This is a genomic window from Mesorhizobium sp. ESP-6-2, assembly GCF_020164675.1.
Classification (GTDB): Bacteria; Pseudomonadota; Alphaproteobacteria; order Rhizobiales; family Rhizobiaceae; genus Mesorhizobium.
In genome coordinates, this window is record NZ_JAIUGT010000012.1 from 113,741 (window position 1) to 226,956 (window position 113,216).

Genomic DNA, 113,216 nt, shown 5'->3' on the forward strand with positions numbered 1-113,216 from the left:
TCGGGCGTGTTCCCGGCAGGGCCGGCCAAGGCCGCATGATTTCTAGCGCAACGCCGGGCGATCGATCGTCCCGGCAAGCAAGTTTGGAGAGAGAAAACCCGGCGCCGGCCAGGAGATCTCGACCCGGCCCTTCCAGCTGGTTACCGGGCGGACCTGGATGGGCACCGCCTTCGGCGGCGCGCGCGGCCGCACCGACGTGCCCAGGATCGTCGACTGGTACATGGACGGCAAGATCGAGATCGACCCGATGATCACCCACACGCTCAAGCTCGAGGACATCAACAAGGGTTTCGACCTCATGCATGAGGGCAAGTCGATCAGGAGTGTCGTGGTTTATTGAGAAAGCCACACGCCGCCGGCCCGAGGACATCCCACTTGGACCGACAGGAGGTCCTGTCTGCTTGAGTAGGCGGGGCCACAGAAACGCCCGGACTTTTCGCTACCTCCAGCCTCCCGGCCAGGTCGGCGTGTTCCCAAAGTCCGGCGTCGACCGGCGGCGTGACCGAGGTGCACCTCGGTCACGCCGCCGGTCGACGCCGGACTTTGGGAACACGCCGACCTGGCCGGGAGGCTGGAGGTAGCGAAAAGTCCGGGCGTTTCTGTGGCCCCGCCTACTCAAGCAGACAGGACCTCCTGTCGGTCCAAGTGGGATGTCCTCGGGCCGGCGGCGTGTGGCTTTCTCAATAAACCACGACACTCCTGATCGACTTGCCCTCATGCATGAGGTCGAAACCCTTGTTGATGTCCTCGAGCTTGAGCGTGTGGGTGATCATCGGGTCGATCTCGATCTTGCCGTCCATGTACCAGTCGACGATCCTGGGCACGTCGGTGCGGCCGCGCGCGCCGCCGAAGGCGGTGCCCATCCAGGTCCGCCCGGTAACCAGCTGGAAGGGCCGGGTCGAGATCTCCTGGCCGGCGCCGGGTTTTCTCTCTCCAAACTTGCTTGCCGGGACGATCGATCGCCCGGCGTTGCGCTAGAAATCATGCGGCCTTGGCCGGCCCTGCCGGGAACACGCCCGACATCACGGTAAAGCCTTTGATGCGTTTGACGCGATCGCACCAGCGCCGGATGGCGGGATAGTCCTGGCGCGCAATGCCGCCCTCCTCCGACAGCATGATGTAGGGAAAGCAGGCAATATCGGCGATGGTCGGATGACCGGCCGAGCAGATCCAGCCGCGGCCCTGCTGCTCGCCGAACCACAGATGCTCGTCGAGGATACGGAACAGCCGGTGCGCGCCGGCGCGCGCGGCATCGATGTCGAAATCGTAGAACAGCGCGTCGTGCAGGCGGGCGACCGACGCCGTCGAAGTGATGCCGTCGGCGAAGGCCAGCCACTGGCTGATCTCGCCGAGCAGGGCCGGGCTGTTCCGGGGATACCATGTGCCCGACGGATCGTATTTCGACGCGAGGTAGACCATGATCGCCTGGGCGTCTCGCAGGATCAGCCCGTCATCATCGATGACCGGCAGTTGGCCGAGCGGATTGAGCTTCAGGAACCATTCCGCCTTGTGCTCGCGGCCGGGGTAGAAGTCGACCGGCACGGTCTTGTAGTCGATGCCGAGAAAACTCATCAGCAGCCGCAATTTGTAGCAATTGCCCGACAGCTCGTAGTCGTAAAGCGTGATCATCGGCAGCTCCTATATGTCCAGCACGAGGCGTGCCGATTTGGCGCGCGAGACACAGGTCATGATCTTGGTCCCTGCCTTCTTCTCGGCGTCGTTCAGATAGACGTCCTGATGATCCGGCTCGCCCTCGATGACTGCCGCGACGCAGGTACCGCACGCCCCCTGCTCGCAGGATGACGGAACGTCGATGCCGTTCTCGCGCATGACCTGCATGATGGTCTTGCCGGCCGGCACCTGAAGCGTGACGCAGGAGCGCGCCAGGGCCACCTCGAAGCTCGAACTGTCATCGATCTTGTTGGTGTTCTTGAAATATTCGAAATGGATGGCGGCCTCCGGCCAGCCCTGATCGGCCGCGATTTTTCGCGCCGCTTCCAGCATTGGGCCGGGGCCGCAGATGTAGAGGTGCATGCCGTTGCGGTACTGCGAAAGCAGCTCGCGCACCTTCGCGCCCGTCTGCTCCGGCGAGAGGCCGAGATGCGGAACCAGCGAATCCCCCAAACGCTGCAAGCGATCGGCGAAAGCGAGGTGCTCTTCGCCTTGCGCGAAATAGTGAAGCTCGTGCGTCAGCTCCTGGTTCTTCAATGCCTGGGCCATGGCCAACAGCGGGGTGATGCCGATGCCGCCGGCGACGAACAGCGTCTTGATCGCGTCACGGCGTAGCGGGAAATTGTTGCGCGGCTCGGAAATCGCCAGCACGTCGCCCTCGCGGACGGTCTCGTGCATGCATTTCGAACCGCCCTTGGAATCGCGCTCCAGCTTGACGCCGATGACAAAGCTGTCGGTCTCGCCGGGGCCATTGGTGATCGAATACTGCCTGATCTCGCCATTGGGCATGTGGACGTCGATATGGGCGCCAGGCTGGAAGGTGGGCAGCAGTCCCTTGACCGGGCGAAGCTCGAATGCGGCAATACCGTCGGCCGCCTGCCATTTCCTCGCCACGCTGACGCGCAGCGCCGCCTTGCGGCCATGCGCGGTCACCTCGGGCATTTCGGAGAGTTCGGCCGACACCCTTTCATAGACCGGTTCGATCGGCGGGGGCGCCGTGGCGCTTGCCGCCTCGCGCTCGGCTGCGTCGCGCAGCTTCGACAACCGTTCATTGTGGTGGCGCAGGATGGCGATGCGGGCGGCTCCTTCGGCCTCCCGATCGAGCACGCCACGGATCACCGAGCGGTTGGAGTCAACCGGCTGCACGAAGAACACGCCGTGCGTCGCGGCACCGCCATCGCGCGAACGCAGCGCCACGACAAAATCCCGCGCGGCCTCCATGATGGTTTCCGCACCCTCGCCTTCGAGCGCTGCGTTGGGCTGAAAGCGATAGGCCTTCAGCCTTTCCACGACCCTGCCGGCCGGCGCGTTGACCGGAATTCCGCGCAAGGCGAGCAGCTCGCTTCCGGTCAGCGCGGCAAAATCCGGCACCTCGCCGCGAGGCTCCTCGGACGACCAGACAAGACCGTAGCGCTCGACCGCCGGGAAGGTGCGGTTGGTGATGGTGCGGGCCGGCGCGTCGGCCGGATGCGCGGGAATGTAGGTGCAGCCGGCGGTGCGGTTCGAATAACGCCAGCCGTGATACTGGCACTTCAGCTCGCGCCCATCATTGATGCCGATCGACAGCCTGACGCCGCGATGCAGGCAGCGGTTTTCCCAGATGTTGACGTAGCCGTCATCGGCACGCCAGACGGCGAATTCCCGGCCGAGCAATTGACCATGGAAAACGTGGCGGTACGGCAAATCATGGGAAGCGGCGATCGGATGCCACTGGCTTCTGGCTTCTTCCAACATCAATCGTCTCCAAGAATCTCGTCAGGCCGCAACCGGAATGACACCGTAGGTCACGCCCTTCTGGCTGAGCCAGCGCCGGTAGGCGATGGCCGACTTGTCGGCCCGGATGGGTGTTTCGGCACGCGGATCGAGCGGCAGGCGTTTGGGCACCTGGTTTTCCAGGATCGGCTTGTCCTGGCCGAAGATCGTCTGCTGAAAGCGCTTGATCACCTTGTCTTCGTTGTCCTCGTCGAGCACGCAAAGCAACATGTGGGCGCGCACATGCTCCTGGTCGACCGGCTGCAGGAAGATGGCGATGACATCGCGCCGTGCCTCATCGACCGGGCTCGATTTATAAAGCACGGAGCAATAGGGGTGCGGCACGCGATAGACGTAATCCACGTCTGCGCCGCCATCGGAAGCGGTCGAAGCCATCGGCTGGAAGAAGCGGCAGCGCGTGGCCAGGATCTCGTCACGATCTACCGAGATCTCGACGTCGTATTCCTTGACCTCGGTGTGCGGCTCGACACCCAATATGTCGGTATGGACATAGGGGAAGTGACCCATGTCGAGAAAGTTCTCGATGGCGCGCGGTGCCGAGACGTTGACGCCAAACGTGGCCGCGTTGAGCTTGCGGCGGTCCGGCTCTTCATATTCCGGGATCGGAAACAGCTCGGCCGGTGGCGAGCCGAGCGAAGTCCAGACATAGCCGTAGGCGCTTCTTGCCGGCAGCCTGTCGGCGCCTGGAATACGATCCACCCTTTCTACATCGGGACGTGAGCGCCAGACGACGGGCTCACCATCCATATCGACCGCAAAACTGAGGCGCTCCTCGAGCAGAACGGTGTCCTGGACACCGCCGGGAACGGTCTCGGCGATCGCGCCTACGGGATGCCAGAGATTGAGGATCACGGGATCCGAGCATTTTGTCATCGTTTTATCCTCTGGATGTCCTCAGACGTCATCAGGCTTGTGCCGGTATCGCGCCATAGGTGACGGCCCGATCACGCAACCAGCGCCGGTAGGAAACCGACACGGCATCGGCACGGATCGGGGTCTCGGCACGCGGATCGAGCGGCAGGCGCTTGGGTACCTGGTTCTCCAGGATCGGTTTGTCCTGGGCGAAGATCAATTGCATAAAGCTGCGCACCGTTGCCGCCTCCATGCCTTCCTTGAGATAGCAGAGGTAAGGATGCGCGATGCAGTTTTCCTCGTCCACCGGCTGCACGAACAGGGTAATGACGTCGAGCCGGTCCTTCTGGATCGGGTTGCTCTTGTAGAGAGCTGCCGTGTAGGGCCGGATCACCTTGTAGATGTAGTCGACGACAAAGCCTTGCTTGGCGGTCGGCGAAGCCACCGGCTGATAGAATTTGCACTCGGTCGCCAGCAGTTCGTCCTGCGCTGTGATCTCAACCTTGTAGGGCGCGACCTCGGTATGCGGCTCCTCGCCGAGCCAGCCGGTATGAATGAAGGGAAAATGCCCCATGTCGAGAAAGTTCTCGACCGCGCGGAGGCCCGACACCTTGACCGCGATCGAACCGCCGCTGACAAGATGCCGGTCTGCCTCATTGGCCTCGGGGATATAGATGATGTCGCGCGAGGGCTTGTCCAGACAGGTCCAGATGAAGCCATAACGCTGGGCGCTTTTCAGCGTGGCGCCCGTGTCGCCGCGAACGACTTCGATCTTGTTTGAACATTTGTGGACGGAGAGATCGACTCCAAGCAGGCATGTGGCAAACGGCGTATCCTGGCTTAGCGATTCCTGATCCGCGACGATGTGCCAATCATTCAGAAGCTCGCGGTCAACGCAATGGGGAGCCATCGGCTTCCCTCCCAGCTCGGCTAGCCCTTCACCATGAACCTAGCCCGACGTTTCGAGATGACGAAACCACAAGATTGGATACCAATCAACATTTTTTTGTCGTCCAAAATCCCTTTTTGTGTTGACAGATTATGATGATTGAATTCCGATATGGGAAAGCTGAACTTGGGATATGTCGTGTCCTGACGGGGCATGTCGCCATCACGAAAGCCTGCTGATCATGTCGTCGAAATGGCGGAGAACCATGCCTTGAGCAGCCGTTCCCAGACCATCGCGGATACGCTGACCCGCGCCATCATCGACCATCGCCTCGTGCCCGGCTGCAAGCTCGGCGAACGCGAACTCTCCGAAATATTCAACGTGAGCCGCATTGTGGTGCGCCAGGCCCTGATCCGGCTCGCCGATGACGGGCTGGCCCAGATCGAACGCAACCGCGGTGCCTTCGTCGCCAAGCCGAGCATGCAGGAGGCGATGGAGATCTACGACGCGTTGACGCTCGTCGAACAGGGCGTCGCAGCACAGCTCAGCGATCGCCTCGGGCCGGCCGGCTGGGCCGAGCTGCGCCAGCATGTCGAGCGCCAGCGCCAGGCTGTTGCCGCCGGCAACGATGCGCTGGCCGACGTGCTTGGCCAAGAGTTCCATACCGTGTTCGTACGCCTCAGCCGCAACAAGGTCATGCAGGAAATCCACGCGCAGCTGGTGCGCCGCACGACGCTGCTGCGCTCCCTCATTTCGGCCGATTTCGACTATTGCAATCTGCTGGACGACCACTCGCGGGTCGTCGACCTGCTGGAGAAGGGCCGGCTGAAACCGGCCATGGACCTGATCGACACCCACCACCGCGCGGTGGTGCGCGGCTACATCATGGATCGCGCAGTGTTTCCAGAGATGACGCCTGCCGAAGCGCTGGCGCCCTATCTGGACGGCAAGGCCGACGGCGAGACTGTGCCGCTGCGAAGGTTGTCTAATGCATCCGGCGACGGCGACACGGCAACGCATCTTCACCTCCATCTCCCCAGAACAGACCGGGCACCGACAAGCCGGGCATCGACAAAAAAGACCAACAGAGGGCTGCCATCATGAACAATCTGACGAGACGCGAATTCCTGAAATACAGCGGCGCGGCCGGAGCCGCGTTGGGCGCGGGAGGGCTAAGCGCCAGCGCACAGGCGCAGGAGGTGCTAAAGATCGGTGCCGTCTACGTCTCGCCGGTCGCCGAGATCGGCTGGACCAAGCAGCACAGCCTCGGCGTCGAGGCCATCAAGGCCGAATTCGGCGACAAGGTCGAGCTCACCGTCATCGACAACATCTTCATGCCGCAGGACGCCGAGCGTGTCTTCCGCGAATTGGCCAGCGCCGGTAACAGGCTGATCTTCGGCACAAGCTTTTCGCATGGAACGCCGATGCAGAAGGTGGCGCCGCGCTTTCCCAAGGTGGCGTTCGAACACTGCTCGGGCATCGTCCACCTCGCCAATCTGGGAACCTTCGAGGCCAAATATTACGAAGGCACCTTCGTTGCCGGCGCGGCGGGCGGCTACATGTCCAAGTCGGGCAAGATCGGTTTCATCGGCGGCTTTCCGATCCCCGACATCGTCGGTCCGGCAAATGCACTGCTGCTTGGCGCGCAGAGCGTCAACCCAAATGCGACCTGCAACACCATCTTCCTGAATTCCTGGTTCGACCCGGGCAAGGAGAAGGAGGCGGCCAAGACGCTGATCTCGCAAGGCTGCGACGTGGTCTGCTCGATGACGGACACCGCGACCGGCGTGCAGGTCGCCGGCGAAGGCGGCGCCTGGTCGATCGGCTATGCCAGCGACATGTCGAAATTCGCCTCGGGCAAGCAGCTGACCTCTTTCGTTCTCGATTGGACCAGCGACTATGTCGGCGCAGCCAAGGCCGTGGCCGCCGGTACCTGGAAGCCGGAAGTACGCTGGGACGGATTGGCGGCCGGCGTGGTGAAAATGGCCCCCTACAATGAGGGTATCCCCGCCGATGCGCGCGCCAAGCTCAAGCAGCTCGAGGCCGACATCGGCAGCGGCAAGCTTCATCCCTACGCCGGGGAGCTGAAGGATCAGGACGGCAACGTCAAGGTTGCCGCTGGTTCGGTTCTGGCCGATGGCGACATTCGCGGCATGAACTGGTTCGTGAAGGGGATGATCGGCAGGCTGAGCTGATCGCCGTAAAAGTGCCGGGAGACGCCCAAGTCCATATCTTCGGCTTCTCCTTGCCTGGTTCCCGTCCAACCTCGCTTCACGCCACGGCAGGACCCCGCCATGCATCCGCGACTAGAACTGCGCAACATCTGCAAGCGTTATCCCGGCGTCGTCGCCAATGACGATGTGTCGCTCTCGATTCAAGCCGGCGAGATCCATGCCGTGCTGGGCGAAAACGGCGCCGGCAAATCCACTCTGATGAAGATCATCTATGGGGCGACGCAAGCCGATTCCGGCGAGATCTTTTGCGATGGCAATCCGATCGCCACGCACACCCCGGCGATGTCGCGCGCGCTCGGCATCGAAATGGTCTACCAGCATTTCGCGCTGTTCGAATCCGTTTCGGTGGTCGAGAACATAGCGCTCTCGGCCAGCAGCGCGTACGACCTGCCCTTGCTCGCCGACAAGATCCGCGATCTGTCACGCCGCTACGGCATGCCCATCGACCCGCATCGCCAGGTGCACGACCTGTCGGTCGGCGAGCGCCAGCGCGTCGAGATCGTGCGCTGCCTGCTACAGTCGCCGAAACTGCTGATCCTCGACGAGCCGACCTCGGTGCTGACGCCCCAGGCGGTGGTGAAGCTGTTCGAGACGCTCCGCCAACTTGCCGCCGAGGGCTGCAGCATCGTCTATATCAGCCACAAGCTCGACGAGGTCCAGGATCTCTGCGACACCGCCACTGTGCTGCGCAACGGCAAGGTCACCGGTACCGCGCGTCCGAAGGAGACGACATCGCTGGAGCTTGCCCGCATGATGGTGGGTTCGAAGCTGCCTGAAATGCATGTCGGGCCGCCGACGCCAAGCGACAGACCGGTGCTCGAGGTCAACAGGCTTACGGTGACGGCCCGGGATCATTTCGGCGTCGACCTGAAGGACGTTTCCTTCAAGGTGCATGGCGGCGAGATCGTCGGCCTGGCCGGGGTTTCCGGCAACGGCCAGGCCGAGCTGATCGCCTTGCTCAGCGGCGAGCGCACGCATGAGCGCAGCGACGCCATCCGGATTTGCGGAACCGGCGCAGCCCGCCTTCGCCCGCACGAGCGCCGCAAGCTCGGCGTTGCCTTCGTTCCCGAAGAGCGGCTCGGGCGCGGCGCCGTGCCCTCGCACACGCTGTGGGAGAATGCGGTGCTGACCGCGCACCGTTTCGGCACGGTGCGCAATGGGCTGGTCGACCGGCGCCGGGCCAAGGCGTTCGCCGCCGGCATAATCGATAGGTTCAAGGTCAAGGCCAACGGGGCGCAGGCGATCGCGCAAAGCCTGTCCGGCGGTAATCTGCAGAAATTCATCGTGGGGCGTGAAATCGCGCTCCAGCCGAAGCTCCTCCTGGTGTCTCAGCCGACTTGGGGGGTCGATGTCGGCGCGAGCGCCTTCATCCGGCAGACCATCGTCGATCTCAGCCGCGCCGGCGCGGCGGTGCTCGTCGTCTCCGAGGAACTCGACGAGCTGTTCGAGATCTGCGACCGGCTGCTGGTCATCTGCCAAGGGAAGGTTTCCCCGCCGCTGGAGCGCAAGACGACCGATCGCGAGGAGATCGGACTTCTGATGACGGGCGGCGGCATGAGCGACGGCGCATCGGCAAATGGGGGTGGCAACAATGCGCTTCAGGATTGAACAAAGGCCGGAGCCCTCCTCGCTGATGCGCGTCGCCGCGCCGGCACTGGCGACCCTGTTGACCGTTGTCGTCGGATCGATTTTTTTCGCCTCCCTCGGACATGATCCGCTGGCGACCCTCCATGCCTTCTTCATCGAGCCGCTCTCTTCCATGAACGGCCTGTCCGAATGGCTGCTCAAGGCCTCGCCGCTGATCCTTATCGCTTGCGGGCTGGCGGTCGGCTTCCGCGCCAATGTCTGGAATATCGGCGCCGAGGGCCAGTTCACCATGGGGGCAATCGCGGCCAGCGGCGTGGGGCTTTTCTGGCCGAACCCCGAAAGCGTGCTGCTGTTGCCGCTGATGTTCATTGCCGGCATGGGCGCCGGCATGGCCTGGGCGGCAATCCCCGCCTTTCTGCGCGCCCGCATGAACACCAACGAGATCCTGGTCACGCTGATGATGACCTATATCGCGACGCTGTTCCTGTCCTATCTCGTGCACGGACCGTGGCGAGATCCGGCCGGCTTCAACTATCCGCAGACGGCGCTTCTGCCGACGGCGGCCCTGTTCGAGTCTTTTGACCCCGCCTATCGGCTCAACCCGTCGATCTTCATCACGGTCGTCGCCGTGCTCCTGATGTGGCTGTTCACCGACCGCAGCTTCCTCGGCTACAAGATGTCGGTGAGTGGGGCTGCGCCGCTTGCCGCCCGCTATGCCGGCTTTCGCGAATCGGCTGCGGTCTGGATCGGACTGCTGGCGGGAGGTGCCGCGGCCGGCATCGCCGGCATGGCGGAAGCCGCCGGGCCGCTCGGGCAGCTCTCGCCTCAGATTTCGCCAGGCTACGGCTTCGCGGCCATCATCGTTGCCTTCGTCGGACGGCTGAACGCCTTTGGCATCGTGCTTGGCGGGCTGTTGATGTCGCTGCTTTTCCTCGGCGGCGAAGGTGTGCAGATGACGCTCGGCCTGCCTTCGGCCCTGACGCGGATCTTCCAGGGCATCCTGCTGTTCTTCCTGCTCGCCACCGATTTCTTCATCTTCTATCGCGTTCGCCTGGTGCGACCCGTCCGGGACACGCATGCGCTGGAGACGGCACGATGAGCGGATTTCCGATCGTGCGGGAGACAGCCTGATGGACCTGTTCATCGCCATCTTCACCGGCACCGTCATTGCCGCCACACCGCTGATCTTCGCCGCGCTCGGCGAACTCGTGGTGGAGAAGTCGGGTGTCCTCAATCTCGGCATCGAAGGCATGATGCTGATGGGCGCCGCATTGGCATTCTGGGCCGTCACCGCAGGCTATCCGATGCCTGTCGCGATCCTGGCCGGCGCGTTGGCGGGTGCCGCCGCCTCGCTGCTGTTCGGCGTTCTGGCGCTGACCTTCCTGACCAACCAGTATGCAGCCGGCCTGGCGCTGGCGATCTTCGGTTCGGGCGTCTCGGCCTTCCTGGGGCGCGGCTTCGGCAGCGAGCCGATCGAGGCATTGCGCCGCCTCGACATCCCCGTTCTGTCCGACCTGCCGCTGATCGGTCCGCTACTGTTCCGCTTCGATCCAATGGTCTATCTGGCCCTGCTGATGTTCGTCGCCATCAGCTGGTTTCTCTACCGGACCAAGGCTGGCCTGGTGTTGCGCACGATCGGCGAGTCGCCGCAGACGTCGCATGCGATCGGCTACCCCGTGATCAGGATCCGCTACATGGCCGTGCTGTTCGGTGGGTTGATGGCAGGCCTGGCAGGCGCCTATTTGTCGGTCGCCTATACGCCGCTCTGGGTCGAGAACATGACTGCCGGCAAGGGCTGGATCGCGCTTGCGCTGGTGGTCTTCGCCACCTGGCGGCCGCTGCGCATCCTGCTTGGCGCGTGGCTGTTCGGCGGGATGACGATCCTTCAGCTGCAAGGTCAGGCGTTGGGGCTGGACATGCCGTCCGAACTGTTGTCGGCGCTGCCGTATCTCGCGACCATCATCGTGCTGGTGCTGATCTCACGAAACCGCCAGATGCTGGCCCTGCACTTCCCGGCCTCGCTGGCAAAACCCTTCCGCCCGGCCAGTTGACCTTCTGGGAAATGCTACTTCTCTTGCAGGAGAAGGCTCAAGTCGATCTCGGTAATATGCCAGCGACCCAGATTGGCGGTATAGAGCTTGTCGCCCTTGAAGGCGATGTTGGTGGGGTGCGCCAGCGTGGTTGCCGCCGGATCCTCGATCAGCACTTCGAGACCCTTGTCCTTTTGCCAGCGATAAATACGGCTGGGCTCATAACATGAGATGAACAATGAGCCGTCAGGCGCAAAGGCCACTCCGTCCGGAACATTGTGCACGCCCTCGACGACGATCTCACGAGCCCCCGCCGATCCGTCAGCAAGGATCGGCACATAGCTGATGCAGGGTGCGTCGCTCTCCACGACATTGAGGCCGTTGCCGTCCGGCGCCATCGCCATGCCGTTGGCGAACGACATCGCCTCCCGGCACCACGGGCCGCCCTCGCCCGTCTTGAGATCGTAGCGGAAGATGCCCGAGCGATTGTCCTGGCCAACGCTGTCCGAAACGAAGAGCCAGCCCCTCGCCTCGTCGACGATCGGATAGTTCGGCACGCGAATGCCGGCCGACGCGAAGTGCTCCATGCGCGCTGTCGCGGCATCCCAGCGGAAAATCGCGGCATGCCTGAGATCGCAGGCGAAGCAGTTTCCCGCGCTGTCGAAAGCGATGCCGAGCAGAAAACCGTCGGTGCCGCCCATGCGCTCGACCGAGCCGCCATCGGCGGCCAGCCGCAGCAGGTCGCCGGTTTCGGTGCCACACCAGATCGAGCCATCGCGGTGAACGGCCACGCCCTCCGGATGCGCGACGCGCGGGCTGGTGAAGATACCATCGAAGAAAACGCGCGCGGCTGATATGTCGAGCAACGGTTTTGCCATGGGGTCTCAGCTTTCGACAAGCGCCGTCTGCGCGGCGATGCAGCGTTCGACCATCGCGCGGTCGGCTTCAAGAATCTCGGCGATCAGCGCGCCGCGCTCCTTGGCGCTGACGAACTCCAGACGGCGCAGACCGAGCGGGTCGATGCGGGTTCGCAAGGTGGCGAGCGTGTCGTCGGAAGGCAGTGGAACCTCGCGGCAGTCGGGATCGAACGACACCGCAAATCCGGTGGCGTCACGGATCTGCTGCTGCGTGACGCTCGGCATGGTTTCGACAACGATCAATTCCCTCGAAGTCTGATCGAGCCGGAAGACACAGAGATCAGTGAAGACCAGCGCTCTGCCGGTGCGATAGCCCATCGGCGCGCGCTCGGCCGGAGTCAGCAGCCCGCGAGCCGAGCTGACGATTTCGACCTCATTTACCAGCGACTGGATCGAGTGGCGGGGGATGTAGAGCAGGTAATCGCGGTGCATGTTGGCAACATCGGCCATGCCGCCTTGCCCCGGCAACCGGATGAGGCCGCCGCTTGGTTTGCGCAGTGCGATCGTGTTGACGCGGCCGCGCCGGTCGACCTGTGCCGCGCCGACGATCTCGTGCGTCACCGCGCCGGCCTGGTAGTAGGTCGAGTAGGTGTCGTCGCCGCCGGCATGCGCCACCGCCGTTTCGCAATCAAGGCTTTCGATCAGCGACAGGACCATCGGGCTCGGCGCGATGTCGAGATGGCCGCAGCTCATCGTCGCGATGATCATGTCCGGCGCGTGCGTCGCCTTGGCCAGGCGGTATGCGACATTGGCCAGCGGCGAGACTGCACCCGCGCTGGCGAAGCTCTCATTGTCAAGTTCGGCAGCGATGCGGGCGGCGATGATCTCGTCGACGGACGCTTTCTTTTCGGCGTGCGCTAGCGCGGGCATGGCGAGCACTGCCGCAGCGCGTACCTTCGCGGCGCTTTGCAACGGCTTCGGCACGCCCTCGGAAGGCGGTCGCAGATTGTCCGCCAAGGACGTTTCCCGGTCGGCGAACGCCTCCCACAATCGCTGATAATCGGTGACGTAAAACGGCAGGCAGGAGGCCGGATAAGCGCCGCCCGGCGCCAGGGCAATGGCCGAAACCTGATTGCGGGTCAGCACGCTCTGGCGGCCGTCCTGGCGCAGCGTCCCGACCGGAACGATTTCCTCGACCGTGACCAGCACCTGGCGCGCCGCACCCGCCATGGCGAAGTCCAGCGCGCGGGGCCCGATGATCTGCACATTGCCGCTTTCATCCGCGCGCTGGGCATGGACGACGAATGTGTCGAGCCGCAGCGGCGGAATGAATCCGTTTTCGGCTCCGGCAATCGGATCAGGTCTGGCGCTCGCACCCGGCACGCGCGCTAGCATGTCCGATCCCTGCGGAAGCTGGAACGACATCGAGGGCAAGTTCTGTTGCGCCGCCCGCAGCGCCTGGATCATGGCCAGCGCCGTCCAATCGCGAACCGGTATCGCGCCGCTCTCGGCGGCTGCGCGAAATTTTGGCGGCAGGCCGAAAATGTCGAGGCTGGAGAAACAGAGATCGATTTCAGCCACGGCATGCGCTTCGAGCAGCAGTTCGAGCGGTAAGCCGCCGGCCCAGCAGATGTAACGCAGATCCTTGACGCCCGACCGGGCTATCGCCCGCAGCAATGCGATCGGCAGCCGGGCGAAATGATGGCCGCCGACGCCAACCGATTCGCCACGGCCGACCATCGCTGCCAGTCCCTCGACATCCGTGAAGCGCGGCCGGTTCGGCTTGACCAGAGACATTGCGGTACGGTTCGTCACAGCGCGGATGCCTCGATGCGATAGCGGGTGACGAACGGCTTTTCCGGCGAGAATTCGAGTGCGGTCGCAATGCCGGATTGTGCGATCGGATTGTCGGCCAACGCCATCGCCGGGCCGAGCCCGAAGGGCGAGCAGATCGGCTCGATGCCGATGGCGACATGACGGCCACTCCAGGGCGCGGCCTTGCGGCCGCGATTGGAGTACCAGAGCAGAAGGCTTGGGAAATGCTCCTTCTGCCAGGAGAGGTCCACCCGATAGCCGTCCTCGTGATTGAGGAGCGCCGCCAAACCGTCAGTGCCCTCGATCTGCAGCAGCTCCTCCGTTGCGGCAGCCAAGGGAAGCCGCGAGGCATCGACCGCTTTGCCTGTGCGCGACGGCACGGCTGTCAGTTCAAGGAACGTCTTGTTCCGGGCAAATAGCGCAGCACCTGGTTCGACATCGTGCGGATAGGTGCGGCCCTCGTCGAAGCCACCGAATTGCAACGTGGCTGCGCCCGTCTCGAACGGCAGCCGGAACACCGGATGCAGGCCGATCGGCAGGCGGCAGACACGGCGAACGACGATCTTCAACACGATGTCGATGGCGGGCGCCAACGGGTCGGGCCGCACGGTCCGTTCAACATGCTCGACCGGACTTCCCTCGGGATAGGTAAGCGTCAGCGACAATGATCCGCGACTACTGGGACGCCATGTCCACTCATGATTGGAGCTATGGCCATGGACTTCTTCGCCTGGTTCCGGCGGACCCATCGCCCGCGCCCAGTCCTCGGGCCATCCCTCGGCAGGCACCGAATAGCCGAACGGCACGCAGGGCCATTCGCCGCGAAGCTTGCGCAGGATGCCTGGCAGCGCTTGTGCCTGCGGTTCGTTCGACCACGGCGCAATGTGCATCGGCGAGATCTGCCGACCGTCCTCAAGAATGAACGTAACCGGCGCCAGCATCGCGCCAAGCCGCTGGACAGTCAGCGCGCCATGCGCCCAGCCCAATCCGCGATAGTCATCGCCCGCGTTCACGGCCCGCCCTTCTTTGCCTTTGTCGTGCTCCGCTCGGCAAACTCCCTGACGCGCTGCTGGCCGATCTCGCTGCGATAGAGCTCACCCAATATGTCGCGTTCCATGGTGAGCCCATCGGCCAGATCACCGGACACGGCATGCGCCGTCAGAGTCTTCAGTCCCTCGATTGCGGCAGCGGGCTCGGCGGCGATCATTTCGGCCAGTTCCAGCGCGCGCGGCATCAGCCGGTCGACCTCGACGATCTCGTTGACCAGACCGGCAGCGACGAATTGCGAGGCCGGGACGATGGCGCCGGTCATCAGCAGGAAATTGGCGCGGTTGCGGCCGAGCTTGGCGACGCTGCGTTGCGTGCCGCCGCCGCCGGGGACCAGCCCGAGCTTGATCTCCGGCAGGCCGAGCTTGGCGAATTGGTTGGCGATCACGAGGTCGCAGCACAGCACCAGCTCCATGCCGCCGCCCAGCGCGAAGCCGTTGACCGCCGCGATCACCGGTTTGCGGTTGTTCTCGATGGCCGCGTACATGCGCATGCCGGCAGCCTGGAAAATATCGAATTCCGGTCCGGTCTGGGCGGCGTATTCCTTGATGTCGGCGCCGGCCATGAAGCCGCGCCCTTCCCCTGTCACCACGATCGCCCCGATGCTTGCATCGCCGGATAGCGACTCGAAGGTTTCGGTGATCTCGCCTTGCATCAGCCGGTTCATGGCGTTGAGCTGATCGGCGCGGCGGAAGGTGACGATCGCGACGCGGCCCGCGGTTTCGACCGTGAGTGTCTGGCAGGCGCGCATCGTCAGGCGGCGTCCACGGTCATGTCACCGGACGCCTCCAATGCGGCGATCTCGTCCCTGGAGAGGCCGAACTCGGCCAGGATCTCGCGGCCGTGCTGGCCGACCAGCGGCGCCGGCCGTTCTATGGTCGCGGGCGTCTCGCTCATTTTCACCGCCGGGGCGACCACCCGCACCGTACCGCCGCGCGGATGGTCATAGCTGGTGATCATGCCCATGTGCTTGACCTGCGGGTCCTCAGCGGCGCGGCGGATATCCTTCACCTCGGCGCACCAGATGTCGGCCGCCAGCAGCCGCGCCAACAAATCCTGCGTGGCGAATTTCCTGGTCTCGGCATTCACCTTCTCAAAGACTTCATCGCGCTTGTCGAACAAAGTCTTGAGGTCGTCGTAGACGGCAAGCTGCGGGGCCTCCAGCACCCCATACAGGGTTTTGAATGGGCTCATGGCGATCGACACGTAGCCGCCGTCGCTGGTCTCGTAGATGCCGAACGGCGCCTGCATGCCGGGATGGCCGATCCCGGAATTCGGCCGCACGAAGTCCTCACCGAGGTTGAGCACCGCGACATATTCCTGGTTGAGATGCGCCAAGAGGCCTGCCAGCAGGTTGACCTCGATCTTCTGGCCCTTGCCGGTCTTCTCGCGATAATAGAGCGCCGACAGGATGCCGTAGACCATGTTCATGGCGCCGATCTGGTCGGCGAGGCCGGCGCCGGCGGGAACCGGGGCCTGGTCGCCGCGGCCGGTGTTGGCGATCAGCCCTGCGAGCCCCTGGATCAGCATGTCCTGGCCGGGGCGCTCGACATAGGGTCCTTCCTCGCCGTAGCCCGAACCTGAGCAATAGATGATGCGCGGATTGATGGCCTTGAAATCCTCATAGCCGTAGCCGAGCTTGGCCAGCACGCCGGGGCGGAAATTCTGCACCACCACGTCGGCGCTTTTCGCCATCTCCATGATGATAGCATGCACCTTGCGGCTCTTCAGGTTGAGCGCGATCGAACGCTTGTTGCGGTTCCAGGCGAGGAAGTTCGGGCTCTCCGAACCGCCGACCCATTTGGCGAAAAAGGTCATGCCACGGAACATGTCGCCGGCGCCGGCGCGCTCGATCTTGACGACATCGGCGCCCATGTCGCCGAGCAGCTGGGTAGCGAACGGCCCCTGCAGCAGATGGCTGAAATCGAGGATGCGGACGCCTTCGAGGGCCTTGTTCATGTCATGTCTCGTTTCAAAATTTTCAAAGCAGTTCGGGAACGTAGCGCGGTGCCGCCGTCAACCCGCCATCGACGCGCAGGTCGGTGCCGGTGGTGAAGCCGGCGGCATCGGAGGCAAGATAGACGGCGGCCTCGGCCACTTCCGAAGGCTCGCCGATACGGCCGAGCGGATGCATCTTGACCCAGGCCTTGGCGAGATTGCCGCCGATCTCCTTGATGAGTTTCTCGTTCATCGGCGTGTTGATGGTGCCCGGCGAGATCGAATTGACGCGGATGTTCAGCGGCCCGAATTCAACCGCCATCTGGCGTGTCATCGCCATGACCGCGCCCTTGGCGCCGGCATAGGCGGTCCAGCCATCAAGCCCGATGTGACCCTGCGCGGAGGCCATGTTGATGATCGAGCCCGATTTCTGCGCGATCATGTGCGGCAGCGCGTATTTGCAGCCGCGAAACACGCTGGTCAGGTTGACCGCTATCAGCCGGTGCCACTGCTCGTCGGTCATCTCGTGCACCGGCATGCCGCCAATGGCGATGGCCGCGTTGTTGACCAGTATGTCGAGGCGTCCCGTCTTTTTGACGGCGCTGTCGATGAGGCCTGAAATGTCGGCCTCCTGCGAGACGTCGCAATGCACATAGTCGGCGCGGTGGCCGGCAGCGCGAAGCGCGGCCGCGAAATCCTCGCCCGCGCTGTCGGCGATGTCGCCCAGAAAGACATGCGCCCCTTCGCGCGCCATCGCTTGCGCGATCGCGTGGCCGATACCGTCGGCCGCACCCGTGATGACGGCGATTTTTGCTTCAAGACGAGCCATCTTCAGCCTCCATTCGCACGCCGGCGTTTCGCCTCATCGAGGGCGACCGCGGCAATGATGATCATGCCGGTGATGACCAGCTGCCATTCGGTCGGCAGGCCAAGCCCGCGCAGCCCGTTGGACAGGAATTGCAGGATCAGCACACCGAGCGCCATGCCGGTCAGGCTGCCGATGCCGCCGGCAAGGCTGACCCCGCCGAGCACGGTGGCGGCAACCACCTGGAATTCGAAATTCAACCCCGCCGTATGCTGCGCCGAGCCGACCCGCGCGGCCAGGATGATGCCGGCGACCGTCGCCAGTAGCGCGCTGATGATGAAGCAGATGAACTTGACCCGCCGCACGTCGTAGCCTGCAAGGCGGGCCACTTCCTGATTGCCGCCGACGGCATAGATTTGCCGTCCGAACGGCCGGTGCTGCATCATGTAGGCGAAGGCTGCGAGCAGGACGATGGCGATGACGGCCGAATAGGGGATGACATTGAACAGGCGGCCATCCGACAGCGCGATGAAGCTGTCGAGGCTGGCATCGTCAGGGATCGCGCGCTGACCAGTGTAGAGATAGACGCCGCCGCGCATGATGAACATCGTGCCCAGCGTCACGATCAGCGAGTTGATGCCGGCATAGGCGGTGAGATAGCCGTTGACGACACCGATGATCAGCCCGAACAGCAGCGCGCCGCCGACGCCGAGCAGCAGCGAATTGGTGTCGTTCATGATGATGATCAGCGGCAGTGCAATGGTCGCCAGCAGCGATCCGATCGAGATGTCGACCTCGCCGGAAATGAAGACGATGGCGCAGCCAATGCCGGCGGTGAGCGCGAGCGAGGCCTGGCCAAGCACATTGGTCATATTGCGCACGGAGAAGAAATTCTCGACGGTGACCGAGAAGAAAGCCAGCACCAGCACGAGGCAGACCAGCAGCGCCAGTTCCTGCCGGGCAAAGAGCCGCGCCAGCACGGACGGCGGGGCTTTCGCGGAGACTGTATTCACAACGCTCATGATTTATCCGATCGCCGCATTGAGGATCTTCTCCTGCGTGGCTTCGTCGCGCGGCATGATCGCGGTCAGGCGGCCTTCGCACATCACCGCGACCCGGTCGGCAAGACCGAGCAGCTCCGGCATTTCCGACGTCATCATGACGACCGCCAGGCCTTCGCCGGCGAGCCGGTCGATCAGGGCGAATATCTCGGACTTGGCGCCGACATCGATGCCGCGGGTCGGCTCGTCGACGACGATGACCTTGAGGCCACGCATCAGCCAGCGCGAGATCAGCACCTTCTGCTGGTTGCCGCCAGACAGGTTCTTCACCTCTTGGAACAGGCTGGGCGTCTTGATGCGGAAGCGGTTGACGTAATCCTGCACCGCTTTGTGTTCCCTGGCCTTGTCGACGAAGCCCATGCGGGCGAAGGCGCCGAGCGAGGCGAGGCTGGCGTTCTGGTAGACAGGCAGCTCGCCCATCAGCCCTTCGCTCTTGCGATCCTCGGTGAGCAGACCGATGCCTAACCTGACGCCGGTGCGCGTATCGTGCGGCGAGAGGCGCTGACCGTCGACGGTGATCGTGCCCGAAGTGATCGGATCGTAACCGACGATCGCCTTGGCGAGTTCGGTGCGACCGGCGCCCATCAGCCCGAAGAAGCCGAGCACCTCGCCGGCGCGCGCCTCGAAGGACACGCCGTTGAGCTTCTTCGCCGTGCTGAGCTTGTCCACTGACAGGGCTACCTTGCTAGCCGGTGCGCCACGCTTGCGGGGAAACAGATTTTCGATGCGCCGGCCGATCATGTCCTGGATCAGCGTGTCGTTGGTGTGCTCGCCGATCGGCTTGGTCGAGATGTGGCGCCCGTCGCGCAGCACCGTCACCGTGTCGGCGATCTCGAACACTTCGTCGAGCTTGTGGCTGACATAGACCACCGCGATGCCGAGGCTGGCAAGCCGGCGGATGACGGTGAACAGCAGCGAAACCTCGTTCGGCGTCAGCGAGGATGTCGGCTCGTCCATCACCACCACACGGGCTTCATGAGCGAGCGCACGGGCGATCTCGACCATCTGCTGCTGACTGACCGGCAGCGAGCCGGTGCGCGCCGCCGGATCGACGTTGAAGCCGATGCGGTCGAAGAGCGCGGCTGAATCGGCGCGGATCTTCTTCCAGTCGATGGAGCCCGTCCTGCCGGTCGGATAGCCTTCCAGGAAGATGTTCTCGGCAACGGTGAATTCGGAGATCAGCGCGATCTCCTGGAACACGACCTTGATGCCTTGCTTCAAGCTGTCGCGCGGCGACTTGATGTCGACCTCGCCTCCGCGCATGCGAATGGAGCCGACGTCCTTGCCGTAGACGCCGGCCATGATCTTGATCAGTGTCGACTTGCCGGCGCCGTTCTCTCCCATCAGCGCATGAATCTTGCCGGGCTCCAGGGTGAAGTCGACATTGTCGAGCGCCACGACGCCGGGAAAGCGCTTGCCGATGCCGCGCAGTTCCAGCGCCGGCACATCGGTATCGATGGCCGCGCCTTCGCCAGGATGCAGGAAATCAACGGACATTGGCTCTGTTCCGGATGATGTCGAGATAGGTTGCCAGGATGATGACGATGCCCGGCACCACCATCTGCAAATCCTGGTTCCAGCCGAGGATGATGATGCCGTTGTCGATCACCTTCAGCACCAGAACGCCAAGCAAGGTACCGAACAGCGAACCGCGGCCGCCGAGCAGGCTGGTGCCGCCGAGGATGACGGCGGCAATCACCGTCAGCTCGAAGCCACGGCCGGCGGTAGGCTGGCCGGCATTCATCAGCGACGACAGGATCATGCCGGCAACACCGACGCACAGGCCGGTGACGACGAAGGCCAGCAGCTTGAGCCGTTCCGAGCGAATGCCTGACAGGCGCACCGCCTTTTCATTGGCGCCGACCGCGTAGAGGTAGCGGCCGAGCGTGGTGAAGCGCAGCGTCACATAGGCAACCACGAAGATCAGCGCCGCCAGGATGACGGGAACCGGCACGGGGCCGATATAGCCGGCGCCGAGATCGGTGAAGCTTGCCAATTGGTTGTGGTTCTGCACCGCCTCGCGCGTGAACAGATAGACGCCGCCCTGCAGCATCATCATCGTGCCGATGGTGGCGATCAGCGAATTCACCCTGAGCCTTGTGACGACCAGCCCATTGAACAGGCCGACGCCGCCGGCAAAGGCGAGCGCCGCCAGCATGCCGAGCGTAAGACTATGGGTTGCGTTGAGCACCGCCATGCCGATACAGCCGACGAAGGCGAGCGATGCGCCGACCGACAGGTCGACCTCGGCGGTGATGATGAGCATGGTCATGCCCGAGGCGACGATCAGCACCAGAGCGCATTGGCGCAGGATGGCGATGATGTTGGCCTCCGAATAGAATTGCGGCGCCGCCATCGAGATGGCGATACACAGCACGGCCAGGATTGCGCCCAGCACGAGCTGGCTGCTGCCCAGAAGGTTGCCGCCGATGAAACGCTTCGACGCGGAGGCCTGTGTAAGCTCGCTCATTTCAGTCCATTCCCGGCCGTTTGCCTGGTTCTTCTGGAACCTGTCGCGTCGAACCCGGCATTTGTCTTGGCCACCGAAAGGTCCTGACCGCCTGCCCTTCCCGCAACACGGGAAGGGCGATGTCGGCCGACCTTATTTCTTCAGGTCGGCGGAGGTCTTCATGCACTTTGCCGGCGGCTGCAACGCGTTGACGGCATCCCATTTGATGGTGCGGGTGGTGCCGTCATAGTCATAGAACTTCTTCCAGTCGTCGCCGTTCATCGGCGCGGTCGGGCTGACGATGTGCTCCGGCACTTCCTCATTGTTGAAAAGCTTCACCGCGGCATCGATGGCGGTAAAGCCTTCCTTCTCGGGGAACATCGCGGCTTCGATGCGGTAGGAAGGCTCGTTCTGCATCGCGTTGATGAAGGCAAGTCCCTCGCCGCCCGTGCCGACCGTCAACAGGCCATCCTGCGACTTGCCCGCCGCTTTCCAGGCCTGCAGGCCACCCAACGAAGACGAATCGTTGATGCCGTAGATGATGTTGATATCGGCGTTCTTGGCCAGTGCCGCGGAGGACACTTCGAGAGCGCGGTCCGGATTGCCGCCGCCGTCGAGATCGTGGACCATGACCGCGTCGGGGATGATGGTCTTCAGCCCGTCCATGAAGCCGTGCGAGCGCAGCACGGTGGCGGAAAGCAGCGGCAGGCCGACATTCATCACCTTGGCAACGCCGCCGAGCTTTTCCTTGGCGTATTTGCCGGCCTCCACGCCGGAGAAATAGCCGGTGTCGTAGTCGCAGATGGCGACCATGGTGGTCATGCCCTTGACCGGATTGCCTTCCAGCACGACCGGGACATTGGCGGCCTTGGCCTGGCGCAGCAGCGGCACCACGCCTTCCTCGTTCACCGGCGTGATGATCAGCACGTCGACGCCCTTGGCGATGAAGTCCTCGGCCGCAGCGACCTGCTTGGCGATGTCGAGATTAGCATCCTGCACCTCGACCTCGATACCGAGTTCCTTGCCGTGGGCCTTCATGCCCTTGATGACGTTCTGATACCACTCATGGGTGGCGTAGTTGGTGACGTAGCCGATGCGCTTGGGCATGTTCTCGGCATGCGCGGCGGCCCCGAGCGCCAGCACGGCGGCCGACGCAAACAGGATTGACTTGGACCAGAGCATTTTCTTCTCCCAGATTTATCGCTTTTGTTAGTCGCTGAACGGATAGTCCCGCCGTTCCGGGTCGGCACGTAAGGAGGTGGTGGCCTCGCCCCAGCCGAGTGCGGCCGATATCTTTTCGGCGGCGGCCCGGGTGCGTTCGAAGACAGTTTCAGGATCGAACCGCGCCGCCTTCTGCGGCAGCAGCGGCACGGTTAGCGCGGCGATGACGGCACCAGTGTGATCGCGTACAGGCATGGAGATGTTGGTGCAGGCCGCAACTGCCAAGGAAGCGCGCATCTCGTAGCCGAGCCTGGCGACCTCGTTCAGCCGCGCCTCGATTTCGGCCCGCGTGCCCTGCCCCTCACCGGCGGCCACGATGCGCTCGACGATGCGGTCGCGCTCGGCCCGGCTCGAATGGGCGAGCAGCACGGCACCCGAACTTGTTTCGAGGATCGGGAAATGCGACCCAAGTGCTACCGAGTAGCGCATCGGCAGCGGCGAATCGATCTGCAAAACCACCAGTGCGTTCTGGCCCTCGCGTACCACGAGGTGGCAGCTCTGGTCGGCATTGGCGGTCAATTCGCGCATCACCGGCAGAGCGCATTCCACCAGCCGGTTTACCGGCGGATGCATGTGCGCCAGTTCGAACAGCTTCAGCGACAGCCGGAAACGGTCCGACTGGGTGCGGAAGATATAACCCCGCTTCTCCAGCAGAAGCAGGATGCGGTAGATCTCGTGTATTGAGCGGCCGAGGCCGGTCGCGATCTCGGTCTGGGTCAGCGTTTCGGCGCTGGAGGCCATGAATTCCAGAACGTCGAGCGCCTTTTCCACCGCCGGCACGCGATAGCCGTTGCGGCCGCTTTCGCCCTCGTCGATCGTCTGGGCACCGCTGGCGGCCATCAGGCGACGCTCCGTTCCGGCTGGACTTGCCTGGTTTCGCGGTAGAGGTTGTTGACGTGGCCCGCGAGTTCGGTCGCCGACATATCACCGGCTATGGCGGCGGCGGCATGCGGCGCGCATTCGCGGAAGAAGGCGATGAAGCCCGGATGGGTCGGACGCAGATAGGACGAGGCGATCGTTCGCAGCGTCGAGCCGAAGAAATCGCCGGCAAGACGATTGACCCCGGCATCCTTCCAGGCCGCCAGCGAACCCGGTTGTCCGCCCGATTTCACATAGCCGCCGCGCTGGTATTCGGGCGAGCACAGGAACAGTGCGTAGTCGATCGCAGCCTGCTTGTGCTTCGATTGGGCGCTGACGCCGATGCCGGCACCGCCGAGCAAGGCGCCGGCGGCTTGCGGGGTGGGCACGTCGGCGAAGCGCAAATGGGGCCTATCCGGTTTCGAGGCGTAATTCACATAGCCGAAGGCGAACGGCACGTAGACAACGTCGTCATGCGCGATCATGTGGTCGTAGCAGCGGATCGGATTCCACTTCGACGAGTCCGGGTGCGAAAGCGCCGCAAGCCCGCGCAATTGTGCAATCGCCTGCTCGACCACTTCCTTCGCGATGAATTGCTCGCCATCTTCCTGGGGGCGGCCGAGCGTCAGAAGCAGGCACATGGCGTCGGTCGGCACAAAGGGCAGACCAAGCCATTTGCCGTCCCTGCGCGCACGCCGGCCAAGCTCCAGCACGTCCTGGTGCGTGCTGGGCACCGGCCCGTAGCGCTCCAGCAAATCCGGCCGATAGGAAGCAACCTGGCAGGCGGCATCGATCGGCAGCGCCCACTGGCGGCTGTTCTTCTGGTAGGAGCGCCAGGACGCACCGACTGAATCACGCTCGAAGAAATGGATCTGTTCGGCCGACAGATAAGCGTCGAACGGGACCATCAGTTCATCCTGCGCGATATCGCCGATGAAGGGATGATCGAACACGACAAGATCGTAAGTGCCGAGCACCGGGCCGAGCGCACCCTCACCGAATTCATAGAGGCTGCGGCGGTCCCATTGGATCTCCAGGCCGGGATGCGCGGCGCAATAGGACTCGATGCTGGCGTCCAGCGGACCCCAGCATCGTCTATGATCCCACGCCAATCCGCGCAGCTTCGTCATGCCACTTAAATCCTCCCGGCGCCGGCAATAACCGGCTCGCCATCGACACTAGCACTATTTTTCATATACGCAACTTGTTTTCATTTGCGCAAAAAGCGCATACATCCTCCCGACTGGCCGACGCGTGGTTCAAGCCAGATCGAAACGCTCCACGGCGCGCATGATGCCGCGCAGTTCAGCCAAACCCTTGAGCCGTCCGATAAGCGAATAGCCGGGATTGATCTTTTTCTTGCCGATGTCGTCGGCAAGCAGATGCCCATGGTCCGGACGCATCGGGATTTGCCAGTCAACCCGGCCTTCCTCGCGACGGCGCTTCTCTTCCTGCATCAACGCGAGGATGACATGCGCCATGTCTGTGCCGCCCTCGAGGTGTTCGGCTTCGTAGAAGGAGCCGTCCTCCTCGATGGTGATGTTGCGCAGATGGACGAAGTGGATGCGGGCGGCGAATTCCTTGACCATGGCGACGATGTCGTTGTCGGCGCGCGTGCCGTAGGAGCCGGTGCAGAAGGTCAGCCCATTGGCCGGGCTGTCGACGGCATTGAGGATGAAGCGCGCGTCCTCGGCAGTCGAAACGACGCGTGGCAGGCCATAGAGAGAGAAGGGCGGATCGTCGGGATGGATGCACATACGCACTCCCTCCTCTTCGGCCGCCGGAATGATCTCGCGCAGGAACCAGGCGAGATTGTCGCGCAGTTCCTTCGGGCCGATCGAATCGTATTCAGCCAGGGCTTCGCGAAAGCTGTCCCTGTTATAGCTGCGTTCGGTCGCCGGCAGGCCGGCGATGAGATTGCGCTCGATCCGGTCGATCTGCTCCGGCGTCAGCGTCTTCAGCCGCTTCTCGGCCTCGGCGATACGCGCCGGCGTGTAGCTTGCCGCACCATTCTTGCGCTGCAGCACGAAAAGATCGTAGGCCGCGAAATCGATAGCATCGAAGCGCAACGCATAGCCGGTTGTCGGCAGGCGATACATCAGGTCGGTGCGGGTCCAGTCCACCACCGGCATGAAATTATAACAGATCGTCTCGATGCCGGCCTTGGCGAGCGCCCGGATGCTGTCGCGGTAGTAGCCGGCATAGCGCTCGCGCTCGGGCGCGCCGATCTTGAAGGAATTGTGCACCGGAATGCTCTCGACGACCGACCATTTCAGGCCGGCCGCCTCGATGATCCGCTTGCGCTCGAGCACATCGGCCTCAGGCCAGGCGCGGCCGTCATAGATCTGGTGCAGCGCGGAGACAACGCCGGTGGCGCCGGCCTGCCTGACATGTTCAAGCGTCACCGGATCATCGGGACCATACCAGCGCCAGCACTGTTCCATGAAGCCTCCTCAGGATTGGTGGCGACCATATTGTCGGACCACAAGCCTGTCAACAGAACCTTTCCATCGCCAAGCGGTTGATTTCCTGCGGATCGAGCCATAGTCTGGTCCAACAAATAGCAAGGAGTTCTGCGGTGGAACAGGCGAGCCAGGATTGGGTGGAGGCGGCGGACGAAGCCGGGATCAGCAGTTCCGCCGTCGACCAGACCGTGCGGCAGATCCTCGACCTCATTCGCAATCGCGCCATGTCCATCGGCGATGTGCTGCCCACCGAACGGGAGCTTGGCGAACTGTTCGGCGCCAGCCGCAACACGATACGAGAGGCGCTGCGCACCATCCGCACCTATGGGCTGATCGATCCCAAGCCGCGCGTCGGCGCGGTGCTCGCCGATCGCCAGAACGTCGCGATCCAGAATTTTTTCGCCGCGCAAATGGACATATCGAAAACGTCCTTTCACGACATACAAGGATTTCGCCGCATCATCGAAGTGAGCGTCGGCGACCACATCATCCTCAATGCCAGTGCCGCCGAACTTGAAGCCCTTGACGAGGTCAATGGCCTGATCGAGACCAGCAAGGATGTCCAGGAAGCCGCGCAACGCGATTTCGATTTTCACCTGGCGCTGATGAAACTCGCCGGCAACCGCATGCTGGTGCAGACCTATCAGTTCCTGTCGCCGGTCATCCTGCACATCATGACCGTCGGCAAATCCATCCGGCCGGTGCTGAGCGAAACACGCCACGCGCATGGCGAGATCATCGCGGCGCTGCGCGTGCGCGACCGCATTGCCTACTGCTACCTGATGAGCCGGCATCTCGATTTCGGCTTGCGCTTCGTTCCCGACGACCTCGAAAACGCCCGTATCTCGGCAGCAAACCCAGTGCCGACATCTTCCAAGGATTTGCATCATGTCTGATTTTGAGAACAAGGTGGCGCTGATCACCGGCACGACCGGCATCGCGCTCGCCACTGCGAGCCGCCTGGCGCAAGGCGGCGCTGCGATCATCGCCTGCGGCATCGACCGGGCGGCCAATGCCGCCATGCAGGAAAGCCTAGCCAAGGCCGGAGCGAATGCGCTGGTGCAAACGGTGGATGTCTCCGTTTCCGACCAGGTGCGCGACGCGGTCGCAGCGGGCGTCGCGAGGTTCGGCGGCATCGATATCATCATCAATTCGGCGGCGGTCCACCCCTACGGCACGGCGACCACGACCGACTGGGAAACCTGGAACCGGGCAATGACGGTCAATGTCGGGTCGATCTACCTGACCGCGCATTTCGGCATTCCCGAAATGATCCGCCGAGGCGGCGGTGCCATCGTCAATGTCGCCTCGGTGCAGGGGTTCGCCTGCCAGCAGAACGTCGCCGCCTATGCCACGACCAAGGGCGCCATCCACACGCTGACGCGTTCGCTGGCGCTCGACTATGCCGCGGCCGGCATCCGGGTCAATTCGGTCAGCCCGGGCTCGATCCGCACGCCAATCCTCGAGAAGGCAGCGCGTGGCGACAGTGGCAGCGACGCCGATGTCGAAGAAGCCTACAGGCGCTTCGGCGCCGCCCATCCGCTCGGCCGGATCGGCGAGCCGGAGGAAGTGGCGGAACTCATCGCTTTCCTTTGTTCATCGAAAGCCGGCTTCTGCACCGGCGCGGACTACAAGATCGATGGCGGCCTCACCGCCGGCATCGGCGTCAAGTAGGGCGACGCGGATGAAGATCGGACTTGGCCTCTATCGCGATTCGCTGACGCCGGAGAATTTCCGCTTTGCCCGACAGGCCGGCGCAACGCATGTCGTTGCGCATCTGACCAACTATTTTCGCGGCCGCGATCCCTCGCTGTCGGCCGGCAGCGAAACGGATGGCTGGGGCGATTGTTCAACGGATCGATTGTGGAGCTACGAGGATTTCACCGGACTGGTGAAGACCGTACGCGACAATGGCCTGGAGATCGCCGGCATTGAAAATCTGTCGCCGCGCTTCTGGTCCGACGTACTGCTCGGCGGCCCCGACCGGGCGAGGCAGCTCGAAGGCCTCAAGCGGCTGGTGCGTGACGCCGGCCGGGCCGGCATTCCCTGCATAGGCTACAACTTCTCGATCGCGGGCGTGTGGGGCTGGCAGCGCGGGCCATTCGCGCGCGGCAACGCCATGTCCGTGGGGCTCGATTTGTCCAATATCGATCCCGACCTGCCGCTGCCCGACGGAGTGGTCTGGAATATGCGCTACCGACCGGGCCGAGCCGGTGCCGCGCCTGTCAGGGTCTCGCAAGAGGAATTGTGGGAGCGGCTTGGCGTCTTCCTGCGCGAAATCGTACCGGTGGCCGAAGAGGCCGGCGTCGTGATGGCTGCGCATCCGGACGACCCACCCGCCGAGGCGCTGCGCGGCACGGCGCGCCTCGTCAACCGGCCGCAGAAATATGATCGGCTGATGGATATCGTCGACTCGCCCGCCAACGGGCTGGAGCTCTGCCTCGGCTCGCTGCAGGAGATGCCGCAGACCGAGGAGATCTACAGCCATGTGCGCCGTTTCGCGCGGCGTGGCCGCATCGGCTATATCCATTTCCGCAATGTGCAGGGCAAAGTGCCGAAATATCACGAGACCTTCGTCGATGACGGCGACATCGACATGGCCGAGATCGTGCGTATTCTGCGCGACGAGAATTATCAAGGCGTCATGATACCCGATCACACGCCTGAGATGGCCTGCGACGCGCCATGGCACGCCGGCAAGGCCTTCGCATTGGGCTACATGCGCGCACTGGTGCAGAACGCTGACGCGCTAGGCCCGGTAGGCAGCCGGGCACCCGACATGGCAGCTGAGTGAATAGGGGACGCACGACTGACATTTTCGCGCCCGAAGGCGCCGCAAAAGCCCGCTTTCGATGGAGAGCGGGCTTTTGTTAGTCGGCTTCAGCTCCTAGCTCAGGATAGCGACGATCTCATATGAGTTCGGATCGACAATAACAATCCTGCCATCGGCCAGGAGGAAATATTCATAGCTCTCATAGGCAGGAACGATTTCGACGATCCGGTGCGGAAGTCGATGCAGCCGCACCTTCTGCTTCGGCACTTTCACGCCGACCGAAATGTCCACGTCGAGATTCGAGACCGGTTCCACCCTCGTCTCCCGGATGACGTTGGTGATTTCGGTCTTCTGCTCGACGGATATATTGTTGATTGAAGCGGTTGAACTCTGGTCCGTAGTCGTACCGGCCTTGCCTTGCGCCTGCTGGTCGGTCGTCGTACCGGCCTTGCCCTGCGCTTGCTGATCGGTAGTCGTACCGGCCTTGCCCTGCGCTTGCTGATCGGTAGTCGCGCCGGCTTTGCCCTGCGCCTGCTCGTCGGTCTTCATGCGGGGCTTGCCTTGCGCCTGCTGGTCGGTCTTTACGCCCGCCTTGCCCTGCGCCTGCTCGTCGGTCTTCATGAGGGGCTTGCCCTGCGCCTGCTCGTCGGTCTTTACGCCCGCTTTGCCTTGCGCCTGCTCGTCGGTCTTCATGCCGGCCTTGCCTTGCGCTTGCTCGTCGGTCTTTACGCCCGCCTTGCCTTGCGCCTGCTCATCGGTCTTCGCTCCGGCTTTGCCCTGCGCCTGCTCGTCGGTCTTCATGCCGGCCTTGCCTTGCGTCTGCTGCTCGGTGCTGCCGCCCTTCTGGCAATCGGCCGAGCCGGCTGCGCAAGTGTCTGCCCCACCCGATTGGGCCGCTTCGCCCGACTGCTGCTGGGTCTGCGCGATTGCCGCCCCACATCCGAGGGTAAGCGCTAACATGCTGGTGATCAGAGTGGTTCTCATGAGAAGTCTCCTAGGATGGCAGTCCCTTCGCGGCAAAACTTTGCCACCCCGCGATTGTTCCACCGAAGGCTAATATATTCCGGAGCGGATGGAACTGCCGGCATTTTGCGAAGTTCGGCGCATGGGGCGCACCTGCCGAAATGCCGGTGGCGTCGTCGGCTTGGCGCCCTGCGCAACATCTGATGGAGACAGAAGTGGAAAAATATCTACTGGGAACGGCAGTCGGCATCCTGTTTCTTGCGGGGGCCGGAGTGGCCGCGGCGCAAGATGTGGTCATCCAGCCGGAACAGGAAACCGTTATCAAGGAGTATGTGAAGAAGCAGCCCCTGGCCTCGGTCCAGCTGCCCGGCGTGGAGCTCAATATCGGATCCACCGTGCCCGATACGGTCGAACTTCATGAAGTTCCGGATGTGAAATACCGCTACGTCGTGGTCGACAATAGAACAGTTCTGGTCGACCCGGAAACCCGGAAAATCGTCCAGGTCCTTCAATGACCGCACGTTCCAAAGCGCCCGCCCCGGCATGCGTCGAGGCGGGCGACGTGCGTCAGGATTCTGTTTTCATGCATGTCTTTGTTTTCATGCGTGTCTTTGTTCCAAAACCAAGGCGTTTTGGACGACATGTATGGGCATGGCTACGACAGCAGGTCAAATGCGATGTTGCGGTGCTTTTGAATTGCTGAGCTGGCAACAATGTCCGCCAGTTCTTTGTCAGAGAGAGTGCATTCTGGCAGTTTGTAACGGATGGCTGACACCGCCTGGGCCGTGGAAATCGGCCATTCGAGATTTCTGCGGGAATTGATGTAGTGATCGACAGCCCGGATCAGTTCCTTCGAGGTCATATCGATCACAGGCATCGGTTCCTCCTCCTCGTTTTTTCCCCGGTTTTCTCACTGTGTTAACGGACGCCGAAGGCCGCCATCACAATTGTTAAAATGGCGGGCGAAAAGCTGTCGACTCCGAAAAAATAAATGACGGCAGGCGGTGGCCCGGGGTTCGCCTCCGGTTGCATCGGTGGAAATAGAACTGGGAGTGCAGCAGGTTGCGGTGTAGTGTCCCAAGTGACGGCCGCTGCAAAGGGAGAGTGCTTGCACCATGGACGGGGAAGCGGCGAAATCAGCCTTTCTGGGCGGGATTCGCGTTTTGATCGTGGAAGACGAATATTTTCTCGCCGATGACCTGCGTAAGGCTCTCGTCACACAAGGGGCGATAGTGCTCGGCCCGGTCGCCACAGCCGAGCCCGCAATCGAATTGCTGAACAGCGGTCAATGCGACTTTGCGATTCTCGATATCAACTTGCGCGGCGAGCAGACATTCGAGATTGCTCGCGAATCGTTGGCAAAAGGCGTTCCGATCGCCTTCGCCACCGGCTATGATCAGACGGCCATTCCAGCAGAGCTCGGCGGGATCAGGCGATTTGAAAAGCCTCTGGAATTCGGCAGCATTGTCGAGTTCGTTGCCGCGACGGCACACGATACGCAATGAACGAGAGAAGCGAGCCGGCGGTTGGCCTGAGAGCGAAGACCGCGCGGCACCCGCTTATCCGCAAGCTGTCCAATTTCACGGTCCTGTCCGTCGAAGAATGCGACGCCATCGAGAGCGCGACGACAAAGGTCGCCGAATTCGCCGCCGGCGATGACGTCATCCAAAGGGGTGACAGGACAGGCGGGGTCAACCTGCTGCTCGAAGGATTTGCCTGCCGCTACAAAATTCTCGAGGACGGTCGACGACAGATCCTTGCTTATTTGGTGCCGGGCGACCTTTGCGATCTTCACGTGTTCCTGCTGCGGCGCATGGACCACTCGATCGGTGCTCTCAGCCGCTCCAAGGTTGCGGCGATCCCGCAGAGCGCGATCCTCGGCTTCACCAACAGCTATCCCAATCTTACGCGGGCGCTCTGGTGGACCACGCTGCTCGACGAGGCGATCACCCGCGAATGGGTCGTCAACATCGGCCAGCGGACTGCTTATGAGCGGATGGCTCACCTTTTTTGCGAGCTGTTCCACAGGCTTCACGCAATTGGTGAAACGGCCGGCAAAAGCTATCCCCTACCGGTAACCCAGGCGACCCTGGGCGATACGCTCGGTCTTTCGAACGTGCACATCAACCGTACGCTTCAGGATCTCAGGCGCGACGGCCTCATTTCGTTCAACAACGGCACCGTAACGATCAAGAACCTGGCGAAACTGGAGGCGGCCGCCTTTTTCAATCCTGACTACCTTCATCTGTTGGACGTCAGGGAGCCTTTTGCATAACCAGGCACGGGCTCATCGAGTGGAGCGCAAAAATGAAGCATCATAGGGAACCTGGCCGGCTTCTGCCGGTTCGGCGTAACCGGAAGCGGTAGCGGCGATGGCCAAGCGCGATTTGATCGGCGGTTCGGTAGGTACGATCGATCCGCTGGGGTCGACTCTCAATGACATCGCTGGGGAGTTGGCCGCTGCGATCGCCTTCCATATTTCCGCCGACAGCGGCGGCATTAATGCTCCTGCCGGCTCGACGGTCTCATTTTCGCCGGCTGAAAACCGCGCGCGGCGGCACGAAAGCCAATCCTGGGCGCGTGAACGCGAGCCAAAGGCCGACGAGGCGATGCGCCTGGCACCGCGCATCATCGAGGAACGGTTGAAAGACTGACAGGTGGTTGGAAAAAGACCGCGCAAGAAAGACGTCACGGGTACATTCTCCCGTCCGCAAGGCCTGTCGGCCGAAGAAGGCGATGCTTCCGCGTCGACGCGGCTCAGCCATGTCGATGAACAGATCGACGAACGTGACGATCATATCGCCCGGCTCGAAGCCGAACTCCAGGTCACACGCGACCGCCTCCAGGCGACGAAGGCATTTGCCGCCGAATTGCAGCACCGCGTTCGCAACACGTTGAGCATTGTCCGTTCGATCGCTCGCCGGTCGGTTGAAAACAGCGACGATGTCGAGGACTATGCCTTTCACCTCGAGGGCCGCATCAATGCGCTTGCACGCACGCACAATGTGCTGATGCGATCGGCCTCGGCCACCGTGCAGCTTGACATGCTTGTCCTTGACGAGCTTGCGTCCCAAGGCGGCCGGACGGAAGATCAGTTCACCATAGATGGCCCGGATATTTCCTTGTCCGGAAAGGCGGCGGAGACCTTGGGCCTCGCGTTCCACGAACTCGCTACCAACTCGATGAAATATGGCGCGCTGTCGGCAGCCGACAAATCAATCAGCGTAAGCTGGAAAGTGGATGGCACGGCCGCCAGACAGGAGCTGAAGATCCGCTGGATCGAGGAGCTGCATGGTCCGGCAGCAATACCTGCGCGACGCGGCTTCGGATCCGAGCTGATCGAAAAGGTGGTGCCCTACGAGATCGGCGGAGCTGGCTCGCTGCGCTTCACCGATGCCGAGGTGATCTGCACGATGGATATCCCCCTCTCGAACGAAATTCACCCCAGCAGAAGCCTGGAGGAGCCGCCCGACGATCTCCAGCATTGAACACCGACACTCCTGCGCCGGGAGGCGGCCGGGCCAGGAGCGTGGAGTTGGAAGGGGCTGACCCAACACCGACCGAGGTGACGCAACGGCTCCGGGTTGCCGAGCTGCCGCCGCACCGGGCTTCAAATTCTCAAAATGATGGAACTTCAGCGACAACAAAGAGTTCGGAGCGCGGCGACGGCGAGCGCGCTGTCGTGATCTCGCGACTCACCTTGAAGCGGGAGGAACCTGGACCAACAGGAGCTGACCATGAAGTCCCATACACTCGAACAACTACACGCTATCGCGGAAGTTGATACGGTGTGCCCGACAATGACGCGGAACCAACGCCTGGAGCGCTGGGCAAGTCTTCTTGAGCGTCATCCTGAACGGCGCCTCGGAGCGCTTCCGGGCACCGAATATATGAGTCCCGACATGCGTGAAAACGCCTACTGCGTGCAATCCCCCATCAGCGTCGCGTTCGAAGATCCAATACTGCGGGCGCAGGGTCTGGAAGGCGACACCTATGGCGAGGCAAAGCGCTTTTTCGAACTGTCCAACTGGCAGTTGCACAACATCGTCTGTGATTGCCACGTCGGTGCGACCATGAAAGCCGGGTGGGTCGCCGTTCGCGTGCGCGCCGCCATGGGCGAAGGTTTCAATATATTCGCCAGGCTCAGGGCGCTGCTCGGACGTTGACCGAAAAGCCGTCTCAATGCGTCGACGGAACAACAGTCGGTCGACGCATTTTTCCTCCTTGGCGGCAATGACGTCTGACGTCGCTTCAGGAGCTTGGAGGCTCCGACCCGCGGCCGATGGTCGGATCGGGCACTACCGGACCGCGCTCGGCTTCCGATCCTTCCGCCTCTATTTCCTGCACGGCCTGGTCCCAATGCTCCTGCTCTCGGCCCTGCGGATGGCCTTCGCGCTCCCAGATCTCGTAGGCTCGTCGCTTTATGAGTTCTTCCTTGTCCATTGGAAACTCCTCCTGCGCGCCCCAATCTCCGGCAGACCGCTTTGTTCCCTCCGGGAACAAGGCAACGCTTTGGAGCGATCCGGACCAGCCGCCCCGGAGCGACACGGAACCCTTGGGGGATTAGGTCGTTTCCGAGCATCGGCGCGGTGGTGGATGACTTGGAAATGCCCGCCGCCCGAATTCTTGGCGACGCACACGCCAATGATGTGCCTGTGCCACGCATTGCCGCCTTGTGTGGGCTCGGCCAATCAAAGCCTTGCAGCGGGACCCCAAAAGGCGGACGCGGCGCAAATATGGGCTTGAGATCATGACTATTGTCTTTGCGGATCGTCGCGAGGCCGGACGCGTTCTTGCTGGTAAGCTCGGCCACTTCGCAGCGCGCGATGATGTCACTGTGCTGGCGCTGCCACGCGGCGGCGTGCCCGTCGCCTACGAAGTCGCACAGGCATTGAAGGCACCGCTCGACGTTTTCGTCGTGCGCAAGCTCGGCGTTCCCGGTTACGAAGAGTTGGCCATGGGCGCAATCGCGACCTCCGGTGTACGCGTCCTGAACGACGAGATCGTGGAAGGCCTCGCTGTGCCGGCCCACGTCATCGACGCGGTCACTGCCAGCGAGGAGAGGGAGCTTTTACGCCGCGAGCACCTCTATCGCGGCGAGCGGGTACCGCTCCTTGTGGAGGATCGAATCGCCATTCTCGTCGACGATGGGCTCGCCACTGGGTCGACCATGCGCGCGGCGGTCAGGGCGCTGCGGGAAAAGCGGCCTGCCCGTATCGTTGCGGCCGTTCCGGTCGGCAGTCCCGACACCTGCGAGGCGATGGAGAGCGAGGCCGACGAGGTCGTCTGTGCGACGACGCCGCAGCCGCTCATCGGCGTCGGGCGCTGGTATGAAGACTTCTCCCAAACGAGCGACGACGAGGTCCGCGCCCTTCTCGCCAAGGCGGGGCGACCAACCGCACCGTCCGGTCGCGATGCGCCACAGAATACGGCAAGCCGATTGCACAAGCACGTCGTTCGGCTCTCTGGAGACGCGCGAGACTACGACGAGCTTTTGGCAGCGATCGGCGAGGCGCGCTTTGTGTTGCTCGGTGAAGCTTCGCACGGCACACACGAATTCTATGAGGAGCGCGCGCGGATCACGCGGCGGCTGATCGAGGAGCAGGGTTTTGCCGCCGTTGCTGTCGAAGCCGACTGGCCCGACACATACCGGGTCAACCGCTATGTTCAGGGAACGGGCGAGGATATCGACGCCGGAGAGGCGCTCGCGGATTTCCGGCGCTTCCCGACCTGGATGTGGCGGAACAGGGTCGTCGTCGATTTTGTCGAATGGCTGCGCCGGCACAATGAAGCGCCCGGCAAGGGCAATCCGAAAGCCGGGTTCTACGGGCTCGACCTCTATGCCCTGCACGGTGCGATGAAGGCGGTGCTGCGCTACCTCGAAAGGGCCGACCCGGCCGCGGCGGAGATCGCGCGTCGCCGCTATGCCTGTTTCGACCATTTCGGCCCTGACCCGCAGGCTTATGGCTTCATAGCCGGCAAGGAGGTCGACAAATCTTGCCAGGAGGCTGTGGTCGCGCAGCTGGTCGAGATGCTGAAGCAGCGCCCGGCGAAAGCCGAGCCGCGCGAAGGCGCCATCGCGGACGAACTCTTCGCGGCGCAGCAAAACGCCCGCCTGGTGAAGAATGCGGAGGCCTATTATCGCGCCATGTTCCTGGCGCCCGAATCGACCTGGAACCTGCGCGACCGGCACATGGCCGAGACGTTCGAAGCCCTCGCCGCTCATCTCGGCCGGCTCGGGCGATCGCCGAAGATCGTGGTTTGGGCGCATAACTCCCATCTCGGCGACGCCAGGGCGACGGACAGGAGCCTGCATGGCGAAATCAACCTCGGACAGCTCATTCGCGAAAAGCATGAGCGCGAGGCCTTCCTCGTCGGTTTCACGACGTATGAGGGAACGGTGACGGCGGCATCGAACTGGGACGGCCCGGCGGAGCGCAAGGCTGTCCGGCCTGCCTTGGCGCGCAGCTATGAGGCGCTGCTGCATGCAGTCCCGGCTGATCGCTTCCAGCTCGATCTGCGCGGCGACGGCGAAGCCCTGCCGCGACGGCTCCTGGAGCGCGCGATCGGCGTCATCTACCGGCCTGAGACCGAACGGGCCAGCCACTACTTCCATGCCGACCTTGCCGCGCAATTCGACATGCTGCTGCATTTCGACGAGACACGGGCGGTCGAGCCGCTGGAGCGCAGCTCCCAATGGGACGCCGGCGAGCTCGCGGAGACCTATCCGTTCGGGGTTTAGGGACCGATCCAATTGAGTTGGAGATCGCCATGGTCTCAGTCCCGAAGACAAACGAGAAGGCCGTGCAGGTCCCCGCCGGCGGCGCAATGCTCGCAGGCAACCTGTCGCTGCCGCGGGAAGCCCGTGGGCTCGTCCTCTTCGCTCACGGCAGCCGCAGCAGCCGGCACAGCCCGCGCAACCGCTATGTGGCCGAACGGTTGAACGAAGCGGAACTCGCCACGTTGCTCATCGACCTAGACGACCGAAGAGGAGCGTATCGACCAGATTACCGCCGAGTTGCGGTTCGACATCCGCTTGCTCGCCGATCGACTGGTTCAGGTTACCGACTGGCTGCACATGTCCGACGAAAGGTCGGCGCTGCGCGTCGGTTATTTCGGCGCGAGCACAGGGGCTGCCGCGGCAGAGCGCCCGGATCGAGCGGCCGCCGTCGTCTCGCGCGGCGGGCGTCCGGATCTTGCGGCACCTGCCCTGCCCCGCGTCCGGGCACCAACGCTGCTCGTGGTCGGTGGCGCAGACACGCAGGTGATCGCGCTACGCCGGCGCCAACGCCATCGCCTCATCAGAGAGCCAGATCGATTGGGTCGTCGGCGTGCTAAAAATCATTCCGCGGAGAAGGTTTCATGACAGTCAGGTATCTGCAATTTCTCGCCATTGTCATTTCGGCCCTCGCTCTCATCCCGGCAGGGGCTCATCTCGCCGCTCTTCCCAACAAGATATCTCTGCCGCAGCCGGAATATTTCACCGTCCAGGGCATCTATTACGGATGGGCGATCCTCGGGTTGCTCTGGCCGACCGCGCTGATCATGAACGCATTGCTGGCGATCTCCGCGCGCTCACAGGCCTGGCCGTTTTGGCTCGCCCTGCTCGCGGCGCTCTGTTTCGCGATCATGCTTGCGATCTTCGTTGTCTGGACGCTCCCTGCCAACCAGGCGACGCAGAACTGGACGACAGTTCCTGCAAACTGGGAAGCGCTCAGGCGGCAATGGGAATATTCTCATGCGGCAAACACCGCGATCGTATTCGCAGCGCTCTGTCTCACGACGATGTCGGCGCTCTCGTGGCGTCCGGCCGGTCCGTAGATCTTCGCCGGAGCAAGTCTCTTTCCTCCGGATCATTTGCGCCATCGACGCGTTAGGTTTTCTGGTCCCGATGTCGCACCGCCACCAGTCCCGCTGTATCCAACAAGGAGAAAGCGATGCCGGATAAGAAAACCATCGAGAAGGCGCAAAAAGACAGGCGCGAAGGTAAGTCGCCCACCACGCAGGCCGGCGAGTTCGTGCATGAAGAGATCGAGAAGATCCGTCGCGGCAAGCACGGCGCGCGCTCCACCAAGCAGGCGATCGCCATCGGCCTTTCGGAGGCGCGGCGCGCCGGCGTCGACCTGCCTCCGCCCAAGAAACGAAGCGTCAAGGAGAGCACCCGCAAGAGCGCCGAATACGCCTATGAAGTTGGCCAGGGCGAACGTAAGCCAAAACGCCGCCCCAAGGTCTCGAAGGCCGTTTCCGAGGTTCTCGAGCACGAACCCAAGAGCACGGCATCCCATGAGGCGCTCTCAAGACAGACCAAACAGGCGGCGTCGCGCCGGAGGGCCGAGGAGCGCTCGGCCGCAGCCAAGAAGGCCTCTGAGACGAAGGGCGCTGCCGGCCGGTCCGCCGCACGCAAGGCGGTCCGCACCAGGGTGCTGCCGGCAGAAAGAAAGCAGCGCAGAAGGCCGCCAGCACGCGTACCGGCCGAAGCTAGAGGTCGAAGACCCGCCACGCACTCTCTCCAGCCGGCTGGTGACAGGTAGCTGGACCGCAGCCAGCCTCAAGCGATGCGCACTATGGCGGCTGGCACAGTGTGATCGTGTGAGATGCGGCCGTCCTTGTTTGTCTCGATCCGGCGGGAACAACGGCCCGTGTTCAAGGTTATGGAAAAGCTGCACCGGTGGTGGAGCTTTCACGACAACCTTAGGGAGACGAAAACATGGCGACTGCGAAGAAGGCGGCGACGAAAGGGCTGGAAGCCCTGTTCCTCGACGGGCTGAAGGACATCTATTACGCCGAAAAGAAAATACTCAAGGCGCTGCCCAAAATGGCCAAGGGCGCCGAGTCCGAGGAGGTCGCGGCGGCGTTCGAGAAACATCGCGTGGAAACCGAAGGCCAGGTCGACCGCCTCGAACAGGTGTTCGAGCTGATGGACAAGCCGGCCCGCGGCAAGACCTGTCCGGCGATCGACGGCATTCTCGAAGAGGGGTCGGAGATTCTCGACGACTATAAGGGGGACCCAGCATTGGATGCAGGACTGGTCGGAGCGGCACAGGCGGTCGAGCACTATGAAATCGCGCGCTACGGCACGTTGATCGCGTGGGCCGAACAGCTTGGCAAGAGCGACGCGGTCAAGCTCCTCAACGAGACGCTCAAAGAGGAAATGGCAACCGATGAAGCGCTTACAGGCTTGGGCGAAGGCGGGGTCAATGAGCGCGCTCTTGAGAAAGCCGCTTAGCCGCGGCGCGGCGCGGCGCTAAGCGCCCGGCAGCCTTCCCGTCCAGAGCGGGATGCGTTCGAGTTGAATTGCGCGTCTCGCTCTGGATTTGGCTGCCGGGAACCCGCCTCGACAAGACACGTTGCTAAATCATCGAACTTTACAGGAAGATCCGCGCAATGCCGGAAGACCTGCTCGCGAGGAAGAGCAACGCGGTGCCGGACAGCTCATCACCTGGGGCGTCGTGATCGCCGCCGTGATGCGATCGATGCTTCCCCCGAAGGAGTGCGAACCATGCCCCTGACGCTCAGCAGTCCCGCCTTTGCCGAATGCGGAGAGATCCCCGAAAGCTACACTCGTGGCGGCAAGAACGTATCTCCGCCGCTAAAGTGGTCCGGGGTACCGGACGGCACAAAGAGCCTCGTCCTTGTCGTCCAGGATCCCGATGCGCCGAACGGAACGTTCAGCCATTGGGCGGTGTTCAACATTTCGCCGGAGGTTCAGGAGTTGCCCGAGGCGGAAAGCGGCAGACCGGGTCCACAGGCCCTCAGGCAAGCGCGGAACGATTTCGGCAACGCCTATTACGACGGCCCTGACCCGCCTGTCGGACACGGTATCCACCACTACCACTTCCGGCTGGCCGCGCTCGACACGCCGAACCTTGCCATCCCCGCGAGCACGGGCGTGGAGCGTATCTGGCAGGAGGCGCAGAAACACTTGATCGAGCAGGCAGAGCTCGTCGGAACCTACGAACGCGCCCGGTGATTGAAGGCAGACTGGTCCAGGTACCGTGGTCGACAAGCGGAACGGTTCTTCTCTCCACCGGTTTGTGAGGGGAAAGGAGACGTCCCATGTTTGAAAGTGTCATGTGGCTGATCGTCGTCGCCGGCGGGCCATTGTTATTGGTCGCATTGCTAGCGTATGTCGTCGTCACTCGCCGTCGCCGTGGCCCCGCAGAACGCAGGGAAAGCGACCGCGCCACCGATCGGCTTTATCGTCAGGACAAGGACTGACCGCGGCTACCATGGCCCGAAGCAAACTCCATCAGCAGACCGAATACCCTTGCACATATCACGGAGATTTCGGGCAAGCCACCCGAAGCCAAGATAGGACGGCAAGTGCCCGCTGCCCTGGCGGGTTTGTCCTTCAGGGCCGGTTTACTGCCCTGCCGCCGTCGCGCTCAGGGACATAGTCGCCCGCGCTGACGTCAAAGCCGGTCCAGCCATCCGCCTCGTATGCCCTGCGGCGTTCCATCACATCAACCGAGCTGGACTGACCCAGAATGTCCTCGGCTTCCGGAACAAGCTCATCGTCCACCTTGGCCGTCAACAGCGTACCGCCGCGACGTACGCCCTCTGCATAGACATTTGCATCGTTTTCGGAAACGCCGGAATCCGTCAGAGCGCCAATGATACCGCCTGCCGCGCCACCAGCCACCGCGCCGGCAACCGCGCCGGCGGCGGTAGCGGCAAGCCATCCCGCCGCAACCACAGGTCCGACGCCCGGAACGGCCATGACGCCCAGCCCTGTCAGCAAACCGCCGGCGCCACCGACCACGGCCCCTATCCCTGCGCCGCTCGCGGCATCTTCAGCGGCTTCGGAACGATCTCTCTCGTACCAGCCATCCGAGTTGTTGGCGATGATGCTGATATTGGAATGTGGCACTCCGGACGCTTCCAGTTCGCCGACCGCGTCGGCTGCGTCGTCATAGTTGTCGAACAGTGCGGTTACGGTTTTCATTTTGATATCTCCTGATCGTGCTCACTTGCTGTCGGCGACGACGTTGCCCTGATAGTCGAGCCCGACGGCGACACTTTGGCCTGACTTGGTCGCCTGCCCGCGCCAGATGCCTTGATCGTCCTTGGCAAGCTTCGACACATTGGAATAGCCTGCATCCTCGATGCGGCTCTTTGCCTGCGTCTCGGTGAAACTGTTTGCGCCGGGCACCAGGGCCGCGGCATTGGGCGTGTTCGTGGTTTTCACAGCGGGCGTTGTCGCTCCCGTGATGGAGTCCTGGGCAGCGGCGATCTTTTCGATCATCTGCCGATGCATCTTCAAGGTATCGACCGTCTGCTGGGCGAACGTCTTGAGGGCCGCATTATCGCCGTCGCGGGCGTAGCTTTCAAACAGATCGACGGCATCGGCGTGCGCCTTGCGCTGCATGTCCACATAGGCCGGATCGATTGGCGGCTGTGCGTTCTGGAGCTTGTCCAGATCACCTTGATGCTGCGCGTCGAGCGCCGTCGGCACCTTCAACTTCTGTTCGCCGGTAATTGTTTCCAGCTTGGCGTTTGCCGCGCCATGGTCCCGGATCATCGTCTGCGCGAAATTCTTGATGCTTTGGTCCTGAGCCTTGTCCTGGGCGATCTTGCTCGAATCGACTTCGAACTTGCCGCCAATAGCGGCCTTGTCGACGAAATCCTGGGCGCTGTCGGCAGCCAAAGCAGGCATTGCGATAAGCATGGAAGCAGCGGCGAGCGAGGCAAGAAGGTGTCGCGGTTTCATAGGCTTTGTCCTTGTCGATGCGCGATATTACGATGCGTCCCAACAAGCCAAGATGTGCTTTGTTCCGGCGCCGGGCGATGCGCTGCCACCCCGAGCGAAGGCCCTCCACAGGTACCCGGACCAACAAAACTTTCAACATCGGCACCCGCGGCGCGGAACAACAGCGAGCCTGCCGGATTTGATTTCAAGGAGAGAGATCATGGCCAAGGTTTCAAATCCCACGCCTGCCGCAGCCAGGGGCGAAGTTCAGGCCGGAGCCACGCGGGACAAAACGCCCGGATTCGATCCTGCCATTGCCCCATTCGAGACCGACGCCGAGGCGGCGGACACGCAGAATCCCGTCACTGACGCAGGTCCGCAACGTTCTCCCCGGCCAAAATTCGAAAACGATGCCAGCTTCGCCAACGCGATGCGGCCGGTGGAGAACGAGCCCGAGTTGCAGCCCCGCAGCAACTGGCCGCTAATGGTGATTGCGGCCGTCGTACTGATAGCGGCCGCGGTGTTCCTGGCAGCCAGCATGCTGCGGTAAGGCGCATCATCCTGAGTGCAGACAGCGTGGGACAACCCTTGGCTGAGATCGAGCACTTTTCGCGTGGCCGTCGGCCGGGTCATCATCGATCCTGCTTTCCGCGCCGATGGGGTTCGGGTGCGCCCTTCATGCCGGAAAGCTCGGTTGTCGAGCATAGCAGCCGCGGCCGTGCGGGATCGGAGATGTCGAGCTTGTCCCAGGGAATACGGTACAGGCCGTCGCGACGCAGCCGGAAGAGGTCCAGCACTGCCGCACCGATGGTCGAGGCCGAGAGACGCTCGAAAGCGGCGTAGATACCGACATGGAATTCGATAACGACGAAGTCGTCGCCGGCCGGTTCGGCACGTATCTCCTCGATATAGCCGATACTTTTGCCCTCCTGCGAGAGAACGCGTCGGCCGGCCAGATGTTCGAGGTTGACGGTGGACATCATCAAGCTCCCGGAATGCGTCCGATGATATGGTCGCGCAGCCAGTCCTGCCAGGCGAAGATCGACGTCTGGCGCACATCGATATCGAACTGGATGTCGACGCCTATGTCCTGAACCTTGGTCCAGGCGATCCGGTGCGGCTTGCCACGGCGTTTACCGCCCCAGGCTGCCGCAAGCCGCGTCATCCAACGCCCGGGCCGCACGCCGAGGCGACGCGCAAGGGTGACGGAGCCGAGTTCGACCGCGACGATCCTCGGCGGCTTGCCCCGCCGCAACTCGGCCACCAGCCCGTCGATCTTGCCGATCTTGACCTGCTCGCGGTCGACGATCTGCTTGTCCAGGATGTCGCGCAGCAAATCCATCACGTGCCTCCGAATATCTGCAGGGGAATGGTCACCACGGCGAGCACGAAACCGAGCGCGATGATAAAGATCACCGCGGCATTCGAGACGATGCCGTTGCGGTGCTCGCCGACATAGCGCTTGTCGTTCAGCAGAAAAAGGAAAGGAACGACCGTCAACGGCAGGCTGGCCGCGGTCAGCGCCATGGAAAAAATGGTGAGCTTCAGCGGATCGAGGCCAAGCATGATAGGAATGGCGGCCAGAAATAGTGACACCGTGTAGACGGCGCTGAAGCCGGGATCGTCGCGCGGCTTAAGGTCTTCACCCCAATTCCATCCGAAACCTTGCGCCACCAGATAAGCCTGTTGCAGCCCAACCTCGAGAGCGGCACCGAAGCAGGCAATGGCGAGTGAGGCAACGAACAGGACGAACCCCCAGAAGCCGAATATCGGAATCAACATCAACGGCAATTGATGATAGTCGTCGACCTGATCGATGCCGTGCGTTGCAAGCACGAGCGCGGCCACCATCAAGACGCCGATCGAAATGGTGCCGCCGAAGGCCATGCCCAGTCCGGCGATGGCCCGATTGGTTCCGAGATAGCTTTTGTCCCACTTGTCCTCGATCGCCCCCGAGGAATAGAACATGAACAGGTAAGGCGATATCGAAGCGCCGAGAATGCTGACCGCCATGAACCAGTAGTTCGCCGCGTCGTGGGCCGGCAGCGTGGGCACCGCGCCGGACGTGACAGCTGTCCAATCGGGCTTCAGCATTACCGCTGCGACCACGAAGCACAGCGTCACAAGGCCGAGTATCGACACGCCTTTCTCGATCAGCCCGAACGTGCCTTTCCACAGCAACAGCCATGCCATCAAAGCCACGGGTAAAGCCCACCATTGGAAGCCAATGCCAGTGGCAAGTTCGAGCGCGATGGCAACACCACCGATCTCGGCGGACAGCACCATGAAATTGACCAGCAGGGCGGCAAGCAATGGCCATAGTGAAACGTTAAAGCCAAATCGTTCCCGGATCCCGTCGGAGATGGTGTGATGGCTCACGGCGGCAAACCGGCCGGCCATCTCGACCAGAAAAATGATGCAAATGGTGCCGAGAACCACCGCCCAGATCAGCTGAAACCCAAAGGTCGCACCTGCCTGGGCTGCCGTCGCCATCGATCCGACTTCCAGGAAGCCGCCAACACTGGTGACGATGCCCAGCGATATTTCCAAGAGCTTCTTCATGGCTTCGGCGCGAAATATCTGAAGTAAGCGGCGGCCAGGGAGCGCGTGGCCGTCCGAATATCTTCTTGAGCCTCCTGCACTTGCGGGCAGCGGTCCGCTTGCACTCCCGCACGGGCGCGGTCCACCGCGATCGACAGCTCCTTGACCGCCGCCGCCAGCGCAGCCTGCTTGGCAGGTTCAACCGTAGTGGCCGATCGGATCTTCGTGTCGATGTCGGCCAGCGTCGTGCTGGCCGAGTGCAGCGTGTCAGAAGCGTATGCGGAGGGGGCCGTTCCCGCCGACCAGGCGTCAAGCGTCATCGATACGGTCCGCGCCGTGGAGGCGGCAGTTCGGGATTGCTGCTCGATCTGGTCGGACGACGAGCATGCGGCCGACATGGCCATGAGCAACAGCAGGCACGCGCTGTCGCGGCCAAGGCGATAGCCGCTAAGGATTAGAGCCGGCGTTGGATCCGCCACACGAATGACCTCCCCCGCCGACGAAACCATGTTCGGCGTAATTTGATCTAGCGCGCCCGCCCGGCCCGTCAACCGAGGCCACCGATCGAGCAACGGAGTGCAAGCCATGTCGGCCCTGACAGGTGCCAAGCGGCCGCGGCAGGAACCGACTCGAGCGGAACAAAGCCTCGATAGCCGGATTAACGAGGAGGCGGCTGGGCGGTTCGACTTCCGCCCTGATCGTTCGTGCCGCGAGAATGGTCAACTGGCAGGGAAAGGACCCCTCAATGCCCCGTCTCATTGCCTGGATAGCCATCGTGGTGATTGTGCTTGTTGCGGCTTGGATATGGTTCGGGCGCGATACATCGGGCAGCGGGGGCGGCAGCCAACCCGCGCCTCATGCGATAGACCAGAACGGGTAGTTCAGTCTGGATGATCCTGCTCGGCCCCGCTCCGCTCGACTTTGTACTCGTGGATCAGGCCTAGGATCTGAGCCTTGACCGTCTCGCGCGCCTCAGGTTGGACGAAAGGCATCAGCCGTTCGACAAGTTCGCCGACCGTCTGCGGGAGATCCGCGGCGGAATCGGTGAGCTGACTGCCGTGTTCGTAGACATTGTCCGCCAGTTTCTTGTCGAGGTCGGATAGAAATCCCATCATCGCACTCCCCATCACTGCCATGCCCGCTCGCTCAATGGCCGGCCCGGCAGAAATGTTCCGTACAACGATGCTGGCATTGCAGACCGGCTGAATACCCGATGCCAGTGGCCGGAGGAGTGTCGCCGCGCGATCACGTCAACGCAATGTCGTCTGGCCCGGATTCCCTCGCCTGGCTTTTGACGGGATCAGCCTGCCGGCATTGGCCCGCAATCCCCTGACGAGCTCTTCCAGATAGGGAAGCAGTTCGAAGAGCAGGATCACGGCCATCACGCAGGCAATGTAGGTCACCGGCAGCTGCTGCGATTCCAGACAAGTTCGAAGCGCGCGGTTTCCGTCCCTGCCCCGAACAAGGTAAGGAACTGTCCCCAGTGGAGGGAAATGACGCTGACCAGCCCCATCAGCGGGATCATCTCCAGGAAGCTGTGAACGTGCTGCTCGATCGGCGTGACGGTGCGGGCGGTGGTGGCGTAGCTGACGTCCCACATCGCCGTCGCCTCGTGGACGAAGAAGGTGATGATCATGATGAGGATGATCAAGGCATTCACGTCAAGAAACATGGCGGCCAGCAAAGGTATTCCGACCTCGGCGAACATCAGAAGGTGGATCAAGGATTCCTTGGCGCCCGTCGTCGATTCGATGTGAGAGGCGCGATGGCAGAGCCAATCGGCAAATCCGGCGGCCAACCAGACCGGCAGCAGGACATACATCAAAATCAGCACGGTGGGGTCTGACAGCATGACATCGTTTCGCGAGTGGCCCCGTTCGAGGTGGCTATTGCTGCCCTGGCATTTCGGTGTTTTCCTGGGGATTTTTCCGGACGCCCGCGGCTGGGGAAGTATCCGTCGGCGCGTTACCGCCCTGGTTCTGTTCAGGCGCCCGCCTCAGCGGCGAAGTATGCCAGCCCATATCGGCGTAGAGAAAGCCTATGAGAAAGCCGATGATGATGATGGCGGCTATCACGAGCGAAAGCACCGCATTGCGTCGCACCATTGCCAGGCTCCCTTCCAAGCCGAACAGCTGATCACGAAAATAGTTCCACAACCAGCCGCGATCGCTCCTTGGTCGCGTCGGCTTCGACACGCAAGTTCGACGCCAACACTGCACGGAGCCGCGGGAACAATCGGTGACGGGCGAGGTTCGGTATGGTTCTTCAAGGACGATCTCGATGAAACCTGCCGTAACCGACCGTATCGAAACAAAAAAATACAACCATCCCACGGGCGGATGGGGATCCCTGAGATCATTGGTCCGCAAGGCATACGGCGAAGGCCTGCTGATGTCGGGCATATGGAGCACGCTGCTCAAGCAGAACAAGGCCGATGGCTACATGTGCGTTTCCTGTTCATGGGCCAAGCCGGCCGATCCGCGGCCCTTCGAGTTCTGCGAAAATGGCGCGAAGGCGACCATGTGGGATCAGACGAAGCTGCGTTGCGGCCCGGATTTCTTCGTACGACATACGGTCACCGAACTGCTCGACTGGCCGGATCGGGACCTCGAAAAACAGGGCAGGCTTACGGATCCGCTGCGCTACAATGCCGTCACCGACCGCTATGAACCGGTTTCCTGGGATGACGCATTCCTCGAGATCGGCATGGAGCTTCGGCGGCTTGATCCGAAATCGGTCGTCTTCTACACATCCGGCCGGGCCTCGCTGGAGGCCTCGTTCATGTATCAGCTCTTTGCGCGTATCTATGGCTCATCGAACTTGCCCGATTCTTCCAACATGTGCCACGAATCGACCTCGGTCGGGCTGCCCGAATCGATCGGCTCGCCGGTTGGAACCGTGCAGCTCGAGGACTTCTCCCAGTGCGACATGATGTTCTTTTTTGGCCACAACACCGGGGTGACGGCGCCGCGGCTGCTGCATCCGCTGCAAGAGGCTCGCCAGCGCGGGGTGCCGGTATTCACCTTCAATCCCTTGCCGGAAAGGGGGCTGAAGCGCTTCAAGAATCCGCAAGATCCCCTTGAGATGCTGTCGCCGGGCCCCGGCACGAAGATGTCCAGCGACTTTTTCCAGGTCCGCAGCGGTGGCGATATCGCCGCCATGAGCGGCATCGCCAAGGCGGTGCTGGCGCTCGACGACGCGACACGGGAAAGCGGGGATCCGCGTGTCCTCGACGTCGATTTCATTGCCGAGCACACGGATGGTTTTGCCGACTTCGAAGCTTACCTGCGGGCAGCCAGGTGGGAGGACATCGTCAAGCGCGCGGGAATCGCGCGGGCGGATCTCGAACATGTTGCCGAAGTCTACAGCCGCTCCAAGGCGGTGATCGGCAATTACGGCATGGGTTTGACACAGCACCGGCACGGTACCGAGAACGTCCAGATGCTGTGCAATCTGCTGCTGATGCGCGGCAATATGGGAAAACCCGGCGCCGGCATTTCGCCGCTGCGCGGCCATTCCAATGTCCAGGGCCAGCGCACGGTCGGCATATCCGAAAAGCCCGAGCTCGTTCCGCTCGACAAGTTCGCCCGGTTCTATGATTTCGAGCCGCCACGCGAGAAGGGTCTCGACACGGTCGAGGCCTGCGAGGGCGTCATCGCCGGCTCGGTGAAAGGTTTCATCGGACTCGGCGGCAATTTCGTTCGGGCCGTTCCCGAAACCGGCCTGATCGAGAAAGCATGGCGTCGGCTTGGGCTGCATGTCGAAGTCGCCACCAAGCTCAACCGCAGCCATCTCCTGCCAGGGGCGGTGACCTATCTGCTGCCCTGCCTGTCGCGGCTGGAAAAGGACCACCAGGCGAGCGGCGACCAGACCGTTTCGATGGAGGACTCCACCGCCTGCATCCATGGCTCCTTCGGTTCGCGTCCGCCGGCTTCACCGCATCTGCTTTCCGAACCGAAGATCGTGGCGGAACTGGCCAAGGCCACCGTATCGGGGGTGAGTTCGATCCCGTGGGATAAATGGGTTGCCGATTATTCCCTTATCCGCGATGAGATCGAGTGTTGTTACCCGCAGCATTTTCGTGAGTTCAACAAGCGGTTCCTGATACCGGGAGGCTTTCACCGCGACATCAAAGCCTCGAAACGGGTCTGGGAGACGCCGAACAAGAAAGCCAATTTCAAGCTGCCGACGACGCTTGAAACAGACCCGGACATCGATGTTTCGGGTCACAATGTGCTGACGCTGATAACGGTGCGCTCCAATGACCAGTTCAATACCACCGTCTATGGGTACAATGACAGACTCCGCGGCATCCACGGCACACGCATGGTCCTGTTGATGAACGAGGCCGACATTCAGCGGTTCGGATTGAGTGCCGGGCAGGAAATCGATCTGGAAACCCATGCCGACGATGGCGTGGAGCGGCGGGTTCGAGGTTTGCGCATCACCCCCTACTCCGTGCCTGAAGGCAACTGCGCCGGTTATTATCCGGAACTCAATCCCCTGGTTCCTCTGTGGCACCGGGCCAAGAAAGCTCACGTTCCAGCCGTCAAGTCGGTTCCCGTGAGAATTGTTGCCAAGGAAACGGAAACGAGAAGCACCGCGCGCCGCTAGGGCGGTTCCCCAGTCTGGCGGGTAGGCGGCGCGCTAGCCGCCAGCCGGCTTGGGGGATGCCGGCTGGGTCGGCTGGGTGCCTTGCTGATCTCCGCCCGTTGTAGTCTGCGGTGTGGGATTCGTGTCGGTCGTTGGGTTCTTGTCGACCGGCTGGCTGTTCGTATCTGCCTTGGATTTGTCGGGATCTGGATTGTTGCATCCGGTCAGACAGATCAGCGCCAGCATCAGCAACGCGGCTTTCATATCGATATCCCCTCGGTCGGGCATGGCGGAGCAACCTGCCAAGCTGCTTCCCGGTCGAATCGAACCGAAAGCCCCTGCCTGGCCGCGCTTCTGGCCAACATGCGATCCAGTTCTGCATCGTCGATCGGGCTGCGCATCACCTCCCGAATGGCCCTGCAAGCCTGCTCCGTCGACACGAAATCATACCGCCTGCTCCTGGTCAGGACATATTGCTCGACCAGCATTTTCACGCGCCGGAGCGCGATGTCCTCGGCATATTGCATCTGTTCCTCTCGTTCCTGCTGACGCCGAACTGCCGGACTGGCCAGTTGTTCCCGTTTGGAATTCGAAAACGCCTGGTCCCGGGCTGGCAGCAACAAGACAATGTCCGCGCCTATGGGGTTGCGGCCCGGTTGGCCAATTCGCCATCCAAAGCGCGTGGATGCTCGGCGCCGGCCGTGTCATCGCCATCGACAAGGTGCCGGAGCGGCTGGCCCTGGCGCGTGAATGCGGCAAAGCCGAGACGCTCGACTTCAGCAATTCCAATATCTACGACGCACTGATGGCGATGACCGACGGCCGCGGTCCGGATCGCTGCATCGACTGCGTCGGCACTGAATGCGATCCCGGCGCCAGCGCCGACGCCATGCTCGACAAGATGAAGGCCGCCGTCTATCTCGGCACCGATCGGCCGCATGTGCTGCGAGAGGCGATCTATTGCTGCCGTAAGGGCGGCACCATCTCGGTTCCCGGAGTCTATATTGGCCTGGTCGATCACATCCCGTTCGGCGCCGCGATGAACAAGGGCCTGACCTTCCCAGACCCACGAACCACTTCTGGCCAAGGTCCAGAATGGCGAGATCGACCCGTCCTTCGTCATCACCCACAGAGCCGAGCTCGAAGCCGGGCCGGACCTCTACAAGACCTTCCGCGATAAGCAGGATGGTTGCATCAAGGTGGTTATGCGGCCGCATGGTTGAGATGTCGCGGTTCCAGAGGCAAGAACTATCTCATTCCCGGCATCGTTGGACGCCCGCCTGATCGGCATTGGCAGTTCGGAACCTTCTGCTGTGTCGGCGATTGACCCGCTGAGTTCGATTCAGAAGAAGGGCGCCACCATGGCCAACGAGAATTCTCGCTCGAAACCCGTTATTCGGTCTCCGAACACCGATGGTTTGCCACACCCGAGGCGAGACGCCGGTGATACGGACGCAGGGGCGAAATCGCCGACGCCGAAGACTGCCGGAGGATCTCACCCTTCAGCCCCTCCCCTGGACAATCCCACAGCCAATCGAAATGCCGGTCGTCCCCGTCAGGCCAGCACGACTCCGCGACCGGCGGACAAGCCCTTGGGCTGATCCTGCGGCGCCCTTGGAGTGACCCGTCAACGCGAAACGTCGCGCAGCGACCCCAGATCGGCCAGCGCAGCCAGGATGGTTGCTTCAGTCGCCGGCTTGGGCACGAATTTGCAATCGCGAAAGGATGCCGGTAAGTCGCGCGCGCCAAATCCCGTCATGAGGGCGAAGGGAATACCCTGCGCCTGCAATGTCTCCGCGAGGGGCAGGCTCGTTTCACCGTTCAACTGAATGTCCAGCAACGCCATGTCGATCTTGTCCGAGCCGACGAGACGAAGCGCCGCGGCGACCGAAGGCGCGGGACCGACCACCTGGTAACCGGCGCCACGCAGGACTAACGCGGTGTCTTCCGCGATCAGCCATTCGTCCTCGACAACCAGGACGCGCGGTCCGTCGTTCACGACCCCTCCCTCCGGTTAACGGGAAATGCGATCTGAACGTTGAGGCCTTCCTTGCGAAAAGCGGTTTCGACATGGCCGCCAAGCCTGTAGCCGATCTCTCCCTGCAGCAGCGTGAGGCCGAAGCCGCTGCCGACGGGTTCATTGACGGGGGGACCGTCCTTCTCGCTCCAGGTAAACGTGAAGATGTCGTCAGCGATCGACCACATCACCATCACCTTGCCACGAGGTTTGGACAGGGCGCCATATTTGGCCGCGTTGGTGGCCAGTTCGTGGACGGCCATGCTGAGGGAAAGACCCTGTTGCGGTCCAAGTTCTATCTCGTGGCCGTTCAGTTCGAACCGTTCAATGCCAAACGGTTCGAGTTCCTGGTGAAGCAGTTCGCTGACCGAAGCTTCCTTCCAGCTTTTCCGGCTCAACAATCCATAGGCCCGCGACATCGCATGCAAGCGTCCGATCAAGGCTTCCGCGAATTCATCCTTCGACAGGGATTTCTCCCGCGTACGGCTCGCAATGCTGACGATCACCGCCAGCATGTTCTTGACCCGGTGGTTGAGCTCAGAGATGAGAACCTGCTGATGCTCTTCCGCCTGAGCCAGGGTGGTGACGTCGACCAGTGTCACGACCACGCCCTGAACCCGGTTGCCCTTGTCCCGATAGGGATTGATATGGACCATGTGAAACCGCCCGGCGCTGTCGCGCGTGAGGTGGTGGTTCAGGGTCTCGCCGGTCTCGAACACCTCGGCGATATGCTGCTTCAACTCGGGATAGTCGAGCTGGCTCGACAGGTCCGTCAGCGGCCGGCCTACGTCGGAAGGACGCAGACTGAAGAAGGACGAAGCTGCGGGCGTGAAGGTTCGCACCACCAGATTGCGATCGAGGAAAATGGTGGCAATCTCCGTGCTTTCGAACAGATTGCGCAGATCGCTGTTGGCGTGATCGAGTTCCTCGATCTTGTTCGTCAACTCGGCATTGATGGTGTTCAGCTCCTCATTGAGCGACTGCATTTCCTCCTTCGAAGCCTCAAGTTCCTCATTGGTCGATTGTGCTTCCTCGTTGACGGAGACGAGTTCCTCGTTAGACGATTTCACCTCTTCCAGTGCGGTCTCATATTCCTCGATCGTCGATTGCAGGCGCTCCCTCGTATCGCGCAGTTCCCGCTCGAGATCAGCGGTGCTATCGGTGTCATGGCTGCCGCCTTCGTCTGTTCGGATCTGCGTAGGTCCCGACGGTTCGAACAGGACGAGATAGAGCGGCTCGCCATTGTCGCGTTCCGCCAGCGGCTCGATGGTGAGCTTGATCGGCTGGATCCGCTCATCATCCTCCTCGACCGTGAGATTTTCCCGCACGACGGTCCGGCGCGTCGACGTCGCCTCCCGCAGTGCGGCGCGCAGGTCGAGCCGCAGCCCGCGCCGCGCCATTGTCAACAATTGCCGGCTGGGAATGCCTTGCGGCGCCTCGAGATATTTTCCGGTGCGAGCTGAGTAGTAGACGACGTCGCCTTCGGCATTGACCAGCACATGCGGGGGGGCGAAGCGCTCCAGCACCTGCGCCTCGACCGCCTGGCGCAACGGATAACCGGCGGCTCCCTTCCTCAAGCCGGTGCTCTCGGACGGGAATGCGCCCGAACGGCTATCGCCGATCAGGGCGGGCAGCCTGACATGCGGCGAGGCATGCTCCCGCGCCTGGAAGATACGATGTTTCTTGTCGACGGTGGCGAACAGATTGTCGTTCTGTCCGACGCTCTCCGAGGTGCCGAGAAAAAGGTATCCCCCGGGCTTCAGGGCGTAATGGAAAATAGGAATGACCCGGTTCTGAATGGCTGGGCCGAAATAGATCAGCAGGTTACGGCACGACACCAGGTCCATGCGTGAGAAAGGCGGGTCGCGAACGACGCTGTGCGGCGAAAAGATGCACAGCTCCCGTATCTCGTTGCTGATGACATAGGTGTCGCCGTCGCCATTGAAAAACCGCTGGCGGCGTTCGGGGGAAAGTCCCTGCAGCAGGGCTTCGGGATAGCGCCCTGCCCGCGCCACCGCCAGCGCCGGTTCGTCGATATCGGTCGCGAATATCTGGATTCGCGGAACGACCGGGAGCTTTTCCACATGTTCACGCAGCAGGATACCGATGGAGAACACCTCTTCGCCTGTGGCGCAGCCGGGAATCCACACCCTGACGATGTCGTTGGCGGTCTTGCCTTCAAAGAGTTGCGGTACGATCTTTCGCTCGAGCAGTTCGAAGGCCTCGGGATCGCGAAAGAAGTTGGTGACGTTGATCAGCAGGTCGCGAAAAAGGTTCATCACCTCGCGAGGGTCCTTTTGCAGCCATTCAACGTATGCGCCAATGGATTGCATCTGCGCGATCTGCATCCGCCGCTTGATGCGTCGCAGGAACGTCTTGGTCTTGTAGCCCGAGAAATCATGGCCTGAGTGGCTGCGCAGGATGCCGTAGATCTGGGACAGAACCTTTTCCATACCTGCCGTTCGGACGCTATCCTCCTCCGCCAACCCATTTAACGCGTCGAAGCCGCGGGCGAAGGCTTCCAGCTTCGTGCCGATCTCCTCGGCGGGCGCGGCTATATCGACAAGTCCGCTGGTGATGGCGCTCTGCGGCATATCGGGATTGCGCGGGCCGTAGCCGTCGGAGATCTGCGCGACGGTGAGCCCCCCACGCTCCTTGATCGCCTTGGCGCCCAAGGTTCCATCGGAATCTCCGCCCGACAGGATGACGCCGACGGCATGTTCGCCCTGGTCTTCGGCTAATGCGCTGAAGAAGATGTCTATGGGTTTGCGTTCCTGGCTGAACCCGTTGGGCCGGCGCAGGCGCAGCATTCCCTTGTCGATGGTCAGGATGACGTTCTGCGGCATGACATAGACGTGGTTCGGTTGAACGATCATGCCGTCCGCCGCGACTTCGACCGGCATTTCGGTGTAGCGGCCGACAACCTCGTGCAACAGGCTCTCTCGCTTAGGGCTGAGATGAGTGATGACGACGAACGCCATGCCGGGCTGATCGGCCATACCCTTAAACAGCCCTTCCATCGCCGGAATCCCGCCGGCGGACGCGCCGACGCCAACGATGGGAAATCTTTTCGACTGGGCTGTCACTGGACGTTCCCCTTTCGGCACCTGTGGGCGAAATCACTTATGAAGCAGGCTGGACAGCAGGTAAGCATAGGCGCGGCGGAGATACGGAACAAGTCGCGACGGATGGCGTTGAATTTGGAGTTCAAGTGTTCAATGACCAACCGTCCATCTGAAACAAAGCTCCCGACGCACATGGAGTCAGCGGCGTGGAATTGCTCGACGATCTCGGCCGGGCTCGTGCCGAAACACCCAGCAGGCTCGGCGAGGGAGACTGTTTCCACCAGATACTGCTCGAGAAAGGATGACGAGGTGCGCGATCTGCAAGGGGTGCATCTTCTGATCGTCGAAGACGAATGGATGGTAGCCGGAGATCTCGCCCGTTATTTCAGCAATATGGGTGCGATCATTCTGGGACCGGCAGCGACGGTCGAACAAGCATCATTGCACACCGAATCGGCCGAGGCTGCCATCCTCGACGTCAACCTCAACGGACGACGGGTCTTTCCAATCGCGGACGAACTGATGCGCCGTGGCGTGCCGTTCGTGTTTTTCAGCGGTGACAGCGATATCGCCATTCCCGAACATCTCCGGCATGCCAGCAACCTGCGAAAATCCTCGGGCAGCGGGGCTGTATTCAATGCTCTTTTCCCGCCGCAAAGTCCGGCTGCGGCGAGCGGCTTTGTGCCAAGTTCGCCGGACGACGTGTTTTCGCTCCTGCCCAAACTCAGGCTTGCGGCACGTCTGTTGCTGGGGGATGTGGAAGCCTCCGACCGGCTTGTCGAAAGGACGCTCGAGCGAGCGATCCGTGACATCGACCAAAGGCGGATCGGCCAGTCTACCGAAGACTGGCTTAACGCCATTATGCGCGATTTGGCAAAGTCCAGCGGCGCAAGGCTTCTGAACTGAGCCGAACCAGGCTTCCGATTGATCGACGGCCGGGCCCTCGGTCAGCCCTTTTGGTCACGCTCGACGAACTTGTTGAAACGGCTGGTCTGCCCGCCGCCGGTGTTGGCCTGGTAAAGAAAAGCCAGACGGTTCTCATCGAATATCCGGAAGAACTCATCCCATTCGACTGGTTCGAATGCCTCCTCGGGCTCGCCGAAATCGATCCGCAGGATGCCACCCTCGCCCTTGGTTCGCACCACTGCCGGCCGGCCGTTCCGCTCCTCGGCCCATTTGCGAATCTCCTCGTGATTGGTGGTCGTCTGCGATTGCGACATCGAAATCTCCTTTCGGCCTGCTCTCTCGCCGCGCACGCACCGCGGCAACTGTTGAGCGTCCTAACAGCACACGGCAGGCAATGTTCCAGCACCCGTCGCGTGGTGCGATGCGCCTGCTGTCGAATGAAACCGCCAGGAGAACTTTGTTGATGCGCAGGGAACAAAGCTTTTGCCGAGAAGTTGGGGGCGCCGAGGTCACCAGTCCGAGGAGTTGTCGTGAAACGTATACTGGTCACAGGGGGCTGTGGTTTCATTGGTCGCCACGTCGCACAAGAATTCGCCGATCACGGTTATTCGGTTTGCATCCTAGATGCATTGCTGGATCAGGTGCATGCAGGCGAAGCGGTCAACCTTCCCGCTGGAGCCGAACTGATCAAGGGCGACGTGCGCGATCGCGAAGCCGTCACCAAGGCGCTGAACGGCGTCGACGGGGTGGTTCACCTGGCCGCGGAAGTCGGCGTCGGCCAATCCATGTACGAGATCGCCCGCTATGTCGGCGCCAACGATCTCGGCACCGCAACACTGCTCGAGGCGTTGATCAAGCACCCGGTCGAGCGGATCGTCGTCGCGTCCTCGATGAGCGTCTATGGCGAAGGTCTGTACGCCACGCCCGACGGCCGGCGCATCGGCAACGCCCGGCGCAAGGCCAACGATCTCAAAGGCGGACAGTGGAATCCCTTGTCTGCGGACGGTCAACCCCTCTCGCCGTTGCCGACAGACGAAGAAAAGCCGGTCGATCTCGCATCCATCTATGCATTGACGAAATATGCCCAGGAACGCGCCGTGCTGATCTTCGGCGAAGCCTATGGCGTGGATGCGGTGGCGCTGCGCCTGTTCAACGTTTTCGGCGCCGGACAGGCGCTTTCAAACCCCTATACCGGCGTGCTGGCCAACTTCGCCTCGCGTCTCGCCAACGGCAAGCGGCCGATGATCTTCGAAGACGGCCAGCAGAAGCGCGATTTCGTTCATGTACGTGACGTCGCCCGCGCCTTTCGCCTAGCGCTGGAGCAACGCCAGGCGAAAGGCCACGTCATCAACATTGGAAGCGGCCGGGCTTATGCGATCCGCGATGTCGCGCGCCTTTTGGCCGAAGCCATGGGAACGCCGGACCGCTCGCCCGAGCTGCTCGGCAAAGCGCGTTCCGGCGACATTCGCAACTGCTTCGCCGACATTTGCAAGGCGCGTGAACTGCTGGGTTTCGAGCCGGGGCGGCAGTTGGAGAATTCCCTCGGCGACTTCGTTTCCTGGGTGCGCAACACGATTGCCATCGATCGCGGCGCCGACATGAAACGCGAGCTCGAAGAACGCGGGCTGGTGTCATGAAGCCGGGTCGGCGCAACCGTCGCCAAGCACCTGTCGCCATCGTCGGCGGCAGCGGCTTCATCGGGTCCAATCTCGCCGACAGCCTGTTGTCGGACGGCGAGCCGGTGCTGGTGATCGACAATCTCAGTCGCGCCGGTGTCGAACAGAACCTTGAATGGTTGTCGCACAAGCATGGAAGCCGCCTCACCTTGGAAACCGTGGATGTGCGCGACGCCAACGCCCTGGCTTCGGCCCTGACGGGGTCGAAAGCCATATTCCACCTGGCCGCGCAGACCGCCGTCACAACCAGCCTGGTTCGACCGGGCGAGGATTTCGACATCAACCTTAGGGGAACTTTCAACGTTCTGGAGGCGGCGCGACAGAGCGGCGAACGCATCCCGGTGATCTTCGCCAGCACCAACAAGGTGTACGGCAGCCTCCCCGACATCGCGGTTCGCCCGGAGGGCGAGCGCTATGTGCCCTGCGACCCTGCGATCCGCACCGAGGGCATCGGCGAGGGCCGCAGCCTGGACTTTTGCACACCCTATGGCTGCTCCAAAGGCGCGGCGGACCAGTACGTGCTCGACTACGCCAAGTCCTATGGCTTGCCGACGGCGGTCCTGCGGATGAGCTGCATCTACGGCCCACGCCAGTTCGGAACGGAGGACCAGGGCTGGGTTGCGCATTTCCTGCTTTGCGCGCTTTCGGGGCGGCCGATAACCATTTACGGCGACGGCAGGCAGGTGCGCGACATCCTGCACGTCTCCGACGCGGTTGCGGCCTACAGGGCCGTGCTCGACCGGATCGAGACGATCACGGGCCAGGCGTTCAATCTCGGCGGCGGACCGGAAAATGCGCTCAGCCTGCGCATGCTGTTGAGCGAGATCGGCAGCCTGACGGATCGAGCACTGTCGGTCCGCTATGAGGCAGAGCGGACCGGCGACCAGCCCTTCTTCGTCGCCGATACCAGGAAGATGCAAACCACGCTTGGCTGGGCGGCGCATGTTTCGTGGCGCGAAGGCATCCGCGACCTCGCCGAATGGTTGCAGCATCACCGGCTCGAACCCCACGCCGAAGCCGAGAGGTACGTCGCATGAAAATCGCGTTGGTCAATCCGTTCTGGACCTACGACGACAGCATCTATTTCGGCTGCCGCCAACCGCATCTGCCGCTGGAACTCGGCTACTCGAAAGCCTTGCTCGAACGGGCCGGCCATGAGGTGCTGATGCTGGACGGACAGCTTCAGAAGCTTGACAATTCCAGCCTTTCCGAACGGGTGGCCGAGTTCGCGCCGGCAATGACGGTCGTCACCACTGCGCCGACCTATCTGTTCTGGCGCTGCGCACCGCCAGAATTGCGCGTGCCAGCCGATTTTCTCAACCGCCTTGCCGGGCGCGGCGGGCGCACCGTCGCAGTGGGGCCGCATGGCTCGGCGACACCGGCGCCAACCCTGCGCAAGCTCGGCGTCGACATCGTCGTGCGCGGCGAATGCGAGGAGGTCGTGGCCGACCTCGCGCGGCGCCACGATTGGAGTGCGGTGTCGTCAACCGCCTACTTTAGCGAAGCAAGGCTGGTCTCGAACGGCGCCGTCCACGCCAGTTCGTTCGTCGACCATCCGCCGCTCGAATGGCCGTCAGACTGGATCGCCGCGCACGCGCACCACCATCACAGGTTCGACGACCACCAAGTGGGGTTCGGCGCGGAAGTCGAGGCATCGCGCGGCTGCCCTTACAATTGCAGCTTCTGCGCCAAGATGGATTTCCGCGATGCCTATCGCCGCCGAAATCACGAGGCGGTCGTGACGGAGATAGACCGGCTGATCGCCCAAGGTGTCGGCTACATCTACTTCATCGACGAGATCTTCCTGCCGCAGAAAGCCTTGCTGGAGGCACTGATCGACCGCGAGGTGAAGTTCGGCGTACAGACCCGCATCGACCTGTGGAAGCCCGAGCTTCTGGAATTGCTTGGCGCGGCAGGTTGCGTGTCCATCGAAGCGGGCCTCGAAAGCCTGACGGTAGAGGGCCGGGCCATGCTGGCCAAGCGCTGCCGGCTGGGCACGGAGGAACTCGCCGCGCTCCTCGTCGACGCAAGACGCCATGTTCCCTTCGTCCAGGCCAACCTGATCGGCGTGGTCGAAGATGACCCTGCCCTGGTCGACCACTGGCGAAACCACCTGATAGACAACGGCGTATGGGCCAATGAGCCGGTACCGCTCTATCCCTATCCGAGTTCGCCCAGCTATCGCGAGCTTTGGGGCGAGCCCGACGACATCGCCTGGGAGCGCGCGCATGAGCACTATCTCGCATCGTTCCAAAAATTCAGCGACATCCAGGAGAAGCGCCCGCGTCCGCTGGCGGAGCTGGAGGCGACATGTTGCGGACACTGACCCCGCGTTCGCGGCGCATCTTGATGACGGTCGATGCCGTGGGCGGCGTGTGGCGGTACGCGCTCGATCTGACCCGGGAATTCGTGGACGGCGGGGACAGCGTTTTGCTTGCCGGTCTTGGTCCGGAACCATCCACGCAACAAGCCGAAGAAGCACAGTCCTTAGCGACACTGACCTGGCTGAACACGCCGCCGGACTGGATGACCCGCAATGCCTGCGACCTCGATGCGTTGCCGGGGGAGTTGCATGCGCCCATTCGTGACCACGCCATCGACCTTGTTCATCTCAATGCGCCGACGCAGGCAGTGGGGCTCGATGCGCCCTGCCCTATCGTGGTGGTCTCGCATTCCTGCGTGGTCACATGGTTCCATGCCGTCAAGGGACAGGCGGTGGACAGTGCATGGGACTGGCAGAAGCAGCGCAACAGGCGCGGCTTCGACACGGCCGACGCCGTCATCGCGCCGAGCCACAGCCACGCCGGCGTGCTCGAAACCTGCTATGGACAAATCGCGCGTCTCAATGTCGTCGCCAACGGCGCCCGCCCGGTAGCGAAAGCCGAAAAGCGTCAACCGCTCGTCTTCGCCGCCGCCCGCTGGTGGGATGAAGCCAAGAACGCCGCGGTGATCGACCAGGCCGCGTCGATAACGCAATGGCCCGTCTTTGCAGCCGGTTCCACGCAAGGTCCGGACGGCCAGCGCGCCGGCTTCAGCCATGCCGTCGCTCTCGGAGCGCTACCGCATGATGAGATGCGCTCCCTGATGGCGCGCGCCGGAATCTTCGTGTCGCCATCGCTCTACGAGCCGTTCGGCCTGGCGACGCTGGAAGCGGCCATGTCGGCAACGCCGCTGGTTCTATCCGACATCGCCACCTACCGCGAGTTATGGGACGGGGCCGCGTTATTCTACGACGCGCGCGATCCGCATGATCTCGCCGCCTGCATCAACCGTCTCTCCGCGGATGCGCAGCACAGGCGGGAGCTCGGATGGGCAGCCCTGCGCCGGAGCCGCAGGTTTTCGTTGGCGAGGCAGGCAGCGGCCATGCGCGACGTCTACGACAAAGCGGCCCTAGCGATGGCGGAGCGCTGATCATGCGCTTTCTGTTCTATACCCATTCGGTCGTTTCCGACTGGAACCACGGCAACGCACATTTCCTGCGCGGCATCATGCGGGAGCTGGTCGCACGCCAGCATCAGGCGATCGCGCTGGAGCCGGCGGACGGCTGGAGCCGCTCGAATCTGCTGGCCGAGAAGGGCTCCTTCGCCATCGAGCGCTTCAGGAACGATTTCCCAGAGCTGATGCCGGTGACCTACGATGCCGGCTTTGACCACGAGGCCTGGATCGCCGATGCGGACGTGGTGGTCGTCCATGAATGGACCGAGCCGGACCTCGTAGCGCGCATTGGTCGCGCCAGGGCCAGGGGCGGCAATTTCATCCTCCTGTTTCACGACACCCACCACCGCGCCGTGTCGGCGACCGAGGCGATCTCGGCGCTCCAGCTGGAGCATTACGACGGCGTCCTCGCCTTTGGCGAAGCGTTGCGCGAGAGCTACCTGCGCGCCGGGTGGGGCAAACGCGTCTTCACCTGGCACGAGGCGGCTGACGACCGCCTGTTCAGACCGCACCCGGAGATCCGCCCTGCGTCAGACCTGATCTGGATCGGAAACTGGGGCGACGACGAGCGTACCGCAGAACTCAAGGAATTTCTGATCGAGCCGGTGCACGAACTCGGCCTCGAGGCCACCGTTCATGGCGTGCGCTACCCCAGGCAGGCGCTCGCCGATCTCGCAGCCGCCGGCCTGCGCCATGAAGGTTGGATCGCCAATGCCGACGTGCCGAAGGCGTTCGCAGCGCATCGTGTCACGGTACATGTTCCGCGCCGCCCCTATCGGGAAGGCCTGCCCGGCATTCCGACCATCCGCGTGTTCGAGGCGCTCGCCTGCGGCATTCCGCTGATTTCGGCCCCTTGGTCCGACACCGAGCAACTGTTCAGACCAGGCGTCGATTTCCTGTTTGCGGACAATGGCTCCCAGATGCGGCAACACCTCCGGGCCGTACTCAGCGACGCGGATTTCGCTGCCTCCTTGGCAGCGTCTGGTCTTGAGACCATCCGCCTGCGGCACACATGCCGGCACCGCGTGGACGAGTTGTTCGGCGTGCTCGCCGAATGCGGACCTCAACACATCACCAATCCGACCGCCGCAAAGGAAGCTGCTGAATGAAGATCGCTTTTTATGGATCGAGCCTGTTGTCGTCCTACTGGAACGGCGCCGCTACCTATTACCGTGGGTTGCTCAAGGCGCTTTCCCAACTCGGCTACGAAATCACCTTCTATGAACCTGACGTCTATGACCGCCGGAACAACCGCGACATCGAGGCGCCGGATTGGTGCGCCGTCGTCGTCTACGAGGCGACCCGGCACGCGCTGATGCAGGTGGCGGCGCAAGCCGCCGAGGCGGATATCGTCGTCAAGGCGAGCGGCGTCGGTTTCGAGGATGAGGCGCTGCTGCGTGCCGTGCTCGATCACGCGCGTCCTGACGCGCTCGTCGTGTTCTGGGACGTGGATGCTCCAGCGACGCTCGGCCAATTGCGCGATGAACCGGACCATCCGCTGCATGCCGCGCTACGGCAAATCGATCTTGTGTTGACCTATGGCGGCGGCGACCCCGTGGTCTGGGCCTATCGCGCCATGGGAGCGAAGGAATGCGTGCCGATCTACAATGCGCTTGATCCTGAAACGCACCATCCAGTCGCCAGTCAGGCGCGTTTTGCTTGTGACCTCGCCTTCCTCGGAAACCGGCTGCCGGACCGTGAGGCGCGCGTCGAGGCGTTTTTTCTCGATCCGGCCAGCCGTTTGCAGGAGCAGCGTTTCCTGCTTGGCGGATCGGGCTGGGGCGACAAGCCGCTTCCCGCCAATGTCAGTTGGCTCGGCCACGTCGGCACCCGCGACCACAACGCCTTCAACGTCACGCCTAAGGCGGTGTTGAACATCAGCCGCGACAGCATGGCCGCAAACGGCTTTTCGCCGGCCACCCGCGTTTTCGAGGCGGCGGGCGCCGGTGCCTGCCTCATCACGGATGCGTGGCTGGGTGTCGAACTGTTCCTGAAACCCGGCGAGGAGATTCTGGTCGCGCGCGACGGCGGCGATGTCGCCGAAATCATGCGCACCTTGCCCCCCAACCGGGCAAAGGCGATCGGCGCGTCCGCACTGCGCCGCGTCCGCGGCGAACATACCTACGCCATGAGAGCGGCGGTGACCGACGCGGTCTTGAAGCGGCACTTCGAGCGCGGGACCGTGGAGGCGGCGTGATGACCAAGCGGCTCAACATCGTCTTTCTCGGCCTGTCCCTCTCCTCGTCCTGGGGAAACGGTCACGCCACGACCTTTCGAGGCCTGCTGAAGGGCCTGCACGAACTCGGCCATCGTGTGACATTCCTTGAGCGTAACGTGCCGTGGTACGCCAATCATCGCGATTTGCGCGATCCCGATTTCTGCGCCCTGCGCTATTACGAAACCACCCATGAGTTGCAACAGGACTGCGCACGATGCCTGCAACAGGCGGATGTCGTGGTCGTCGGGTCCTTCGTTCCGGAGGGGCGCGCGGTCATCGACATTGCCGCGGCGCTCTGCAAGGGGGCGCTCTGCTTTTATGACATCGACACGCCGGTGACCCTGGCAAAGCTTTCGACGGATGAATGCGACTATCTTAGTGGGCGCCAGATTCCGTATTTCGATGTCTATTTCTCCTTCACCGGCGGGCCGACGCTTGGCCGACTGGCGCAGGATTTCGGTGCGCGCCGCGCCGAACCGCTCTACTGTTCGGTCGATCCGGAACGGCATCACCGAACCGCCGACCCGGTCGGTTGGGATCTTGGTTATCTCGGCACCTACAGCACCGACCGGCAGGCAACGCTCAACGCGCTGTTGCTCGAGCCCGCACGGCGCATGCCGGACCGCCGTTTTGTCGTCGCCGGCTCGCAATATCCGCCCGACATCGTCTGGCCCGAAAATGTCGAACGCATCGAACATTTGCCGCCGGCCGATCATGCCGCTTTCTATAGCCGCCAGCGCTACACGCTCAACGTCACGCGCAGATCGATGATCGCCGCCGGATGGTCCCCCAGCGTGCGCCTTTTCGAAGCGGCCGCTTGCGGTACGCCGATTATCAGCGATCGCTGGCCAGGTCTCGACAGCTTCTTTCCTGCTTCGGCGATCCACATGGCCGACAAGGGGGATGACATCGTCGATATCCTGCTCAGGGAATCCGAGCACGCCCGGCTCGCCATGGCCGGCCGGGCGCGCGAAGTCGTCCTGGGAGCACATACCGGTGCGGCCAGGGCCCGCGAATTCGTGTCGCTGCTGACAGGACCGAGAGCGGCGATGATCGATGTCGATATCGGAACCGCAGCATGACTGAAAGACAGGAGAAAACAGCGATGCGGCAAACAAGAAAAGCGCGAAGGGCGAAGACAGTGCTTGTCGCCGGCGGCGCGGGTTTCCTCGGCTCGCATCTTTGCGAAACGTTGTTCCGCAACGGCTGGCGTGTGATCTGCGTCGACAATTTCCTTACCGGCCGCATGGACAACATCGTCTCTATCATGGACCAGCCGCGCTTCCGGCTGATCGAGCAGGATATCTGCCGGCCACTGAACCTCAGCGAGCCGGTGGATCGCATTTTCAACCTGGCATGCGCTGCTTCGCCGCCTCGCTACCAGGCCGATCCGATACACACCACGCGCACCTGCGTCATCGGAACCCTCAACCTGCTCGAACTCGCCGTCCGCAACAACGCACGATTCCTACAGGCGTCGACAAGTGAAGTTTATGGCGACCCGGAACAACATCCGCAACGGGAAGACTATGTTGGCCATGTGAACTTCACCGGCCCGCGCGCCTGCTACGACGAAGGCAAGCGTACCGCCGAAACGCTTTGCTTCGATTATCTGAGAGCGGCAAAAGCCGATATTCGCGTGGCCCGCATCTTCAACACCTACGGTCCCAGGATGGACCCCGCCGACGGCCGCATCGTCTCGAACCTGATCATGCAGGCGCTTGAGAAGCGCTCGATGACGATATTCGGCGATGGGTTGCAGACAAGGTCCTTCTGCTACGTCTCCGATCTGATCGACGGTATGATGCGCCTGATGGATCTCGATCCCAATCCCGGGAAACCCGTCAACCTGGGCAATCCCGGAGAATTCACCATCATGCGACTGGCATCCATGGTGAGGGACATGACCGGAACCAAGTCGGATCTGAAATTCCTGCCCTTGCCGCAAGACGACCCCCGCCGCAGGCAGCCCGACATCTCGCGTGCAAAGGCGCTGCTCGGCTGGACGCCGAAAGTGCCACTCACGCAAGGGCTGATGCAGACGATCGGATACTTCTCCAATCTCGAAACCAGCGGGATCGACGGCGGCCGGATGACAGCTGTTGCGACAAACGCAAGATCGGGCAGGTTGCAAAACCTTCCGGCCTGAAGCCAGGCCGCCGCAGCCACGTGCCCCCGGCATGACCGCTCAAGCACGGTCATGCCTCCTGCCGCACTTTTGCGGATTGCCCGGAACATCCTGGCGAGCTCGGGGTTTGACGATGAGACCCCGCTATGGAGAACGGACCCGTGCAACCCAAACGATCCGCAAAGGATATCGAGCAGATTGCGGAAAGAGAGACGGCTGCCTTTCTGCGACGGGCCTCCATCACCTATCTCGAGTGCTGCGTCAGCCTGATGATGACGCATCTGCAGCGCGAGGAAGTGGCCACCATTCTCGAACGCGAAGCGGACATGCTGCGGAGACTGGACTGATCGTCAGGGCCCGGACCTCTCCAGGAAGCGTAGCAGCCCATTCTTGTACCGCGTTGCCGCAGCTACCAGCCTTGGCTTCTCCGGGCCATGCTCGGATCGGGCAGCAACGTTCCAGAGTCCCAGTTGAAACGCCAGGTAGCAAGGTTCGAGATAGTCAATGAGGCCGGTATCGATATTGAGCCGCTCCCCGGCTTCCATGTGGTGGACCAACGTCGCTAGCTCGCTGTCGGAAAATCCATATTCGACGCGAGCGCCGGCAATATCCCACTCTATGGGCTGGCAGCCGATCAAATCATGTCCCCGGCAGTGGTCGACGGCATCCGTCTTGACCAGCGTCCCGTCGGCACAAACGAGAAACTCCCACGGGTGAAGCCTTCCGTCGATCTCGACCCGTGACAGCGCTTGTGCGGGGCCTTGCTTCGAGAACCAGTTCCGCAGCTCTGCCGCGCACTGCTCGCCAAGGGCTTCGGCGCCATTGTGGATGGCCATCTCAACGAGTTCCGGCAATGGAGCACCGGGCTCCGGAGTTCCCAGATTGGCCGCACGCCAGGCGAGATAGCGTGCGAGCTTCGCGACAAGCCTGTCTTTCGATAGGCTTGCCTGATCCATTGTCTTGCCGTCGACCCACCGTTCAACCAGAAAGCCGTGGCAAAGCCCGACGATCCGCGGTCCGAAACCGGCTTCGTTCAGCATCTCTGCGGTTTGCATCTTGCGCTGCCCGATTTGACCGAGGCCGGCAAATTTGACGAGCCACCGATCGCGTCCTGCGGACGCCAGGAATTTTCGCCGCTCGATGCCGCGTTGACTGGGCGGCCAGAGCCTCTCCTCGGCGTAGTGGAGGTTTCGCCACTCTCCAGCGGATATTTCGGACAGGGCCAATTGCGGGCTGCCGGTCGCCTCCGCCACCCAATCGCGTAACGTCGGCATTTGCGCGCCGCCCGGGAAGGTGCTTTCGAAGGCCATCGCCACATGTTTGCGGCAACCCGACCATGTCTCACGAACCTCCTCAGAGGCTTCGGCACCCGGGCCACCGGAATGGCTGGGGAACAGGTGGATGCGGGCCCTACCGATGCCCAGCCGCCGCAACCACGCGACGACGGCGTGCATCGAACTGCCCGACAGGCCGGGGCCCTCGTCGACGACACCGAAGCAGGCGGACGGCTTGTCCCTCCAGGCGCCGATCAATTCCGGGTCGGCGTTGACATGCCTGCGGAAAGGATGGCCGATCGGGCGCACGCTGATGGGTGCCGGCGCGTCGATCGCCGCGGCGACCAGGGCGGCAAGCCCGAGGCCAATGCTGCGGATGCCGATGACGCATGTATTCGCGTCGAGGCCTGATGCCCGCGCCGCGCCGAGATAGCTTTCCGGATAAAGCGCATAATGGGCGTACCCCTCGGCCGTGCCGGTAAGAACCTTGCCCTGGCAGTCGAGCGCCGCCAGCATTTGCCTCAGCACGGGATCGACGGCGCCGCTTACCGCGAAGCCGCTTTGCCAGGACCTCGCCACTTCCGCCGCAAGGCCGACCAGCAGCTTGGCGCCTTGCCGCTGCCGCGGCGAAGCGGTGTCCCCGCCGCCGGCCTCGAACTCGATATCAGCCAGCGCCTGGACCAGTTCCGAGACCTTGACGAACAGCCCTACCAAGGCAGCGTGGCGTTGGATGCCACAGGGCATGCGATCGAGGCTTTCCGCCATTTTGCCTGCAGCCTTGCGAAGCTGCCGCGCGTCTTCCGTTCGTTTGTGGTCGCCGTAGACGATCATCGATCGATTCCAAGCCTGCCGTGCGCCAACGCCGCTTGCGCGGCTTCGATCCATCCTGCCGCGCGCAATTTTTCCACATGCCAAGGAACATTCCGGCAAGCTGGCGGTTCGGCCCCAGGAACTTACCTTGGACAGCACAGGACGGCAGTTTCGTGGGATCGAAGAAAGTTCGTGTCGGTATCGTCGGCGTAGGCAATTGCGCATCCTCCCTGGTGCAAGGCCTTTCCTATTACCGAGATGCAAAAGGCAACGAGCCGATCCCCGGGCTGATGCATGCCGATCTCGGCGGCTACCACGTCGAGGATATCGAGGTCGTCTGTGCGTTCGACGTCGCCAAGGGCAAGGTCGGGCGCGACGTGGCCGAAGCGATCTACAGCGCCCCGAACAACACGTTCCGTTTTGCCGATGCGGTTGCAACCGGGGTTCGCGTCGAGCGTGGCCCCACGTTGGACGGCATCGGCAAATATCTGCGCACGGAAATCGAGGAAGCGCCGGAGCCGGTTGCCAATGTCAGCGAAATCCTGCGGGACAGCGGCGCCGATGTGCTGGTCTCGTACCTGCCGGTGGGGTCGGAGGAAGCGACGCGCTTCTATGCCGAATGCGCCCTCGAGGCCGGCTGCGCCTTCGTCAACTGCATACCGGTTTTCATCGCGTCACGGCCCGAATGGCGCCTGCGTTTCGAGGAACGCGGGCTGCCGCTGGTCGGAGACGACATCAAGAGCCAGGTCGGCGCGACCATCGTGCATCGGTTGCTGGCCAATCTCTTCCGCGAGCGCGGCGTCCGCATCGACCGCACCTATCAGTTGAATTTCGGCGGCAACACCGATTTCCTCAACATGCTGGAACGCGAGCGGCTAGAATCGAAGAAGATCTCGAAGACGCAATCCGTGACCAGCCAGTTCGATGTTCCCTTGGAGCCTGGCAACATTCATGTCGGCCCCAGTGACCATGTGCCATGGCTCACCGATCGCAAATGGGCCTACATCCGGGTTGAAGGCACGACCTTCGGTGGAGTGCCGCTCAACGCCGAACTCAAGCTGGAAGTCTGGGATTCGCCCAATTCGGCCGGCGTGGTCATCGACGCCGTGCGCTGCGCCAAGCTGGCGCTTGACCGCGGCATCGCGGGCGCGCTGACCGGTCCGTGCAGCTATTTCATGAAGTCTCCGCCTGAGCAGTTCACCGATGCCGAAGCTCGGCAACGCACGCTAGCATTCATCACCGGCAGGGACGAGCCCATGCTCGATGCCGCGGAATGACGACGACCTTCTTCCTGATCCGGCACGCGGCACACGACAATGTCGGCTCCTATCTGGCCGGACGGATGGGCGGAGTTCGCCTTGGCGAATCCGGCAGGGACCAGGCGGCGCATCTTGGCCGCCGCATGGGCCGCGAGTCGATTGCCGCTATCTGGTGCAGCCCACGCGAGCGCACGCTGGAAACCGCGAAGCCGATCGCGGCTGCCTGTAATGTCGGCGAAATCGCGATCTGCGCCGAACTCGACGAGATCGACTTCGGCATCTGGTCGGGAAAGACGTTCGAGGAGCTAAACGGCGATGCCGGCTGGCAGGCGTGGAACAGTCGGCGGCAGGAAGCAAGCACCCCAAGCGGCGAAACCATGCTGGACGTCCAACAGCGTATCGTCTCGCTCATGGACAAGGCTCGAGAGCGGCATCAGAACCAATGCGTCGCGCTGGTCAGCCATGCCGACGTGATCAAGGCAGCGATCTGCAATGTGCTCGGCCTGCCCGTCGGCAACAGTTTTCGCTTCGATATCGACCCCGCCTCCATCACCACGATCGTATCTGGAGACTGGGGAGCAAAGCTCCTCCGCCTGAACGAACTTGCCTGACGAGGACTTGCCGGATGCAGATGGTCATTTTCGGTCTCACCGTCACGTCCTCATGGGGAAACGGTCACGCCACCTTGTGGCGCGGGCTGATCCGGGCGCTGGCCCGGCACGGCTGGTCCATCACCTTTTTCGAGCGCGACACCCCTTACTATGCCGGTGCGAGGGACCTCGATCAGTTGGACGGCGGCAACGTCGTGCTCTACCCGGACTGGGAGGATATCCGAAGGGTCGCGGAGCAGACGATCAAGCAATCGGACGTCGTCATCATTACCTCCTACTGCCCCGACGCCGTGGACGCTTCACGCCTGGCGCGGCAGGCATGCCGCGGGCTGCGTGTTTTTTACGACTTGGACACTCCGGTCACGCTGGCGCGCGTCGATCAAGGTGAACGCCCACCCTATTTCGGGCCCGAGGGCCTTGCCGATTTCGATCTCGTCCTGAGTTACACGGGCGGCTCGGCGATCGACGCGCTCAAGACGGTCCTCGGTGCACGCCACGTGGTGCCGCTCTATGGCCATGTCGATCCCGACCAGCACCGGCCGGCAGTACCTAGGCCGGAATTTGCGGGCGATCTGTCCTATCTCGGCACCTATGCGGCGGATCGCCAGGCCGGCGTAGAAAAGCTGTTGGTCCGCCCGGCCGCGCGCCTGCCTGACCACCGCTTCATCATCGGCGGTGCGCAATATCCGCAGGAATTCCCGTGGAGCGACAACATCTTCTTCGTCAGGCACCTTCCGCCGGCCGACCATCCGGCCTTCTTTTCATCGTCCCGCCTGACGCTGAATGTGACGCGCGAGGCGATGGCACAGAAGGGTTGGTGTCCGTCGGGCCGGCTGTTCGAAGCGGCGGCATGCGGCGTACCGATCATCACCGACACCTGGCCGGGCCTCAGCAGCTTCTTCAAACCCGGCAGCGAGATTCTGCTGGCGCACGACACGGACGACGTGGTCGCAGCGCTCAAACTGCCAGCGCACGAGCTCGATGCCATCCGAAGCCGTGCGCGTGAACGGGTACTGGACGAACACACGTCCGCACGGCGCGCGGCGGAGCTGGATCGCATCCTGAACGAAGCCTTGCAAAGGTCGGCCGGCGAACCGATGAAGGAAGCAGTCTGATGTTGGGCATCGTGCCCGCTGCCGGACGCGGCAGCCGCATTCAACCGCTCGGCTTCTCGAAGGAACTGCTGCCGGTCGGGAGCCGGATCGATGGACAGACGGAGCGCCCCTGCGCCGTAAGCGAATATCTGGTGCGGCGGATGGTGCGCGCCGGCGTCGACAAGATCTGTTTCATCATCGGATCGGGCAAATCCGATATCCTCGAATATTATGCCGCGGGCTACGGCGCGGCGACCGCTCTGTTCGTGGTACAGCCCACACCTGTCGGCCTTTGCGACGCGATCTTCCGAGCGGCACCCCTCGTCGCACCGGACGAGACGGTGTTGATCGGCCTTCCCGATACGATCTGGTTTCCCGAGGACGGCTTCTGCCGTCTGCCGGACGACCAGCTGTCATTCCTGCTCTTCCCGGTGGAGCGGCCGGAATTCTTCGATGCCGTGGTTCTCGGCGAGGACGGCCGGGTGCGGGAAATCCAGGTCAAGCGAGAGGACGCCGCCACGAACTGGATATGGGGCGCCTTCAAGATGCCGGGCCATGTCCTGCACCGGCTAGCGGCACTCTGGCGCGAGCGGGATTGCCATGACGAATATATCGGCACGTTGATCAACGCCCATCTGGCAGCGGGCGGTCAGGCCTATGGTGTCAAGGCAGGGGCCGCCTATGTCGACGTCGGGACCTTCAACGGCTATCGCGCGGCCCTTCGGCTGCTCGACGAAGATGCCGCGTCCAAACAGCACCGGCCCACCATGATCGCGTCCAAGGCACATTCGCATGTGCCTGCCGTTCCGGGCGAAGGAGCCTAGCCATGCTGCATTCCCATGCTGAAATTCGACGCCGTATCGATGCCCTTGGCCCATGGTTCCACAATATGGAGCTGGCAGGCGTCGAAACCGCTCCCGACCACTTTCTCGGCAATTACCCGCTGGTCAAGTGGCGCAAGTTCGCCGACGCCATCCCCGCCGACCTGGCCGGCAAGTCCGTGCTCGATATCGGCTGCAATGCCGGTTTCTACTCCATCGAAATGAAACGGCGCGGCGCCGGTCGTGTCCTCGGCATCGATTTCGACGAGGCCTATCTGGCACAGGCGCGCTTTGCCGCCGAGATCGCGGACTGCGACATCGAGTTCCAGAAGCTTTCAGTCTACGACGTCGGTGCCCTGCGCGAGACATTCGACATCGTGCTTTTCATGGGTGTGCTCTACCACCTGCGCCACCCCCTGCTCGCGCTCGACCTGATCCGCGAGCATGTCGCGGGTGAGCTGATGATTTTTCAGTCGATGCAGCGCGGCAGCAAGGATCTGCCCGCGCTGGAGCAGGACTATCACTTCTGGACGCACGACCTGTTCGACGAGCCGGATTTTCCGAAACTTCATTTCATCGAACATCGCTACGCCGACGATCCGACCAATTGGTGGATCCCCAACCGCGCCTGCACCGAAGCGATGCTGCGCAGCGCCGGTTTCGAGATCTTTCTTCATCCCGAGCAGGAGGTCTATTTCTGCCGTCCCGCCGGCGACCCGGCCGGCGGCGGCGCCGTCTACCCATCGAAAGGACAGCTCCATGATTGAAGCCGCGATGATCTGGAACGAGCCCAACAACAAATCGCACTGGGACCCCGAGCTCGACCCCGATTGGAGCCGCTTCGCCGCCATGGCAATGTTGTCGGCAGATGCGATCGCGTCCGAGAATCCGGCCCTGACCAAGGTACTCGGCGGCATCTCGCCGATCGACCCCGGTTTCATAACGCGCATGAAGGAATTCGGATTGCTGGACCATGTCGACGCAGTCGCCGTGCATGGCTTCCCGCTCGACTGGAACCTGTGGCAGATCCAGGAATGGCCGCAGAAGATCGGTGAGATCGCGGCCGTCACCGATCTCCCGATCTGGGTCAGCGAAGTCGGCGTATCGACCTTCGGCGCCGACGAGATCCAGGTCTGGGGCCTCAGGCGCACCGCTGAGCTGCTGCTCGGCAACGCTCCGCGCATCCAGTGGTACAGCCTTTATGATCTCCCGCGCGAATGGGAAGCAACGACGCGCCATCGCGAAGCGGAAGGCTCCTCCTACTATCGTCATTTCCATATGGGGCTGCTGCGCCAGGACGGCACGCCAAAACCGGCACTGGAGGAATTCCTGCGCCGTACGCCCGAGATGGGGCTGGTGCAGTGGTTTCATTTCGAGGACCCGCGACTGGACGACGCCGTCGCCTGGATGAAGCGGCTCGGGGTCACCAATATGCGGACCGGACTTTCCTGGGCCGACAGCTTCAGGCCGAATGCATTGAACTGGTTCGATCGACAAATGGAAGCGCTCGCCGATTTCGACGTGACCGTCACCTTCTGCTTCACGCCGGAGCATCGCGGGATGATGCCTCACCACACCAGTCCGCCGCTGGTGCCGGAGGAATTCGCCGAATTCTGTGCAACCATGATCCGCCGCTACGCGCCCGGCGTGGCTTCCACGTCGAGGCGGCGGGCCTCGGCAGCGTGAGGCTCCCATGCATCAACCGTCGGCAACCCTGGGCGAATTCGCGGCCCTGTTGACGGGCAGTGACGCAGCACATGGCTCCGCCATCATGGTCGTCGTCGCGCATCCGGACGACGAGACGATCGGCATCGGCGGGCATCTTGCCGGACTGCGGTCATGCCGCATCGTCCATGTCACAGACGGAGCACCACGCGATCTTGCCGACGCGCAAGCGCATGGTTTCGAGACATGGCAGGGCTATGCCGATGCGCGCCGTGCGGAACTGACGGAAGCCTTGACCGCGGCCGGCATATCGCCATCGGGCCTGACCGCCCTTGGCTATCCCGACAAGGAGGCTGCGGCGAATCTCGTGGCGCTCGCGCAGGAACTCGCCTGCCTTGTTTGCGAACCCGACATCCGCTTCGTCTGCACACATCCTTTCGAGGGAGGCCATCCCGACCACGACGCGACCGCTTTTGCCGTTCACGCGGCCTGCCATCTTCTGCGCCGTGACCGCCGGCCCGTGCCCACCATCATCGAAATGGCCTTTTATTCGGCTGGCCCGGACGGCCCGGTATTTCAGGATTTCGCCAGCGGCACCGGCAGTGATTGCATAGAGGTCTGCCTGACCGAAGCGGCCTTTCAGCAAAAGCAGCGCATGCTGGCCAGCCACCTGACGCAGCAGCGAACGCTGGCGCCGTTTTCCACCCGCACCGAGCGCTTCCGACTGGCGCCGACCTATGATTTCCTGAAGCTGCCCAACGATGGCAGGCTCTACTATGAATCGCTGCCGCTGGGTTTCGAGCCCGGCACCTGGCTGCATGCGAGCGCCCGTGCTCACGAGGCGCTCCGGCTCGACCAGCCATGACGCTCACAGTGCTCAATGTTGCCTATCCTCTCGCGCCGGTGGGACCGAACGCCGTTGGCGGCGCCGAGCAGGTGCTGTCAATGCTCGATCAGGCGCTGACCCACGCCGGCCATCGGTCCATTGTCATCGGCTGCCAGGGTTCCAGTGCAAGCGGCATTTTGGTGGAAACGCCCGCCGAAGCCGGCGTGCTCGACCAGGCGGCGAAAAACCGGGCGCAGCAGTCCCATCGCGCCGCGATCGCCGCCGCCCGCACCCGATGGCCGATCGACCTGGTTCATCTCCATGGCATCGACTTCGACGCCTACCTGCCTGCCGACGGTCCGACCCTGGTGACCCTTCACCTGCCGCTCGACTGGTACCCGGCCGGGGTACTGCGCCCGACACGCGACGACCTCTGGCTTCACGCCGTCTCGTCGGCCCAGCAGAGAACCGCGCCGCCGGATGCAAGCTTGATTACCCCGATCCCGAATGGTGTCGATATCGACGCGCTGAACCAGCCGCGGCCCAGGGGCGGCTTCGCCCTCGTGCTCAGCCGCATCTGCCCGGAAAAGGGCATACACCTGGCATTGGATGCGGCTAAGCGGGCTGATGTGCCGCTGGTCATCGGCGGGCGGGTCTATCCGTACGAAACGCATATCCAATACTTTCGCGATGAAGTCGAACCTCGCCTTGATCGCCGGCGCCGCTTCCTCGGCCCGCTCGGCTTCACCGCCAAGCGGCGCCTGCTCAATGCAGCACGCTGCCTGGTCGTTCCGAGCCTCGCCGCCGAGACCAGTTCGCTGGTCGCGATGGAAGCACTCGCGTGCGGCACACCGGTGATCGCCCTTCCAAGCGGTGCGCTTCCCGATGTGGTCGAGCACGGCAAGACCGGCTTTATCGTCAACAATGTCGACGAGATGGCGCAAGCAATTCTCGCGGCACCCGGCCTCGATGCCGAGACGTGCCGAAGCGAGGCGCGTCGGCGGTTTTCGCTGGAGCGCATGGTCTCATCCTACATGAGCGCCTATCTGGCGCTGGCCCGGCTCGGCGCCGACCGCAGGCGCTTCGCCGCGGCACGGTGAACGAGCCGATGCTGCGCAGCGAGATCATCGGCGAGCCAGAGCAATTGCATGCGCTGATGCCGCATTGGTGGAAACTGTGGGAGCAGAGTTCGTCGGCGACGCCCTTTCAATGTCCCGCCTGGCTGCTGCCGTGGTGGCACACATTCGCTCCGGGGGAACTGGCGACGGTCGCCATCTGGCGCTGCGACGATCTGGTGGGCCTGGCACCGCTCTATCTCGAACATGGCACGGCAGGGTCGAAACTGCTTCCGATCGGCATTTCACTCAGCGACTATCTGGACGTGCTTTGTGTGCCCGGCAGCGAAGCCCAGGTCGCCGCTGCCCTTGCCGAGAAGATACTCTCGATCGAGTGGTCGCAGTGGATCCTGCCGGATCTGCCGCAGGGCAGTGCCGGTCTCGCGATCGAACATCCCGAATTGGAGGCCGCTGGACCGGTCGGGCATGCCGTTTGTCCCGTGCTCACCACCGACGGCGACGAAACGCTGGCGGGCTGCGTCCCCGCCCGGCGCAGACGCCAGTTACGCCGGGCGCGGCGCGCCGCATTTAGGCGCGGCCGGGTCGTGTTGTCGCCGGCAAGGGATGATCCTCAGCTGTTCCTCGATCACCTGATAGGCCTGCACGGCGCGCGCTGGGCTGGAAACGGAGGCGGTGTGCTGGCCGACCCGGCGGTGGAGCGATTCCACAGGCGCTCACTTCCCCTGCTCGACGCCCGCGATCTGACCCGCTGCTGGTTGCTCGCGATCGACGGCAAGCCAATCGGCGCCTATTACGGATTTCACCATCGCGGCCGTGCCTATGCCTATCTTGGCGGCTTTGATCCTGCCTATGCGGAGGAAAGTCCAGGCGCGATCCTGGTTGGCCACGCAATTGCCGAATCGATCCGCGAAAGTGCGCGCGAGTTCGACTTCCTGCGCGGCCGGGAGCCTTACAAATATGGCTGGGGCGCTGGCGACAGGTGGACGATGCGAAGGACTTGGACGCGGAAATGAGCCCATGGGTTCGATGGTACCAACATCCGTGCGCCGCCGGATAGCGGTCAGGCTGGCGGTCGAGGACTGTATGGCGGACGCTGTCAGCGCCGAGGCCGTGATCGCCAGGCTGGCGCTGCATCTCCAGCCAGGCATCGGGGCAGTCGAATTGGCGGAGATCGTGGCGGAGATCGATTCGGTCGATTCCCGAGACAGGGAAAGGCTCCAGCAGATAGCCGGGCTGCTTCGCCGCGGATCGGAGGTTTTTGCCACGTTGCAGAAAACGGGTTCCGCCGTTCGTCACGAACGCGACGACGACGAGACGGATGCAGATGTCGTCACGCGGCTGGCCTCGGGCTTTGACGCCGCGGCAGCGATTTCCCGGGTGGCGAGTGTCCAGCTGGCTTCTCTCGGCGATGAGGAAAGGCTAGCCGCCACGACCGACGAAATAGTCGCATGGTTGGAAGCGCAAGACTTCACCGGAGCTGGACGAAAGATTCTGGACATCGGTTGCGGCATCGGGCGTTTCGAGCGCGCCCTGTCGGCATCCTGTGGCCGGGTCGTCGGCATAGACATATCGTCGAGGATGATCTCCATCGCCCGTGAGCAATGCGCAGCGCTTGGCAATGTAGAGCTGCGGCGAACCTCGGGCCTCGATCTGGCGGAGTTCGGTGACGCGAGTTTCGACTGCGTTCTGGCGGTCGACAGTTTCCCCTATCTGGTGCTGGCCGGCGTGGCAGAGCGGCATTTCGGCGAAATCGCGCGCGTCCTCAAAAGACCGGGCAGGCTGGCCTTGCTGAATTACTCATATCGCGAATCAATGTTTTTGGACCGCGCCGATATCCATCGCCTGGCGCAACGTCACGGATTGCGGATCGTCATCGATAGCGAAAAGCCGTTTCGGCTGTGGGACGGCGACGCCTTCCTGCTTGCCGGCGTGACGGAACATTACCAGCCAATGCCAGTTCGGGCCTCGAACACAGAGACGCTGAAGAGCGCCGCCAATTCAATGGAGGACAGCATGGCATCCGGCAGCAAGAAACATGTCGGCAGCGGCAGCCACGACAAAGGTGCCGACTCCGGAGCAATGACCGAACTGGCCAAGGACAAGATCGAAGAAAACGCGGTTTTGTCGAACAGGGACAAGAAGCAGCACAGCGAGGAACGCGGCCTGGATGGCAATCAGATCAAGTCCGATCAATATCAGGATCACGCCGCAAATCGATTGCCGAAGGACTGAAAGGCGCCGCGCTGCATCCGCGACTCTCGGCAATCGAGAATAGAAGAAAAAACCTGTGCAAGGGCTACCTGGCAACGGTCTCTGCGCCGGCCATCTGCTTGTAATGCCCGGCGCTTGTCATCACAGTAGGATGAAGGACTGCCATCCATCCAGAGAATACGATGTCCCGTTCGAGCGATGATACCATGGACCCGCGCGCAGGCATGGCGATGGATCAGGAGATTGCCTCTCTGCTGATCGCCATCGAACAGGAAAAGGTTCCCGATCGCCTGACCAGACTGGCGATCGAACTGCAAAACGCGCTCGTCGCGAAACGCCGGCGCGACGTAAAGAACTGACTATCTGCGGCTGTCGGCATCGATATCGAACTGTCCATTCGACAGATGATTTCGTCTTTCCACCAGCGTCTGCAGCGAACTCTCCCCCAGGAACTCAAGGACGGCGGCGCGGGCACGATTGAGCCGGCTTTTGACCGTCCCCACCGCACAACCACATATCTCGGCCGTTTCCTCATAGCTGACACCAAGAACGCCGATCAGCATCAGCACCTCGCGTTGGTGCTCAGGGAGCCTCTGGATGGCGCCGTGAACTTCCTTGCTCTGAACTGTCCATTCCTGGGTGGCTTCCGAAATCGGCCTCGAGGACGCGCAGTCGAGCAGGCCAGGCGCTTCCCTGGCAGCGACCTTGATGCGAGTGTAGTAGGTGTTGCGCATGATGGTGAAGAGCCACGACTTCATGCGCGTGCCGGGTTCGAACTTGTCGATGTTGGCGAGCCCCTTCGTCAGCGTCTCCTGCACCAGATCGTCGGCATCGTCGGGGATGCGGCAGAAGGTGCGCGCGAAAGCCCGCAGCGCGGGTATCAGGTCAACGATGGAAACTTCATGGGTTTCCTGGTCGGCCAAAACATAGCCTTCGCCTGACAATGGTCCAGCTCCCAGAAAGAAGTATGAATGCAGACCCCAGCTAAATGCATGGACGTTTGTATCGTTCCGGGCGTTGAAGATAACTCTCCAGAAAATTCTGCACTGCCAGGATGCCGGCCGAACGATCCTGCTGTGCCTGCGCCCCCTGGCGCGCGTGCACCGGCGTGCCCGCGCTGGCTTCGGGTAGGGCGGCGCGCCGTTTGTGCGGGAACAAAGCCCTGCGCCAGCAGTTCGGCGCCTTGAGCCAAGTCAGCCCGCGGGCGTCAATCGAGGAAAAATCATGGCCAAATCCGCACACCGTTCAGCTCCCAAATCGGCGAGCGTGCACGATCAGAATGCCGCGCGGGGAAATGGCGGCGAATTGCACCAGATCGCGGGAGCCGAAACGCCTGCTCTTACGACCTCCCTGGGAACTCCTGTCTCCGACGACCAGAACACATTGCGGATCGGCGAGCGCGGACCGTCTTTGATCGAGGACTCCCACTTTCGGGACAAGATCTTCCACTTCGATCACGAACGCATCCCGGAAAGGGTGGTGCATGCCCGCGGTTACGGCGCTCATGGCTATTTCGAGACCTATGAATCGCTGGCCAAATACACGCGTGCAGACATTTTCCAGCGCGCTGGCGAAAAGACGCCAGCCTTCGTGCGGTTCTCGACCGTTGCCGGCAACAAGGGCTCGTTCGATCTCGCCCGAGACGTACGCGGCTTTGCCGTCAAGCTCTACACCAAGGAAGGCAATTGGGACCTCGTCGGCAACAACATTCCCGTCTTCTTCATCCAGGACGCCATCAAATTTCCGGACCTCATCCATGCCGCCAAGCAGGAGCCCGACCGGGCTTTCCCGCAGGCCCAGACCGCACATGACAATTTCTGGGATTTCATCAGCCTGATGCCGGAATCGATGCACATGGTCATGTGGATCATGTCGGATCGAGCGATACCGCGCTCCTTCCGTTTCATGCAAGGCTTTGGCGTCCATACGTTCCGCCTCGTCAATGCCGACGACGAATCCACATTCGTCAAATTCATCTGGAAGCCGAAACTCGGCATGCAGTCGGTGATCTGGAACGAAGCGGTCAAGATCAATGGTGCCGATCCCGACTTCCACCGCCGCGACCTGTGGGAAGCGATCCAATCAGGAAACTTCCCGGAATGGGAGCTGACGGTGCAATTGTTCGACCAGGATTTTGCCGACAGCTTCGACTTCGACATCTTGGACGCCACGAAGATCATCCCTGAAGAGATCATCGAGCCAATCCCGGTCGGGCGGCTGGTGCTCGACCGCATGCCGGACAATTTCTTCGCCGAGACCGAGCAGGTCGCATTCATGACCCAGAACGTGCCGCCCGGGATCGACTTCTCCAACGACCCGCTTCTGCAGGGCCGCAACTTCTCCTATCTCGACACCCAGTTGAAGCGGCTGGGCAGCCCGAACTTCACCCATATTCCGATCAACGCTCCGAAATGCCCCTTCGCACATTTTCAGCAGGACGGGCACATGGCCATGCACAACCCGGTCGGCCGCGCCAACTATGAGCCGAATTCGTGGGGATCGGGTCCCCGCGAGGATCCGCAACGCGGCTTCCGCTCTTTTGCCGACGCCGAAGAGGGGCAGAAGGTGCGCCTGCGGGCGGAGAGCTTCGCCGACCACTACAGCCAGGCGCGGCAATTCTTCAACAGCCAGACAGCGCCGGAGCAACGCCATATCGCCATGGCGCTGACATTCGAATTGAGCAAGGTGCAGGCACCGGCGATCCGCGAACGCATGGTGGCGCATCTGCTGAACATAGACGAAACGCTGGCGACTCAAGTCGCCGACAAGCTTGGCATTCGAAACATGCCCGACCCCGCCGAGGCCGCCGTCCCGCCGCGCGACGACCTGCCGCCGTCTCCGGCTCTCAGCATTATCGAGAACGGCCCCGACAGTTTCAAAGGCCGCAAGGTCGGCGTGTTGCTGAGCGACGGGGCCGACACGGCGCTTTTCGAACAAATCCGCTCGGCCATCGAAACGGAAGGCGCGGTCATGGAGGTAATCGCACCCAAGGTAGGCGGCGTCGAGGCCGCCGACGGCACCCACATCGAAGCCAGGCACATGATCGACGGCGGTCCATCGGTCCTGTTCGACGCCGTGGTACTGCTCCTGTCCGAACCGGACGCCGAGTTGCTGGTGAAGGAGGCAGCCGCGAAGGACTTCGTGTCGGATGCCTTCGCACATTGCAAGTTCATCGGCTTCACACCGGGAGCCGAGCCGCTGCTGGCCAAGGCAGGCGTCGCCGCCGATGCCGATGAGGGATTGATGCGGCTGGACTCCGCAGCCTCCGCCAAGGCATTCGTGCAGGCTTGCCGCAAGCTGCGACTGTGGGCCCGGGAAGCGGCCGTCAAGCTGTGACGCGATCGACCCCACACGGATTCCCCGTCCGTGAGCGGCGGTTCGGCCAGCCGGATTCCAGTGGTGCGGGTTATGGGCGGTGTTGCTCCTTGGCCTCCCGCTGTTTTCTCAGCACTTCGTCGGTTCCGACCAGCTTCTTGGCTCCGCCTGGAATGGAGGTGGACACCACCGCTGGCGGGTCGCTTGCGGGAAAGGAATCTTCCAGACCGGCCTGCAGCTGATCCTCCAGCGTTTGCGGCTCTTCCGAGCGGCCGGGGGTTCTGCGGTCCTCTATCTTTTCCAGCGGTTGCTTCTTATCCGGCGATTCGTTCACGTCCCTGATCCAGCCATAAAGCTGTTCGATCGCGAATTCCTTGATCGCCTCGAAATCGGCCCGATCGTCCTTGGTCGCCTCGATCTGATCGACCATGGCTTTCTCGAACCGGGCAAGGCTATCATCCCCGCAGGCCCGGGAAAGACGCAACAATGCCTCATGCAGCATCATCGGGGCGAAACGAGCCGAAGCCTCGAGTCTCAGTTGCTCTAAATGCTCTTGAGTGGCGGCTTGGAACTTTGACATGGACAGCCCTTTCTCTCATACGAACTTCAACGAGAGTTGACCGTGGATGTTCCACTGGGCCTGAACGTCCTTTCCGCGCCGGCGAACTACATGAACCAGGTCGCCACCAGTCCCGCGGACGCCGCAAAGACCGCTATGGTCGTCACGCCGCCCAGAATGTTGGTGGCCCTGCTGTTGACCTTGTCGCCCATGATCTTGCGATTGTTGGTCATGATGAGCATGAGAAGCAGCAGAGGTGGCGTTGAAAAACCCTGCACGATGCCGGACCAGACCAAGGCTTTCATCGGGTTGAAGCCAAAGAAATTGAGACCCACCGCCACCAGGGTGATCACTCCCGTGGCGATGTAGAATTTGGGCGCGTGTCGGGGCTTGGCGTTCAAGCCATTCTTCCATCCCATGGCCTGCGCGAAATCGAAAGCGGCGCCCGCCGTCATGACCGGCACCGCCAGGAAGCCGACGCCGATCACCCCGGCCGCAAAGAGAATTCCCGCCGCGTCACCGGCAAGCGGCCGCAGCGCTTCGGCCGCCTGCGCCGCCGTTTCGATCTGGGTCTGCCCTGCCTCGTACAGCGTCGATCCGGTAGAAAGGATGATGAAATACATGATCAGATTGGAAAAGATCATGCCGATCAGGATATCGCGCCGGGACCGGCGGAGTTCACCCTCGGTGGCTCCCTTGCGCTCTTCGAGGCTCGTTCTGCCCTTGGCGATCTCCTCCTCCACCTCCTGGTTGGACTGCCAGGTGTAGAGATAGGCGGACAGCGTCGTGCCGACGATGGCGACGATGATGGACAGATATTCGCGGCTGAACTCGATTTTCGGCAGCAAGGTGCCGCGCAGCACAGAGACCACGTCCGGCTTGGCGAGCACGGCGGAGACCACGTAGGCAAGCAGGGCCAGCGCCAACCATCGGAATATGTTGCGGATCAGCTTGTAGGATCCGAACACCTGCAAGGCAAAAATGATCATCGCAACAACAATGACGACCAAGTTCGAAGGCAGCGGAACGAACAGCACGACAGCCGCCGACATCGCGCCAAGATCGGCGGCTGCCTCGATCGTGTTGCCGATCAGCACGCCCACCAGCACGGACCACAGCAGCCAACGCGGATAGAAATCGGAAATGACCTTGAAAAGACCGCGGCCCGAGACTTGGCCAAGTTTGGACGAGAGATAGACGACGATGTACATCATCGGGAGAGTGACGGGAGCCGTCCACAAAAGGTCGGGCCCGAACCGGGCTCCGGCACTCGCATAGGTGCCAATGGCCGAGCAGTCGTCGTCGGCCGCCCCGGTGATCAGTCCGAGCCCGAGCGCCCGGGTGATGCCGCCGTTTTTTCGCTGCCTCTCGCTTTGGTCGGCATTGTCAGCTGGTCCACTCATTGGAGAGGCGTGTCCAACGAGGCCACACAGGAGAAATTCATGTCGATTGTTCCGACCAAGTGCCGTTTCTGAGATTGAGGCTGGAACCCCCGTTCAGGCTTTTTGTTCCTGTGGAAGCCAACCGCCTAATGGAACGTAGCGCCCGGCTTGCCCGTTGATGCCGCTGAAGCCGCATCGGCTTGAACATCGACATGATATGCCCCGGGGCCGACGAGGAGAGCGACGTTCGCGGAAGGTGCCGGCGATGAGCCTCACCGCGCTCTTTTCGACCTCCATCTGCTATGGCAATGGCGCCCCTGCCGCTGGTTGGACGCTGGCTCTTCCATCACCTTACCGCTCGCGGGGATCGTGGCGCCATGGCGTGGGCGCCGTCTATGGTGGGGCCGCGCTGCTCATGGCGGCTCTCTGGATTCGGGAAAGCGGAAAGCGGCAGGCGCGGCACGACCTGCGTGCCGTCTGATAGCCGAGAAAAACAGAAAGTCGACCCTGGGCGATCTACTGGTGCTGTCAGGCCGAGCCTCGTCCAGGCAATTGCGTCTGTTCGCTGACCTGCTCCCGCAGTTTCTCACGCGCGCGTTCCACCTGGGCCTGGTCGGTGGATTGCGAGGCGCTACGCCCCGACCGATCCAGCCTGTCCAACTCGCGCTCGACCGTTTGGCGAGAACCCTCCGCCGGATCCTCTTCCGGATGGCTGTCCGTAGCCTGTTCCTGCCGCGTCTCTTCCCTGCCTCGGCGGTCGTTGCGCGTCGCGTCCTGGCTGCGATTGTCCTTGCCTGCGACGCTTCGATGTCCGCCGGCCGTTTTGTCTGTGTTGCTCATGGCTAGTTCCTAAACTTTCGCGGCGCGGACCCGTCCGATGCGCGTCCCGCGCCTTTGCCTGAAGAAACGGGCATATCCGCCATTTGGTTGCGCTCCCGGCGCGCAAGCCTCGGCCCGGCGCCAATCGCAGCGCAGAAAAGCCGGCCACCGTTGCCAAGCATCCTTTTACAGCGATCCGCGTTATCGCCTTCATCGATGGTGGATTTTACATGGCAAGATGCACGGGCCCGTCATCCGCTCCCGGCAACGGCGGCGATCATCGGTTGCGTCCGCCTTTGCACGTCCAGCTCGAACCGCGTCCGGCAATCGTCTTCCTAGGCATCCTGAAACGGGCCGGCCCCGCGTCTACATTGGTGTCGACGGTCCTGAGCGGGTGCAGCGGCTGGCAATCCGCGCTCCACGCACATGGTGCGAATGCCCGTGCGATTCTCGATCTCATCTGGTCCTTTGGCGCGGTGGCGACCATCACCTGGCTGCTCGTCATGCTGGCCCTGGCAATGGCGCTCTTCCATCAGCGCCGGGCACAAGCAGCACCCCCGCCGCTGGTCATCGACAGCCATCAGGAGCACAGGTTTGGCCGCGCGGTCGGAAGCGCCGTCGCGGCGACCGTGCTGGTTCTCTCCGCGCTGACGATAACGAGCTTCTTCGCAGGCAAATCCATTGCCTCGCTGGGCGGAAAGGAGACGCTCACCGTCCGCATCACAGGGCATCAATGGTGGTGGGAGATACGCTATCCCAACGATGATCGGTCGCGGACGATTGTCACGGCGAACGAAATCCACGTTCCCGTCGGCGAGCCAGTCAAGGTCGAGCTCGATTCGATCGATGTCATTCACAGCTTCTGGGTGCCAAGTCTCGCCGGCAAACGGGACCTCATTCCGGGCCGGCCAAGCGAGATCACCCTCATTGCCGACAGGCCCGGTATCTATCGCGGCCAGTGCGCCGAGTTCTGCGGCTACCAGCATGCCCACATGGCCATCATCGTCGTCGCGGAAAGCCGCGAAGCGTTCGAGGCATGGCGGTCCAGGCAAGACGCCGCCGCCATCGCGCCTGCCAGCGAGGAGGAACGCCGCGGCCAGCAGGCTTTTCTTTCCACCGGTTGCGCGCTCTGCCACACGATCAGGGGCACGCCGGCCAAGGGAACGGTCGGGCCCGACCTTACCCATCTCGCAAACCGGCGTGCATTGGCCGCCGACACGCTGGCCATGGCGCCCGGCGCACTTGCCGCGTGGATCGCCGATCCGCAATCTCTAAAGCCCGGCGCGAAGATGCCGCGCATTGCTCTCAGCGCCGACGATCTTCATGCGGTCGTCGCCTATCTTGGAAGCCTTGAATGAGTGGCGTTGCCGGGAAGACGGCCGGGCAAAGACAGGAAGCGGCCCTGAAAGGCATCCGCGACATCGGCCTCGACGAGGCAAGACTGCACGAGTGTCTGGCGCATGCCTGGCGGACGCCGAAAGGCCTCTATGGCTGGCTGGTCACGGTCGACCACAAGCTGATCGGACGGCGCTATATGGTGACGGCCTTCCTGTTCCTCGCCCTTGCCGGCCTGTCGGCACTTGCCATGCGGTTCCAGCTTGCCACGCCGGAGGCACGCCATATCGGCCCCGATCTCTACAACCAGCTCTTCACCATGCATGGCACGACGATGATGTTCCTGTTCGCCGTACCGGTCATGGAAGCGTTCGCCATCTACCTGGTGCCGCTGATGATCGGCACCCGAAACGTCGCCTTCCCGCGGCTCAACGCCTTCAGCTACTGGGTCTATCTCTCAGGCGGTTTGATGATCTGGATCGCCTTCGCTTTCGACACGGGCGCGGATGCCGGCTGGTTTTCCTACGTGCCGCTCGCCGGACCTGAATATGGGATCGGCAAGCGTCCCGATTTCTGGGCGCAGATGGTGACCTACACCGAAGTGTCCGCACTCGCGGTCGCCGTCGAGATCATCGCGACTGTGTTCAAGCAGCGCGCCCCTGGCATGTCGCTCGATCGCATCCCGCTCTATGTCTGGTCGGTCCTTGTCATGGCTTTCATCATATTGTTCGCCATGCCCGCCGTGATGGTGTCGAGCACGATGCTGATCCTCGACCGGCTGGTCGGCACCAGGTTCTTTGATCCGGCGGCCGGGGGCGATGCACTGCTCTGGCAGCACCTGTTCTGGTTCTTCGGCCACCCGGAGGTCTATATCATCTTCATTCCCGCGACCGGCTTCGTCTCGGCAATCCTGCCGACCTTCGTGCGCCGTCCGGTCTTCGGCTATCTCGGCATCGTGCTGTCGCTGATTGCGATCGGCTTTCTTTCCTTCGGTCTGTGGGTGCATCATATGTTCGCCACGGGCCTGCCGCAGCTCGGCGAGAGCTTCTTCACCGCCTCCTCGATGATGATCGCCATTCCGAGCGGCATCCAGATCTTCTGCTGGACCGCGACGATCTGGGGCGGCCGGCCGATTTTTGCCACGCCGCTGCTTTTCGTGCTCGGCTTCATCTTCACCTTCGTGATCGGCGGGCTGACCGGGGTCATGGTCGCCTCGGTGCCGCTCGACCTGCAGGTGCACGATACCTATTTCGTCGTAGCGCATTTCCACTATGTGCTGGTCGGGGGCGCCGTATTCCCCCTGCTCGGCGCCGTCTATTACTGGTTTCCCAAGATCACTGGCCGCATGCTGTCCGAGAGGCTCGGCCGCTGGAATTTCTGGCTTGTCTTCATCGGCTTCAATCTCACCTTCTTCCCGATGCACATCCTTGGCCTGCAAGGCATGCCGCGGCGCGTCTACACCTATCCGCCGGCGAGCGGCTGGGGCGGCACGAACCTGTTCATCAGCATCTCGTCGCTGGTGGTGTTCGCCGGCTTCGCGCTTTTTGTCCTGAACGTGCTGCTCAGCCTTCGCAACGGTCGCATCGCGGGAGACAATCCCTGGGGGGCGAGCACACTGGAATGGGCAACGACGTCGCCGCCGCCTTCCTACGATTTTTCGCGCCTGCCGGTGGTGACCCATCGCGAGCCGCTCTGGGCCGAAGCAGACATACTCCCGGTCGTCGAGGGCCTGCGCGTCGACGCGCGCGAGGTGCTTGCCGGCACGGTCGCCGATGCGGTGCCGCAGCTGCGGGTGCCATCGGCCGACAATTCGATCTGGCCGCTGCTCTCGGCCATTGCCGTGGGCGGCGCGTTTCTGGGCTCGATATACACGCCATGGGCGGTGGTCTGGGGCGCGATACCGGTCTCGATCGGCTTTATCTGCTGGTTCTGGCCGAAAGGCGAGCCGGAGGACGAAGAATGAGACACCGGCCAACCGTCGACGTCAGCCGCCTGCCCACCTATGATTTTGGATCGGCGAGCCCGATCTGGTGGGGAACGGTGGCCTTCATCGCCCTTGAAGCGACCGGTTTTGCCCTGGCGATCGGCACCTATTTCTACCTGGCTGTGCAGGCGCGGCATTGGCCGATCGGAGCGCCAGCACCCGATCTCCTGCCGGGCACGGCAATATTGGTCATTCTGCTTGCCAGCGCCGTTCCCAACCGTCTGATCGATCTTTGGGCGCGGCGGCAGGACCTTGTGAAGGTGCGCATCGGCATCGTGGTCATGTCGATCGCCGGAATTCTTCCCCTGATCGTGCGCATCTGGGAATTTCCTGCGCTCCGGATCTCCTGGGACCAGAATGCCTACGGGTCGATCGTCTGGTTCCTGCTCGGCCTGCACACGACACACCTCCTCACCGATGTCGGGGACACGATCGTGCTCGCCGTTCTCATGTTCACCAAGAAAGGCAACACCGGACGCCACTTCAGCGACGTGTCGGACAATGCCTTCTACTGGGACTTCGTGGTCGTCTCATGGGTCGTGCTCTATCTCGTAATCTACTGGGTCCCGAGGATGTAACATGCAGGCGATCCGCACGGGCGTTTCCTGGGCAGGCCTGGTCACCGGACCAACAGCGTGGGCGGTATCGCTGCAGCTCGACTATTCAATCGCATACTGGCAATGCAGCGCCGGGTTTCGGCCCACTGTTCTGTTCTCGCTGACAGGCGCCGCCGTCGCGGCGCTGGGCGTCCTGTGGTCATGGCGCGCCGTTCGTGATCCAAGGCACGGCACGAGCCCGCCCCTAAAGGCGCGCACGCGCGCGTTTCTGGCCAGGACTTCGGTAGGTATCGGGGCCCTGTTCACGCTCGTCATGCTGGCGCAAATGGCGGCCGGATTGATCTTCAGCGGATGCGAACTGTGACTGTGCAGCGGAGCCGACGAGCGGTCATCCGCCATGGGCAGCGTTTGCGGTGGCCTGCTGCGAGCGTTCCGTTCCTCGCCGTTCTCCTACGTGTAGTCGCGACCGTCATGGCGTCGCTGGCGCCTGGCACGCCGCTGCGGGCGAACGAGATCCAGAAAGGCGAATATCTTGCCCGAGCCGCCGATTGCGTCGGCTGCCACACGTCCAATCCGAGCCGGCCTTTCGCCGGAGGCTATCGGGTGCCAACGCCGTTCGGCGATGTCTATTCCACCAACATCACACCGGACCCCGACACAGGCATCGGGCGCTATTCCGCCGACGAATTCGTGCGAGCCGTGCAGAAAGGCGTCAGACGCGACGGGGCCGATCTCTATCCCGCCATGCCATATGACAGCTTCGCCGGGATGAACCGCGAGGACGTGCTCGCGATTCGAGCGTACCTCCTCACGAAGGCGCCGATTTCTCAGCCGCGGCCGCCAAACATCCTGCCCTTTCCATTCAACCAGCGCTGGACGCTCCGGTTGTGGAAACTTGCCAACTTCCACGCCGGCGGCTTCGGGCCAAATCCAAGCAGAACCGCCGCGTGGAACAGGGGCGCCTACCTGGTGGAGGTGCTCGGCCACTGTGGCGCCTGCCACACGCCGAGGAATACGACTTTCGGCATGGATGAAGACCGCAAGCTTGCCGGCGGCAGCGCCGGCATCTGGCAGGCGTTCAACATCAGCAGCGACAAGATCGCGGGCATAGGGGGCTGGAGCGATGAGGAGCTGTTTCGGTTTCTCAAGACCGGCGCCGTGCCTGGAAAGGCGTATGCGGGCGGTCCGATGGCGGAAACCGTCATGAACAGTCTGCAATATCTTTCGGACGACGATATTCGTGCCATCGTCGCCTATCTCAGGACCGTGCCCGCCCAATCGGGAGACGAGACGCGGCCGCGCTTCGCGTGGGCCAATCCGCCCGCAGCCGCCCGCGATGCCGGGACGAAAACCAGCGTGGAGGGCAGCGGGGTCGCGGTGGGCGACGATCTCTACCGGTCGCTCTGCTCGGGATGCCATGGCCTGAATGGAGACGGATCGGCGGATGGCACCTATCCATCACTGACCAACAACAGCACTCTCGGCGTAACCTCGCCTGAGAATGTCGTCATGACCATCCTTGAAGGCGTCAAGGCAGGCGGCGTCGCGGGCCGCAAATCGATGGCGGCCTTTGACGGCTGGCTGGACGACGGCCAGGTGGCGGCCCTTGCAAACTATGTGACCGCGCGCTTCGGAAACCCGCAAGTCAGCGTCACGGCAGCCGATGTGCGCCAGATGCGGGCAGGCTCGACGACAGAGCAGACGGTGCTGGTTCTGGCGGCCCAGGCGCTGGTGGCGGGCGGCATCGTATTTGCGCTTGGTCTGGCGCTTCTGCTCGCCAGACGCCTTCGCCTGAGAATGCACCAGAGGCATCTCACATTCATGCATAGAGACGGGCCATGAGACGGTGTGCCGAAGCGTGGCGTACCTGTTCCGCCTTTCCGTGCAACGATGAACTGCCTCAGCTTGATATCTCGACCGAGCCCTTCTGAGAGGAACGCCCGGCAGCGCCGCGAGGGGCGCGAAAGACGTCCGCCAGCCAATCGATGAACACCCTGATCCGCGAAGACAGATGGCGGCTCTGGGGATAGAGCACGGATACGGGTATCGCCGGGGGTGGAAAGGTTTCCAGTATCGGAACCAACTGTCCGGCGGCGATCTGATGTTCCACGCGATAGCGCGGGACCTGTATCAATCCGAGCCCGGCAACGCCGGAGGCCGTGTAGATTTCGGCGCCTCGGACGACGATATCGTAGGGTAGTGGAACCTCACTTGCCACACCGTCCTTCTCGAACTCCAGCGGGTATGGCTGCCCTGTCGCGGAGGCGGTATAGGCAACCATTCGATGGCCGCCGAGATCATCTGGTGTCGAAGGGACGCCGTGACGTTCGAGATAGGCTGGGCTCGCCAAGGTGAGTTGCTCGAATGCGGTGATGCGGCGACCGATCAGAGACGAGTCGGACAGTTCGCCGGCTCGCACGACGCAATCGACGCCTTCAGTGATGAGGTCGACCATCCGGTCGCCTTCGCTGAGGCTGAGCGAGATGCCGGGATAGCGCGTGATGAACTCGGGCAAGACGGGCATGACGAAAAACCGCGCGATGGTCCCCTGCATATCCACACGAAGCGGACCCTTGGGTTCGGCATTCCTGAAGACGCTCTCCACCTCATCCAGGTCCGCAAGGAGCCGGATGCAGCGCTCATGGTAGCGTGCGCCATCGAGCGTCGGCCTCACATTTCGGGTTGTCCGTTCGAGGAGCCGAACGCCGAGATCCGCTTCCAGACGCTGGATCGCATGCGTGGCGGTTGGGCGCGGAACCCGCAGGTCCCGCGCGGCCTGAGCAAAGCTCCCGCGCTCGACGATCCTGACGAAGAGCCGCATGATGTCGATGCGATCCATAACCATCTCGTAGTCGATTGTTATGGATTTTGAAATGGTGATGTTAAAATCGGCTTTCTAGTGCTTGTTTTAAAAACAGCTACCTTCACACCATTCAAGTCATCAGATCGACAGGAGTGAAGATCATGCCCTTCGTCAATTTCAAGGTCCCCGAAGCGGCGCTGAACCGGGCCCAGAAAGAAGAGATCGTCCATCGGGCCACGGCGATGCTCGTGGAATATTTCTCCGAGGCCGCTCGGCGGCACACCATGGTCCTGATCGAGGAGGTCAAGGACGGCGGTTACGCCCGCGCCGACGAGGTCTTCGTGATCCCGCAGGAATATCGAGCGAAAGATTGATGGCAGCAACACGTCAAAGGAACAACGACAATGATCACCTCAACGAACAAAGTTGCGATCGTCACCGGAGCGTCTCGCGGCATTGGAGCGGCCATCGCCCGCCGGCTGGCGAGCGACGGCCTCACGGTCGTCGTCAACTATGCAGGCAGCCCCGACGCGGCCGCCAAGCTGGTGGATGAAATCGAAAAGGCTGGTGGTCGAGCCACCTCCTTCCAGGCCGATGTCAGCGACCCGCAAGCTGTGAGACGGATGTTCGATTCCGCCGAAGCGGCCCATGGCGGCGTCGACGTGCTGGTGAACAATGCCGGCATCATGAAGCTCGCGCCGGTCGCTCAATTTGATGATGCGACCTTCGATCAGACCATCGCGATCAACCTCAAGGGCACGTTCAACGGCCTTCGCGAGGCGGCGAGGCGCCTGCGCGACGGCGGCCGCATCGTGAACTTCTCGACCAGCGTCGTCGGACTCTACCAGCCGACCTACGGCGTTTACGCGGCCACCAAGGCCGCGGTCGAAGCGCTCACCCACATCCTGGCGAAGGAGTTGGGATCCCGCGCCATCACGGTCAACGCGGTTGCGCCGGGGCCGGTGGCCACCGAGCTTTTTCTCGAAGGCAAAGATCAGGCTACGCTCGACCGCATCAAACAGATGAACCCGCTCGGCCGTCTGGGCGAGGTCGACGACATCGCGCGCGTCGTCTCCCTGCTGGTCGGGCCGGACAGCGGCTGGATCAACGGCCAGATCGTCCGCGCGAATGGCGGGGTCATCTGAGGAGCAGGATCATGAAGCCGTCATTCCCATCACTGGCGGATCGACCGGCCTCCCGCGCTGGTGCAGGCGGCCAAGACGCACCAAGACGTTTTTGCCGGTCTACCGGCCTATATCCATGAAGCAGTCCTGCGCGCGTATATCGGTGCCGCTGTGAAGCACGAATTGCGCGAAGAAGAGATGCGGCTTTATCTCCAGCCCTGGCTTACCGAGGAGGGTAAGGAGGCGTTCTGGCGCCAAGTGGCGCAGATGGACGACAAATACAGCGAGGAGATCGAAGGGGCCGTCCGCACTGGCCCGCTTTGGTAGTTTAGAGTATGTCGGCCAAGGGACGAACGAAGCGCTCGAAATCCTTGTCGAGCGGCCAGAGCGGGCGCGGCGCGTGGATATAGGGGCGCCGTTCTGCCCGCGGCGTTGCCAGCGCGCCCGCATCGCAGACGATGACCTTGCCCGCTATCGGCTCGAATGCCGCCCGGAAATGCTGCATCGATTTCAGGACCAGCACGCGGCGGGCCGTCGGTTCTATCCCGAAAGCCCGCAATTGCTGAAGGTCGACCATCTGCTGCGCTTCTGAAACGACCAGGACTTCGATCCCGTCGACATCGAGTACGGCGCTGGGCCCGAAGCTATGGGTGAGCCCGCCCTGAATCGGTCCGTCGCCGACATAGGTGCCGTCCGAAAGCCTGGTCAGCACACCCGTCACCGTCAGCGGGCCGCCGCCGAAGTTGGCGTCGCCCTTGCCGCCAATCGTCACCGTCACGGTTTCGCCTTGCCGGTGACGGTGCAATTCATTTGCCGCTTGAGGATCGATCATCGGCGCGAGTACCGCACCCCTCACTCCCGCATCGAGCAGGCCCGTCAACAGCGCGGTCGAGTCGCCGTAGGAACCGGCGCCGGGATTGTCGGCATAATCGGCAATGACCAGTGGCTTGTCGCCGCGCCAGGCATGCGCCTCGGCAGCAGCCTGGTCGACCTCGATGAAAACATTGCGCTTCTTGGTCCGGCCCTGCCAGATCCTGTCCGCAAGTTCCTCTGTCACACGCATGGCGGCTGCCTTCGCGCCGGGATCACGGCTGTCATAGGTTGCGAGCACGGTGGGACCGACGCAGGACACGTCGGCGCCCGTGAAGGCTGCATTGACGGAAACCGCGAGCAAGCCCTCGGCCTCGGCCTCGCGGGCGCGGTCATAAAGGGCCAGCGTCTCGGGAATGTCGGTGCGGCCGGAATTCGCTTCGTCCAGCATCGGCACATGCGCCCTGACAGTCCGGGGCGCGATTTCACCCCTCATTGCGCGATCCAGGATACGGGCGGCATGCGCGCCGATTTCGCGCATATCCACATGCGGATAGGTCTTGTAGGAGACAAGGATCTGCGCGTCCCGGACCATGTCTTCCGACACCATCGCATGAAGATCGAGCGTTACCGCGACAGGAATGTCCGCTCCAAGTTCGGCCCGCAGAAGGCCTAGCAGATGTCCTTCCCCGTCCGGGCAAAACTCAGGCACCATCGAGCCATGAAGTCCAAGCAGCACTCCGTCGAGTCGGCTCTTGTTCGAACGCGCTGCTTCCAGGATAATACCGGCGATGTGGTCATAGGCGGCTTTCGTCACGCGCCCCCCGGGCACGGCATGTGCCGAAATCGCGTGGATCACATTCCAGCCCGCCGGTTCCGCCACATCCATGAATCCGGCAAGTTCGGTATTGGCGTTGCGCCGGGCGCGGATCGCGTCATCGCCAAGGAGAAGCGTGTCCACCTGAAACTGCGGCAAGTCGGTACGGAAGCGCGAGAACGTATTGCTCTCGTGCATGAATTCGCAGGTAAGGACATTGAAGGTCATGGGCAATTCCTATTGCGCTAGACGCACGCGATGACCGCGGTCGATCTCGACAAGCTCGCTTGGCTCGGGTTCTTCGTCGGGGTCCGGACGGCGCGAAATGTCGGGCGAAAAGCGGGCGGCGTCTGGAACGAAGGCGGCATCCGGCAAGGTGCGTGCCCCGGTCAGGATCGCATCGGGATCGGGAACCGAACCGATCAGGCGACGCGTGTAGGGATGCGTCGGGCGGCTGAAAATCGAATGCCAGTCACCCTCTTCCACCACGCGGCCGAAATACATGACGGCAACCCGGTCGCTGACATGCTCGACCACGCTCAGATCATGGGAGATCATGATGTAGCTCAAGCCCAGCGTTTCCTGCAGGTCCATCAGCAGGTTGATGATCTGCGCCTGGATGGACACGTCCAACGCCGACACCGGCTCGTCCAGCACCAGGATCTTCGGATCGAGCATCAACGCCCGCGCGATGCCGATCCGCTGGCGTTGCCCACCGGAGAATTCATGCGGATAACGGTTGGCGTGATCGGGTGTCAGGCCGACGCGGGTCAGCATCTCGGCGACGCGGTGGCTGGCCTCGCTTCCCTTGGCGATTCCATGCAGGGCAAGCTGCGAGGACAGCATGCGGCCGATGGTCTGACGCGGATTCAGCGACGCATACGGGTCCTGAAACACCATCTGAGCGATGCGCGCGCGCTCCTTGCGGGCGGGAGCGCCAGGGCCTGCCAACGGCTTGCCCTGGAACAGGATTTTTCCCGAAGTGGGCTCCTGCAGGCCCATCACGGTCAGCGCGGTGGTGGATTTTCCGCAGCCGGATTCACCGACGATGGACAGGCACTCTCCCTCGTTCAGGGTCAGGTTCACGCCCTGAACGGCACGAAGCGTCCGCTTTGGGCCCAACGGTGAGCGCCGCGGCAGCGGGAAATGGACGTTGAGGTCGCGGATTTCCAGAAGAGGCTGGTTCATGCGGTCGCCTCTTGACCAAAGCCGCGCGGCGTGGTCAGCGTCGGTGCGTCATGTCCACGCTCCTCGCTGGTCACGACCTGGTCCAGTTCGGTCAGGCGGGCGCGTCCAACCAGCGTTCGCGACCCCAGGCGGGGGCGCGCCGCGAGCAGGCCGCGGGTATAGGGATGCAGCGGATTTTCGAACAGAGCCTTGGTGTCCTGTTCCTCGACGAGCCGCCCCCGGTCCATGACCCCGACGCGCCGGCACATATTGGCGATCACGCCCAGATCGTGACTGACCAGCAGCACGGCCGTTCCTTCAGCCGTGCAAAGTTCGGCAAGCAATTCCAGGACGCCTGCCTGGACCGTCACATCAAGTGCGGTGGTCGGCTCGTCCGCAATCAGCAGGTCGGGACGGCAGGCCAGCGCAATGGCAACCATGACGCGCTGACGCATCCCTCCCGACAGTTGATGGGGATAGGACAGGGCGCGTTCCTCGGGCGCCGGCACCCGAACGCTTTCCAGCGCCTCGACGGCTTTCCTGCGCGCATCCGACCATCCGAAGCCCCTGTGGACGACGAACATTTCCGCGATCTGCCGACCAATTGCCATCAGCGGATTGAGCGCCGTCATGGGCTCTTGAAACACCATCGCCATACGGTCGCCGCGCAGACGGCGCCTGGCGCGGCTGCCAAGCTTCAACACGTCCTGGCTCCGGAAGAAGATCGAGCCGCCGGTCACCTCCAGCGGACGCTTAAGCAACCCCATCACCGAAAGGCCGGTGATGCTTTTGCCCGAGCCGGATTCGCCGACAAGTCCGTAAGTTTCCCCAGGCAGGATATCGAAAGACACGCCGTGAAGGATTTCGTTCCGCTTGCCGACGCCGATGCGCAGGTCGCGGACGGACAGAACAGGGTCGGGAAGAATGCCGCTCATGCCTGCCTGATCCTCATATGCGGATCCAGCATGTCGCGCAGCCCGTCACCGAGCAGGTTGAAGCCAAGGACCGTGGCGAAGATTGCGATGCCGGGGAACAGCGAGGCCCAGGGGGCGGTGCGGATCAGTTCGCGCGCATCGGTCAGCATGTTGCCCCAGCTCGGCTGCGGCGGCCGGATGCCGACGCCGAGGAAAGACAGTGCAGCTTCCGCCAGAACCGCGCCGCCGATGCCAAGTGTCGCGATGACCAGCACCGGACCGACGATATTCGGCAGTATCTGCGTGCGCATGATGTTGGCGTCGCTGAAGCCGGCCGCCCTGGCGGCCTGCACGAAGCCCTGATTCTTGAGCGACAAGGTGGAGCTGCGGGCGATGCGGCAGGTCCAGGACCAGTTGGTCAGGCCCAATGCGATCAGGAGGCTTGGCAAGCCGGGTCCCAACACCGCCATGATGGCGAGCGCGAACACCAGGGACGGGATCGCCAGCATGACGTTGGTCAGCCCGTTCACCAGATCGTCCCACCAGCCTCCGAAATAACCGGCCGAAACCCCGAGCGCCATACCGATGCACGAGTTGATCAACTGCGAAACGAGGCCGACGGTCAGCGACACCCTGGCGCCGTAGAGGATACGGGAAAAGACGTCGCGACCCTGCCCGTCCGTGCCCAAAAGATGGTCCCAGCTTGGTGGCATTTCAGAATTCATCAGGTCGGCGTCGAATATCGGGTTGTACGGGGCAATCCAGCCGGCGCTGACGGCTGCGGCGACCACGAGCAACGCCAGCGCCAGCCCAAGGGCGAAATTGAAACGCAACCGCATGGATCAGGCCACCTTGATGCGCGGGTCGATCATGGCATAGGCGATATCGACCAGCATGTTGATGACAAGGAACCACAACACGATCACGATGACCGTGCCTTGAACCACGGGAATGTCGCGTGCCGACACGCTGTCTACCAGAAGCGACCCGATCCCTGGCCAGGAAAACAGTTTCTCGATCACGATCGCCTGCCCCATGAGCGAACCGATCTGAAGGCCAAGCGTGGTCAGGATCAACACCAGCACGTTGCGGGTAACGTGACTGCGCACCAGACGCGGTTCGGTCAACCCTTTGGCTCGCGCCGTGCGCACGAAATCCGCGTTCATCACGTCCAGAACGCCCGCGCGGGTGGTTCGCGCCAAGAGCGCCATCGGCGATACGCCGAGGGCGATGGCAGGCAATATGATGTAGCGGATGCCGCCGGGCTGGTAGCCGAAGCTCGGCAGCAGGCCGAGCTGCAGCGCAAAGACGTACATTAGCAGCAAGCCTAGCCAGAATTCGGGAACCGACAGGCCGGAAACCGCCAGCATCATCGTGCCGGTGTCCAACACGCTGCCGGGCTTCAGCGCGGCCAGAAATCCCAGAGGAATACCGACTGCCGCGGCAAAGCCCATCGCCGCCAGCGCCAGTTTGATCGAAGGCCAGAGCCGCGGCTCGATCACGTTCCACACCGGTTCGCGGGTGCGGTAGGAAATTCCAAGGTCGAAATGCGCCAGCCCCCACAGATAGTCCCACAGGCGGACCGGCAGAGGCTTGTCCAGCCCGAACTGCTCGTTCAGATGCGCCATCACATCGGCATTCGTGGCGTTGCGCCCCTCCGACATCAGGCTCGATATGAAGCTGCCGGGGACGACGCTGAAGATCACGAAAATGATCAGCACGACCGCCAGCAGGGTCGGGATCATCTGCAGCGTGCGACGAAAGATGAAGCGCGACATCCGCGAATCCTGCCTTTCAACAACTGGGCGCCATGCGCCGGGCGGGAGTGGGCGCCATGCGGCGGGCGGGGCCGTACAAACCGGTCCCGCCCGCCAGCCATGCCATCGCGCTACTTGCGTGATGCGGGTGCGCTGTCGTCGATCCAGATGTCCTCGTAATCCTGGATCGCCAGTTCCGCGCCGTTCGGCTTCAGCCCGTGGACCCATGGCTGGTAGGCCATGACGGCCTTGTTGTAATTGAAGAACCAGACCGGAGCCTCGTCCTGCAGCAGGTTGTTGGCTTGCCTCAGCAGATCGTTCTGCTTGGCCGGATCGGTTTCGTTGCCTGCCTGCTCGATCAGCTTGTCGAAGTCGGCGTTGTTGAACTTGACGTAGTTGCAGGCGGTTTGCGACGTCTTCGAATAGAAGCAATTCAGATATTTCAGCGGATCCGGGCCCGACGAGTTCGACCAGATAAAGGCATCAAAATTGTCGGACAGGATCTTGTCGGACAGGACCGAGCTTTCCACCGGGTCGGTCGTCACGGTGACGCCCACCTTGGCCAGCATCGGGATGATCGCCTCGACGATCGGCAGGCCCCAGCTTTCGTTCGAGGTCGCGGTGACCGAGAACTTCAGGCCGGCCTCGAACCCTGCCTCCTTCAGCAGTTCCTTGGCCTTTTCCGGATCATAGGCATAGGGCTTGGCGTCCTTGTCGAAGGCCGGCGATGAAATCGGCAGCCAGGAGACCGCGGGATAAGCCTTGTTCTTCAAGAGCTTCTCGACAATCAGGTCCTTGTTGATCGCATAATTGATCGCCTGCCGGACGCGCTTGTCCTTGAATGCCTCGACCTTCGGATTGAAGCCGATATTGCGGGTGTAGACTTCGGCCACCTCAAGGATGTGATCCTTCAGCGCCGGATCCTGGCTGTAGGCCTCATACTGCACAGGGCCGAGAACGTTGGTATCGATCTCCGCGTTGCGGAAGGCGACGTCGCGAGCCGAAGCTTCGCCCATCAGCATGATGTCGAGCTTGTCGAGATGCGGCTTGCCCTTCTCATAATAGCCGTCGAACTTCTCCAGTTCGACCTTCGAGCCCGCGACGTAATTGGCGAGCTTGAACGGGCCAAGGCCGTTCGGCTTGGAGGCGAGCTGATCTTCCGGATAGTCCTTGGAGTAGATCGGCGCATAGTTCGACATCAGGTTCCAGCCCGGATCGGCCAGGTTGATGAAAGTGATTTCGATGGTCCTGTCGTCGATCTTCTTCAACCCGGAAATATGATCGGCCTTGCCTGCCTGAAATTCGGCGACGCCGGCGATCTGCAGCATCTGCTCGGCGCCCGGCAGCGCCTTCTTGGGATCGGCCAGACGGTTGTAGGACCAGATCACGTCATCGGCGTCGAGCTTGTCGCCATTGTGAAAGGTCGCTTCCCGGAGCTTGTAGGTATAGGTCTTGCCGTCGGCCGACTTCTCTACCGTTTCGGCGAGGTCGAGCTCAGGCTTGCCGCTTTCCGGGTTCCATTTGTAGAGGGAGCGGTTGATCGCTTTGGCCACGATCTCGTCTTGCGTATGCGGTGTCGCCGTGATGTCCAGCGATGTGATGGAGTTGCCATAAGGTGCGGTAAACACCAATTTCCCCCCATCCTTCGGTGTGGCGTCCTGCGCCAGCGCGGCGGTCGCCGTTCCAAGCGCAAGCGCCGCGATCAAGCCAAGTCTGTTCAACATCCCTCAATTCCTCCCTGTGGTTCGTTGTTGATTTCCTGTCAGAGGCGGGCCCAACCGGCATCCCGCCTCAGTTTCCTTCATAGACGATGCGCCCGTCCAGAATTGTCATCTCACAGCGCGTTTCACGCAGGATTGTCTCCGGTGCGGCCGCCAGGAGGTCATTGGAGAAGACGGCGATGTCCGCGAGCATTCCAGGCTCCAGCCGGCCTTTCACCGTTTCCGCGCCCTGGGAGTAAGCACCATGTTCGGTGTAGGCGCGCAACGCCTGTTCGGGCGTCAGTATCTCGGAAGCGTCCATTACCGTGCCCTTGTGCGTCTTGCGCGTCAGCATGGCGTAGAGATCGGGGAAGGGATTGGGCGAACAAACCGGCGAGTCGCTGCCGGTGGATGGCTTCATGCCCAGACGATCCCAGGTTCCGATCGGATAAGAGCGCAAGCCGCGCTCCGGCCCAAGAACCGAGACATAGGCGTCGCCGAAATCGTAGATGAAAGCCTGCTGCGGTGCGGGCAAGATGCCTGCTTTCAACATCCGCTGATTGATGGCGTCATCGACATAGCCGCAATGCTCGATCCGGTGCAGGTGCTTGTGATCCGGCCTGGCGGCGCGCACACGTTCATAAGCGCGCACGAGCTGGTCGATGGCGGCGTCGCCAATGCCATGACAGACCATGGTGTAGCCCATTGCCGTATAGCGGTCGACCAGTTCAAACAAGCGGGTGTCCGGCAGCATCCGGACACCGAAATTGTCGGGCTGGCCAATATATGGCTGGCGCATCCAGGCCGTGCGTCCGCCGGCCGAACCGTCCGTGAACACCTTCACGCCTCCGATGCGGAACATGTCGCTGCCGACACCGGTGACGAGACCCTCGGCATGACAGGGCTCGACGATGGACGAACCGGGATCGCCCAGGAGCGTCGCCCAGACCCGGACCGGCAGCCGGCCGCCGCGCTCGGCCTGCCGATACGCTTCGATCTCGGTCATTCCGTCGATCTGGCCGACAGCCGCGTCCATGCAGGAGGTTATGCCGAATTGTAGCAAGTGCCGGCCGCCCGCCTCGATGGCGTCGATGATCTCGGGAAGCGAGGGCGTGGGCTGGACATCGTAGACGAGGTTCTGGGCGTTCTCCGCCAGCAATCCGGTCAGTTGTCCGGCTTCGCGGCCGATGAGGCCGCCATCCGGATCGGGCGTGTCGATGTCGATCCCCGCCAGCGCCAGCGCCCGCGAATTCGCGACAGTGATATGGCCGCAGGCGCGCGTGACGGAAACCGGGTGATCGGGCAGGGCTGCATCCAGCTCCTTCGCGGTGGGCATCAAACCGTCGGGATAGCGGGTCTGGTCAAAACCGCGCGCGGTCACCCATGCGCCTTTGGGCGTTTCGGCGGCCCGCGCCTGCAACGCAGCCATCAGCGCGCCGCGGGTCGGCGCGGCATCGGGCGTCGCATCGACCTTGCCACGCAGGAGTCCCGTCGAGATCAGATGCAGGTGCGCATCGTTCAGACCGGGCATTGCGAAGCGCCCGGCCAGATCCACGACGCTCGTGCCCTTTCCGATCAGGGGCTTGATAGCGGCGTTGGAGCCACTGGCCACGACCTGGTTGCCCAAGACCGCAATCGCCTCCGCGATCGGATTTCCGTAACCGGTCCAAATCTTGCCGCCATGCAAAACGAGATCGGCTTGGTTCTGCGAATTCATGCTGCCTTTTCTTCTCTCCGGCGTTCACGGCCGCCGCCGACATAGATTTAACTTGAGTGGCATTCCGTTTCGCGCACGGTCAGATTCTTCTCCCGCGCTCGACTTCACGTTTCCCCTGCCACCGGCCCCAGTTGCCAGCTTTTTCGTTTTGCGGACGTTGGGGCGTCAGCGATCACAAGGCCAATTCGGTTTTCGCAATCGAGCATGCAAAATTTGCATAACATAGCAATTATAATGAAATATGTTCCCCATTGCGGTTCGATCAGTGCTCGAACGCAGTGGAGGAGAGGCCGCGTGGAAATCAAATGGCTCGAAGATTTCGTGACGCTTGCAGAAACATCGAGCTTTTCGCGGGCAGCCGAAATCCGCAATGTCACCCAATCGGCCTTCAGTCGGCGCATCAAGCAACTTGAGACGTGGCTCGGAGCACCGCTCATCAGTCGTGCCACCATGCCGGCCGAACTGACATCGGCCGGGCGCAATTTTCTTCCAATGGCGCAGGACGCCATCAGGATGTTCTATTCGGTGCGCGAGTCTCTACGCCCGCCTGCGGAACAGGGGCTTGTCCGCTTTGCGGCCCTTCACACATTGACCATCACGTTCTTTCCGGTTTGGCTGCGGGAGGTGCAGCGGAACACTCGCACCTTCGGCACGTCCTTCATGGCTGACAGAGGTGGCATCGAGGCGAACCTGGCCGCACTGACCGATGGCGAAACCGACTTCTTCCTGACCTATGCGCACCGTGAAGTGCCGTTTCACCTGGATCGCGACAAGTTTTCTCATCTGGCTATCGGATCGGATCGGCTCATCCCGGTCGCGGCGCCGGAACTGCGCTTCGACAAGTCGACCGTGCCCGCGGCGGGCATTCTGGACAGTCCGGAAACGGCAAAGCTCGCTCTGCCTTATCTCGGCTACGGTTACAGCTCTTTCTTTGGCGTTGCCCTCGGAAAACTCTTCTCGAAGCACTCGCCGTTCCGGCGTCAAACAGTGCATGAAAGCACAATAAGCGCCGGGCTCAAGGAACTTGCCCTGACCGGCGCGGGCATCTGCTGGCTGCCAGAAAGCCTCGTCGAGAACGACATCTCCAATGGAGCCCTTGTCATCTGTTCGAATGACAGCACATGGACGCTCGATCTCGAGATACGATTGTATCGCAGCTCGGAGAAGACTCGAAGCACCATGGTGGAGGCTCTTTGGCAATCCTCCAAGGCGCTGGCGCAAACGTTGAAGCCCGCGGGCACAGCGACCTTCAGCTCTTCATGAAACGGAAGGCGCGCAGCACCTCGAAATAGTCGTTCGATGCAAAGGCGACGGCACGTGGCCCGTGCCGGCGCACTCCGGGATACCAGGAGGCGCGATAGGCATCGACGGGGTTGCTGAATTCGATGATGATCTCGACCCTTTCCGGCATTGGCGGCAAAGCCTGCCGCGCCGTGTCGCGCAACGCCCTTTCAACGCCCTCGCATATTGCGCCGCGCGCCGCCGCAGGCGCCAGGGAGATGGTGGCCGCGCCGGCGCCTTTGAGGGTTTCGACAGTGGCTATCCCCGGGACGAGGGCTCTGGCGTCCGCGCAAATGCCTTCGTCGCCGGAAAGAAATACCGAGCGCACGCCATAGCGCGCGGCGCACAACGCATTCAATGTGAATTCGGACGCTGTTTCGCCATTCAGGATCAGCCGCGATATGCGCAATGTCGATGTGTGTGCGAGCGGGTTGTCCTCGACGCCGGCCTTGGAATGGTAGCCGGTATAGAGCGCGGCATCGAAGCTTTCATCGATCCCGAACATCATTGCGTCCGGATGTCCCGACCAGCCCCTCACTATGCGCGCAAAGGGCGGCATGCGTTCGAGAATAAGGTTGCGCCCGCTGTCATGCGCATCCTTGATCATGATTTCAGTTGCGCCAGCGGCTCGCGCTCCTTCGCAGGCGGCCAGGACCTCCCCGGTCATCAGTTCGCGGAATTCCCTATGGTCGGCATGCGTTCTTTCCGCCTCGTCCCAGGATTGAATGCCCGCGGTGCCTTCGATATCGGCCGAAATGAAAATCTTCATGCTCAAAGGGGCTCCTTCAGCCATTCGGTCAACGCCGGAATCCTGCGTCCATTTCGTCCAACCACGCTTTGCGCGGCGCACAGGGCATTCAGAACGGCCTCGACCGTGGTTTCCACAACCGCTTCGAAAACGAGGTCGATGTATCTGTCATCGACACGCGAAATCGAACTGAACGGTGAAGGGGAGACGTGCGGCAGAGGATCGGCGGTCGTGAAGGCGATGGCGATATCGCCACTGCCGTGTCCCCAATACGAACCGAGACGGGCAATGCCGGCGCCGGCCCGGCTGGCGGCACGGTTCAATTGCCGGTCGTCAAGAGGAATATCCGTGCCGAGAATGATGATGATCGACCCGCTTTCAGGCTCGCCGAGCCCTTTGGGATCGGCTCTGCGGCCATCCGGGAGGACAAGATCCCCTGCCCTGCCGAAGTTGGACAACACCAGAGCGCCAAGCGTGAAGGCGCGAGACCCGATCTCGACAGACCTGGATGCGCTGCCGATACCCGCCTTGAACCCAAACGACGTCATTCCGGTGCCGGCGCCGATGCTGCCCTGTTCGACCGGACCGGCGCTCGCGGCATCCAGCGCCGCTTCGGCGTCATGCCGGCTGACCGCCATTGCCTGAATATCATTGATGCCGCCGTCGTTGCATTCGCAAACGACGGGGTTGACCGTGCTGGTCTTGCGGCCGATCTCCGGGTTGGCGGCAATGGCACGCTTGATCAGCGCCTCTGCACATGGCGCGACCGAAAACGTGTTGGTCAGAAGGATCGGCGTTTCGATCGTGCACAGTTCGGCCAATTGCATGAGCCCGACAGACTTGCCGAAACCGTTGATGATATCGACCGCGGCCCTGACCTTGGATCTGAACAGGTCGCCGCCATGGGGCAAGACCGCGGTGACGCCTGTCGCCAGTCCGTTGGCGATGATCGTCTTGTGGCCGACCAGGACACCCGGCACGTCCGTGATCGCATTGTTCGGGCCGGGCGGCAGCCGCCCCATGCCAAGGCCTAAACGCCGTGCGGCACCCATGCTCACATCCCGCTCATCAAGCAAGGGCCGCTCGTCCGGCCGCATGCCCGTTCATCTCTGCAAAAGCTGTCTGGACGTAAATTTCCTGCAGGCGACGTGTCAATGGACCAGGTTGGCCGTTTCCGATCCTGTGGCCGGCAATACGGATGACGGGGGTGACCAGGCTCGAGGCAGAGGTAAGGAACGCTTCCGCCGCCGAAAACGCCTCCTCTGGCGAGAACGCACGCTCTTCAAACAAAATGCCCTGGTCTTCACACAGACGCGCCACTGCTCGCCGCGTACAGCCGGGCAGGATGGCTTGAGAATTGGCGCGAGTGATGACACGGCCGTCGTGCGTAACGATGAAAGCCGTCGCCGACGCGCCCTCGGTCACCTGTCCACCCTCGACAAACCAGACATCATCGAAGCCTTTCTCGCTTGCAGCATGCTTTGCCAGAACCTGCCCCAGCAGCATGACGGTCTTTATGTCGCGCCGTGCCCAGCGCGGGTCAGGCGCTAGGTCGACGGCGACGCCTTCGGTCTGAGCCTTGGTTCCTACGAGTTTGCGGGCGCTTGTGAAGGCGACCATGGTAGGCTCAAGATCATCGGGAAACAGGAAATTGCGCTTGGCTTCGCCGCGCGAAATCTGGAGATAGACCGTTCCTTCATCCAATCCGTTGAGCGAGATCAGTTCCAATTGAATGGCTTCTATCTCAGGCAGCGTCACGGGCATGGGAATACAGATCTCGGCAAGCGACCGCTGGAGACGATTGAGATGGAAATCATTGTCTATCAGCCTGCCGCCTATCACGGCGGTCACCTCGTAGACCGCGTCTGCAAAGAGGAATCCCCGATCGAAGAAACCGATGCGCGCCTCGTCTTCGGGCATGTAACGCCGATTGCAATAGACTTGCGCCACTTTGGCCATCCTCGATCCCAGCATCAACCGACTGCTTCGATAAATGCCAAGGCAGGTCGGCAGAGGCCAATTCAAAAAATGCAATTGGCTATGCCGATACCGTCAAAGCGCAACTGACACTCCCTGCGACGGCCGCATGATTCATGCCACGAGAGAGCGCAGGTCGCTGAATGGTTTCCCTTTAATCCCGCGGAGCCGGATGGGGCCTTGGACGACGCATCATTGACTCCCGATATTGACAGGTCGCGACCATCGAATTAAGTTCGCGTTAGTGGTGACTAACGCGAACTACTGGACAGCGCTCGGAGATCCGACAAGGCGCACGATCTTCGAACTGTTGGTCGAACAGCCCTGTTCGGTCAGCGGACTTGCTCGTGCCCTGCCTGTAACCCGGCCGGCTGTCTCTCAACACTTGAAGATACTCAAGGCTGCCGGGCTTGTGGCCGACACGCGCTCGGGCAAGGAACGCATATACCGTATCGATCAGGATGGGCTGGCAGGCCTGCGCGCGGAAATGGACCAGTTCTGGAGCAAGACCCTGGCGGGCTACAAATCAGCCGTCGAGTATCCAAAAAAGGACCAAGCATGAGTAAGGATCCTGCACTCGCGCCCGTAAGGCATTTCGTCGTCGTCGAGGCATCCATTGCGCGTGCCTTCAAGGTTTTCACCGAGGATTTCGGGAGATTCAAACCTCCAGAGCACAATCTTCTTGCCGTTCCGATCGCAGAAACGATCTTCGACCCCCGGGTCGGAGGGCACGTTTACGACCGAGGTGTGGATGGCAGCGAGTGCCGCTGGGCTCGTGTGTTGGCTTACGATCCGCCCAGCCGGCTGGTTCTGAGCTGGGACATCAGCCCTCGGTGGCAGATCGAGACCGACCCGAACAAGACGAGCGAATGGGAGGTCCGGTTCACGGCCGAGACCGAGAACAGAACCCGGGTTGAGATCGAGCACCGGCATTTCGAGCGCCATGGGGAAGGCTGGGAGGGCGTGAGGGGTGCAGTTGATAGCGATCAGGGCTGGCCGCTCTACCTGCAACGGTTCCACGGGCTGTTCAACCATCGGGCAGCCTGAAAATCGCGTTGCAGTTCATGGGGTATGACTCGCAAGCACCTTATCGCCCACTGAGATTCCAGGAGCAGAGACAACATGGAAGCCTATTGGTTAAGCATCCTCGGCGTGCTTACGCTTTGTTTGCTGTCAGTGGTGTTGGCAGTCTATTCCGGTTCGTCCAAGGGATTTGCAGGGGTACTTTCAGGACCGGTAGTCCCGGCGGACGACCACAACCCGCTCTACAGGATCGACCGCGTCCACATGAACTCGGTTGAGGCGCTGGCGCCCTTTGTCGTGCCCGCGGTGCTGGCGATGATGGTTGGTGTTGGACCGACCACTTTGGCGACCCTTGTAGGGCTGCACCTGGCGATACGCCTGATTCATCTGGGAATCTACCTACGTGGCGGAAACGCCGCAAAGGGAGGTAGCGTCAGGACAGTTCTGTACGTTTCGGGAGCGCTGGTTACGCTTGCCCTTATTCTTGTGACTGGATGGGCAGCACTCCATTGACGCGTTATCGGCACTTATCGGAGGCTACATCCGTTTTATAGTCCGCGCCCGGTGTCCCCGTTCGGCAACAGCGCCACGTCTCGGCCCGGGCAAGCGCCTCCAACTATTGGGAACCATTGCGCGGCTTTTTCAAAAAGTGCCCTCACCGCTCCAACCAAGGCATTTTTCGTCGCAGCCGATCGGCATTCTCCCGCCCCGATCGACCCCGCTGCTATGTGTTATTTTTGCTACATGTCACTGCTCATGACGGGGAAAACCCATTTAGAGTCATCTAAATTAATATTCGCTCACGTATTTTCTGAATATATCGGGTAATTCGGCAATGGTGGGCCTGGGGTTGGCCCGCTTAAGCGCCTTGAGGAAGGCGTTGGGGAAACGGGTGGGCTAAATGAACAGAACTGGCATGTCGGCCATAGGCAAGCGCCTTGGTCTTTTGATGGCGGCTACGATGCTGACTTGCGGGGGGGCGAACGCCCTCACGCTCAAGGAGGCCGTGGCGGTAGCAGTCGAATCCAATCCGGAGATCGGTCAGGCGATAGAAAATCGCGAAGCGATCGAGTTCGAATTGCGTCAGGCAAAGGGCCTCTATTTGCCCAGCGTCGACCTGCAGGCGTCGGCTGGCGCTCGCCGTCTCGACAATTCGTCACGGCGCGCACTCTCGATAGAGGACGACGCGCTTTATCCGGCAGAAACCGACCTGACCGTTTCGCAGACGCTCTATGACAGCGGCGCAAGGCGCGCAGAATTGAACCGCCAGGCCTCCCGCGTCGATGGCGCGTCGTTTCGGGTGCTGGAACGGTCGGAATTCATCGGCCTCTCTGTTGTCCAAGACTACCTCGAATACATGCTCCAGGCTTCGATTGTTGCCGAGGCAAAGAAAAACCTGGGCTTCCATCAAGCAATCCTCCACGATATCCAGGAAGGCATTGCCGGCGGCGGGTTGAACGAAGCCGACCGACAACAGGCCGAGGAGCGGCTGTTCGCGGCCAAGGCCCGCATGCAGGAAGCATCGGAGGAACTGGAGGCCGCGCGGATACGGTTTTTCAAAACTGTCGGCAAGCCGCTGACCAATGCAGCGAGGCCGGCCGACGTATCCGGCACGCTGCCAAGGTCGCTGGACGATGCGCTGGGCCTTGCGCGCGAGAGCAACCCGCGCGTCCACATGGCCAACAGCGATATTGCCGCGGCGGCCTCGCTGGTGGACGCGGCGCGGGCGAAATACGGTCCTTCGATCATTGCCGAAGGCTCTGCCCGGGCGGGCTACGACATTGACGGCGACAATGGAGACGCATCCGATCTGCAGGCACGTCTGGTGTTGCGCTGGAATCTCTATCGGGGCGGCATCGACAAGGCCAATGAGCAGGAGCAGATCCGCCGCACCAGCGAGCAGCGGCTCGCGATGCACCAGGTTCTCCGAGAGATCGAGGAAGCCGTTCGCACGTCATGGGATCGTCGCTTCCGGCAGGCCGATCTGGCCAAGACCCTGAAGCTGCAAGCCGCCTCCAACGAAAAGCTGGTCGCGTCCTATCGCGAACAGTTCAAGGTCGGGCAGCGCTCGCTGCTCGACGTGCTCGATGCGCAGAATACGCGGTTCAACACCGCGACACTGGCCGACACCGCGTCCTATGCATCCCTTTTCGCGCAATATCGGCTTCTGGCGGCGACTGGGCAGTTGCTGAAAACGATGGACATCCACCCGCCAAAACAGGCTACGGCATATGCGCGGACCGAGTTCGCCGCGCCGGAAACGGCCGACACCGAAACCTATGCGCGCACGCCCTCGGAACAGAAGAACGACGTGCCGTTCGATATTCTGGCGCCGGTCAGGAAAAAATAGGCGAGCCCAAGGATCGATCGAGAGTCCCCGCGGGCGGATCGTGAACCAGCAACCCAACATCCTGTCACCGAAAGAGGCTTTCAAGGCCTGCTTTTCGGCCGTAGCCGCGTATCTCGGCCGCCCCAGTGCCGAAACCGTGCTCTTTGCCGGCGTGCCGCTGGCCGAAACGCGCATCGATATCGACGCGATCCGGCATCTTGCCGAACGCGTCGGCCTTGAAATCACAGAGTTCGGCCATCGCGACTTTGTTCGGGGGCGCATCGACCTCCCCGCGATCGTCTTTCGCGTCAGCCAGCTGCCGGTCGCGCTGCTGGCCGATGGTGAAGCCGGCGAATATTTCACCGCTCCCCAGGAGGACGGGCGCACCACGATCAGCCGGTCGGAACTGGCCAACAGCTATATCAGCGGCGGTGCGTCCTTCTCGATCACCTATGCCAACGCAACGGAGGCGATGAGCGTCGGCTCGGCGCCGAAGATCGAGCGACGACATTGGCTGACGGGAACGATGGGGCCGTTCTGGCGCACCTATTCGAAGGTTATCCTGTCGGCGGTGTTCATCAATCTGCTCGCCATCGCCTCGCCGATCTTCACCATGAACGTGTACGACAGGATCCTGCCGAACAAGGCGATATCGACGCTCTGGGTGCTGGCCATCGGCATCAGCGCGGTCATCCTGTTCGACCTGCTGCTGAAGACCTCAAGGGCATCGCTCATCGACTATGCCGGGCGCAAGGCGGATCTGCGCATTTCATATATGCTGTTCGAGAAGGTGCTGAACTCGTCTCTGGCGGCACGGCCGGGCTCAACGGGCGAATACGCAAATCGCGTGACTCAATATGAATTCGTGCGCGAATTCTTCACGTCCAACACCATCAGCGTGTTCATCGACACGGCTTTCGTGTTTGTTTTTCTCCTCGTCATCTATGCGATAGGCGGCTGGCTGGTCATGATACCCGCACTGGCCTTCGTCGCGTCGGTGATCGTCGGACTGGTCACGCAGCGGCGCATCGGCAAGCGTGTGGCGGCGTCCATGAACGAGGCCTCGCAACGGCAGGCCCTGCTGGTCGAATCCATCTCCACGCTGGAAACGATCAAGTCGCTGCGCGCCGAGGCCTACCTGTTGCGAAAATGGGGAGAGCATTCCAAAAATGCCTCCAACACCTCCGAGAAGATTAAGCAGCTTTCGGCCGCCGCCGGCAATATAACGCAGGCCATCCAGCAGATGGTCACGGTCGCGCTGGTGGTAGCCGGCGCCTACGCCTTCTCCGAAGGACATGTCTCCACCGGAGCCATCATCGGCACCGTCATGCTGGCCAGCCGGGCTGTCGCCCCGCTCGGTCAGATCGCCATCACCTTGTCCAGATTGCGCCAGGCCATGCTCTCTTTGCGGATGGTGAATTCGATCATGGCTCAGCCGGAGGATCGCCCGGACACCGTGGGCTTCGTCAACCGGCCCATCCGCAACGGCGCCATGGTGTTCAGGAACGTCGGCTTTACCTATCCCGGCTCCGAGAACGAGGTCCTGACCGGCCTGAATTTCTCCGTGAAGCCGGGCGAGCGGATCGGCATCATCGGCCGCATAGGATCGGGAAAGACGACGATGGGCCGATTGATCGGCAGGCTTTTCTTGCCGAGTTCCGGCGAACTGCTGCTGGATGGCATCGACATCCGCCAATACCACCCCTCCGAGGTTCGCGCCGCCGTCGGCATCGTCGCGCAGGCGAACGATCTGTTTTCAGGCACCATCAAGGAAAATCTTTTGATGGCCTGTCCGGAGGCGACCGATGAGCAGATCGTCGAAGCGGCCAAGGCCGCCGGCGTCGATGATTTCGTCTCTCGCCACCCGCGTGGCTATGACATGAATGTCGGCGAACGCGGCACCAATCTCTCGGGCGGCCAGAGACAGACGATGGCGATCGCCCGGCTGTTGCTGACCAAACCGAAAGTCGTCTTCCTGGACGAGCCGTCCGGCTCGATGGATCTGGCTTCCGAGCGGCAACTGATCAAGCAGCTCAAAGTGGCTTTCGATCGAAATACGACGTTGATCGTCTCGACGCACCGCTTCAGCATGCTCGAACTTGCCGACCGGCTTATCGTCATCGAGCAAGGCAGGATCGTTGCCGATGGACCAAAGGACCAAGTGATACAGGCGCTGCAGAAAAAAAGCACCTGAAGAACAAAAACTATCAAAGTATTCAATGCGTTGGGGCCGTGGGAAATGCTTGCAAGGGAAGACCGGCCGCCGCTCTTTGCGTCGGCGTCCATATTCATCATAGGTGCACTCTTCGTGTCTTCCGTTGCTTGGGCGTCCTTTGCCGAGGTGGATGAAATCGCACGCGGCGACGGCAAGGTCATACCTGCTTCCAAAACGCAGATCATCCAGGCCAGCGAGCCGGGCGTCGTCCAGGAAATTGCCGTCAAGATCGGGCAGGTGGTGAAGAAGAACGACCTCATCATCCGCCTCGACAATACGTTCAACACCTCCAGCCTTGGCGAGCAACAGGCCAAGGCACGGGCATTACAGACCCGCATTGCACGGCTGAAGTTCGAGCAGAGCGGCGATCTGCAAGGGGAATTTCCGTGTCCGGCCGAAATCCAGAAGGTCGCCCCGGAAATCTGCGACAACGAGCAGAAGCTGCTCGTCGCCCGCCGCGACAACTTCGAAGTCAAGCTGTCGGTTCTCAAGTCGCGCCTCGATCAGCGCGAGAAGGAATTGGACGAGGCGACCGCCAATTCCGATCGCCTTACGAAGAATCTGGTCGTCAGCGACCAGGAGGCAAAGCTGGTCGAAGCGATGGTCAAGAAAGGCCTGATGGCGCGAACCGAGCAACTCCGGGTCGAACGCGAGCAGACAGAGCTCAACGGGCAGCTGACGCTTGCTGGAGAAACCACCAAGAAAGCCAAATCGGCCATCACCGAGGCCCAGCTTCAGGTCGATGAGCTCGGTCTGCAGCTGCAACAGGAAGCGCTGAGCGACCTGACGCAGGCGCTGGCCGATCTCTCGGTGGTCGATGAAACCATACGCGGCGCGACCGACAAGGTGGCCCGCACCGACATCCGTTCTCCAGTCGACGGTATCGTCAACACGCTTGACATCAATACGGTTGGCGCCTTCGTGCAGCCCGGCGCGGTCGTGGCCGGCATCGTTCCGACTTCGGAGACCTTGCTGGTCGAAGCGCGGGTTTCGCCCCGCGACGTTGCCTTCATCCGGCCGGACCAGGAGGCGCTGATCAAGGTCACCGCCTATGATTTCTCGATCTTCGGCGGCATCGAAGGCAAGGTCTCGAACATCACCGCCGATAGTCTCGTCGACCAGAAGACAGGCGAGCCCTATTATCAGGTGCGCGTCGCGACCGACAGGTCGACGCTGACGCGGGATGGCAAGACCTATTCGATCATCCCGGGCATGATCTGCTCCGTCGACATCAAGACCGGCCGCAAGACGATCCTGACCTACCTGCTGAAACCCATCAACAAGGCACGAGAGGAGGCGATGAGTGAACGATAGCGCCACGCCTCCCGCTGTCCTCGAGCGGTTGCTCGTGCCGATGGCCACGGAAGATCTCGGCATGGAGTTCCGGGTTGTCGCGCGCCGCGGCATCCGCCGCGGCATCCGCCTGGAGCGGACGTTCTGGACGTCACTCAAGCAGATGGCGGAAAGCCGCAAATGCACGATCGGCATGCTTGTCGATGAGATCGCCGAGAGCCAGTCTCCCGCTGGCAACCTGACATCGGCGATCAGGGTTGCCTGCATTCGTGACTTGACGGAAGAAAACCTGACGTTGAAGAGGCTTGCATCAATCAGGACGATCACCGCGATACTGGTCGCCTGCCCCTCGCCCGCCTTCGCCCTTTCATCGTCGAAAAAGATCCTGACCTTCAACGCTCCATTCCAACAATTGGTAAAGCGCCAATTGCCGACGGCGCCGAGCGATGACGGCCGTCAGGATCTCAGGCTGGCTCTCGATCTCAACGTCGCGGACATCTTCGCGCGGCTGGATGCCAATGGCGAGATTCCGGTCGCGAGTGGGTTCGTCATCGGCGCCGGCGAGCGCCGATATCGTGGCCAATTGAATGCCGTGCGAGCACCGCTGGTCGGGCAGGACCTGCTAATGGCATTCGTCAGCGGCTAGAAGCAATTCCAGGTGCGAAACGCTTTCCCCGGGAAAAGCGCGTAGCGCCCTTGGGAATTGTGAAAAAAACAGAGAGATAGAGCGGTTCGGCGTTGCATAGAAACGGCGAACCGCGGTTGCTCACCGACGGGCAAGCGCTCCTGAAGCCATGTCGGGCTGCAATCCCTCGCCGGGCGCGACGCCTGCGAAACCGCCCTTGATCTCCGCGACCTGCGCGCTGCCCGACCTCGAGCCATGGATCCAGGCTCGGTCCGTGCTGAAGGAATACAGCGGAACATAGTCGGGGAGATCGCTGTCGCGCAGCACGGTGTTGTTGAGGCTGTCGAGAATGAACACGCCACTTGCCGTGCTTACCGACAGGACCGCATGGAAGAATCCCCGCCTGCGATCCTGGAGAACAACCAACGCCATGCTTTGCGCGGGGATGCCGGCCCTCAGCAGCGCCGTCATCTTCAGTATGACGAAATCCTCGCAGTCGCCGGCGCGCTTATCAAGCACCTCCGCGGGCTTTGCCCAATAATCGAGCTTGCCATAGACGACGCTGTCCTTCCTGTAGGCGATCAGGTGATTGATGCCGCTGTTGACGAAGGACAGTTTCTCGCTGAATCCTTTGCCCTGTGCCGACGAGATCAGCCTTGCAAATGCCGCGCTCTTCTGTTCGCAGGCACTCCCCGCCGAGCAGCCGACAATTGCCTGGTAGACCGGCGCCCACCGCGCGGCGACGGGAAAGTTATGCATGGACAACGCGACGGAGCCGAACACGCCGGGGATGATCGCCGCCGTTTTGACGGGATCAATTCCGACATCGGCAGGCCCCGACGCAACGCCGGTTTGGGCATCGTCGAGCGTGTAACTCATGGAAACCACGCCGGGCTGGTATCCTGCCGCCGGCTGCCAAGGCTGGGATCTTTCCAGGGAAACGCCGCCCAGGCTGAACGGCATCCGCACGTCTTCAACAAGCCCGCCGACCGAAGCGGTGTCGTCTAAAGGGACGCTCGCGAGCGATGGCTGCGGCAGGCCCGCAAGGCTGATCGTCAGCAAGAGTAGCTTGAGGCCGGCTGTTCCCGGCGCGGTTTTTTCTTTTTTCATAACGCCCACCTTTTGACTGTGGACGGTACCAATCTTGTCTCAAATTATTGGCAATGAAGGTAGATAATGGCGACGAAACTTACCTCTCCCATTTTTCGTAAAATTTTATTAGAATTTATACTTCTATTTACCATGCGGCAGGAGGCGAGCCCCTCATCCGCACCGACGGATATCGACTTATATAACAGAATATATGCTCCCAGTTTACCACGCGTAAAAAATGCCTTTGTACGCATATAATAGTATATAAAGCAGATTGACGAACTGTTGCAAAGTAATGGTTGCCGCTGTCTCTTTCCGGAAAATGCCGGAGGGGTACAAGCAATGACCATCAATAACGAATTGGACGCCGTTTCGGGTTCGTGGGACGAGCATTCCATGGCCAGTGAACGTCACGACCAGACCTCGCCGGCAGAGTTCCAGGTCGCCCAAGCGGCTTCGACGCAGCAGGCCGCGCCGGCAGCGGCCGAACCAGTGCCGGTCGATGTGGGCAGCGGTGCGCCTGCGGAAGCACCAGCGGAGGCTAAGGCTCCGGCGGCAGCCGCGCCGCACGAATACGTGGCCGACGCCAGCAACGTCGTGAAGCTTCCGGCGAACGTCTCGATCGACAACATCAAGGTCGACGGCCACAATCTCGTGCTCGAACAGGCCGATGGCTCGGTCATCGTAATCAAGGACGGCGCGCTCAACGTGCCGACCTTCGTCCTTGGCGATGTCGAGGTGCCGCGCGTCGCCTTGATCGCCGCGCTCGAGGCAAGCCATGTGGATGTCGCCTTCGGCGCCGATGGCTCGATGTCGGCTGGCCCTGGAGGTTCGACCTCGAGCGCCGGTGGAAATTTTGAAATTCCTCCCGGCGGCATCGGCGATGGATTTGATCTTTCGGCGCTCTTGCCGCCGACCGATCTGCAGTTCGGGCAGGCCGAGAGGCGGGAGCTGTTCCTTCCCAATGCGAACCCGCAATTTGGCGATCTCACCGTCCGCGTGTCGGAAGAAGGGCTTTCAGGCGCAAACCCGGACAGCGATCCCGGCTCACCCTTCGACGAATCGAATCTTTCGGTGATCAACGGCAGCTTCGGCGCTACGGATCCCAATGGCGATCCGCTGACCTACGGCCTCGGCGTGCCTGCCACGACGCTCACCTCGCACGGCACCGACGTCGTCTGGGAACTGGTCGATTCGACGCATCTCGTCGGCAGGGTCGGATCGGACGTCGTGATCAGTGTCACCATCACGGATGCGAGCGCGGGAACCTTCCAGATCGCCCTGCTCGGCCCCCTCGACCACCCGCTGGCCGGCTTCGAGGATAACCTCTCCATCGTCGTCCCGGTTACCGTGCAGGATCCGTTCGGCGGCTCGGCAACTGCCAACATGACCGTAGTCGTCGAGGACGACAGCCCTGCCCTGACTGTGGGCAACACGGCAGCCAGTTCCGCGGTGCTCGATGAAACCAATGCCGGTTCGCCGGCCGGCTTTCCGATCGACGTGACGAGCACCAACCCGATTATTTCCATTGCATCCAATTTCGGTGCCGACGGCGCCGCCGCTGGCGGCGGCATCGCCTATGCGTTGGGCCTGACCGGCAATGCCGCATCGCTCGATTCGGGCTTGAAGACGGCCATTGGCGATTTTGCGATCACGCTGCTGCAGACCAATGCGACGACGGTCACCGGCACCTATCAGAACGGCGGCACCCACACCGCCTTTACCATCGTCATCAACGGCAACGGCACGCTTACGGTCACCCAATACGCTCCGCTGGAGCACGCTGTCGATGGATCGAGCGCTGCCGCCCATGACGACGTGCTGACCCTCTCGGGCAAGGTCACAGCCTCGGTGACCGTCACCGACTTCGATGGCGACAGCGCATTCGGCGGCGCCCAGATCGGCGGCGCGATCCAGTTCCACGACGATGGACCTTTGGTGACAGTCGTCGCCGACGCCGGCGCCGTGGTCTCACTCGACGAGACGCAGGGCTTGAGCATGGCGGCTGCGATCGACACTGGAACCATCGTCAAGGGCGAGGATCCCGATATCGGCGGTACCGGGGCGATCACCTCCGGCGCCAGCAGCGGCGCCCTGGTCGACGTGATGGCGCTGTTCGGCGGCGACGGCCCGGCGGCGAGCAGCACCACTGTCTATCAGCTGAGCGTAATCAACGCCGTTTCCGGCCTGACCGTCACCGACGGCTCGACGATCACCTTGCAGACGCTTGCGAGCGGAGTCGTTGTCGGAGTCGTGCAGGGCGGCGCGTTCAATGGCGAGGCGGCGTTCGCGCTATCGATCGATCCGGCCACCGGCAAGGTGACCGTCGAGCAATATCTGTCGCTCCACCATTCCGACACCGGCAATCCCGACGACACGGTTGCACTCACCGCCGGCTCGCTGGCCGTGAAGGTCACGGTCACGGATAGCGATGGCGACACCGCTAGTGCCAGCGCCGACGTCTCGGGCCAGATCAGTTTCGACGATGACGGGCCGAAGGTGACGGCTGTCGCCGCCACCGGCGTTACGGTAGCGCTTGACGAGACGGCGACCACGAGCGATGCGGCCTTGATCGCCACGCCCGGCATCGCCAGGGGCGAGGATCCCGATGTCGGCGGCAGCGGCGCGATCGCGCACGGCACCAGCAACAGTGCCTTCGTCAACATCACG

General features: G+C 62.3%; 114 protein-coding genes and 3 pseudogenes (2 of these 117 running past the window's edge). 64 read left to right on the plus strand and 53 right to left on the minus strand.

Going from position 1 to position 113,216, the window contains the following annotated elements; translation table 11 throughout:
- Together LB532_RS26565 and LB532_RS26570 are read left to right on the plus strand one after the other, a co-directional pair.
- Positions 1-39: the 3' end of a glutathione S-transferase family protein gene (locus LB532_RS26565; RefSeq protein WP_140638417.1), read on the plus strand. 609 nt of this gene lie to the left of the window's left edge; 39 of the gene's 648 nt are visible here — the last part of the coding sequence; its start codon lies off the left edge, out of view; its stop codon occupies positions 37-39.
- A gap of 61 nt (positions 40-100) precedes the next feature.
- Positions 101-340, plus strand: a pseudogene (locus LB532_RS26570) (S-(hydroxymethyl)glutathione dehydrogenase); the annotation flags it as partial.
- A gap of 340 nt (positions 341-680) precedes the next feature.
- Here the strand turns inward: LB532_RS26570 and LB532_RS26575 are convergent.
- From LB532_RS26575 to LB532_RS26595, 5 genes and pseudogenes are all read right to left on the minus strand, one after another.
- A pseudogene (locus LB532_RS26575) lies at positions 681-920 on the minus strand (S-(hydroxymethyl)glutathione dehydrogenase); the annotation flags it as partial.
- A 61-nt stretch (positions 921-981) separates the two neighbouring features.
- Positions 982-1,629 (minus strand): glutathione S-transferase family protein, encoded by a 648-nt coding sequence (locus tag LB532_RS26580; RefSeq protein WP_140638417.1) that lies wholly within the window; start codon positions 1,627-1,629, stop codon positions 982-984.
- A gap of 9 nt (positions 1,630-1,638) precedes the next feature.
- Entirely contained in the window at positions 1,639-3,405 is a 1,767-nt protein-coding gene (locus LB532_RS26585) for a Rieske 2Fe-2S domain-containing protein (RefSeq protein ID WP_140638416.1), read from the minus strand.
- Positions 3,406-3,426: 21 nt separating this feature from the next.
- Positions 3,427-4,317 (minus strand): aromatic ring-hydroxylating oxygenase subunit alpha, encoded by an 891-nt coding sequence (locus tag LB532_RS26590; protein ID WP_140638415.1) that lies wholly within the window; start codon positions 4,315-4,317, stop codon positions 3,427-3,429.
- 31 nt (positions 4,318-4,348) lie between these two features.
- The gene (locus tag LB532_RS26595; protein WP_140638414.1) at positions 4,349-5,206 is read right to left on the minus strand and encodes an aromatic ring-hydroxylating oxygenase subunit alpha; all 858 of its coding nucleotides are present in this window, start codon (positions 5,204-5,206) and stop codon (positions 4,349-4,351) included.
- A gap of 249 nt (positions 5,207-5,455) precedes the next feature.
- Between LB532_RS26595 and LB532_RS26600 the strand changes: the two genes are divergently transcribed.
- The 5 genes from LB532_RS26600 (at position 5,456) to LB532_RS26620 (ending at position 11,057) form a co-directional block, all read left to right on the plus strand.
- The gene (locus LB532_RS26600) at positions 5,456-6,289 is read left to right on the plus strand and encodes a GntR family transcriptional regulator (RefSeq protein WP_140638413.1); all 834 of its coding nucleotides are present in this window, start codon (positions 5,456-5,458) and stop codon (positions 6,287-6,289) included.
- Positions 6,286-7,380 (plus strand): BMP family ABC transporter substrate-binding protein, encoded by a 1,095-nt coding sequence (locus LB532_RS26605; protein ID WP_224557464.1) that lies wholly within the window; start codon positions 6,286-6,288, stop codon positions 7,378-7,380. Before LB532_RS26600 ends, LB532_RS26605 begins: the two co-directional genes overlap by 4 nt.
- Positions 7,381-7,479: 99 nt before the next feature.
- Positions 7,480-9,027, plus strand: a complete 1,548-nt coding sequence (locus LB532_RS26610) for an ABC transporter ATP-binding protein (RefSeq protein WP_140638411.1) — start codon at positions 7,480-7,482, stop codon at positions 9,025-9,027.
- Complete coding sequence (locus LB532_RS26615; RefSeq protein ID WP_140638410.1) at positions 9,011-10,105, plus strand: ABC transporter permease; 1,095 nt, start codon at positions 9,011-9,013, stop codon at positions 10,103-10,105. Before LB532_RS26610 ends, LB532_RS26615 begins: the two co-directional genes overlap by 17 nt.
- Positions 10,106-10,136: 31 nt before the next feature.
- Positions 10,137-11,057, plus strand: coding sequence for an ABC transporter permease (locus tag LB532_RS26620; protein ID WP_140638409.1), 921 nt, complete (start codon positions 10,137-10,139; stop codon positions 11,055-11,057).
- Positions 11,058-11,071: 14 nt separating this feature from the next.
- Here the strand turns inward: LB532_RS26620 and LB532_RS26625 are convergent, their stop codons facing one another.
- The 13 genes from LB532_RS26625 to uxuA all read right to left on the minus strand — a co-directional run bounded on the left by LB532_RS26625 (position 11,072) and on the right by uxuA (position 25,531).
- A complete protein-coding gene (locus LB532_RS26625; protein ID WP_140638408.1) occupies positions 11,072-11,914 on the minus strand; it encodes an SMP-30/gluconolactonase/LRE family protein in 843 nt (280 codons plus the stop codon).
- 6 nt (positions 11,915-11,920) lie between these two features.
- The gene (locus LB532_RS26630) at positions 11,921-13,690 is read right to left on the minus strand and encodes a CoA-transferase (RefSeq protein ID WP_140638407.1); all 1,770 of its coding nucleotides are present in this window, start codon (positions 13,688-13,690) and stop codon (positions 11,921-11,923) included.
- A 14-nt stretch (positions 13,691-13,704) separates the two neighbouring features.
- On the minus strand, positions 13,705-14,721 hold the full coding sequence (locus tag LB532_RS26635; RefSeq protein WP_140638406.1) for a hypothetical protein: 1,017 nt from the start codon (positions 14,719-14,721) through the stop codon (positions 13,705-13,707).
- Complete coding sequence (locus LB532_RS26640) at positions 14,718-15,506, minus strand: enoyl-CoA hydratase/isomerase family protein (RefSeq protein WP_140638405.1); 789 nt, start codon at positions 15,504-15,506, stop codon at positions 14,718-14,720. The genes LB532_RS26635 and LB532_RS26640 overlap by 4 nt, the downstream gene beginning before the upstream one ends.
- A 2-nt stretch (positions 15,507-15,508) precedes the next feature.
- Entirely contained in the window at positions 15,509-16,714 is a 1,206-nt protein-coding gene (locus LB532_RS26645) for a CaiB/BaiF CoA transferase family protein (RefSeq protein WP_140638404.1), read from the minus strand.
- A gap of 22 nt (positions 16,715-16,736) precedes the next feature.
- Positions 16,737-17,522: an SDR family NAD(P)-dependent oxidoreductase gene (locus LB532_RS26650; RefSeq protein WP_140638403.1), complete on the minus strand. Its 786-nt coding sequence runs from the start codon at positions 17,520-17,522 to the stop codon at positions 16,737-16,739.
- Between the two features lie 2 nt (positions 17,523-17,524).
- Positions 17,525-18,520: an ABC transporter permease gene (locus LB532_RS26655; protein ID WP_140638402.1), complete on the minus strand. Its 996-nt coding sequence runs from the start codon at positions 18,518-18,520 to the stop codon at positions 17,525-17,527.
- A 3-nt stretch (positions 18,521-18,523) separates the two neighbouring features.
- Positions 18,524-20,056 carry a sugar ABC transporter ATP-binding protein gene (locus LB532_RS26660; RefSeq protein WP_140638401.1) on the minus strand — a complete coding sequence of 511 codons (1,533 nt, stop codon included), beginning with the start codon at positions 20,054-20,056 and terminating at the stop codon, positions 18,524-18,526.
- Complete coding sequence (locus tag LB532_RS26665) at positions 20,046-21,029, minus strand: ABC transporter permease (RefSeq protein WP_140638400.1); 984 nt, start codon at positions 21,027-21,029, stop codon at positions 20,046-20,048. The genes LB532_RS26660 and LB532_RS26665 overlap by 11 nt, the downstream gene beginning before the upstream one ends.
- A gap of 132 nt (positions 21,030-21,161) precedes the next feature.
- Positions 21,162-22,190 carry a sugar ABC transporter substrate-binding protein gene (locus LB532_RS26670; RefSeq protein WP_140638399.1) on the minus strand — a complete coding sequence of 343 codons (1,029 nt, stop codon included), beginning with the start codon at positions 22,188-22,190 and terminating at the stop codon, positions 21,162-21,164.
- A gap of 27 nt (positions 22,191-22,217) precedes the next feature.
- Complete coding sequence (locus LB532_RS26675) at positions 22,218-23,069, minus strand: IclR family transcriptional regulator (RefSeq protein ID WP_140638398.1); 852 nt, start codon at positions 23,067-23,069, stop codon at positions 22,218-22,220.
- Complete coding sequence (locus LB532_RS26680; protein ID WP_140638397.1) at positions 23,069-24,217, minus strand: ABC transporter substrate-binding protein; 1,149 nt, start codon at positions 24,215-24,217, stop codon at positions 23,069-23,071. Before LB532_RS26680 ends, LB532_RS26675 begins: the two co-directional genes overlap by 1 nt.
- Before the next feature lie 129 nt (positions 24,218-24,346).
- On the minus strand, positions 24,347-25,531 hold the full coding sequence (gene uxuA, locus LB532_RS26685) for a mannonate dehydratase (protein WP_140638396.1): 1,185 nt from the start codon (positions 25,529-25,531) through the stop codon (positions 24,347-24,349).
- Between the two features lie 134 nt (positions 25,532-25,665).
- Here uxuA and LB532_RS26690 point away from each other — a divergent pair, with 134 nt between their 5' ends.
- Genes LB532_RS26690 through LB532_RS26700 form a run of 3 tightly spaced genes read left to right on the plus strand, consistent with a single transcriptional unit; the run spans position 25,666 to position 28,346 of the window.
- Positions 25,666-26,448 (plus strand): FadR/GntR family transcriptional regulator, encoded by a 783-nt coding sequence (locus LB532_RS26690; RefSeq protein ID WP_140638395.1) that lies wholly within the window; start codon positions 25,666-25,668, stop codon positions 26,446-26,448.
- On the plus strand, positions 26,441-27,226 hold the full coding sequence (locus LB532_RS26695) for an SDR family NAD(P)-dependent oxidoreductase (protein WP_140638394.1): 786 nt from the start codon (positions 26,441-26,443) through the stop codon (positions 27,224-27,226). The genes LB532_RS26690 and LB532_RS26695 overlap by 8 nt, the downstream gene beginning before the upstream one ends.
- 10 nt (positions 27,227-27,236) lie before the next feature.
- On the plus strand, positions 27,237-28,346 hold the full coding sequence (locus LB532_RS26700; protein WP_140638393.1) for a mannonate dehydratase: 1,110 nt from the start codon (positions 27,237-27,239) through the stop codon (positions 28,344-28,346).
- 93 nt (positions 28,347-28,439) lie between these two features.
- Here LB532_RS26700 and LB532_RS26705 read toward each other — a convergent pair whose 3' ends face one another.
- Positions 28,440-29,309 (minus strand): DUF1236 domain-containing protein, encoded by an 870-nt coding sequence (locus tag LB532_RS26705; RefSeq protein WP_224557463.1) that lies wholly within the window; start codon positions 29,307-29,309, stop codon positions 28,440-28,442.
- A 182-nt stretch (positions 29,310-29,491) separates the two neighbouring features.
- Between LB532_RS26705 and LB532_RS26710 the strand changes: the two genes are divergently transcribed.
- Positions 29,492-29,803 (plus strand): DUF1236 domain-containing protein, encoded by a 312-nt coding sequence (locus LB532_RS26710; RefSeq protein ID WP_181169287.1) that lies wholly within the window; start codon positions 29,492-29,494, stop codon positions 29,801-29,803.
- 140 nt (positions 29,804-29,943) lie between these two features.
- Here LB532_RS26710 and LB532_RS26715 read toward each other — a convergent pair whose 3' ends face one another.
- A complete protein-coding gene (locus LB532_RS26715; RefSeq protein WP_140638390.1) occupies positions 29,944-30,165 on the minus strand; it encodes a hypothetical protein in 222 nt (73 codons plus the stop codon).
- A gap of 238 nt (positions 30,166-30,403) precedes the next feature.
- Here LB532_RS26715 and LB532_RS26720 point away from each other — a divergent pair, with 238 nt between their 5' ends.
- The 5 genes from LB532_RS26720 (at position 30,404) to LB532_RS26740 (ending at position 33,454) form a co-directional block, all read left to right on the plus strand.
- Positions 30,404-30,793 (plus strand): response regulator, encoded by a 390-nt coding sequence (locus LB532_RS26720; RefSeq protein ID WP_140638389.1) that lies wholly within the window; start codon positions 30,404-30,406, stop codon positions 30,791-30,793.
- The gene (locus LB532_RS26725; RefSeq protein WP_140497473.1) at positions 30,790-31,563 is read left to right on the plus strand and encodes a Crp/Fnr family transcriptional regulator; all 774 of its coding nucleotides are present in this window, start codon (positions 30,790-30,792) and stop codon (positions 31,561-31,563) included. The genes LB532_RS26720 and LB532_RS26725 overlap by 4 nt, the downstream gene beginning before the upstream one ends.
- A gap of 97 nt (positions 31,564-31,660) precedes the next feature.
- Positions 31,661-31,942, plus strand: coding sequence for a hypothetical protein (locus LB532_RS26730; protein WP_140638388.1), 282 nt, complete (start codon positions 31,661-31,663; stop codon positions 31,940-31,942).
- A gap of 3 nt (positions 31,943-31,945) precedes the next feature.
- Positions 31,946-32,776 (plus strand): sensor histidine kinase, encoded by an 831-nt coding sequence (locus tag LB532_RS26735; RefSeq protein ID WP_140638387.1) that lies wholly within the window; start codon positions 31,946-31,948, stop codon positions 32,774-32,776.
- Positions 32,777-33,025: 249 nt separating this feature from the next.
- Complete coding sequence (locus LB532_RS26740; protein WP_140515225.1) at positions 33,026-33,454, plus strand: hypothetical protein; 429 nt, start codon at positions 33,026-33,028, stop codon at positions 33,452-33,454.
- Positions 33,455-33,539: 85 nt separating this feature from the next.
- On the opposite strand, the gene LB532_RS26745 is transcribed toward LB532_RS26740, so the two are convergent.
- Positions 33,540-33,731: a DUF2934 domain-containing protein gene (locus tag LB532_RS26745; RefSeq protein WP_140638386.1), complete on the minus strand. Its 192-nt coding sequence runs from the start codon at positions 33,729-33,731 to the stop codon at positions 33,540-33,542.
- A gap of 307 nt (positions 33,732-34,038) precedes the next feature.
- Here LB532_RS26745 and LB532_RS26750 point away from each other — a divergent pair, with 307 nt between their 5' ends.
- The 6 genes from LB532_RS26750 (at position 34,039) to LB532_RS26775 (ending at position 39,506) form a co-directional block, all read left to right on the plus strand.
- Positions 34,039-36,030 carry an erythromycin esterase family protein gene (locus LB532_RS26750; RefSeq protein ID WP_224557461.1) on the plus strand — a complete coding sequence of 664 codons (1,992 nt, stop codon included), beginning with the start codon at positions 34,039-34,041 and terminating at the stop codon, positions 36,028-36,030.
- Positions 36,031-36,650: 620 nt separating this feature from the next.
- Complete coding sequence (locus LB532_RS26755; RefSeq protein WP_140638385.1) at positions 36,651-37,109, plus strand: DUF1772 domain-containing protein; 459 nt, start codon at positions 36,651-36,653, stop codon at positions 37,107-37,109.
- 116 nt (positions 37,110-37,225) lie between these two features.
- Positions 37,226-37,819 carry a DUF6496 domain-containing protein gene (locus LB532_RS26760; RefSeq protein WP_224557456.1) on the plus strand — a complete coding sequence of 198 codons (594 nt, stop codon included), beginning with the start codon at positions 37,226-37,228 and terminating at the stop codon, positions 37,817-37,819.
- A 176-nt stretch (positions 37,820-37,995) separates the two neighbouring features.
- A complete protein-coding gene (locus tag LB532_RS26765; protein WP_140553414.1) occupies positions 37,996-38,514 on the plus strand; it encodes a ferritin-like domain-containing protein in 519 nt (172 codons plus the stop codon).
- A 273-nt stretch (positions 38,515-38,787) separates the two neighbouring features.
- A complete protein-coding gene (locus LB532_RS26770) occupies positions 38,788-39,258 on the plus strand; it encodes a YbhB/YbcL family Raf kinase inhibitor-like protein (RefSeq protein WP_140638384.1) in 471 nt (156 codons plus the stop codon).
- An 86-nt stretch (positions 39,259-39,344) separates the two neighbouring features.
- On the plus strand, positions 39,345-39,506 hold the full coding sequence (locus LB532_RS26775; RefSeq protein WP_140553417.1) for a hypothetical protein: 162 nt from the start codon (positions 39,345-39,347) through the stop codon (positions 39,504-39,506).
- A 133-nt stretch (positions 39,507-39,639) separates the two neighbouring features.
- On the opposite strand, the gene LB532_RS26780 is transcribed toward LB532_RS26775, so the two are convergent.
- Both LB532_RS26780 and LB532_RS26785 read right to left on the minus strand, forming a co-directional pair.
- Positions 39,640-40,233 (minus strand): general stress protein, encoded by a 594-nt coding sequence (locus LB532_RS26780; protein ID WP_140638383.1) that lies wholly within the window; start codon positions 40,231-40,233, stop codon positions 39,640-39,642.
- Positions 40,234-40,254: 21 nt separating this feature from the next.
- Positions 40,255-40,998, minus strand: a complete 744-nt coding sequence (locus LB532_RS26785) for a DUF4142 domain-containing protein (protein ID WP_140638382.1) — start codon at positions 40,996-40,998, stop codon at positions 40,255-40,257.
- A gap of 199 nt (positions 40,999-41,197) precedes the next feature.
- Here LB532_RS26785 and LB532_RS26790 point away from each other — a divergent pair, with 199 nt between their 5' ends.
- On the plus strand, positions 41,198-41,527 hold the full coding sequence (locus LB532_RS26790; RefSeq protein WP_140638381.1) for a hypothetical protein: 330 nt from the start codon (positions 41,198-41,200) through the stop codon (positions 41,525-41,527).
- An 82-nt stretch (positions 41,528-41,609) separates the two neighbouring features.
- Here LB532_RS26790 and LB532_RS26795 read toward each other — a convergent pair whose 3' ends face one another.
- The 8 genes from LB532_RS26795 to LB532_RS26825 all read right to left on the minus strand — a co-directional run bounded on the left by LB532_RS26795 (position 41,610) and on the right by LB532_RS26825 (position 45,674).
- Entirely contained in the window at positions 41,610-41,957 is a 348-nt protein-coding gene (locus LB532_RS26795; protein WP_140638380.1) for a hypothetical protein, read from the minus strand.
- A 2-nt stretch (positions 41,958-41,959) separates the two neighbouring features.
- Positions 41,960-42,319, minus strand: coding sequence for a hypothetical protein (locus LB532_RS26800; RefSeq protein ID WP_140638379.1), 360 nt, complete (start codon positions 42,317-42,319; stop codon positions 41,960-41,962).
- On the minus strand, positions 42,319-43,539 hold the full coding sequence (locus LB532_RS26805; RefSeq protein ID WP_140638378.1) for an Nramp family divalent metal transporter: 1,221 nt from the start codon (positions 43,537-43,539) through the stop codon (positions 42,319-42,321). Before LB532_RS26805 ends, LB532_RS26800 begins: the two co-directional genes overlap by 1 nt.
- On the minus strand, positions 43,536-44,069 hold the full coding sequence (locus tag LB532_RS26810) for a hypothetical protein (protein WP_224557452.1): 534 nt from the start codon (positions 44,067-44,069) through the stop codon (positions 43,536-43,538). Before LB532_RS26810 ends, LB532_RS26805 begins: the two co-directional genes overlap by 4 nt.
- Before the next feature lie 330 nt (positions 44,070-44,399).
- A complete protein-coding gene (locus LB532_RS26815; RefSeq protein ID WP_140638377.1) occupies positions 44,400-44,633 on the minus strand; it encodes a hypothetical protein in 234 nt (77 codons plus the stop codon).
- A 135-nt stretch (positions 44,634-44,768) separates the two neighbouring features.
- Complete coding sequence (locus LB532_RS30265) at positions 44,769-44,921, minus strand: hypothetical protein (RefSeq protein WP_318011249.1); 153 nt, start codon at positions 44,919-44,921, stop codon at positions 44,769-44,771.
- Positions 44,918-45,370, minus strand: coding sequence for a diguanylate cyclase (locus tag LB532_RS26820; protein ID WP_318011248.1), 453 nt, complete (start codon positions 45,368-45,370; stop codon positions 44,918-44,920). Before LB532_RS26820 ends, LB532_RS30265 begins: the two co-directional genes overlap by 4 nt.
- 34 nt (positions 45,371-45,404) lie before the next feature.
- Positions 45,405-45,674, minus strand: a complete 270-nt coding sequence (locus tag LB532_RS26825; RefSeq protein WP_224557449.1) for a hypothetical protein — start codon at positions 45,672-45,674, stop codon at positions 45,405-45,407.
- Positions 45,675-45,798: 124 nt separating this feature from the next.
- Between LB532_RS26825 and LB532_RS26830 the strand changes: the two genes are divergently transcribed.
- Positions 45,799-48,132 (plus strand): FdhF/YdeP family oxidoreductase, encoded by a 2,334-nt coding sequence (locus tag LB532_RS26830; RefSeq protein WP_140638376.1) that lies wholly within the window; start codon positions 45,799-45,801, stop codon positions 48,130-48,132.
- 33 nt (positions 48,133-48,165) lie between these two features.
- Here the strand turns inward: LB532_RS26830 and LB532_RS26835 are convergent, their stop codons facing one another.
- Together LB532_RS26835 and LB532_RS26840 are read right to left on the minus strand one after the other, a co-directional pair.
- Positions 48,166-48,375, minus strand: coding sequence for a hypothetical protein (locus LB532_RS26835; protein ID WP_140638375.1), 210 nt, complete (start codon positions 48,373-48,375; stop codon positions 48,166-48,168).
- Positions 48,372-48,734, minus strand: coding sequence for a hypothetical protein (locus LB532_RS26840; RefSeq protein WP_224557467.1), 363 nt, complete (start codon positions 48,732-48,734; stop codon positions 48,372-48,374). The genes LB532_RS26835 and LB532_RS26840 overlap by 4 nt, the downstream gene beginning before the upstream one ends.
- 14 nt (positions 48,735-48,748) lie before the next feature.
- Here LB532_RS26840 and LB532_RS26845 point away from each other — a divergent pair.
- A pseudogene (locus LB532_RS26845) lies at positions 48,749-49,334 on the plus strand (zinc-binding dehydrogenase); the annotation flags it as partial.
- A gap of 404 nt (positions 49,335-49,738) precedes the next feature.
- On the opposite strand, the gene LB532_RS26850 reads toward LB532_RS26845, so the two are convergent.
- Both LB532_RS26850 and LB532_RS26855 read right to left on the minus strand, forming a co-directional pair.
- Positions 49,739-50,110 carry a response regulator gene (locus LB532_RS26850; protein ID WP_140638374.1) on the minus strand — a complete coding sequence of 124 codons (372 nt, stop codon included), beginning with the start codon at positions 50,108-50,110 and terminating at the stop codon, positions 49,739-49,741.
- On the minus strand, positions 50,107-53,148 hold the full coding sequence (locus tag LB532_RS26855) for a CheR family methyltransferase (RefSeq protein ID WP_246674423.1): 3,042 nt from the start codon (positions 53,146-53,148) through the stop codon (positions 50,107-50,109). The genes LB532_RS26850 and LB532_RS26855 overlap by 4 nt, the downstream gene beginning before the upstream one ends.
- On the opposite strand from LB532_RS26855, the gene LB532_RS26860 reads away from it, so the two are divergent.
- Positions 53,086-54,099: a hypothetical protein gene (locus LB532_RS26860; protein WP_224557466.1), complete on the plus strand. Its 1,014-nt coding sequence runs from the start codon at positions 53,086-53,088 to the stop codon at positions 54,097-54,099. The two genes, LB532_RS26855 and LB532_RS26860, sit on opposite strands and share 63 nt — an antisense overlap.
- Before the next feature lie 41 nt (positions 54,100-54,140).
- Here the strand turns inward: LB532_RS26860 and LB532_RS26865 are convergent, their stop codons facing one another.
- Positions 54,141-54,413, minus strand: a complete 273-nt coding sequence (locus tag LB532_RS26865) for a hypothetical protein (protein WP_140497420.1) — start codon at positions 54,411-54,413, stop codon at positions 54,141-54,143.
- Between the two features lie 216 nt (positions 54,414-54,629).
- Here LB532_RS26865 and LB532_RS26870 point away from each other — a divergent pair, with 216 nt between their 5' ends.
- The 9 genes from LB532_RS26870 (at position 54,630) to LB532_RS26910 (ending at position 63,903) form a co-directional block, all read left to right on the plus strand.
- Positions 54,630-55,736, plus strand: coding sequence for an NAD-dependent epimerase/dehydratase family protein (locus tag LB532_RS26870; protein WP_140638372.1), 1,107 nt, complete (start codon positions 54,630-54,632; stop codon positions 55,734-55,736).
- On the plus strand, positions 55,733-56,812 hold the full coding sequence (locus LB532_RS26875) for an NAD-dependent epimerase/dehydratase family protein (protein ID WP_140638371.1): 1,080 nt from the start codon (positions 55,733-55,735) through the stop codon (positions 56,810-56,812). Before LB532_RS26870 ends, LB532_RS26875 begins: the two co-directional genes overlap by 4 nt.
- A complete protein-coding gene (locus LB532_RS26880) occupies positions 56,809-58,101 on the plus strand; it encodes a TIGR04295 family B12-binding domain-containing radical SAM protein (protein WP_140638370.1) in 1,293 nt (430 codons plus the stop codon). Before LB532_RS26875 ends, LB532_RS26880 begins: the two co-directional genes overlap by 4 nt.
- Entirely contained in the window at positions 58,086-59,186 is a 1,101-nt protein-coding gene (locus LB532_RS26885) for a glycosyltransferase family 4 protein (protein ID WP_140638369.1), read from the plus strand. The genes LB532_RS26880 and LB532_RS26885 overlap by 16 nt, the downstream gene beginning before the upstream one ends.
- 2 nt (positions 59,187-59,188) lie before the next feature.
- Entirely contained in the window at positions 59,189-60,319 is a 1,131-nt protein-coding gene (locus tag LB532_RS26890; protein WP_140638368.1) for a glycosyltransferase, read from the plus strand.
- Positions 60,316-61,407 (plus strand): glycosyltransferase, encoded by a 1,092-nt coding sequence (locus tag LB532_RS26895; RefSeq protein WP_140638367.1) that lies wholly within the window; start codon positions 60,316-60,318, stop codon positions 61,405-61,407. Before LB532_RS26890 ends, LB532_RS26895 begins: the two co-directional genes overlap by 4 nt.
- Positions 61,407-62,510: a glycosyltransferase gene (locus LB532_RS26900; RefSeq protein WP_140638366.1), complete on the plus strand. Its 1,104-nt coding sequence runs from the start codon at positions 61,407-61,409 to the stop codon at positions 62,508-62,510. Before LB532_RS26895 ends, LB532_RS26900 begins: the two co-directional genes overlap by 1 nt.
- A gap of 23 nt (positions 62,511-62,533) precedes the next feature.
- Positions 62,534-63,577, plus strand: coding sequence for a UDP-glucuronic acid decarboxylase family protein (locus LB532_RS26905; RefSeq protein WP_140638365.1), 1,044 nt, complete (start codon positions 62,534-62,536; stop codon positions 63,575-63,577).
- A 140-nt stretch (positions 63,578-63,717) separates the two neighbouring features.
- Positions 63,718-63,903, plus strand: coding sequence for a hypothetical protein (locus LB532_RS26910; RefSeq protein WP_140497402.1), 186 nt, complete (start codon positions 63,718-63,720; stop codon positions 63,901-63,903).
- 3 nt (positions 63,904-63,906) lie between these two features.
- Here LB532_RS26910 and LB532_RS26915 read toward each other — a convergent pair whose 3' ends face one another.
- Entirely contained in the window at positions 63,907-65,661 is a 1,755-nt protein-coding gene (locus tag LB532_RS26915) for a hypothetical protein (protein ID WP_140638364.1), read from the minus strand.
- Between the two features lie 152 nt (positions 65,662-65,813).
- On the opposite strand from LB532_RS26915, the gene LB532_RS26920 reads away from it, so the two are divergent.
- The 11 genes from LB532_RS26920 (at position 65,814) to LB532_RS26975 (ending at position 75,562) form a co-directional block, all read left to right on the plus strand.
- A complete protein-coding gene (locus LB532_RS26920; RefSeq protein WP_140638363.1) occupies positions 65,814-66,917 on the plus strand; it encodes an inositol-3-phosphate synthase in 1,104 nt (367 codons plus the stop codon).
- Positions 66,914-67,510 (plus strand): histidine phosphatase family protein, encoded by a 597-nt coding sequence (locus LB532_RS26925; protein WP_140638362.1) that lies wholly within the window; start codon positions 66,914-66,916, stop codon positions 67,508-67,510. The genes LB532_RS26920 and LB532_RS26925 overlap by 4 nt, the downstream gene beginning before the upstream one ends.
- A 14-nt stretch (positions 67,511-67,524) precedes the next feature.
- Positions 67,525-68,625, plus strand: a complete 1,101-nt coding sequence (locus tag LB532_RS26930) for a glycosyltransferase (RefSeq protein ID WP_140638361.1) — start codon at positions 67,525-67,527, stop codon at positions 68,623-68,625.
- Positions 68,625-69,428, plus strand: a complete 804-nt coding sequence (locus LB532_RS26935; RefSeq protein ID WP_140638360.1) for a sugar phosphate nucleotidyltransferase — start codon at positions 68,625-68,627, stop codon at positions 69,426-69,428. Before LB532_RS26930 ends, LB532_RS26935 begins: the two co-directional genes overlap by 1 nt.
- 2 nt (positions 69,429-69,430) lie before the next feature.
- Positions 69,431-70,192 carry a TIGR04290 family methyltransferase gene (locus LB532_RS26940; RefSeq protein WP_224557446.1) on the plus strand — a complete coding sequence of 254 codons (762 nt, stop codon included), beginning with the start codon at positions 69,431-69,433 and terminating at the stop codon, positions 70,190-70,192.
- A complete protein-coding gene (locus tag LB532_RS26945; RefSeq protein WP_140638358.1) occupies positions 70,185-71,111 on the plus strand; it encodes a beta-xylosidase in 927 nt (308 codons plus the stop codon). The genes LB532_RS26940 and LB532_RS26945 overlap by 8 nt, the downstream gene beginning before the upstream one ends.
- Before the next feature lie 7 nt (positions 71,112-71,118).
- On the plus strand, positions 71,119-71,955 hold the full coding sequence (locus LB532_RS26950; RefSeq protein ID WP_140638357.1) for a PIG-L deacetylase family protein: 837 nt from the start codon (positions 71,119-71,121) through the stop codon (positions 71,953-71,955).
- A gap of 8 nt (positions 71,956-71,963) precedes the next feature.
- Positions 71,964-73,016 (plus strand): glycosyltransferase family 4 protein, encoded by a 1,053-nt coding sequence (locus LB532_RS26955; protein WP_224557444.1) that lies wholly within the window; start codon positions 71,964-71,966, stop codon positions 73,014-73,016.
- Between the two features lie 8 nt (positions 73,017-73,024).
- Entirely contained in the window at positions 73,025-74,005 is a 981-nt protein-coding gene (locus LB532_RS26960) for a GNAT family N-acetyltransferase (protein ID WP_140638355.1), read from the plus strand.
- Between the two features lie 4 nt (positions 74,006-74,009).
- Complete coding sequence (locus LB532_RS30430; RefSeq protein WP_411908901.1) at positions 74,010-75,224, plus strand: class I SAM-dependent methyltransferase; 1,215 nt, start codon at positions 74,010-74,012, stop codon at positions 75,222-75,224.
- A gap of 185 nt (positions 75,225-75,409) precedes the next feature.
- Entirely contained in the window at positions 75,410-75,562 is a 153-nt protein-coding gene (locus LB532_RS26975; RefSeq protein ID WP_181172636.1) for a hypothetical protein, read from the plus strand.
- Here the strand turns inward: LB532_RS26975 and LB532_RS26980 are convergent, their stop codons facing one another.
- Positions 75,563-76,126: a sigma-70 family RNA polymerase sigma factor gene (locus tag LB532_RS26980; protein WP_140553532.1), complete on the minus strand. Its 564-nt coding sequence runs from the start codon at positions 76,124-76,126 to the stop codon at positions 75,563-75,565.
- A 301-nt stretch (positions 76,127-76,427) separates the two neighbouring features.
- Between LB532_RS26980 and LB532_RS26985 the strand changes: the two genes are divergently transcribed.
- Entirely contained in the window at positions 76,428-78,539 is a 2,112-nt protein-coding gene (locus LB532_RS26985) for a catalase (protein ID WP_140638354.1), read from the plus strand.
- 70 nt (positions 78,540-78,609) lie between these two features.
- Here LB532_RS26985 and LB532_RS30435 read toward each other — a convergent pair whose 3' ends face one another.
- From LB532_RS30435 to LB532_RS27000, 3 genes are all read right to left on the minus strand, one after another.
- Entirely contained in the window at positions 78,610-79,098 is a 489-nt protein-coding gene (locus LB532_RS30435; RefSeq protein WP_140638353.1) for a hypothetical protein, read from the minus strand.
- A gap of 86 nt (positions 79,099-79,184) precedes the next feature.
- Positions 79,185-80,480 carry an Nramp family divalent metal transporter gene (locus LB532_RS26995; protein ID WP_140638352.1) on the minus strand — a complete coding sequence of 432 codons (1,296 nt, stop codon included), beginning with the start codon at positions 80,478-80,480 and terminating at the stop codon, positions 79,185-79,187.
- A gap of 507 nt (positions 80,481-80,987) precedes the next feature.
- Positions 80,988-81,299 carry a hypothetical protein gene (locus LB532_RS27000; RefSeq protein ID WP_181169286.1) on the minus strand — a complete coding sequence of 104 codons (312 nt, stop codon included), beginning with the start codon at positions 81,297-81,299 and terminating at the stop codon, positions 80,988-80,990.
- Positions 81,300-81,508: 209 nt separating this feature from the next.
- On the opposite strand from LB532_RS27000, the gene coxB reads away from it, so the two are divergent.
- From coxB to LB532_RS27025, 5 genes are all read left to right on the plus strand, one after another.
- A complete protein-coding gene (gene coxB / locus LB532_RS27005) occupies positions 81,509-82,636 on the plus strand; it encodes a cytochrome c oxidase subunit II (protein ID WP_140638351.1) in 1,128 nt (375 codons plus the stop codon).
- A complete protein-coding gene (ctaD, locus tag LB532_RS27010) occupies positions 82,633-84,576 on the plus strand; it encodes a cytochrome c oxidase subunit I (RefSeq protein WP_140638350.1) in 1,944 nt (647 codons plus the stop codon). Before coxB ends, ctaD begins: the two co-directional genes overlap by 4 nt.
- Complete coding sequence (locus tag LB532_RS27015; protein WP_140638349.1) at positions 84,573-85,175, plus strand: heme-copper oxidase subunit III; 603 nt, start codon at positions 84,573-84,575, stop codon at positions 85,173-85,175. The genes ctaD and LB532_RS27015 overlap by 4 nt, the downstream gene beginning before the upstream one ends.
- Position 85,176: 1 nt before the next feature.
- Positions 85,177-85,518 carry a hypothetical protein gene (locus LB532_RS27020; RefSeq protein ID WP_140638348.1) on the plus strand — a complete coding sequence of 114 codons (342 nt, stop codon included), beginning with the start codon at positions 85,177-85,179 and terminating at the stop codon, positions 85,516-85,518.
- A gap of 107 nt (positions 85,519-85,625) precedes the next feature.
- Positions 85,626-86,996 carry a c-type cytochrome gene (locus LB532_RS27025; RefSeq protein ID WP_140638347.1) on the plus strand — a complete coding sequence of 457 codons (1,371 nt, stop codon included), beginning with the start codon at positions 85,626-85,628 and terminating at the stop codon, positions 86,994-86,996.
- A gap of 58 nt (positions 86,997-87,054) precedes the next feature.
- Here LB532_RS27025 and LB532_RS27030 read toward each other — a convergent pair whose 3' ends face one another.
- A complete protein-coding gene (locus tag LB532_RS27030; RefSeq protein ID WP_140638346.1) occupies positions 87,055-87,993 on the minus strand; it encodes a LysR family transcriptional regulator in 939 nt (312 codons plus the stop codon).
- A 125-nt stretch (positions 87,994-88,118) separates the two neighbouring features.
- Between LB532_RS27030 and LB532_RS27035 the strand changes: the two genes are divergently transcribed.
- The 3 genes from LB532_RS27035 to LB532_RS27045 are packed head-to-tail and all read left to right on the plus strand — an operon-like array spanning position 88,119 to position 89,408.
- The gene (locus LB532_RS27035) at positions 88,119-88,331 is read left to right on the plus strand and encodes a tautomerase family protein (protein ID WP_140638345.1); all 213 of its coding nucleotides are present in this window, start codon (positions 88,119-88,121) and stop codon (positions 88,329-88,331) included.
- Between the two features lie 30 nt (positions 88,332-88,361).
- Positions 88,362-89,102, plus strand: coding sequence for an SDR family oxidoreductase (locus LB532_RS27040; RefSeq protein ID WP_140638344.1), 741 nt, complete (start codon positions 88,362-88,364; stop codon positions 89,100-89,102).
- Positions 89,103-89,162: 60 nt separating this feature from the next.
- A complete protein-coding gene (locus tag LB532_RS27045; RefSeq protein ID WP_210239866.1) occupies positions 89,163-89,408 on the plus strand; it encodes a hypothetical protein in 246 nt (81 codons plus the stop codon).
- A gap of 1 nt (position 89,409) precedes the next feature.
- Here LB532_RS27045 and LB532_RS27050 read toward each other — a convergent pair whose 3' ends face one another.
- The 7 genes from LB532_RS27050 to LB532_RS27080 all read right to left on the minus strand — a co-directional run bounded on the left by LB532_RS27050 (position 89,410) and on the right by LB532_RS27080 (position 97,963).
- A complete protein-coding gene (locus LB532_RS27050; protein WP_140638343.1) occupies positions 89,410-90,936 on the minus strand; it encodes a M81 family metallopeptidase in 1,527 nt (508 codons plus the stop codon).
- 9 nt (positions 90,937-90,945) lie between these two features.
- Positions 90,946-91,896: an ABC transporter ATP-binding protein gene (locus tag LB532_RS27055; protein WP_140638342.1), complete on the minus strand. Its 951-nt coding sequence runs from the start codon at positions 91,894-91,896 to the stop codon at positions 90,946-90,948.
- Positions 91,893-92,801 carry an ABC transporter ATP-binding protein gene (locus LB532_RS27060; protein ID WP_411908902.1) on the minus strand — a complete coding sequence of 303 codons (909 nt, stop codon included), beginning with the start codon at positions 92,799-92,801 and terminating at the stop codon, positions 91,893-91,895. Before LB532_RS27060 ends, LB532_RS27055 begins: the two co-directional genes overlap by 4 nt.
- 5 nt (positions 92,802-92,806) lie before the next feature.
- Positions 92,807-93,628, minus strand: coding sequence for an ABC transporter permease (locus tag LB532_RS27065; RefSeq protein ID WP_140638340.1), 822 nt, complete (start codon positions 93,626-93,628; stop codon positions 92,807-92,809).
- A gap of 3 nt (positions 93,629-93,631) precedes the next feature.
- On the minus strand, positions 93,632-94,567 hold the full coding sequence (locus tag LB532_RS27070) for an ABC transporter permease (RefSeq protein WP_140497345.1): 936 nt from the start codon (positions 94,565-94,567) through the stop codon (positions 93,632-93,634).
- 110 nt (positions 94,568-94,677) lie between these two features.
- On the minus strand, positions 94,678-96,270 hold the full coding sequence (locus LB532_RS27075; RefSeq protein ID WP_140638339.1) for an ABC transporter substrate-binding protein: 1,593 nt from the start codon (positions 96,268-96,270) through the stop codon (positions 94,678-94,680).
- A 67-nt stretch (positions 96,271-96,337) separates the two neighbouring features.
- Positions 96,338-97,963 carry an amidohydrolase gene (locus LB532_RS27080; protein ID WP_140638338.1) on the minus strand — a complete coding sequence of 542 codons (1,626 nt, stop codon included), beginning with the start codon at positions 97,961-97,963 and terminating at the stop codon, positions 96,338-96,340.
- 294 nt (positions 97,964-98,257) lie between these two features.
- Here LB532_RS27080 and LB532_RS27085 point away from each other — a divergent pair, with 294 nt between their 5' ends.
- The gene (locus LB532_RS27085) at positions 98,258-99,226 is read left to right on the plus strand and encodes a LysR family transcriptional regulator (protein ID WP_140638337.1); all 969 of its coding nucleotides are present in this window, start codon (positions 98,258-98,260) and stop codon (positions 99,224-99,226) included.
- Here LB532_RS27085 and LB532_RS27090 read toward each other — a convergent pair.
- The 3 genes from LB532_RS27090 to LB532_RS27100 are packed head-to-tail and all read right to left on the minus strand — an operon-like array spanning position 99,213 to position 101,951.
- Positions 99,213-100,013, minus strand: coding sequence for a M55 family metallopeptidase (locus LB532_RS27090; protein WP_140638336.1), 801 nt, complete (start codon positions 100,011-100,013; stop codon positions 99,213-99,215). The genes LB532_RS27085 and LB532_RS27090 overlap by 14 nt on opposite strands.
- Before the next feature lie 2 nt (positions 100,014-100,015).
- The gene (locus LB532_RS27095; protein ID WP_140638335.1) at positions 100,016-101,044 is read right to left on the minus strand and encodes a P1 family peptidase; all 1,029 of its coding nucleotides are present in this window, start codon (positions 101,042-101,044) and stop codon (positions 100,016-100,018) included.
- Between the two features lie 16 nt (positions 101,045-101,060).
- On the minus strand, positions 101,061-101,951 hold the full coding sequence (locus LB532_RS27100; RefSeq protein WP_140638334.1) for a D-amino-acid transaminase: 891 nt from the start codon (positions 101,949-101,951) through the stop codon (positions 101,061-101,063).
- 226 nt (positions 101,952-102,177) lie between these two features.
- Between LB532_RS27100 and LB532_RS27105 the strand changes: the two genes are divergently transcribed.
- The 7 genes from LB532_RS27105 to LB532_RS27135 all read left to right on the plus strand — a co-directional run bounded on the left by LB532_RS27105 (position 102,178) and on the right by LB532_RS27135 (position 109,475).
- The gene (locus tag LB532_RS27105; RefSeq protein WP_140638333.1) at positions 102,178-102,531 is read left to right on the plus strand and encodes an ArsR/SmtB family transcription factor; all 354 of its coding nucleotides are present in this window, start codon (positions 102,178-102,180) and stop codon (positions 102,529-102,531) included.
- The gene (locus tag LB532_RS27110) at positions 102,528-103,016 is read left to right on the plus strand and encodes an SRPBCC family protein (protein WP_140638332.1); all 489 of its coding nucleotides are present in this window, start codon (positions 102,528-102,530) and stop codon (positions 103,014-103,016) included. The genes LB532_RS27105 and LB532_RS27110 overlap by 4 nt, the downstream gene beginning before the upstream one ends.
- 75 nt (positions 103,017-103,091) lie before the next feature.
- The gene (locus LB532_RS27115; RefSeq protein WP_140638331.1) at positions 103,092-103,505 is read left to right on the plus strand and encodes an MAPEG family protein; all 414 of its coding nucleotides are present in this window, start codon (positions 103,092-103,094) and stop codon (positions 103,503-103,505) included.
- A 388-nt stretch (positions 103,506-103,893) separates the two neighbouring features.
- Positions 103,894-105,342, plus strand: coding sequence for a TolC family protein (locus tag LB532_RS27120; protein ID WP_140553515.1), 1,449 nt, complete (start codon positions 103,894-103,896; stop codon positions 105,340-105,342).
- Between the two features lie 40 nt (positions 105,343-105,382).
- Positions 105,383-107,515: a type I secretion system permease/ATPase gene (locus tag LB532_RS27125; RefSeq protein ID WP_140638330.1), complete on the plus strand. Its 2,133-nt coding sequence runs from the start codon at positions 105,383-105,385 to the stop codon at positions 107,513-107,515.
- A 45-nt stretch (positions 107,516-107,560) separates the two neighbouring features.
- The gene (locus tag LB532_RS27130) at positions 107,561-108,850 is read left to right on the plus strand and encodes an HlyD family type I secretion periplasmic adaptor subunit (RefSeq protein WP_140497322.1); all 1,290 of its coding nucleotides are present in this window, start codon (positions 107,561-107,563) and stop codon (positions 108,848-108,850) included.
- Positions 108,840-109,475: a ribbon-helix-helix domain-containing protein gene (locus LB532_RS27135; RefSeq protein WP_140553520.1), complete on the plus strand. Its 636-nt coding sequence runs from the start codon at positions 108,840-108,842 to the stop codon at positions 109,473-109,475. The genes LB532_RS27130 and LB532_RS27135 overlap by 11 nt, the downstream gene beginning before the upstream one ends.
- Before the next feature lie 120 nt (positions 109,476-109,595).
- On the opposite strand, the gene LB532_RS27140 is transcribed toward LB532_RS27135, so the two are convergent.
- Positions 109,596-110,564: a transglutaminase-like cysteine peptidase gene (locus LB532_RS27140; protein ID WP_140638329.1), complete on the minus strand. Its 969-nt coding sequence runs from the start codon at positions 110,562-110,564 to the stop codon at positions 109,596-109,598.
- 324 nt (positions 110,565-110,888) lie between these two features.
- On the opposite strand from LB532_RS27140, the gene LB532_RS27145 reads away from it, so the two are divergent.
- On the plus strand, positions 110,889-113,216 hold part of the coding region annotated (locus LB532_RS27145; RefSeq protein WP_210239864.1) for a DUF5801 repeats-in-toxin domain-containing protein (this coding region is incomplete at its 3' end). The annotated region continues 2,705 nt past the right edge of the window; 2,328 of 5,033 annotated nt are visible.

Bases quoted from the DNA above. Each gene is read 5' to 3' on its own strand.
- LB532_RS27025 (WP_140638347.1), top strand. From the start codon at position 85,626: ATGGCGTCGCTGGCGCCTGGCACGCCGCTGCGGGCGAACGAGATCCAG.
- LB532_RS27055 (WP_140638342.1), bottom strand. From the start codon at position 91,896: ATGAACCAGCCTCTTCTGGAAATCCGCGACCTCAACGTCCATTTCCCG.
- LB532_RS26590 (WP_140638415.1), bottom strand. From the start codon at position 4,317: ATGACAAAATGCTCGGATCCCGTGATCCTCAATCTCTGGCATCCCGTA.
- LB532_RS30435 (WP_140638353.1), bottom strand. From the start codon at position 79,098: ATGTCAAAGTTCCAAGCCGCCACTCAAGAGCATTTAGAGCAACTGAGA.
- LB532_RS26860 (WP_224557466.1), top strand. From the start codon at position 53,086: ATGAGTGATGACGACGAACGCCATGCCGGGCTGATCGGCCATACCCTT.
- LB532_RS26875 (WP_140638371.1), top strand. From the start codon at position 55,733: ATGAAGCCGGGTCGGCGCAACCGTCGCCAAGCACCTGTCGCCATCGTC.
- LB532_RS26740 (WP_140515225.1), top strand. From the start codon at position 33,026: ATGAAGTCCCATACACTCGAACAACTACACGCTATCGCGGAAGTTGAT.
- LB532_RS27000 (WP_181169286.1), bottom strand. From the start codon at position 81,299: ATGAGCAACACAGACAAAACGGCCGGCGGACATCGAAGCGTCGCAGGC.
- LB532_RS26625 (WP_140638408.1), bottom strand. From the start codon at position 11,914: ATGGCAAAACCGTTGCTCGACATATCAGCCGCGCGCGTTTTCTTCGAT.
- LB532_RS26790 (WP_140638381.1), top strand. From the start codon at position 41,198: ATGGCCAAGGTTTCAAATCCCACGCCTGCCGCAGCCAGGGGCGAAGTT.
- LB532_RS27095 (WP_140638335.1), bottom strand. From the start codon at position 101,044: ATGGGTGCCGCACGGCGTTTAGGCCTTGGCATGGGGCGGCTGCCGCCC.
- uxuA (WP_140638396.1), bottom strand. From the start codon at position 25,531: ATGGAACAGTGCTGGCGCTGGTATGGTCCCGATGATCCGGTGACGCTT.
- LB532_RS26995 (WP_140638352.1), bottom strand. From the start codon at position 80,480: ATGAGTGGACCAGCTGACAATGCCGACCAAAGCGAGAGGCAGCGAAAA.
- LB532_RS26645 (WP_140638404.1), bottom strand. From the start codon at position 16,714: ATGAACAAGGCCCTCGAAGGCGTCCGCATCCTCGATTTCAGCCATCTG.
- LB532_RS26700 (WP_140638393.1), top strand. From the start codon at position 27,237: ATGAAGATCGGACTTGGCCTCTATCGCGATTCGCTGACGCCGGAGAAT.
- LB532_RS26680 (WP_140638397.1), bottom strand. From the start codon at position 24,217: ATGACGAAGCTGCGCGGATTGGCGTGGGATCATAGACGATGCTGGGGT.
- LB532_RS26885 (WP_140638369.1), top strand. From the start codon at position 58,086: ATGTTGCGGACACTGACCCCGCGTTCGCGGCGCATCTTGATGACGGTC.
- LB532_RS27015 (WP_140638349.1), top strand. From the start codon at position 84,573: ATGAGACACCGGCCAACCGTCGACGTCAGCCGCCTGCCCACCTATGAT.
- LB532_RS26760 (WP_224557456.1), top strand. From the start codon at position 37,226: ATGCCGGATAAGAAAACCATCGAGAAGGCGCAAAAAGACAGGCGCGAA.
- LB532_RS26720 (WP_140638389.1), top strand. From the start codon at position 30,404: ATGGACGGGGAAGCGGCGAAATCAGCCTTTCTGGGCGGGATTCGCGTT.
- LB532_RS26800 (WP_140638379.1), bottom strand. From the start codon at position 42,319: ATGGATTTGCTGCGCGACATCCTGGACAAGCAGATCGTCGACCGCGAG.
- LB532_RS26940 (WP_224557446.1), top strand. From the start codon at position 69,431: ATGCTGCATTCCCATGCTGAAATTCGACGCCGTATCGATGCCCTTGGC.
- LB532_RS26795 (WP_140638380.1), bottom strand. From the start codon at position 41,957: ATGTCCACCGTCAACCTCGAACATCTGGCCGGCCGACGCGTTCTCTCG.
- LB532_RS27065 (WP_140638340.1), bottom strand. From the start codon at position 93,628: ATGCGGTTGCGTTTCAATTTCGCCCTTGGGCTGGCGCTGGCGTTGCTC.
- LB532_RS27120 (WP_140553515.1), top strand. From the start codon at position 103,894: ATGAACAGAACTGGCATGTCGGCCATAGGCAAGCGCCTTGGTCTTTTG.
- LB532_RS26765 (WP_140553414.1), top strand. From the start codon at position 37,996: ATGGCGACTGCGAAGAAGGCGGCGACGAAAGGGCTGGAAGCCCTGTTC.
- LB532_RS26605 (WP_224557464.1), top strand. From the start codon at position 6,286: ATGAACAATCTGACGAGACGCGAATTCCTGAAATACAGCGGCGCGGCC.
- LB532_RS26750 (WP_224557461.1), top strand. From the start codon at position 34,039: ATGACTATTGTCTTTGCGGATCGTCGCGAGGCCGGACGCGTTCTTGCT.
- LB532_RS26880 (WP_140638370.1), top strand. From the start codon at position 56,809: ATGAAAATCGCGTTGGTCAATCCGTTCTGGACCTACGACGACAGCATC.
- LB532_RS26775 (WP_140553417.1), top strand. From the start codon at position 39,345: ATGTTTGAAAGTGTCATGTGGCTGATCGTCGTCGCCGGCGGGCCATTG.
- LB532_RS26705 (WP_224557463.1), bottom strand. From the start codon at position 29,309: ATGAGAACCACTCTGATCACCAGCATGTTAGCGCTTACCCTCGGATGT.
- LB532_RS26960 (WP_140638355.1), top strand. From the start codon at position 73,025: ATGCTGCGCAGCGAGATCATCGGCGAGCCAGAGCAATTGCATGCGCTG.
- LB532_RS26780 (WP_140638383.1), bottom strand. From the start codon at position 40,233: ATGAAAACCGTAACCGCACTGTTCGACAACTATGACGACGCAGCCGAC.
- coxB (WP_140638351.1), top strand. From the start codon at position 81,509: ATGGCAAGATGCACGGGCCCGTCATCCGCTCCCGGCAACGGCGGCGAT.
- LB532_RS26715 (WP_140638390.1), bottom strand. From the start codon at position 30,165: ATGCCTGTGATCGATATGACCTCGAAGGAACTGATCCGGGCTGTCGAT.
- LB532_RS26925 (WP_140638362.1), top strand. From the start codon at position 66,914: ATGACGACGACCTTCTTCCTGATCCGGCACGCGGCACACGACAATGTC.
- LB532_RS26865 (WP_140497420.1), bottom strand. From the start codon at position 54,413: ATGTCGCAATCGCAGACGACCACCAATCACGAGGAGATTCGCAAATGG.
- LB532_RS26950 (WP_140638357.1), top strand. From the start codon at position 71,119: ATGCATCAACCGTCGGCAACCCTGGGCGAATTCGCGGCCCTGTTGACG.
- LB532_RS26725 (WP_140497473.1), top strand. From the start codon at position 30,790: ATGAACGAGAGAAGCGAGCCGGCGGTTGGCCTGAGAGCGAAGACCGCG.
- LB532_RS26820 (WP_318011248.1), bottom strand. From the start codon at position 45,370: ATGCTGTCAGACCCCACCGTGCTGATTTTGATGTATGTCCTGCTGCCG.
- LB532_RS26915 (WP_140638364.1), bottom strand. From the start codon at position 65,661: ATGATCGTCTACGGCGACCACAAACGAACGGAAGACGCGCGGCAGCTT.
- LB532_RS27090 (WP_140638336.1), bottom strand. From the start codon at position 100,013: ATGAAGATTTTCATTTCGGCCGATATCGAAGGCACCGCGGGCATTCAA.
- LB532_RS26620 (WP_140638409.1), top strand. From the start codon at position 10,137: ATGGACCTGTTCATCGCCATCTTCACCGGCACCGTCATTGCCGCCACA.
- LB532_RS26650 (WP_140638403.1), bottom strand. From the start codon at position 17,522: ATGGCTCGTCTTGAAGCAAAAATCGCCGTCATCACGGGTGCGGCCGAC.
- LB532_RS26595 (WP_140638414.1), bottom strand. From the start codon at position 5,206: ATGGCTCCCCATTGCGTTGACCGCGAGCTTCTGAATGATTGGCACATC.
- LB532_RS26930 (WP_140638361.1), top strand. From the start codon at position 67,525: ATGCAGATGGTCATTTTCGGTCTCACCGTCACGTCCTCATGGGGAAAC.
- LB532_RS26890 (WP_140638368.1), top strand. From the start codon at position 59,189: ATGCGCTTTCTGTTCTATACCCATTCGGTCGTTTCCGACTGGAACCAC.
- LB532_RS26935 (WP_140638360.1), top strand. From the start codon at position 68,625: ATGTTGGGCATCGTGCCCGCTGCCGGACGCGGCAGCCGCATTCAACCG.
- LB532_RS26585 (WP_140638416.1), bottom strand. From the start codon at position 3,405: ATGTTGGAAGAAGCCAGAAGCCAGTGGCATCCGATCGCCGCTTCCCAT.
- LB532_RS27100 (WP_140638334.1), bottom strand. From the start codon at position 101,951: ATGGCCAAAGTGGCGCAAGTCTATTGCAATCGGCGTTACATGCCCGAA.
- LB532_RS27130 (WP_140497322.1), top strand. From the start codon at position 107,561: ATGCTTGCAAGGGAAGACCGGCCGCCGCTCTTTGCGTCGGCGTCCATA.
- LB532_RS26755 (WP_140638385.1), top strand. From the start codon at position 36,651: ATGACAGTCAGGTATCTGCAATTTCTCGCCATTGTCATTTCGGCCCTC.
- LB532_RS27040 (WP_140638344.1), top strand. From the start codon at position 88,362: ATGATCACCTCAACGAACAAAGTTGCGATCGTCACCGGAGCGTCTCGC.
- LB532_RS27075 (WP_140638339.1), bottom strand. From the start codon at position 96,270: ATGTTGAACAGACTTGGCTTGATCGCGGCGCTTGCGCTTGGAACGGCG.
- LB532_RS26975 (WP_181172636.1), top strand. From the start codon at position 75,410: ATGGACCCGCGCGCAGGCATGGCGATGGATCAGGAGATTGCCTCTCTG.
- LB532_RS26855 (WP_246674423.1), bottom strand. From the start codon at position 53,148: ATGGAAGGGCTGTTTAAGGGTATGGCCGATCAGCCCGGCATGGCGTTC.
- LB532_RS27050 (WP_140638343.1), bottom strand. From the start codon at position 90,936: ATGACCTTCAATGTCCTTACCTGCGAATTCATGCACGAGAGCAATACG.
- LB532_RS26745 (WP_140638386.1), bottom strand. From the start codon at position 33,731: ATGGACAAGGAAGAACTCATAAAGCGACGAGCCTACGAGATCTGGGAG.
- LB532_RS27020 (WP_140638348.1), top strand. From the start codon at position 85,177: ATGCAGGCGATCCGCACGGGCGTTTCCTGGGCAGGCCTGGTCACCGGA.
- LB532_RS26670 (WP_140638399.1), bottom strand. From the start codon at position 22,190: ATGCTCTGGTCCAAGTCAATCCTGTTTGCGTCGGCCGCCGTGCTGGCG.
- LB532_RS26730 (WP_140638388.1), top strand. From the start codon at position 31,661: ATGGCCAAGCGCGATTTGATCGGCGGTTCGGTAGGTACGATCGATCCG.
- LB532_RS26985 (WP_140638354.1), top strand. From the start codon at position 76,428: ATGGCCAAATCCGCACACCGTTCAGCTCCCAAATCGGCGAGCGTGCAC.
- LB532_RS26900 (WP_140638366.1), top strand. From the start codon at position 61,407: ATGACCAAGCGGCTCAACATCGTCTTTCTCGGCCTGTCCCTCTCCTCG.
- LB532_RS26945 (WP_140638358.1), top strand. From the start codon at position 70,185: ATGATTGAAGCCGCGATGATCTGGAACGAGCCCAACAACAAATCGCAC.
- LB532_RS26785 (WP_140638382.1), bottom strand. From the start codon at position 40,998: ATGAAACCGCGACACCTTCTTGCCTCGCTCGCCGCTGCTTCCATGCTT.
- LB532_RS26835 (WP_140638375.1), bottom strand. From the start codon at position 48,375: ATGAAAGCCGCGTTGCTGATGCTGGCGCTGATCTGTCTGACCGGATGC.
- LB532_RS26655 (WP_140638402.1), bottom strand. From the start codon at position 18,520: ATGAGCGTTGTGAATACAGTCTCCGCGAAAGCCCCGCCGTCCGTGCTG.
- LB532_RS30430 (WP_411908901.1), top strand. From the start codon at position 74,010: ATGGGTTCGATGGTACCAACATCCGTGCGCCGCCGGATAGCGGTCAGG.
- LB532_RS27115 (WP_140638331.1), top strand. From the start codon at position 103,092: ATGGAAGCCTATTGGTTAAGCATCCTCGGCGTGCTTACGCTTTGTTTG.
- LB532_RS26805 (WP_140638378.1), bottom strand. From the start codon at position 43,539: ATGAAGAAGCTCTTGGAAATATCGCTGGGCATCGTCACCAGTGTTGGC.
- LB532_RS26695 (WP_140638394.1), top strand. From the start codon at position 26,441: ATGTCTGATTTTGAGAACAAGGTGGCGCTGATCACCGGCACGACCGGC.
- LB532_RS26675 (WP_140638398.1), bottom strand. From the start codon at position 23,069: ATGGCCGCCAGCGGTGCCCAGACGATCGACGAGGGCGAAAGCGGCCGC.
- LB532_RS26580 (WP_140638417.1), bottom strand. From the start codon at position 1,629: ATGATCACGCTTTACGACTACGAGCTGTCGGGCAATTGCTACAAATTG.
- LB532_RS26615 (WP_140638410.1), top strand. From the start codon at position 9,011: ATGCGCTTCAGGATTGAACAAAGGCCGGAGCCCTCCTCGCTGATGCGC.
- LB532_RS27035 (WP_140638345.1), top strand. From the start codon at position 88,119: ATGCCCTTCGTCAATTTCAAGGTCCCCGAAGCGGCGCTGAACCGGGCC.
- LB532_RS26640 (WP_140638405.1), bottom strand. From the start codon at position 15,506: ATGCGCGCCTGCCAGACACTCACGGTCGAAACCGCGGGCCGCGTCGCG.
- LB532_RS26830 (WP_140638376.1), top strand. From the start codon at position 45,799: ATGAAACCTGCCGTAACCGACCGTATCGAAACAAAAAAATACAACCAT.
- LB532_RS26660 (WP_140638401.1), bottom strand. From the start codon at position 20,056: ATGTCCGTTGATTTCCTGCATCCTGGCGAAGGCGCGGCCATCGATACC.
- LB532_RS26710 (WP_181169287.1), top strand. From the start codon at position 29,492: ATGGAGACAGAAGTGGAAAAATATCTACTGGGAACGGCAGTCGGCATC.
- LB532_RS26770 (WP_140638384.1), top strand. From the start codon at position 38,788: ATGCCCCTGACGCTCAGCAGTCCCGCCTTTGCCGAATGCGGAGAGATC.
- LB532_RS26665 (WP_140638400.1), bottom strand. From the start codon at position 21,029: ATGAGCGAGCTTACACAGGCCTCCGCGTCGAAGCGTTTCATCGGCGGC.
- LB532_RS26905 (WP_140638365.1), top strand. From the start codon at position 62,534: ATGCGGCAAACAAGAAAAGCGCGAAGGGCGAAGACAGTGCTTGTCGCC.
- LB532_RS26630 (WP_140638407.1), bottom strand. From the start codon at position 13,690: ATGTCTCTGGTCAAGCCGAACCGGCCGCGCTTCACGGATGTCGAGGGA.
- ctaD (WP_140638350.1), top strand. From the start codon at position 82,633: ATGAGTGGCGTTGCCGGGAAGACGGCCGGGCAAAGACAGGAAGCGGCC.
- LB532_RS27070 (WP_140497345.1), bottom strand. From the start codon at position 94,567: ATGTCGCGCTTCATCTTTCGTCGCACGCTGCAGATGATCCCGACCCTG.
- LB532_RS26610 (WP_140638411.1), top strand. From the start codon at position 7,480: ATGCATCCGCGACTAGAACTGCGCAACATCTGCAAGCGTTATCCCGGC.
- LB532_RS27110 (WP_140638332.1), top strand. From the start codon at position 102,528: ATGAGTAAGGATCCTGCACTCGCGCCCGTAAGGCATTTCGTCGTCGTC.
- LB532_RS27080 (WP_140638338.1), bottom strand. From the start codon at position 97,963: ATGAATTCGCAGAACCAAGCCGATCTCGTTTTGCATGGCGGCAAGATT.
- LB532_RS26815 (WP_140638377.1), bottom strand. From the start codon at position 44,633: ATGATGGGATTTCTATCCGACCTCGACAAGAAACTGGCGGACAATGTC.
- LB532_RS27140 (WP_140638329.1), bottom strand. From the start codon at position 110,564: ATGAAAAAAGAAAAAACCGCGCCGGGAACAGCCGGCCTCAAGCTACTC.
- LB532_RS26895 (WP_140638367.1), top strand. From the start codon at position 60,316: ATGAAGATCGCTTTTTATGGATCGAGCCTGTTGTCGTCCTACTGGAAC.
- LB532_RS27030 (WP_140638346.1), bottom strand. From the start codon at position 87,993: ATGGATCGCATCGACATCATGCGGCTCTTCGTCAGGATCGTCGAGCGC.